At 40.3% G+C, this 115,343-nt stretch carries 93 protein-coding genes (1 of these 93 only partly in view); 44 read left to right on the top strand and 49 right to left on the bottom strand.

Going from position 1 to position 115,343, the window contains the following annotated elements; translation table 11 throughout:
• Positions 1 to 277 precede the first annotated feature (277 nt).
• Positions 278 to 2,434 (top strand): sialate O-acetylesterase, encoded by a 2,157-nt coding sequence (locus tag IEE83_RS06260; RefSeq protein WP_194119757.1) that lies wholly within the window; start codon positions 278 to 280, stop codon positions 2,432 to 2,434.
• A 92-nt stretch (positions 2,435 to 2,526) separates the two neighbouring features.
• Here IEE83_RS06260 and IEE83_RS06255 read toward each other — a convergent pair whose 3' ends face one another.
• Positions 2,527 to 3,408, bottom strand: coding sequence for an AraC family transcriptional regulator (locus tag IEE83_RS06255; RefSeq protein ID WP_194119756.1), 882 nt, complete (start codon positions 3,406 to 3,408; stop codon positions 2,527 to 2,529).
• 95 nt (positions 3,409 to 3,503) lie between these two features.
• Between IEE83_RS06255 and IEE83_RS06250 the strand changes: the two genes are divergently transcribed.
• Positions 3,504 to 4,016 (top strand): lipocalin-like domain-containing protein, encoded by a 513-nt coding sequence (locus IEE83_RS06250; RefSeq protein ID WP_194119755.1) that lies wholly within the window; start codon positions 3,504 to 3,506, stop codon positions 4,014 to 4,016.
• A 14-nt stretch (positions 4,017 to 4,030) separates the two neighbouring features.
• Here IEE83_RS06250 and IEE83_RS06245 read toward each other — a convergent pair whose 3' ends face one another.
• Complete coding sequence (locus IEE83_RS06245; protein WP_194119754.1) at positions 4,031 to 5,803, bottom strand: tetratricopeptide repeat-containing sensor histidine kinase; 1,773 nt, start codon at positions 5,801 to 5,803, stop codon at positions 4,031 to 4,033.
• A 371-nt stretch (positions 5,804 to 6,174) separates the two neighbouring features.
• Here IEE83_RS06245 and IEE83_RS06240 point away from each other — a divergent pair, with 371 nt between their 5' ends.
• Entirely contained in the window at positions 6,175 to 6,555 is a 381-nt protein-coding gene (locus tag IEE83_RS06240; RefSeq protein ID WP_194119753.1) for a YchJ family protein, read from the top strand.
• Between the two features lie 116 nt (positions 6,556 to 6,671).
• Here IEE83_RS06240 and IEE83_RS06235 read toward each other — a convergent pair whose 3' ends face one another.
• The gene (locus tag IEE83_RS06235; RefSeq protein WP_194119752.1) at positions 6,672 to 7,985 is read right to left on the bottom strand and encodes a DUF4270 family protein; all 1,314 of its coding nucleotides are present in this window, start codon (positions 7,983 to 7,985) and stop codon (positions 6,672 to 6,674) included.
• 245 nt (positions 7,986 to 8,230) lie between these two features.
• Between IEE83_RS06235 and IEE83_RS06230 the strand changes: the two genes are divergently transcribed.
• From IEE83_RS06230 to IEE83_RS06220, 3 genes are all read left to right on the top strand, one after another.
• Positions 8,231 to 8,959 carry a LytR/AlgR family response regulator transcription factor gene (locus IEE83_RS06230; RefSeq protein ID WP_194119751.1) on the top strand — a complete coding sequence of 243 codons (729 nt, stop codon included), beginning with the start codon at positions 8,231 to 8,233 and terminating at the stop codon, positions 8,957 to 8,959.
• 160 nt (positions 8,960 to 9,119) lie between these two features.
• Positions 9,120 to 10,160 carry a Kelch repeat-containing protein gene (locus tag IEE83_RS06225; RefSeq protein ID WP_194119750.1) on the top strand — a complete coding sequence of 347 codons (1,041 nt, stop codon included), beginning with the start codon at positions 9,120 to 9,122 and terminating at the stop codon, positions 10,158 to 10,160.
• A 3-nt stretch (positions 10,161 to 10,163) separates the two neighbouring features.
• Positions 10,164 to 10,529 carry a DUF4907 domain-containing protein gene (locus IEE83_RS06220; RefSeq protein ID WP_194119749.1) on the top strand — a complete coding sequence of 122 codons (366 nt, stop codon included), beginning with the start codon at positions 10,164 to 10,166 and terminating at the stop codon, positions 10,527 to 10,529.
• A gap of 82 nt (positions 10,530 to 10,611) precedes the next feature.
• On the opposite strand, the gene IEE83_RS06215 is transcribed toward IEE83_RS06220, so the two are convergent.
• Positions 10,612 to 11,736: an endonuclease/exonuclease/phosphatase family protein gene (locus IEE83_RS06215; RefSeq protein WP_228101695.1), complete on the bottom strand. Its 1,125-nt coding sequence runs from the start codon at positions 11,734 to 11,736 to the stop codon at positions 10,612 to 10,614.
• A 157-nt stretch (positions 11,737 to 11,893) separates the two neighbouring features.
• On the opposite strand from IEE83_RS06215, the gene rimP reads away from it, so the two are divergent.
• From rimP to IEE83_RS06190, 5 genes are all read left to right on the top strand, one after another.
• Entirely contained in the window at positions 11,894 to 12,382 is a 489-nt protein-coding gene (rimP, locus tag IEE83_RS06210) for a ribosome maturation factor RimP (protein WP_194119748.1), read from the top strand.
• An 83-nt stretch (positions 12,383 to 12,465) separates the two neighbouring features.
• Entirely contained in the window at positions 12,466 to 13,707 is a 1,242-nt protein-coding gene (gene nusA / locus IEE83_RS06205; protein WP_137341630.1) for a transcription termination factor NusA, read from the top strand.
• A gap of 78 nt (positions 13,708 to 13,785) precedes the next feature.
• On the top strand, positions 13,786 to 17,007 hold the full coding sequence (gene infB, locus IEE83_RS06200; protein WP_194119747.1) for a translation initiation factor IF-2: 3,222 nt from the start codon (positions 13,786 to 13,788) through the stop codon (positions 17,005 to 17,007).
• Between the two features lie 247 nt (positions 17,008 to 17,254).
• A complete protein-coding gene (locus IEE83_RS06195; protein ID WP_194119746.1) occupies positions 17,255 to 18,553 on the top strand; it encodes an NCS2 family permease in 1,299 nt (432 codons plus the stop codon).
• A 9-nt stretch (positions 18,554 to 18,562) separates the two neighbouring features.
• The gene (locus tag IEE83_RS06190) at positions 18,563 to 19,369 is read left to right on the top strand and encodes a 5'-methylthioadenosine/adenosylhomocysteine nucleosidase (RefSeq protein WP_194119745.1); all 807 of its coding nucleotides are present in this window, start codon (positions 18,563 to 18,565) and stop codon (positions 19,367 to 19,369) included.
• 52 nt (positions 19,370 to 19,421) lie between these two features.
• Here IEE83_RS06190 and IEE83_RS06185 read toward each other — a convergent pair whose 3' ends face one another.
• Entirely contained in the window at positions 19,422 to 19,931 is a 510-nt protein-coding gene (locus IEE83_RS06185) for a DUF4126 family protein (protein WP_194119744.1), read from the bottom strand.
• 184 nt (positions 19,932 to 20,115) lie between these two features.
• Between IEE83_RS06185 and IEE83_RS06180 the strand changes: the two genes are divergently transcribed.
• The gene (locus tag IEE83_RS06180) at positions 20,116 to 20,709 is read left to right on the top strand and encodes an OmpH/Skp family outer membrane protein (RefSeq protein WP_194119743.1); all 594 of its coding nucleotides are present in this window, start codon (positions 20,116 to 20,118) and stop codon (positions 20,707 to 20,709) included.
• Between the two features lie 84 nt (positions 20,710 to 20,793).
• Here IEE83_RS06180 and IEE83_RS06175 read toward each other — a convergent pair whose 3' ends face one another.
• Positions 20,794 to 21,423 carry a response regulator transcription factor gene (locus tag IEE83_RS06175; RefSeq protein WP_194119742.1) on the bottom strand — a complete coding sequence of 210 codons (630 nt, stop codon included), beginning with the start codon at positions 21,421 to 21,423 and terminating at the stop codon, positions 20,794 to 20,796.
• 358 nt (positions 21,424 to 21,781) lie between these two features.
• Here IEE83_RS06175 and IEE83_RS06170 point away from each other — a divergent pair, with 358 nt between their 5' ends.
• Positions 21,782 to 22,258: a helix-turn-helix domain-containing protein gene (locus IEE83_RS06170; protein WP_194119741.1), complete on the top strand. Its 477-nt coding sequence runs from the start codon at positions 21,782 to 21,784 to the stop codon at positions 22,256 to 22,258.
• Between the two features lie 350 nt (positions 22,259 to 22,608).
• Here IEE83_RS06170 and IEE83_RS06165 read toward each other — a convergent pair whose 3' ends face one another.
• A complete protein-coding gene (locus tag IEE83_RS06165) occupies positions 22,609 to 25,680 on the bottom strand; it encodes a ligand-binding sensor domain-containing protein (protein WP_194119740.1) in 3,072 nt (1,023 codons plus the stop codon).
• Between the two features lie 258 nt (positions 25,681 to 25,938).
• Here IEE83_RS06165 and IEE83_RS06160 point away from each other — a divergent pair, with 258 nt between their 5' ends.
• The gene (locus tag IEE83_RS06160) at positions 25,939 to 26,298 is read left to right on the top strand and encodes a cupin domain-containing protein (RefSeq protein WP_194119739.1); all 360 of its coding nucleotides are present in this window, start codon (positions 25,939 to 25,941) and stop codon (positions 26,296 to 26,298) included.
• A gap of 53 nt (positions 26,299 to 26,351) precedes the next feature.
• Here IEE83_RS06160 and IEE83_RS06155 read toward each other — a convergent pair whose 3' ends face one another.
• The 6 genes from IEE83_RS06155 to IEE83_RS06130 form a co-directional block, all read right to left on the bottom strand.
• Positions 26,352 to 27,212, bottom strand: coding sequence for a hypothetical protein (locus IEE83_RS06155; RefSeq protein WP_228101694.1), 861 nt, complete (start codon positions 27,210 to 27,212; stop codon positions 26,352 to 26,354).
• A gap of 116 nt (positions 27,213 to 27,328) precedes the next feature.
• The gene (locus IEE83_RS06150) at positions 27,329 to 28,015 is read right to left on the bottom strand and encodes a pseudouridine synthase (protein WP_194119738.1); all 687 of its coding nucleotides are present in this window, start codon (positions 28,013 to 28,015) and stop codon (positions 27,329 to 27,331) included.
• A gap of 51 nt (positions 28,016 to 28,066) precedes the next feature.
• A complete protein-coding gene (locus tag IEE83_RS06145; RefSeq protein WP_194119737.1) occupies positions 28,067 to 28,798 on the bottom strand; it encodes a class I SAM-dependent methyltransferase in 732 nt (243 codons plus the stop codon).
• 99 nt (positions 28,799 to 28,897) lie between these two features.
• Positions 28,898 to 29,620: a DUF1361 domain-containing protein gene (locus IEE83_RS06140; RefSeq protein ID WP_228101693.1), complete on the bottom strand. Its 723-nt coding sequence runs from the start codon at positions 29,618 to 29,620 to the stop codon at positions 28,898 to 28,900.
• 182 nt (positions 29,621 to 29,802) lie between these two features.
• On the bottom strand, positions 29,803 to 31,080 hold the full coding sequence (locus IEE83_RS06135; protein WP_194119736.1) for a DEAD/DEAH box helicase: 1,278 nt from the start codon (positions 31,078 to 31,080) through the stop codon (positions 29,803 to 29,805).
• Positions 31,081 to 31,329: 249 nt separating this feature from the next.
• Positions 31,330 to 31,986: a hypothetical protein gene (locus IEE83_RS06130; protein WP_194119735.1), complete on the bottom strand. Its 657-nt coding sequence runs from the start codon at positions 31,984 to 31,986 to the stop codon at positions 31,330 to 31,332.
• A gap of 203 nt (positions 31,987 to 32,189) precedes the next feature.
• Here IEE83_RS06130 and IEE83_RS06125 point away from each other — a divergent pair, with 203 nt between their 5' ends.
• Both IEE83_RS06125 and IEE83_RS06120 read left to right on the top strand, forming a co-directional pair.
• Positions 32,190 to 32,465, top strand: coding sequence for an ArsR/SmtB family transcription factor (locus tag IEE83_RS06125; protein WP_194119734.1), 276 nt, complete (start codon positions 32,190 to 32,192; stop codon positions 32,463 to 32,465).
• Between the two features lie 159 nt (positions 32,466 to 32,624).
• The gene (locus IEE83_RS06120; protein ID WP_194119733.1) at positions 32,625 to 33,569 is read left to right on the top strand and encodes a D-2-hydroxyacid dehydrogenase family protein; all 945 of its coding nucleotides are present in this window, start codon (positions 32,625 to 32,627) and stop codon (positions 33,567 to 33,569) included.
• A gap of 43 nt (positions 33,570 to 33,612) precedes the next feature.
• Here the strand turns inward: IEE83_RS06120 and IEE83_RS06115 are convergent, their stop codons facing one another.
• Entirely contained in the window at positions 33,613 to 34,017 is a 405-nt protein-coding gene (locus IEE83_RS06115; protein ID WP_194119732.1) for a T9SS type A sorting domain-containing protein, read from the bottom strand.
• A gap of 418 nt (positions 34,018 to 34,435) precedes the next feature.
• Here IEE83_RS06115 and IEE83_RS06110 point away from each other — a divergent pair, with 418 nt between their 5' ends.
• Positions 34,436 to 35,572, top strand: a complete 1,137-nt coding sequence (locus IEE83_RS06110) for an acyl-CoA dehydrogenase family protein (protein ID WP_194119731.1) — start codon at positions 34,436 to 34,438, stop codon at positions 35,570 to 35,572.
• Positions 35,573 to 35,575: 3 nt separating this feature from the next.
• On the opposite strand, the gene IEE83_RS06105 is transcribed toward IEE83_RS06110, so the two are convergent.
• Positions 35,576 to 36,988, bottom strand: a complete 1,413-nt coding sequence (locus IEE83_RS06105; RefSeq protein ID WP_194119730.1) for a glycoside hydrolase 5 family protein — start codon at positions 36,986 to 36,988, stop codon at positions 35,576 to 35,578.
• Positions 36,989 to 37,072: 84 nt separating this feature from the next.
• Here IEE83_RS06105 and IEE83_RS06100 point away from each other — a divergent pair, with 84 nt between their 5' ends.
• Positions 37,073 to 37,621: an ankyrin repeat domain-containing protein gene (locus IEE83_RS06100; RefSeq protein ID WP_310588571.1), complete on the top strand. Its 549-nt coding sequence runs from the start codon at positions 37,073 to 37,075 to the stop codon at positions 37,619 to 37,621.
• Between the two features lie 183 nt (positions 37,622 to 37,804).
• On the opposite strand, the gene IEE83_RS06095 is transcribed toward IEE83_RS06100, so the two are convergent.
• Positions 37,805 to 38,062, bottom strand: coding sequence for a hypothetical protein (locus tag IEE83_RS06095; RefSeq protein WP_194119728.1), 258 nt, complete (start codon positions 38,060 to 38,062; stop codon positions 37,805 to 37,807).
• A 286-nt stretch (positions 38,063 to 38,348) separates the two neighbouring features.
• Between IEE83_RS06095 and IEE83_RS06090 the strand changes: the two genes are divergently transcribed.
• Positions 38,349 to 39,917 (top strand): carbohydrate-binding domain-containing protein, encoded by a 1,569-nt coding sequence (locus IEE83_RS06090; RefSeq protein WP_194119727.1) that lies wholly within the window; start codon positions 38,349 to 38,351, stop codon positions 39,915 to 39,917.
• Between the two features lie 75 nt (positions 39,918 to 39,992).
• Here the strand turns inward: IEE83_RS06090 and IEE83_RS06085 are convergent, their stop codons facing one another.
• On the bottom strand, positions 39,993 to 40,889 hold the full coding sequence (locus IEE83_RS06085) for a LysR family transcriptional regulator (RefSeq protein WP_194119726.1): 897 nt from the start codon (positions 40,887 to 40,889) through the stop codon (positions 39,993 to 39,995).
• Between the two features lie 192 nt (positions 40,890 to 41,081).
• Here IEE83_RS06085 and IEE83_RS06080 point away from each other — a divergent pair, with 192 nt between their 5' ends.
• The 3 genes from IEE83_RS06080 to IEE83_RS06070 all read left to right on the top strand — a co-directional run bounded on the left by IEE83_RS06080 (position 41,082) and on the right by IEE83_RS06070 (position 43,514).
• Complete coding sequence (locus IEE83_RS06080; RefSeq protein ID WP_194119725.1) at positions 41,082 to 42,083, top strand: aldo/keto reductase; 1,002 nt, start codon at positions 41,082 to 41,084, stop codon at positions 42,081 to 42,083.
• 14 nt (positions 42,084 to 42,097) lie between these two features.
• The gene (locus IEE83_RS06075; protein WP_194119724.1) at positions 42,098 to 43,033 is read left to right on the top strand and encodes an NAD-dependent epimerase/dehydratase family protein; all 936 of its coding nucleotides are present in this window, start codon (positions 42,098 to 42,100) and stop codon (positions 43,031 to 43,033) included.
• Between the two features lie 178 nt (positions 43,034 to 43,211).
• A complete protein-coding gene (locus IEE83_RS06070; RefSeq protein ID WP_194119723.1) occupies positions 43,212 to 43,514 on the top strand; it encodes a hypothetical protein in 303 nt (100 codons plus the stop codon).
• A 299-nt stretch (positions 43,515 to 43,813) separates the two neighbouring features.
• Here IEE83_RS06070 and IEE83_RS06065 read toward each other — a convergent pair whose 3' ends face one another.
• The 6 genes from IEE83_RS06065 to IEE83_RS06040 form a co-directional block, all read right to left on the bottom strand.
• Positions 43,814 to 44,968, bottom strand: a complete 1,155-nt coding sequence (locus IEE83_RS06065) for an acyltransferase family protein (protein WP_194119722.1) — start codon at positions 44,966 to 44,968, stop codon at positions 43,814 to 43,816.
• A gap of 4 nt (positions 44,969 to 44,972) precedes the next feature.
• On the bottom strand, positions 44,973 to 47,225 hold the full coding sequence (locus tag IEE83_RS06060; RefSeq protein WP_194119721.1) for an alpha-N-acetylglucosaminidase: 2,253 nt from the start codon (positions 47,223 to 47,225) through the stop codon (positions 44,973 to 44,975).
• A 125-nt stretch (positions 47,226 to 47,350) separates the two neighbouring features.
• Entirely contained in the window at positions 47,351 to 48,967 is a 1,617-nt protein-coding gene (locus IEE83_RS06055; protein WP_194119720.1) for a RagB/SusD family nutrient uptake outer membrane protein, read from the bottom strand.
• Between the two features lie 17 nt (positions 48,968 to 48,984).
• A complete protein-coding gene (locus tag IEE83_RS06050) occupies positions 48,985 to 52,338 on the bottom strand; it encodes a TonB-dependent receptor (RefSeq protein WP_228101692.1) in 3,354 nt (1,117 codons plus the stop codon).
• A 180-nt stretch (positions 52,339 to 52,518) separates the two neighbouring features.
• Positions 52,519 to 53,712 carry a FecR family protein gene (locus IEE83_RS06045; RefSeq protein WP_194119719.1) on the bottom strand — a complete coding sequence of 398 codons (1,194 nt, stop codon included), beginning with the start codon at positions 53,710 to 53,712 and terminating at the stop codon, positions 52,519 to 52,521.
• A 148-nt stretch (positions 53,713 to 53,860) separates the two neighbouring features.
• Entirely contained in the window at positions 53,861 to 54,457 is a 597-nt protein-coding gene (locus IEE83_RS06040) for an RNA polymerase sigma factor (protein WP_194119718.1), read from the bottom strand.
• 294 nt (positions 54,458 to 54,751) lie between these two features.
• Here IEE83_RS06040 and IEE83_RS06035 point away from each other — a divergent pair, with 294 nt between their 5' ends.
• Complete coding sequence (locus IEE83_RS06035) at positions 54,752 to 55,918, top strand: alpha/beta hydrolase (RefSeq protein WP_194119717.1); 1,167 nt, start codon at positions 54,752 to 54,754, stop codon at positions 55,916 to 55,918.
• A 225-nt stretch (positions 55,919 to 56,143) separates the two neighbouring features.
• Entirely contained in the window at positions 56,144 to 59,704 is a 3,561-nt protein-coding gene (locus tag IEE83_RS32855) for a PAS domain-containing protein (RefSeq protein WP_228101691.1), read from the top strand.
• 33 nt (positions 59,705 to 59,737) lie between these two features.
• Here the strand turns inward: IEE83_RS32855 and IEE83_RS06015 are convergent, their stop codons facing one another.
• The 3 genes from IEE83_RS06015 to IEE83_RS06005 all read right to left on the bottom strand — a co-directional run bounded on the left by IEE83_RS06015 (position 59,738) and on the right by IEE83_RS06005 (position 65,065).
• Positions 59,738 to 60,646 (bottom strand): AraC family transcriptional regulator, encoded by a 909-nt coding sequence (locus IEE83_RS06015; RefSeq protein ID WP_194119716.1) that lies wholly within the window; start codon positions 60,644 to 60,646, stop codon positions 59,738 to 59,740.
• Between the two features lie 182 nt (positions 60,647 to 60,828).
• Positions 60,829 to 62,778, bottom strand: a complete 1,950-nt coding sequence (locus IEE83_RS06010) for a sigma 54-interacting response regulator (protein ID WP_194119714.1) — start codon at positions 62,776 to 62,778, stop codon at positions 60,829 to 60,831.
• Positions 62,779 to 62,809: 31 nt separating this feature from the next.
• Positions 62,810 to 65,065 (bottom strand): tetratricopeptide repeat-containing sensor histidine kinase, encoded by a 2,256-nt coding sequence (locus IEE83_RS06005; protein ID WP_194119712.1) that lies wholly within the window; start codon positions 65,063 to 65,065, stop codon positions 62,810 to 62,812.
• 324 nt (positions 65,066 to 65,389) lie between these two features.
• On the opposite strand from IEE83_RS06005, the gene IEE83_RS06000 reads away from it, so the two are divergent.
• From IEE83_RS06000 to IEE83_RS05990, 3 genes are all read left to right on the top strand, one after another.
• Entirely contained in the window at positions 65,390 to 66,175 is a 786-nt protein-coding gene (locus IEE83_RS06000; protein WP_194119711.1) for an alpha/beta hydrolase, read from the top strand.
• A 50-nt stretch (positions 66,176 to 66,225) separates the two neighbouring features.
• Positions 66,226 to 67,236 (top strand): alpha/beta fold hydrolase, encoded by a 1,011-nt coding sequence (locus IEE83_RS05995; RefSeq protein WP_194119710.1) that lies wholly within the window; start codon positions 66,226 to 66,228, stop codon positions 67,234 to 67,236.
• 192 nt (positions 67,237 to 67,428) lie between these two features.
• On the top strand, positions 67,429 to 68,568 hold the full coding sequence (locus IEE83_RS05990; RefSeq protein ID WP_194119709.1) for an epoxide hydrolase family protein: 1,140 nt from the start codon (positions 67,429 to 67,431) through the stop codon (positions 68,566 to 68,568).
• On the opposite strand, the gene IEE83_RS05985 is transcribed toward IEE83_RS05990, so the two are convergent.
• Together IEE83_RS05985 and IEE83_RS05980 are read right to left on the bottom strand one after the other, a co-directional pair.
• Positions 68,565 to 69,020: an NUDIX hydrolase gene (locus IEE83_RS05985; protein ID WP_194119708.1), complete on the bottom strand. Its 456-nt coding sequence runs from the start codon at positions 69,018 to 69,020 to the stop codon at positions 68,565 to 68,567. The two genes, IEE83_RS05990 and IEE83_RS05985, sit on opposite strands and share 4 nt — an antisense overlap.
• Before the next feature lie 17 nt (positions 69,021 to 69,037).
• On the bottom strand, positions 69,038 to 69,643 hold the full coding sequence (locus IEE83_RS05980) for an alpha-ketoglutarate-dependent dioxygenase AlkB family protein (protein ID WP_194119707.1): 606 nt from the start codon (positions 69,641 to 69,643) through the stop codon (positions 69,038 to 69,040).
• A gap of 214 nt (positions 69,644 to 69,857) precedes the next feature.
• On the opposite strand from IEE83_RS05980, the gene ligD reads away from it, so the two are divergent.
• Positions 69,858 to 72,584 (top strand): DNA ligase D, encoded by a 2,727-nt coding sequence (gene ligD / locus IEE83_RS05975; protein WP_194119706.1) that lies wholly within the window; start codon positions 69,858 to 69,860, stop codon positions 72,582 to 72,584.
• A 115-nt stretch (positions 72,585 to 72,699) separates the two neighbouring features.
• On the opposite strand, the gene IEE83_RS05970 is transcribed toward ligD, so the two are convergent.
• Positions 72,700 to 73,053: a hypothetical protein gene (locus IEE83_RS05970; protein ID WP_194119705.1), complete on the bottom strand. Its 354-nt coding sequence runs from the start codon at positions 73,051 to 73,053 to the stop codon at positions 72,700 to 72,702.
• A gap of 202 nt (positions 73,054 to 73,255) precedes the next feature.
• On the opposite strand from IEE83_RS05970, the gene abc-f reads away from it, so the two are divergent.
• The gene (abc-f, locus tag IEE83_RS05965; RefSeq protein WP_194119704.1) at positions 73,256 to 74,842 is read left to right on the top strand and encodes a ribosomal protection-like ABC-F family protein; all 1,587 of its coding nucleotides are present in this window, start codon (positions 73,256 to 73,258) and stop codon (positions 74,840 to 74,842) included.
• Positions 74,843 to 74,914: 72 nt separating this feature from the next.
• On the opposite strand, the gene IEE83_RS05960 is transcribed toward abc-f, so the two are convergent.
• From IEE83_RS05960 to IEE83_RS05940, 5 genes are all read right to left on the bottom strand, one after another.
• Entirely contained in the window at positions 74,915 to 75,829 is a 915-nt protein-coding gene (locus tag IEE83_RS05960) for an oxidoreductase (protein WP_194123311.1), read from the bottom strand.
• 121 nt (positions 75,830 to 75,950) lie between these two features.
• Entirely contained in the window at positions 75,951 to 76,904 is a 954-nt protein-coding gene (locus IEE83_RS05955) for a helix-turn-helix domain-containing protein (protein WP_194119702.1), read from the bottom strand.
• A gap of 84 nt (positions 76,905 to 76,988) precedes the next feature.
• Positions 76,989 to 78,440 (bottom strand): sensor histidine kinase, encoded by a 1,452-nt coding sequence (locus tag IEE83_RS05950; RefSeq protein ID WP_194119701.1) that lies wholly within the window; start codon positions 78,438 to 78,440, stop codon positions 76,989 to 76,991.
• 81 nt (positions 78,441 to 78,521) lie between these two features.
• Entirely contained in the window at positions 78,522 to 80,174 is a 1,653-nt protein-coding gene (locus tag IEE83_RS05945) for a ligand-binding sensor domain-containing protein (protein WP_194119700.1), read from the bottom strand.
• A gap of 690 nt (positions 80,175 to 80,864) precedes the next feature.
• Positions 80,865 to 81,047, bottom strand: a complete 183-nt coding sequence (locus tag IEE83_RS05940; RefSeq protein WP_194119698.1) for a hypothetical protein — start codon at positions 81,045 to 81,047, stop codon at positions 80,865 to 80,867.
• Positions 81,048 to 81,739: 692 nt separating this feature from the next.
• On the opposite strand from IEE83_RS05940, the gene IEE83_RS05935 reads away from it, so the two are divergent.
• The 6 genes from IEE83_RS05935 (at position 81,740) to IEE83_RS05910 (ending at position 89,818) form a co-directional block, all read left to right on the top strand.
• Positions 81,740 to 82,570 (top strand): phage tail-like protein, encoded by an 831-nt coding sequence (locus tag IEE83_RS05935; RefSeq protein WP_194119696.1) that lies wholly within the window; start codon positions 81,740 to 81,742, stop codon positions 82,568 to 82,570.
• 194 nt (positions 82,571 to 82,764) lie between these two features.
• A complete protein-coding gene (locus IEE83_RS05930) occupies positions 82,765 to 83,586 on the top strand; it encodes a phage tail-like protein (RefSeq protein WP_194119695.1) in 822 nt (273 codons plus the stop codon).
• 289 nt (positions 83,587 to 83,875) lie between these two features.
• Positions 83,876 to 84,622 carry a hypothetical protein gene (locus tag IEE83_RS05925; protein WP_228101690.1) on the top strand — a complete coding sequence of 249 codons (747 nt, stop codon included), beginning with the start codon at positions 83,876 to 83,878 and terminating at the stop codon, positions 84,620 to 84,622.
• A 100-nt stretch (positions 84,623 to 84,722) separates the two neighbouring features.
• Positions 84,723 to 85,976, top strand: coding sequence for a hypothetical protein (locus IEE83_RS05920; protein ID WP_194119693.1), 1,254 nt, complete (start codon positions 84,723 to 84,725; stop codon positions 85,974 to 85,976).
• 11 nt (positions 85,977 to 85,987) lie between these two features.
• Entirely contained in the window at positions 85,988 to 87,046 is a 1,059-nt protein-coding gene (locus tag IEE83_RS05915; RefSeq protein ID WP_194119683.1) for a T9SS type A sorting domain-containing protein, read from the top strand.
• Positions 87,047 to 87,130: 84 nt separating this feature from the next.
• Positions 87,131 to 89,818 carry an Ig-like domain-containing protein gene (locus IEE83_RS05910; RefSeq protein ID WP_194119682.1) on the top strand — a complete coding sequence of 896 codons (2,688 nt, stop codon included), beginning with the start codon at positions 87,131 to 87,133 and terminating at the stop codon, positions 89,816 to 89,818.
• A 317-nt stretch (positions 89,819 to 90,135) separates the two neighbouring features.
• Here IEE83_RS05910 and IEE83_RS05905 read toward each other — a convergent pair whose 3' ends face one another.
• Entirely contained in the window at positions 90,136 to 91,053 is a 918-nt protein-coding gene (locus tag IEE83_RS05905; protein ID WP_194119681.1) for an AraC family transcriptional regulator, read from the bottom strand.
• Positions 91,054 to 91,288: 235 nt separating this feature from the next.
• Here IEE83_RS05905 and IEE83_RS05900 point away from each other — a divergent pair, with 235 nt between their 5' ends.
• Positions 91,289 to 92,212: an SDR family NAD(P)-dependent oxidoreductase gene (locus tag IEE83_RS05900; RefSeq protein WP_194119680.1), complete on the top strand. Its 924-nt coding sequence runs from the start codon at positions 91,289 to 91,291 to the stop codon at positions 92,210 to 92,212.
• 208 nt (positions 92,213 to 92,420) lie between these two features.
• On the opposite strand, the gene IEE83_RS05895 is transcribed toward IEE83_RS05900, so the two are convergent.
• Together IEE83_RS05895 and IEE83_RS05890 are read right to left on the bottom strand one after the other, a co-directional pair.
• Positions 92,421 to 93,797: an arylsulfatase gene (locus IEE83_RS05895; protein ID WP_194119679.1), complete on the bottom strand. Its 1,377-nt coding sequence runs from the start codon at positions 93,795 to 93,797 to the stop codon at positions 92,421 to 92,423.
• Positions 93,798 to 93,874: 77 nt separating this feature from the next.
• Positions 93,875 to 95,503 carry a sulfatase family protein gene (locus IEE83_RS05890; RefSeq protein WP_194119678.1) on the bottom strand — a complete coding sequence of 543 codons (1,629 nt, stop codon included), beginning with the start codon at positions 95,501 to 95,503 and terminating at the stop codon, positions 93,875 to 93,877.
• A gap of 204 nt (positions 95,504 to 95,707) precedes the next feature.
• Between IEE83_RS05890 and IEE83_RS05885 the strand changes: the two genes are divergently transcribed.
• Positions 95,708 to 97,150 carry a sulfatase family protein gene (locus IEE83_RS05885; RefSeq protein WP_194119677.1) on the top strand — a complete coding sequence of 481 codons (1,443 nt, stop codon included), beginning with the start codon at positions 95,708 to 95,710 and terminating at the stop codon, positions 97,148 to 97,150.
• Between the two features lie 234 nt (positions 97,151 to 97,384).
• Complete coding sequence (locus tag IEE83_RS05880) at positions 97,385 to 98,695, top strand: OmpA family protein (protein ID WP_194119676.1); 1,311 nt, start codon at positions 97,385 to 97,387, stop codon at positions 98,693 to 98,695.
• A 9-nt stretch (positions 98,696 to 98,704) separates the two neighbouring features.
• Here the strand turns inward: IEE83_RS05880 and IEE83_RS05875 are convergent, their stop codons facing one another.
• The 8 genes from IEE83_RS05875 to IEE83_RS05840 all read right to left on the bottom strand — a co-directional run bounded on the left by IEE83_RS05875 (position 98,705) and on the right by IEE83_RS05840 (position 106,271).
• Positions 98,705 to 99,028: an NAD(P)/FAD-dependent oxidoreductase gene (locus IEE83_RS05875; RefSeq protein WP_194119675.1), complete on the bottom strand. Its 324-nt coding sequence runs from the start codon at positions 99,026 to 99,028 to the stop codon at positions 98,705 to 98,707.
• A gap of 105 nt (positions 99,029 to 99,133) precedes the next feature.
• Positions 99,134 to 99,496, bottom strand: coding sequence for a hypothetical protein (locus tag IEE83_RS05870; RefSeq protein ID WP_194119674.1), 363 nt, complete (start codon positions 99,494 to 99,496; stop codon positions 99,134 to 99,136).
• A 174-nt stretch (positions 99,497 to 99,670) separates the two neighbouring features.
• Positions 99,671 to 100,969 carry a TolC family protein gene (locus IEE83_RS05865; protein ID WP_194119673.1) on the bottom strand — a complete coding sequence of 433 codons (1,299 nt, stop codon included), beginning with the start codon at positions 100,967 to 100,969 and terminating at the stop codon, positions 99,671 to 99,673.
• 20 nt (positions 100,970 to 100,989) lie between these two features.
• A complete protein-coding gene (locus IEE83_RS05860) occupies positions 100,990 to 102,570 on the bottom strand; it encodes a DHA2 family efflux MFS transporter permease subunit (protein ID WP_194119672.1) in 1,581 nt (526 codons plus the stop codon).
• A gap of 22 nt (positions 102,571 to 102,592) precedes the next feature.
• Positions 102,593 to 103,642, bottom strand: coding sequence for an HlyD family secretion protein (locus tag IEE83_RS05855; RefSeq protein WP_194119671.1), 1,050 nt, complete (start codon positions 103,640 to 103,642; stop codon positions 102,593 to 102,595).
• 137 nt (positions 103,643 to 103,779) lie between these two features.
• Positions 103,780 to 104,229 (bottom strand): MarR family winged helix-turn-helix transcriptional regulator, encoded by a 450-nt coding sequence (locus tag IEE83_RS05850; protein WP_194119670.1) that lies wholly within the window; start codon positions 104,227 to 104,229, stop codon positions 103,780 to 103,782.
• A 218-nt stretch (positions 104,230 to 104,447) separates the two neighbouring features.
• Positions 104,448 to 105,365, bottom strand: a complete 918-nt coding sequence (locus tag IEE83_RS05845) for a helix-turn-helix domain-containing protein (RefSeq protein ID WP_194119669.1) — start codon at positions 105,363 to 105,365, stop codon at positions 104,448 to 104,450.
• Positions 105,366 to 105,371: 6 nt separating this feature from the next.
• Entirely contained in the window at positions 105,372 to 106,271 is a 900-nt protein-coding gene (locus tag IEE83_RS05840) for an SDR family oxidoreductase (RefSeq protein ID WP_194119668.1), read from the bottom strand.
• A gap of 385 nt (positions 106,272 to 106,656) precedes the next feature.
• On the opposite strand from IEE83_RS05840, the gene IEE83_RS05835 reads away from it, so the two are divergent.
• From IEE83_RS05835 to IEE83_RS05815, 5 genes are all read left to right on the top strand, one after another.
• Positions 106,657 to 107,034, top strand: a complete 378-nt coding sequence (locus tag IEE83_RS05835; RefSeq protein ID WP_194119667.1) for a DUF6686 family protein — start codon at positions 106,657 to 106,659, stop codon at positions 107,032 to 107,034.
• Positions 107,035 to 107,050: 16 nt separating this feature from the next.
• Positions 107,051 to 107,386, top strand: coding sequence for a hypothetical protein (locus IEE83_RS05830; protein WP_194119666.1), 336 nt, complete (start codon positions 107,051 to 107,053; stop codon positions 107,384 to 107,386).
• 6 nt (positions 107,387 to 107,392) lie between these two features.
• Positions 107,393 to 107,617, top strand: coding sequence for a hypothetical protein (locus IEE83_RS05825; protein WP_194119665.1), 225 nt, complete (start codon positions 107,393 to 107,395; stop codon positions 107,615 to 107,617).
• A 391-nt stretch (positions 107,618 to 108,008) separates the two neighbouring features.
• Entirely contained in the window at positions 108,009 to 108,347 is a 339-nt protein-coding gene (locus IEE83_RS05820) for a hypothetical protein (RefSeq protein WP_194119664.1), read from the top strand.
• Between the two features lie 173 nt (positions 108,348 to 108,520).
• Positions 108,521 to 109,684: a dipeptidase gene (locus IEE83_RS05815; RefSeq protein ID WP_194119663.1), complete on the top strand. Its 1,164-nt coding sequence runs from the start codon at positions 108,521 to 108,523 to the stop codon at positions 109,682 to 109,684.
• Positions 109,685 to 109,717: 33 nt separating this feature from the next.
• Here IEE83_RS05815 and IEE83_RS05810 read toward each other — a convergent pair whose 3' ends face one another.
• From IEE83_RS05810 to IEE83_RS05800, 3 genes are all read right to left on the bottom strand, one after another.
• Complete coding sequence (locus tag IEE83_RS05810) at positions 109,718 to 110,890, bottom strand: PepSY-associated TM helix domain-containing protein (protein WP_194119662.1); 1,173 nt, start codon at positions 110,888 to 110,890, stop codon at positions 109,718 to 109,720.
• Positions 110,891 to 110,903: 13 nt separating this feature from the next.
• Positions 110,904 to 113,240 (bottom strand): TonB-dependent receptor, encoded by a 2,337-nt coding sequence (locus IEE83_RS05805; RefSeq protein ID WP_194119661.1) that lies wholly within the window; start codon positions 113,238 to 113,240, stop codon positions 110,904 to 110,906.
• Between the two features lie 265 nt (positions 113,241 to 113,505).
• On the bottom strand, positions 113,506 to 113,859 hold the full coding sequence (locus IEE83_RS05800) for a winged helix-turn-helix transcriptional regulator (RefSeq protein ID WP_194119660.1): 354 nt from the start codon (positions 113,857 to 113,859) through the stop codon (positions 113,506 to 113,508).
• Between the two features lie 122 nt (positions 113,860 to 113,981).
• On the opposite strand from IEE83_RS05800, the gene IEE83_RS05795 reads away from it, so the two are divergent.
• The gene (locus tag IEE83_RS05795) at positions 113,982 to 114,953 is read left to right on the top strand and encodes an MBL fold metallo-hydrolase (protein ID WP_194119659.1); all 972 of its coding nucleotides are present in this window, start codon (positions 113,982 to 113,984) and stop codon (positions 114,951 to 114,953) included.
• Here IEE83_RS05795 and IEE83_RS05790 read toward each other — a convergent pair whose 3' ends face one another.
• Positions 114,954 to 115,343: the 3' end of an alginate export family protein gene (locus IEE83_RS05790; protein ID WP_228101689.1), read on the bottom strand. It continues 870 nt past the right edge of the window; 390 of the gene's 1,260 nt are visible here — the last part of the coding sequence; its start codon lies off the right edge, out of view — the gene reads right to left on this strand; it ends in the stop codon at positions 114,954 to 114,956.

Below are 115,343 nucleotides of genomic sequence, written 5' to 3'. Positions count from 1 at the left end.
CTTCAACTGAACGGTGAGGCAGTCTTAGGAAAATTAACAGATATTTGTAAAAATTTCTTACCAAAAGATTTTCTGTCAGAATTAGTTACCATCTCGCAGTTTGTCGTCATTAGGTAGAGGCTTTTAGTTACTGAGCAGCTTGTAAAAGTGGTTTCAGATCAATTCATCATCACGGTTAAAAGTAATTATTCAAATATCAGGAACAATTTCGCCCGTGCTAATTTTGTCAACAATCATTTACCTTTTAGTGAGGTAAACATCAATAAACCAGGATAAAGTGAGTAAAAGTTTTAATTCCCTTCGTGCTTCATTAAAATGGATGTTTTTTTTATTAACACCGGCTTTTGCAAATGCCCAGATAAGCCTAACCGCACCCCTTGAACGTTCTGTTTACCAGCGGGAACTTAAAGATAACTCTGCAACGGTTACCATCAGCGGTAGTTATTCCATCGCCATGGATAAAATTGAAGTGCAGGCTACGCCGGTAGCGGCAAATCAGGGAACGCAGATAAACTGGACTACTTTGCAGGATAATCCAAGTGGAGGAGTTTTCAGCGGCACATTGCGTTTGGCAGGTGGCTGGTATAAACTGGAAGTTCGTGGATCTAAAAAAGGGGTTTTAATCGGAAATCCTTCTACAATTTCTCATACCGGTGTTGGAGAAGTGTTAATTATATCCGGACAATCCAATGCCCAGGGTATGATTGACCATAACTATGCTAACGCGCTTCCTCCGGGGGCATCTGATGACAGAGTTAACTATGTTGCGGATAATAATGAAGACAATAACAACACCCAGGATCTGGCTTATCCTACCTTTAAACAATTAAACAGCACAGAAGAGGTAATGGGGCCTCGTGGTCACGGGAGCTGGTGCTGGGGACTTTTGGGAGACTTACTGGTGAAGAAACTGAATGTTCCGGTTATGTTTGTCAATACTGCCTGGAGTGGTACTTCCATCCAGAATTGGGTAGAAAGCAGCCAGAATATTCCAACGTATTCTGTTTATACGGATCATACATTCATGCTGCCCTCTCAGATGCCCTACGGAAATTTGAGGCTGGCTTTGCAATATTATGTAAAACAATATGGTGCCCGGACGATATTATGGATGCAGGGCGAATCGGATAATGATCCGATGAAAATGAGTTTTGATGATTACCGATCTAAATTAAAGTATGTCATCGCTAAACTTGCATCGGATGTAAACAAACAAATTCCATGGATGATTGCGAGGACTTCCTACGCAAGCAACACTGTTTATCCAACGCTAATTGAAGCACAGAACGCAGTAATTAACGATTTACCAGGAATTGCTTATCCCGGTCCGTCGACGGACAATTTACCAGCCCAGCGCGCAGACGGTACACACTTTTTCGGAGCCGCTGCTTTGACAGTTCTTGCAAATGCCTGGAATGAAGCGTTGAGTCAGAACTTTTTTTCAACTGTTGCACCTATTGCCGTTACGGACGAACCAAAAATTACAAGTGTTTGTGCGCCTAATAATACTTCGGTTAACCTGACTTTGCCGGACGGTTACCTTAACTACATCTGGACAAAAGAGGTAAACGGTAATACCAGTACCGAAGGCGGCAGATCCATTAATGTTTCCAGCCCGGGTGTATATTATGCCAAACTGAAAGACCCTTACGGCAACACCCTGCGTTCTCAAAAAATTACTATTTCTGGTTCAATAAAACCTGTGACACCAACGATTTTACAATCCGGTTCTCAGCAGGAATGTGCAGATTCTGCATTTACGTTTTCTATCAATCCTGGAAATGATCAATACAACTGGTACAAGCAGGGAAACAACACGGCACTTTCATCCGCATCTTCTATCAGCGTTTCAGAAAGTGGTACTTATTTCGTGAACGGACAAAATGTACTTGGCTGTACATCAGACAATTCAAACTCATCCTCTTTGGTAATTCGTCCGGTAGTACCAACGCCGGTTATTGCCAAATCAGGACCATTTTCAGCGACAGCCACAATCACGGAGACTGGCCTGAACGAATCTTACAACTGGAAGCGGGATGGCGAAATACTGGACGTTTCTTCGAGTAATACAATCAAAACAAATGTTAAAGGAGTTTATGCAGCGAGAGCTTCCCAGACTTTCACTTTGGGAAATAATGTACTGACCTGCTATTCACCCTATTCAAACGATCTGGAAGTGGTTACAGACGGTGATGTAGATTTTGTTGTTTACCCGAATCCAGGTGCCCGCGACGATATTTATGTAGAATCACGCGATGATGTTGAAAATGCAGAAATAACAGTTTATGACCTTTACGGACGAATCATGATTTCTCAAACCCAGGATATGAAAAGTCGTGTTAAAATTCTTGTAAAAAACCTGACTTCCGGAAAATATATCCTGCGCATAAAAGCAAATGGAATTAATGTTTCCAAACAAATAATTGTGTTGTAGACCAATTATCTCATACAAGAAATGAGCTGTTTTTGATCGGATTGATTCCGTCAGAAACAGCTCATTTTCATTTTTGATAACAGATAAAAAAACTAGCTCACATCGGTTTTGTTATATTTATCTGGTTGCTGAATAGCACTTTGTACCTTCCGGAACTCCGAGGGATTAATCCCTTTATATTTTTTAAACAAGCGGTTTAAGTGGCTTTCGTCGGTATAGCTAAGCTCAAATACAATTTCGTTGATCCGCATATCACTGTGTAAAAGTCTCATTTCAACAAGCCTGAGCTTATAATTGATAATATACTGCTGCAAAGTTTCTCCTGTCTGCTTTTTGAAATACTTCCCCAGATAACTTGATGAAATGCCAAGCTTCGCACATATTTCATCAACCTTCAACCGATCCGGTGTAAATATATTTTCCTGGATATAATGCAAAATATCCAAAACCGCCTCTCCCGTATTTTCCTTTATATTTTTTGGAAGTTTCAAAGCAATATTTCTCGCTACAACCAGAATTATCGTCTGCACAATTGTTTCTGTAATTTTACTATGATACAGCTGCTGGTTGTTTTGCTCCTGCACAATATTCTCAACCAATGACGCAATCAAAGGCTTATCGACTTTGTTTTTAAGAATACAGCCCGGTCTGTGGCTTGCATTATTCAGGATAAAATCCATGCGCTGCACCCAATCCTGATCCTTGTTCAATTTAATATAGGAAGTGTTAAAACTCAGGAAAAAGAATTTGGTCGGATTGGTTATATCAAACGAAAATGTGTCCTGAGGTGTGATCAGAAAAAGATTTCCCTTTCTGTAATTGAATCTGTGATGGTTGACAAACTGAATTCCGGTACCATCGATAATATAAATAAGTGTGAAGTAATTATTCCTGTAAGACTTCCCGGGAAAAGTAACCATCTCCCGGTATTCAATTTCAAATGGGTGATAAAGAACCGGGGTGTGAACAGACATAATTGTACAGAATTAGTGAGATTTTGTACAAATGTAGCAATGATTTACTTGTATAATTTTGCCATTCAAATAAATCATATTTAAATAATTATTCCATGAAAAAGCTTATTTTACTATCAGGATTTCTAATCATAATGCTTAATGTTTTTGCTGAAAAACCGCAAAATACTGCGATCCCGGACAGCACGGAGTTGACTGGCTTATGGACTCTTGTAACAGTAGAAAATATAAATCCTGACGGAAGCAAAACGCTTCCTTATGGTATTTCACCAAAAGGTTTGCTCGTTTTTGATAAAAGTGGAAATTATGCAATCCAGATATTAAAAACATCTCGCCCCAAAGTAGCGGCCGGAGATAAAAATAAGGCCACACCCGAAGAAAATGCAGCGCTGGTTCAGGGAAACAATTCTCATTTTGGCAGCTTTAAAGTAAATAAAGCATCAAAAACAATAACTTTTCATGTTGAAGATGCATTTTATCCAAACTGGGAAGGAACGATACAGGAACGAACTTATACCTTATCAAATAGCGAATTGAAATACGTGGTTACCAATACTACAAATGGCGGAAATATCACGGCGGTAGTAATCTGGAAAAGAAAGATTTGATTGAAAAACCCAGATCAGCCTTTCATTGGCAAACTTATAAAAAACGTACTGCCCTCATTTACGCTGCTTTCAACACGAATTTTTCCATTGTTTAATAAAAGCAAATCGTAACATATTTTCAGTCCAAGTCCTGTTCCGGATTCGTTTGCGGTACCGCGGGTGCTTTTTAAATTGAATGAAAAAAGACTTGACAATTGCTCTCCATTCAGCCCCATGCCTGTATCTTTGAAAGCAATAATAACGAATTCGGATTCCTTAAAAATTTCCACCGTTATTGATCCTTGCGACGGGGTAAACTTTATGGCGTTTGAAAGCAGATTGCGAAAAACAATTCTGATCATTTCCAGATCTGCCCAGGCTTGCGCCTCTTCCGATTTAACAATCTTTACATGAAGTTGTTTATCGTCGATCAGATTTTGCAGTTTTTCGACCGTATCCTGAATCAGTGAAGCAATATTAAAAGATTCCGGTTTGACTTTAAAACCATCGAGCTGACTTTTTGACCAAACCAAAAGCCGGTCCATCATATCGATCGTGTGATTTACAGATTTGTCAAGAAAAGGAAGTAGCGTCACTACCTCATCCGCTTCAAGCAGACGGGATTTAAACATATCCAGTATACTGATAAATTGGGCAAAAGGATTTCTCAAATCGTGCGCAATCACCGAGAATATCTTGTTTTTTATTCCGTTAACCTCCTCCAACTGCGAATTTTGCATTACAAATTTTTGGTTAAGATCCTTTAATGCGAAATTCAGTTTCTTTAATCTCACAAAAGCCAAACCGATGGCTGTAAGACCAAGCAACGATAAAAAGAGAATCGTACGCTGATAAGAAATTACTTCCATATTATTTTTCTCTATTGCTATCAAACGATTATTTTCATCTTCCCGCTCTTGTAACGCAAATTTTACTTTGTACAGAGCAATAATTTCATTTTTGTCCTTGTTGAAAAGACTGTCCGTAATTAACTGATAGTTTTTGAAATTTTTCAATGCGCTCTGATAATCTCCCGCAATCGAATCCAGTAAATGGTATTTATAATAAATCTCAGACATATACTCTCTGCTTTTCATCTTGCCAGCTAGTTTTTCGCAAGTCTGATAGTATATTTTCGCGTTCTCGTACTGTTTTACTTTATAGGCAATATCTCCTTTCAAAAGATAGATCATTTGCTGTATTCTTGGACTTACCCTGTGGGAATGCGTCAATGTAAGTGCCTGTTCGTTTTTAGCGAGCGCTTTTTTTATATCGTTTTGTTTAATAAAAAGAGAAGCTGAATTTAGTAAGGACATTACGATCCAGTCATAATCCTGGAGCTGCGACGCCACTAATTCAGCTTTCTCAAAATACTGTTTTGCTTTCCCAAATTCTCTTAAATCCAGATAACATGACCCCGTATTGGTGAAAATCGTTAATTTTAATATATGCTCACGGTTTCCCAGCAGCTTTTCTGATCTTAAAAGAAATGGTAAAGCCTGTTTAAAATCTTTAACGGTGGCATAATAGCAACCTATGTAATTATTTGCCGTAGCAATGCCAACAGTATCTCCGAGACTTGAAAATATTGCCAGTGATGTATTTAAATAATTTAAGGCAGTCACATCACCATGAACCAGCATCGCCGATAGCGCCAAATTTTTATACGCCTCTGCTTGTCCGCGTTTATAATTCAGTTTTTTCGCCAGGGTCAGAGCCTGCTGACTATATTCAATAAGATTTTTTACATTATAGGAAAAATTTTCATATGCCTGCTTATTCAATTGGATAACGCGAAGGGTATCCATTTTGGAATTGCTTTTTACAAGTCTGGTAACAGAATCTTTTAAAACCGTTTGACCACAAACATGCAGACAAAGAAAGAGCATGGATATATTCAGAAAAATCCGAAACCTGGTTCTGTTTAAAATCATGTAAGAGCTTATCAAACTGGAAGGTAGAATCATCAGGTTCAATCTTTAAGATCAATAGAACTTTGTTAACGAAATTAATATAATTTGTAGAAGTCTATTTAAAGTCTCTGATTTTATTCAAAAAAGACAGAAATATTTTTTTGCAGATTTCGCCATCATCCTTGCAGCGACTGGACCGTATAAAAAAGCTTACTTTTGGGTGATGAAATCAAGAAAATACAGCGGTAAAATCCTGAAATCAACTTATGAAAAAATGTTTTTGTGGAGCTAATAAACCGTTCTCCGGTTGCTGCGGCCCAATCATTAAAGGGCTTAAAGCTGATTCTGCTGAAAAACTTATGCGTTCACGTTACTCAGCCTATGTTACCCACGCGATTGACTATCTCATAGCGACAACACATCCTTCAAAAATACCAGGGCTTGTGAGGAAAGAAATAGAAGAATGGGCGAAAACAAATGTCTGGCAATCGTTGGAGATTCTGAATTCGAGAGAATTTTCGGTGGAATTTAAAGCCCATTTCAGAAACAGCAAGGGTAAAGTTCAGATTCATCATGAGAAATCTGCATTTGTCTATGAAAATGGTTCCTGGTATTATTTGGATGGAGAATTTCCGGGTGACGGATAGATAGTCCTACGATTAAAATTAGCTTTTTAAGAGATCACTAAATAAAAATTCCAGATTAAAGCTCAGTTATCTGACAACTTTAATCTGGAATTCTTATTTCAATTTCTTTTTTTTACTTACGGTGCTTTATAAGTTGTGTAATAAAGTTGCAGCTTAACCCCGGGTTCTGTCGGATGGAACTGGTTACCAACTACAAGGCGTTTCAGACCTTTTGAAAACTCCGTGTTGTTTTCCGGAAAACCATTTCCATTAAGTGTCGAACTCACAATCATTAGACCATTTGTTTCCTCAGAACTACTGGCTAGAATTGTAGTAAACTGACCACTTACATCAAAAAGGTAGTATTGTTCATTATTGATCAGGTCATTTATGTAGGTCGCTGATACAGCTTTACCGGAAAGATCCGTCAAAGGTATTGGCGTACCACTGGATTTATAAAACTGATTGTATTTATCAACAAGATACATGTATAAAGTCGGAGGTGGCATAAAAGGGTATTCCACAGAATTTCTTATCGGTGTAACTCTTAGGAACGCCCGGTTTGGTACCGAGTATTGAACATATTTTAGGTTCCTAACCGTAGGAAGATCTACACGCATCATAAGTCCTGTTCCTTCCTGAATGTATGCCTGGTTTCCGGATTGTTCAGAAGGTAACGATAATCTGCTGTTATAAAGAGGTAACTTTGTAAGATTTGTTCCTGTCCTGTCGCCCAATATCTGGTTGAAAGAGGCTTGTACCTTAAATGTTCCTACTCCTTTTGTAACTCCATCTTTTTCAGCAGTATGATAATGAACCTCCAATACTGTACTGTCACTAAAACTTGCAAGACCAACTACGGCAGCATTTTGCTTATCATCATCCGCGACGATCGTTAATCCTTTTAGAATTTCCAGCCACTGCTCATTGGAGGTAATCAGATTAGCCATGCTCTGGTCAAAAATTCTCTTACCCAAAACATCCGATAATTTAAATCTGACTGCTTGCGTAGTGCTGTTTGGAGTAGGAGTAAAACTCTTTTTTCCTATCGGTGCCGCATCGAAGTCCATCGTATAAAAATTGAAATACGAGCTTTTCAGCATAATGTCTGTCTGCACAGCATGTACAGACAAATTCATCACTTTGGTTGTATCTCCGTAATAATACTTATCGTAAGGCGCTTTAAAGATCAGCGAATCATAAATTGCAAGTTCAGGAATACCCAGTGCGCTTACGAACTGTGGCTGAAAAAAAGGAGTTGCATGCATCTTACCTAGATAGGGATCAGTAAAACGCCCAACTAAAAGTCGACTCGGAGCTCCTGTCATCACAGAGTCAAGCGCAACGGTAGTCAGTTTTACAAGACTGGTATCCGAAAACAAAACCATGAAATCATCGGGATTCTGCTGTTTGATAGCAACGACTTCATCGCCCCATTGACAGCCAGACATTGATATGCATAAATATAAGCCGGCAAAAACGGTGGAAACCGGCATGAAAACCCTTTTAGAAAAATAATGAATCAATTTCATTTATCGCAAGAACAGTAAAAATGCAAAAATATCAGATATAAACCTGAATAACAAAAGGAATTAGACAAACAGGCAAAATGTGTAGACCAAAATTAAATGCAACAAAATTGCCAGTCCGCTCGTATAGCTATATATTACATCCGAAATTGCGTTTTAAAGTACATATGAGGAAGATTAATTGTATTGTAATTGATAGTAATGAGCCTGATTTAGAAACTTTAACTCAACTTATAAACAGCATTCCGTTTTTTGAACTGGCGGGTGCGTTTAAAAGCTCAGAAGCTGCCATTGATATTCTTAGAACGCAAAAAGTAGACCTTCTATTTTTAGACATCGAAAATTCAGGTATTTCAGGCCTCAAATTTCTTGAAAGCATTTCTTATAGTACGAGGGTAATTATCACAACAAAAGAAGGACATTTTGCGTTAGAAGCTTTTAACCTGAATGTGCTTGACTATTTATTGAAACCTCTAAATAAGGAGCGTTTCAGAAAAGCGGCTGACAAAGCTTACGAACTTTTCAGTCTGTTAAGTCTGCGCGACAGAAGAAATTACTCGGGAGAAGAACTTGCAACAAGTCAGGAATATTTATTTGTATCCTCGGATTATTCTTTGGTAAAAATAAAACTCTCGGATGTAACCTATGTTGAAGGGCTTAAAGATTATCTGAAAATTTACTTTGTAAATCAGTTGAACCCCGTGATTACAAGGATGACAATGAAGGCTTTGGAAGAGAAATTACCCGGAAATCAGTTCTTTCGGGTACATAAATCTTATATCGTTTCTATTGATAAAATAGATATAATCAGAAGCCAGCGCATCAAAATAGGGACGAATACCGTACCCATTAGTGATGGCTATTATGAAACTTTTCGTCAAAAAGTAAATATATAATTTCTCTAAGCAATAACAAGATGTTATGTTTGCAGTAAATTTGGTCCAAACGTGTATTCATCTATACATTTGGGCAATTCATCGCAATAATTTTTTTTATCGTTAGTCTACTTCGATTTTTGTATTCATTTGTATTAATTAGTCAAACCAGAATTTTTTCATGTTTAATACCTTAAAAAAGTCATCGTTAACCCTTCTAATCGCTTCAACCGCATTATTTCAGTTCGGATGCAAAAACGATAGCGATCCTGACAAAGTAGGAAATTGGTACAAAAAAGGTGTCCCTTCCTTCGGTGGCTCTCCACGTACCGGTGCAGTAAGCTTCCTGATTAACAACATTGGATACATTGGCGGCGGGTATACAAGCGAAACAGTGCCTAGAGTAAAAGATTTCTGGTCTTACGATGCAGCTACAAAAATCTGGTCTCAGGTTGCGCCTTTTACAGGCAGCGCCAGAACTGACGCTGTGGCTTTTGTTTCAGGTGGAAAAGCATATGTAGGAACAGGTTATGATGGTGTTTTAGCAACAGATAACGGATACAAAAAAGACTTTTTCCAATATACACCTGGCACTAATACATGGAAAGCTGTTGCAGATTTTCCAGGTCTTCCTCGCCAGTATGCTTCTGCATTTACGGTAGGTGATGTTGGATATGTAGGCCTTGGATTTAGTAGTTCAGGATATTTTCAGGATATTTTCAAATATGATGCCGCTTCTGATAGCTGGACAGAAATGGCCACTTTCCTTGGAGGTAAAAGAAGAGGTGCATCTACGTTTACAATTGGAAACATTGCCTACGTAGGTTTTGGAACAAACAACTCAGGAACAAACGTAAGAGATTTGTACCAGTTTGAACCGGCAGGAAATGGAGGAAAAGGTTTGTGGACTCAGAAAACAGTTTTTGATGACGACAACGGAGACTTCCCGACAGCCCGCGCAAATGCTTTGGGTCTTGTTGTTAAAAATCTTGGTTATATCATTGCTGGTGCTGGAAATTCGGATGTTTGGGAATATGATCCAACAAAAGATGTTTGGCTTGAAAAAACGGCCTTTAACGGTGGAGTTCGTGGATTTGCAGCTGGTTTTGTAGTTAACGATATCATTTACTTCGGAACTGGTGGAACTACTTCCGCTCGTTATGATGACTTCTGGGGTTTTGATCCAGCAGCAACTGACGACGACGACGATAACGTTAACTAAGAAGTGACAAAAAAGTCAATCATAAAAATTGCTCTGATTTGCATTTTGGCCTTCGCTGGCGCAGCTGGACTTTACTCCTGTAATGGGAGTAAAGATAAAAGCTCCAACAGCGAAGGTCTTCGCAATTTTAAGGTAACTGCTATTCAACTGGATTCCGCAGCAGGATGGGGTTACCGGATTAATCAGGATACCGTTCCTGTGATCGAGCAAAAATTTATTCCCGGTGTGCAAGGCAAAGCCGGGTTTAAAACAAAACAGGAAGCTGTAAAAACGGGTGACCTCGTAGTTAGCAAACTGGAAAAAGGTATATGGCCACCGTCTGTTTCTCTGGAAGAACTGGATAGTTTGGGGATTACTTTCCAGCACTGAAACGGAAATAATAAAAATATAAAAAGGGTTTGAAGCAAAATAGTTTCAAACCCCTTTCTTTATACGTTGCTAAAATTTCCGGCTATTCGACTACCTTTTTAAATCTGTAAGTTCCCAGACAAGGATAGTGATCAGAGTATTTTATTTTATTTAGTGTCTTGAAATCAATTGCTTCAAGTTTTTTATCATTGTAAAACTGATTATCAATACGAATAAAATAAGGGAGGTGATTGAAAGAAAATCCAAATCCTTCTCCCCTGGTTTCAAAGGCATTGTTTAAAAGTTTCCTGCATTTGCCATAGACATAACTGTAAGGCGTTTCATTAAAATCACCGCAAACGATAACTGCGTACGGCGATTCTTTAATCCATTTTTCCAAAATTTTAGTTTCAGAAACCCTGGCAATAAAACCTTTTTTCATCTGGGATAACGTACCTCTTGTCTCCCTTTTAATTCCCGACATTTCCTTCTGATTCACCAGCTTTGAAAGTCTTAACGACATTGAGTAAAGATGCACGCCAATAACCCTGAGTGTATCTTTTCCTACTACAATATCAATATACATAAGCCCGTTTTGCTGCTCAGTAGACTTTTCCTTATGTGCGATGATTGGATATTTTGAAAACATTGCCAGTGTTTTAAACGTTGTTCCATCTTTCATATTCTTGTTATCCAGCATATTGGAATACGGATACCCCGACTTTTTCAAAAACTGAACCGTTCTGAAATCAGGAACGTTCTCTTCGTTGTTAAATTCAGGCATACAAAGCACATCTGCATTCTGCTTTAGAATCCACTTTTTCATTTTGTTAGTTTCTGCATCATCTTCTCTGGAATGATGTTGCGTAATCCAAAATCCAAAAACATTATAATTGAGCACTTTAAACACTTTCTCTTTGTTATCCTTACTGGTAAGATCGACAGGGTCTTTTTTGAATTGATAAGTTCTGTCGAGGAATATGCCTGATAGAAAAATTAAAAACAGCGGTGCCAGTGCTTTTTTAGAATCTACAAGCAGCCAGAAAACAAGAAAGCCAAAATTGATCAGTACTGTAACAGGAAAAGACATCATTAAGAATCCCGGCAGCCAATGGGAAGATGGAACCCAGAAAGTCAAACCATATACCAGTAAACTATAAACCGCGAAACATTTAAACAAAAACCAAAAAAAACCTTTCAATCCTTTCACAATACGATATGATTTCAATGCTTTTACAAAAATAGAGGAACACTTTGAATAAAGAACACTTCACTCAGAGTTTGTACAAATGATAAAAAAGTTTTACATTTGCATTATAATTCGAGTTTGATCGGTTGATTGAGGGGGGTATTTGATCCCCTTTTTTATTTGTAGTACATCTTACATGACAATAAAAGAACATTTGGAAGTTTTGCTGGCTCCGTTTTTGGAGGAAGGCAATTATTTTCTGGTGGATATTCAGGTTAAGGCTTCTAAAACAAGTCAAAAAGTAATCATTCTCGTTGATAAAGACGAAGGTATTACAATTCAGGAATGTACATCCATTAGCCGCAGGCTGGCAAAACAACTGGAAGAGCTGGAAGTTTTCGCAGAAGCGTATACCTTGGAAGTTTCTTCTCCCGGCCTGGACCAGCCTTTGGTTCTGCTTCGCCAATATTTGAAAAACCTGGGAAGAAATTTGAAGGTTACTTTAAAAACAGGGGAAGTTATCACAGGTCAGTTGATTGAGGCAAAAGAAGACGAAATAAAACTTCAATTGCCTGAGCCAAAGAAAAAATCGAAAGTACCTGTTGACGAAGCATCGCTGAAAAGAGATATCCCTACGGATCAAATCTCGAAGGCACTTGTGGAGATCTCGTTTAAAAACTTATAAATCAGATTATCATTTTAATCTGGTTTGCAGGAAATTATATATTATGTATAACTTAGTATCAGCAAATATTCTTAAGCATAACAATGGATAGCGGAATATTAATTGAGTCATTCGCGGAGTTTGCAAGCTCTAAAAACATTGATCGTCCGACGATGATCAGCGTTTTGGAAGAAGTGTTTCGTACGATGATTCGTAAAAAATACGGCACTGATGATAATTTTGATGTAATCATTAACCCGGAAAGTGGTGACCTTGAAATGTGGCGCACCCGTGAAATTGTCGACGACAACTCAGAAGATATTTGGGATTACAACAAAATACCGCTTGCAGAAGCCCGGAAAATTCAAACCGACTTTGAAGTAGGTGAAGAAGTTGCTGAGGAAGTGAAGCTGGTTGAATTTGGCCGCAGGCTTGTTCAGACAGCACGCCAGACCCTGATCCAGAAAATTAAAGATATGGAAAAGGAGATCATGTATGAAAAATACAAGGATCAGGTTGGCGAAATGATTACGGGTGAAGTATACCAAACTTTACGTCACGAAGTAATCATTATGGATGGTGAAGGAAATGAACTTTCTCTTCCTCGTACAGAACAAATTTCCAAAGACCGTTTCCGTAAAGGAGAATCCGTTAAATCGGTGATCCATAAAGTGGAAATGAACAATGGTACACCAAAAATTACTCTATCCAGAACTTCTCCTGTGTTCCTTGAACGCTTGTTTGAAGTAGAAATTCCTGAAATTTATGATGGAATTATCGCTGTGAGAAGAGTAGTTCGTGAGCCGGGTGAGCGTGCGAAAGTGGCTGTTGAATCTTATGATGACCGCATTGATCCTGTTGGAGCATGTGTAGGTATGAAAGGTTCAAGAATCCACTCGATCGTTCGGGAACTTGGCAATGAGAATATCGACGTTATCAACTATACTGAAAACCTGGAATTGCTTATCAGTCGTGCTTTAAGTCCGGCAAAAGTAAGCTCAATGCAGATTGACCGCGAAGCAAAACGCGTGTCGGTATTTTTGAAACCCGATCAGGTTTCGCTTGCAATCGGTAAAGGCGGCCAGAATATTAAGCTGGCAGGCAAACTGGTTGGTATGGAAATTGATGTTTTCCGTGATATCGAAGAGCATAATGACGAAGATGTAGATCTTTCTGAATTCTCTGATGAAATCGATGCATGGATGATCAGTGAACTGCACAAAATAGGATTGGATACCGCTAAGAGTGTTTTAGCGCTTAACAAAGAAGAACTTGTTCGACGGACAGATTTAGAAGAAAACACCGTCGAAGATATTCTGGATATCCTTCGTAAAGAGTTTGAATAATTACAAGAATATGTGGAGGTATTGACATAGTGTTTATATTTCCACGGATGCAAAAACTTTTTTCTACAAATTGCTAATATGGCAGAAGATAAAATGATGCGCCTAAGCCAAGTGGCAAGGATCCTGAACGTAGGAATTACTACGATCGTGGATCATCTGTCTGCCAAAGGGTACAAGGTGGAAAGTAACCCCAATACCAAAATTAATTCGGATCAAATTGATTTCCTTGCGAAAGACTTCAAGTCTGATGACCTCAAAGCCTCATGGACTCCAAGAAGCACTGCTTCGGAACCTGTTGCTGAAATTAAGGAAGAAAAGCTGAAAAGTGATGTTGACGGAATTTTGTACTTCCGTAATTCACCTGCTAAACCTATTGAAGAAAAACCTCAGGTAGAAGAAAAGGCTGAGCCAACTCCTGCTTTTGAAAACAGATTGCCTGGCATTAAGGTGGTTGGAAAGATTGACCTGGACGCTAACAAAAGACCAGTTCCTCCTCCTGCCCAACCTGAGCCCGTGAAGGAACCTGTTCAGGAAGTTAAGATTGAAACACCACCTGCACCACAACCAGTAGCCGAAACTCCAAAACCGGAGGTGAAAGCAGAAGAGCCTGTGAAAGTAGTACCGCAGGAAATTAAGCAAGAAACACAACCTGTGGCAACCCCGCAGGTTGAAAATATAATAATCGAACAACCAAAGAAAGAGATAGTTGCTGAAAAAGAGGTAGTAGTTGAAAAACCGGAACCAACACCGGTTGCACAGCCTGTTGCCGAAGTGAAGCCGCCAACTCTAAAAGAAGAGTCAAAACCGGTGGAAACTCCTGTAAAAGAAACGACCCCTCCTATCACTCCTATTGCTGAAAGCAAAACGGGTCCAGAAAGCAACGCCGTTGCTCCTGAATCCAATGAATCCGAATTGATTGAAGCGCGCGGAGAGCAGCTTCGTGGTCTTCGGGTCATTGGGAAAATTGAACTGCCTTCGGACAGGGTTAAGAAAAAAGACCCTGTTGCATCAAGCGATTCGGCAACTGACAAAAAACGTCGCCGCAAAAGAAAACGTATTCGTGATGGTGCTTCTCCGGAAGTAAAACCAGCTGTAACGGGTGCAACAACAACACCTGCAACAGGTACAGGAACGCCTTCGGCTCCAACTACACCTGGGAACAGAGACAATAACAACCGAGACAGAACCAGAACGCCTTATCAGGGAAATAACCCTAATAACCCACGTCCTGCCAATACAAATAATACCAATACAGGACCAAGCAGACCAGCCACCGGAGCACCAGGAACTACACCTCCTGCATCGGGAACTACTGCCGGAGCAAGCAACAGCTCTGCCGGATCAGCAGCAAATAAAGGCCGCACCAATAACAGAAGAGGCGGAAAAAGAGAGGAAGTTTCTGACAAAGAGGTTTCTGACAACATCAAGGCCACAATGGCAAGAATGGGCGGAGGTAACAGCCGTACCGCCACACGTGGAAAAGGATTACGCCGCCGCGACCGTGCAGATCAGAACGATCCAAACGCAGACGGACTGGAAGAAACAAAAGTACTTCGCGTAACAGAATTCGTATCAGCAAACGACCTTGCTTCTTTGATGGAAGTAACGGTTCAGGAAGTAATTTCGGTTTGTATGAGCATGGGTATGTTCGTTTCGATCAACCAGCGTCTGGATGCAGAAGCAATCACATTTATTGCAGATGAATTCGGATTTGAAGTTGCCTTTATCTCAGCAGAAGAGGAAGTTCAGAATGACGTTGTTGAAGAAGTTGATACAGAAGAAAGCCTTGTAGAGAGAGCTCCGATCGTAACGATCATGGGTCACGTCGATCATGGTAAAACTTCTCTTCTGGATTATATTCGTTCAGAAAACGTTGCCAGCGGTGAAGCGGGTGGTATCACCCAGCACATCGGTGCATATAGCGTTAAAACAAAAACAGGCAAACAGGTTACATTCCTTGATACACCAGGTCACGAAGCCTTTACTGCTATGCGTGCCCGTGGAGCGAAAGTTACCGACGTTGTAATTATCGTAATTGCAGCGGACGATAGTATCATGCCACAAACACGTGAGGCGATTAATCACTCACAAGTTGCCGGTGTTCCTATTGTATTTGCATTCAGTAAGATTGACAAGGCGGGTGCCAACACGGAGAAAATTCGTGAAGAACTTGCCAACATGAATATATTGGTAGAAGAATGGGGTGGTAAATACCAGACTCAGGAAATCTCATCCAAATCAGGTTTCGGTATCGATCTTCTTTTGGAAAAAGTACTTCTGGAAGCAGAATTGCTTGAACTGAAAGCAAATCCAAACCGTCGTGCGATTGGTAGTGTTGTTGAAGCATCTTTGGATAAAGGACGCGGATACGTTACAACCATCCTTGTTGAAACAGGTACGCTGAAAGTTGGAGACGTAGTTTTGGCCGGTGCACATTTCGGTAAAGTAAAAGCGATGACTGATTATCTTGGTCGCAAGCTGAAAACTGCCGGACCGTCTATGCCAGTTCAGTTGCTTGGTTTGAATGGAGCGCCGCAAGCGGGTGATCGTTTCAACGTATTTGAAAACGAACGTGATGCTCGTGACATCGCTGTGAAACGCGAACAAATCCAGCGTGAACAGACAATTCGTACACGTAAGCATATTACACTGGAAGAAATTGGCCGTCGTAAGGCGATTGGTAGTTTCCGTGAGCTTAACCTGATCATTAAAGGTGACGTGGATGGATCTGTTGAAGCACTTTCAGATTCATTATTGCAGCTTTCAACGAATGAAGTACAGGTTAATATCATTCACAAAGCAGTTGGTCAGATCTCCGAATCGGATGTCAACCTTGCCATTGCTGCGGATGCGATTATCGTTGGATTCCAGGTTCGTCCTTCTTCAAACGCGAAGAAAATGGCAGAACAGGATCAGATCGAAATTCGTCACTACTCTGTAATTTATAGCGCGATTGACGAGATTAAGGATGCCATGACTGGTATGCTTGCGCCAACAATCGAAGAGATTATTACTGGTAATATCGAAATCCGTGAAGTATTCAAAATCAGCCGCATCGGTACAATTGCCGGATGTTATGTTACGGATGGTTTCGTGAAACGAAGCAACAAAATCCGTATCGTTCGTGACGGTATCGTACTTCTAACCGGAGAAATAGACTCGCTGAAACGTTACAAAGACGATGTTCAGGAAGTTAGAAATGGTTATGAGTGTGGTTTGAGTATCAAAAATTTCAACGATATTGAAGTGGGAGATATCATCGAAAGTTTCGAATTACGTGAAGTGAAGAGATCACTTTAAGAAATAGAGAAATATAGTAAGAAAGCCTGTTTTGAGAAATCAAGACAGGCTTTCTTTTTGGTTAAACAAAAAGAAAATACCTGAAAATCATTCTACTTACCTGAGTTATATTAATTATTTGTTCGTTGATAACGATTCAAAAATTAAACTTAATTATTTCTATAATTAGGGAAATGACCTTAATTAAAGTTTCCATCATTTTTAAAACCGGGCCCTATTCAATATATTTGAAATAAACCCTGACACTATGTTTTCCGCCTCCGGATTAAAAAAACACAATACTACCCTATCCACAGAAATCCTGGCCGGAATATCTTCGTTTCTTGCAACGGCTTATATTATCGTTGTCAATCCATCTATTTTGAGTCAAACCGGAATGCCATTTTCAGCTGTATTAACGGCGACAATTCTGGTTTCCTTTTTCAGTAGTATGATGATGGGTTTGTATGCAAACAATCCGATTCTGGTAGCACCAGGCATGGGACTGAATGCGTTTTTCACATTTACAGCGGTGATGACCGACAAGCTTAGCTGGCAAGTTGCGCTCGGAACCGTTTTCTGGTCGGGAATTTTCTTTCTTTTATTATCCGTTTTTAATCTGCGCTCTTACATTGCTAAAGCCATTCCAAAACCATTAAGATATGCCATCGCGTCAGGTATTGGTCTTTTCATAACTTTGATCGGTTTTGCCAATGCAAAATTTATCATTGCAAATCCGGCAACGATGGTAGGACTGGGACAATTAAATGCTTCTACCCTAACCTTCATCGCCGGACTTCTGATCACTGTAATTTTATTGATCAAAAAAGTTAAAGGAAGTATTCTCATCGGTATTTTATTAACCAGTATTTTGGCCTGGCCCATTGGCAGGTGGTGGGGAGGCAGCGATGCTATTATCACAATTACTGATATTACAGCCAAACCGGATTTCAGTTTGTTGTTTCAACTTGATATAATAAACTCACTGAAATGGAGCCTTGCTCCTATTATTCTGGCTTTTGTTTTTACAGATATGTTTGATAGTCTTTCCACGTTTGTAGGATTAGCCGAAGCGGCCAATCTTTTGGATGAGAATGGAGAACCGCGGAATATCCAAAAATCCCTGATTGTGGATGCTTTTTCAACTACCATCGCCGGACTTACAGGAAGCAGTCCGGGAACAGCCTATATTGAATCTGCCGTTGGAATTGAACAAGGTGGAAAAACAGGACTTACGGCCGTTGTGGGAGCCATTTTATTTTTACCTTTTCTTTTTTTATCACCACTCATCAGTGCTATACCGGCCATTGCAACGGCGCCTGCGCTGGTTTTAGTCGGCGTTTTTATGATGAAACCAGTGGTGAAAATAAACTGGGATCAACTACATGAGGCTTTTCCTGCATTTTTGGCTATGGTACTGATTCCATTTACTTATTCGATTACTCAGGGAATTATCTGGGGATTTCTAAGCTGGACAGCACTTCATATTGCCACCGGAAGAGCAAAAGAAATCAGCATTGCGCTCTGGATCATTAATGTCTTTGCTATACTTGCCTTAATTTTTTAACTCCTATTCATGAAAAAAACTCTATTACTTTCTGTCTTGTTTGCATTCCAAATTATCGCATCCAAAGCTCAGGATGTTACCGGAATTCTCGGTGCATTTCCTCCTGAACTGGAACTTTTGAAAAGTAAAATGCAAAATAAAAGAGATACTGTTATTGCAAAAATCAACTTTTCCAGAGGAATTCTTAACGGAAGATCAATCGTTCTTGCCCAAACCGGTATCGGAAAAGTAAATGCAGCCATTGCTACCACAATCATGATCGAACATTTCAAGCCAAGAGAAATTGTGTTCTCAGGTATCGCGGGCGGAATCAATCCCGCATTATTTCCGGGCGATATCGTGATTGGAACAAAAGTGACCTACCATGATTATGGCGCAATCGAAGATGGAGGCATGTTGTATCGCCCAACCCGAAATCCTTACACGATGCAGGAAAATCCGATGACCTTTAATTGTGATTCTGCTTTGATACAAAAAGCAATTTCTGTTGCGCCAAAACTGAAATTTTCAAAAGTAAAAAGAGAAAACGGCAGCTTTTTACCAACCATTACAAAAGGAATTATTGTCACAGGCGACGTATTTGTATCCTCGGAAACTGCGACGCAAAGATTAAGAAAAGACCTGGATGCGGCTGCGACAGAAATGGAAGGCGCCGCCGTAGCACAGACTTGTTATCAACAAGATGTACCGTTTTTAATTATCCGCAGCCTTAGCGATAACGCCAACAGTAAAGCTGGCGCCGATATGATGAGTTTTTATAATATAGCTGCTGAAAATGCTGCGACGCTGGTTATTGCCGTTGTAGGAAAAAAGTAAAATGAAACACTTGCCTTGTTTACCAAAACCAGTGTTTCAGATTTTTTGATGTCTAAATAAATACGGGAAATTCACTTTCCGTATTTTTATTCAGATAATTTGCGCTGCCAATAACAATAGCATCTTCAATGACACCCACGATTGGATCATAAAGTCCGGTCGTTTGTACTACACCTTTTCTCATATAAAAACTGGCAAAAGTTGAACCAAATGCGGCCACAGCGCCTATAAGCGCACCTTTAAATGCATTATTGCCATTTGCTTTAAAAATGCTGGCACCAGCAAGCGCTCCGGCGGAACATCTGAAAAAAACGCTCACAGGAACAATTCTGTTTCCAGCACCTGGCAATTTGTCTCCAATTAATTCACCAATTGCCAGGACTTTCAACACATTTGAAACAGTTGGCAATTGCATGAATTTTAATGGCGATTTTCCCAGTTCGGGTGAATATTGCTGGCTTAATATATGACTTGCTGTCGCAGGTGCCGAATTTGATCGCATTCCTGCCATGATCCCTAAATTGACTGCCTCGAATATCTGAGTTGATTCTTTCTGTTTCATAGTGTTATCTCGATTTTATTGACCTAATACAATATTAGTGCCAACCTAATATTTAATCCCAAACCTGATTCGCTGCGACTTTTAAAAATATTACGTCTATGTTTTTTAACATTTTTTAATACAATAGAAATATTCAAAATCCCGTTCCCAGAATATGTTTCACCTTTCTTTTCAACTGGCTCTTATGAAAAAATTGACTGTACTATTTCTATTTTTGGGGTTGACAACAATTGGTTTCGCCCAGGGAACGACTGAGAAAATCGGGTATGTCGACCAGCAGTTTATTATTGAAAACCTGCCCGAATTCAAAAAGCTTAATCAGGAAATCAGTGTAAAAAGTCAGCAGTATGAAAAAATCCTGAAAGGTAAATTTGATGAATATCAATCTAAATCCGCAGCATTTGAAAAGCTTGTCGCAGACAAATCCGAGCAAACTATCCTGCGCGATAAGGCGATGGAACTTGAAAATTTAAAAAAATCCTATGAAGATTTTGAAAGCAGCTCTATGACAGAACTTCAAAATTATTACAGTAAAAAGTTTACACCGATCAGGCAAAAAGTAAGTGAGGCAATTATTTTTGCCGGTCGCCAAAAAGGATATGCTTTTATTTTACGCATGGATTTAAATCCTGATGGCGGAGATATTTGGCCAGTAGTTTTGTACGCAAAAGATTCCACTTCCAATTTATCAAGAGATATTCTGAAAAACCTGGGAGTTGACAGCACGGCCGCGTCCACCAGAAAAACCGGAATGTCTCAAATGCTTAAACAAAAATAAGCTTAAATCGGCCAGCAGCCGGACTTGCCAGACTGGTCTTGTCCGGCTGTATTGTAAAATTTACCGGAATTTTACAAACCTGGATTAGCTGTTCAGTTCCAGATAAGTTGTCAGCTCAATGATATTATTTACACCGAGCTTCTCAAATATTTTAGATTTATAAGTACTTATAGAAGAAGCAGATAAGTTGATATGCTCACCAATTTCTTTTGTTGATAAACCTTTTGTCAATAACTTGGCGATTTCCACTTCTTTTACCGAAAGCTTATCCAATGCTTTGCTATCACTTCCTTTTGTATTAAAAAGAATTCCAAACATATTGTTCAACACAGCCGGGCTTGCATAAATTTTTGAATTTAGCACATACTCTACCGCCGTTTTAAACTCCTCACTTGATGCAGTTTTTGAAATGTATCCGTTAGCACCGGCTTTCAAAAACGGAAGAGCATACAAATGTTCTTCATAACTTGAACAAACCAGTATCAAAATGTTGGGCTGCTTCAATCTGACAGCTTCAACCATTCCGACTTTATCTCCGTGCGGGAGATTGATGTCCATTACAAGTAAATCAATAGTGTGTTTTTCCAGTAAATTCAACGCCTTTTTAAAATCTGCGGCTTTAAAAATAGTCGCATCAGGGATGGATTCCATTAGCATGGATTCAATTCCAATGATTAGCAAGGGGTGATCTTCTGCTATTAATACATTTTTCAAATTTAGAATAGAGTGTTTAGTTAAATCGTTAATGTAGAATTTCAACTACATCACACCAAATTTTTTAAATACATTACTGAAATAATTTACAAGAATACAAAATTAACTTTGGTGTTTTTAACTGTTGGCCGGATTACTTTTGTACCAGAAAAAAAACCGTAAAAGATTGATTTTAATCGGGGTAAATAGTTTTATCTACCCAATTACGGCCTGGATAACCACTTGATATAAAATATTAAGACAAATCCATACCAAAACTTCATTGACATAATCTTCTTGAAATTTAATTAGCACCGTTTCCAAACATTGTAATCAGGAATAAAATACCAGATTATACTGCCAGAAAAAATACAAGAAAATGATAATCGCTTCCATTGACAGACATCCCATTATTCGCAGAGGGCTTGGTCTATTCCTTCAGGAACAATTTGAAAATGCTGTTTTACTGGAATCCGAAAGTTATGACTCTTTTATAAAATCATTCGGTAGTCAAATTCCTGATCTTTTTATTCTTGGTTTTGCGGAGGAATCAAATATCTGTGAATCAGAAGTTGTCAGATTAGTGAAAGAAAGCATGCCGAATACGCCGGTGATCATTTATGATGGGGAACCCCGGTATGAGATGGCGGTGTACTCACTCGTTGCCGGCGCAAGTGCTTATCAGGTAAAAAACAGCTGCCCTACCGAGCTGGTAAAATGTATTGAATCCGTTATGCAGGGAAAAAGATACATGAGCGAAAATGTAATCGATATTTTGTTAAAGCAATGTATGAAAGCGACAATGGAAAAGGAAAAAATTGCTTTATTAAGTGAAGAAGAGCTGATAATAGCGTAATTTATTTGCCTAAGATTGCCCAGTAATGAAACTGCAAACATGCATAACAGCAAAATTTCAGCGATTAATAAATAAAGATTCAATTTTTATAAGAAGCTGGAAATGAAGAATGCGGTGCAGTTGTGCAACCTGATTCTTTCTTAATACGTCTGTTACGAAATTAAAATTGTGGAGTAAGTCGTCAACCTCCTGGTTCTGCCAGGAGCATTGATTTTAGAATTTGCTTCCCGTTTTAAATAAAGAAAATACACTTAAGAACGTTGAGTAAATTTTCAAACACCTGGCCCTGCCGGGTGTTTTGATTTTAATTTCAACATGTTTAATGAGCCGCAAATTTGCTTATCGTATTCTCACTTGTTTTTATCATAAAATAAAAGGCGGATCACAGACCCTGATTCTGTCTTTTCCGCACTCAATGTGATATTAAGCAGAATGGTAAGATCTTTCACAATCACCAGTCCCAAACCTTTATGATTCGGATAATCATAATTTCTAAGCCAGTCATCATAGGATTTATAAGAATGGTTGAGCCATTTTAAAATATCATCCGGAATTCCGCCTGCAGTATCACGAATTAAGATACTTTTCAAATCTCCATCCGCAACAGAAGAAATCGTGATTGTTGACAGACTAAGTTTCACAGCATTGTCGAGCAGATTCTGAACAACAACAGATAAAAGCTGGGCATCACTTTTAACTTTAAAATCCTCCGGCACCTGATTAATAATTTGTATTTCCCTATGATTTGCTGTTCCGGTAAGTATCTGTGACGAATGTTGAATAATCTCATAAACTGCAACCTCATCGATTTTCAGTTTGTCCCGGCTGCTGCTGGTTTGGCTTTTGATATAATTTAAAAGATTGCTCGTATGCGAACGGGCATAATTGATCGTATTAATGGTTTCTTCGCTCATCCTGGAAATAAAATAATCACTGGCATTATTCTTTTTCAAGCGATTTTGAATTTGAGAAAATGAATTGCTTATGTAGTGAAGCGGCGTCTGGATGTCATGATTTATGGCAGCCACGATCTGACGGCTGATATGATATTGTTTATAAAGATTTTTTTCTCTTTCTTTTTTAAGCAGATAAGAAGTTCTCAGCCTGAGAATTATCCAGAACAATAATATTGAAAGCAGGGTAACCAAAAACCGGAAAGTCGGTGTTTCGTACCAGGCCGGACATATATAGATTTTAAGCGTTTTTCCGGAAAAATTATTGATTCCGAATCCATTATATTTTCTTATTAAAAGATTATGTCTGCCCGACGATGTGTTAGGTATCTGAATATCAAAATCATTTGAAACCGGCAGCCAAACAGGATTTTTTCCTTCTTTCTGAAAAGAATATTCGATTCTGAGATTGTTGCGGTTATTAAAATATGGCGTAACAACCGAAACTTCCAATTGTCTGAAATCGTCCGGAACTTCAATTTCCGGCTTTTCCTGAACAGAATTTCCTTCGAGTTCTATCCGGTCGATATAAATATTTTTATCCGGAAGTTCCGGTTTTATTTTTTCAGGATTAAACCATACAAACCCATCCATGGACGGGAATGATATCGTGCGGTCCGCCAGCATCAGAGCACAGGGCTGGCATCCTCCGTTAAATTCGTTGGTCGCAAAACCATGTCTTTTGTCGTAATACAGATAATAAACAAATTGCTGTTTCTGATCCAAAAATCTCAGCAGGTCCATTTTTGAAACCTGAAAAAGTCCTTTATTAGTAGTAATCCAGAAAAAGCCGTTTTTATCTTCAACAATACAATGAGACGTAGCCAAAAAACGGTTTTTATCCAGCGGAAGCTTGGTAATTTTATTCCCTTTCAAATGAAATAAACCATCTCCATAAGTCGTAACCCAAGTGTCCCCTTTCGAATAATAAAGACTTCTGATATTGGCCTGTTCGATTCCCTTTAAAGATTCCAGATGTTTTGATTGAATATTAAATTTGAAAAGTCCCTTTGTCGTTCCCAGAAGTAAATCATGTCCGGGAAGTCTTAACATGCAGGTAATTTCACCAAATGAGCCTCTGAATAATACTTTGGGAACCGAATTTTGATCCAGCGTATTCAAGAAAAATAAAACATCCCTGGTTCCGCCGATCCATAAAGTATCATGATTGTCAACATAAAGCGCTTTAAACTTTTCCTGCATTGGATAGACCATCAGTTTCTTTTTTCCGGTTTTATCCATTTTAGTAAGCGCAACTGAACTTCCGATCCAGAATGAACTGTCCCTATTCATCGCCAGGAAGTATCTTGAATCATCTTCGACGAAAATCGGTAAGTTAAAAATATCCCTTCCTGTTGAAGATTTATCAAACAAAAAACCTTGCGAAGAAAGGACTCCATTGTTCCCAACTGGTTTCTGCGCATAAAATACATTATCCCTTCCTTTGACGTCAAATTTTTTCGCTTCAAAATTTTTGCGTCTCAGCACAAATAAACCATTCGTATTGCTTCCCAGGAATAAATATCCCGGCTCTTCGTCGTAGTAGGCCGTGGAAATATTAAACTCGTCAAAATCAAAATCCCTCAAAATAAGTCGCGTGCTAAGAACCGAACTATTTTCTGATCTTGTTAAAGAATAAAACTTTTTATTGAAATACACATGAGCCTTTTGTGAAATATTATTCCAGAACAATTTGCAATCGGTCCGATTATTTGAAAACAGCACATCATTAGCAATATCGCCTTCAAGCCGGATATTTTTATTAGCTGATCCCGGTTTCAAATTTACAAACCGTCCATTTGGCAATGTTGCATAGGGATGCGAATCGATTAAGAAAACCTCTTTAAATTTGCCGTGAACCGATGACTGCTTTTTATTTTTTATAAAAAATTCAACCTTATCTAAAAACCAGACATAATATGTATTGCTTCCTGCCGGGATCAAGAAAGGATTGCGGTCTACCGGAAGTGGAAAACGGTATGGAAGGCTTTGTATAAAATCGGTTTTACCTTTAAAACCATTTATAGATGGCGTATTCGGAGTATTATATCTAAAAGTGCTGGTATCTACTCCTACATGGCCACCGGCAACGATTTTTATAATGTCACCACGCTCGCCAAGTGCTGCGAATTCTCTGTTTTTTACCGTATAATTTTTCGTAAAAGGAATAAATCCGCCTATTCTGTTACTTAAAATAGGGATTTCCGATTTATTAAAAGTGTAAAACTTTTGACCGTCAAATCTGACCAGACCGTCTTCGGTACCCAGCCACAAAAAATTCCATCTTCCTTTAACAATCGCTTTTATGCTGTTTTGCGGCAGCCCGTTTTCATCCGTATAATGCACAATGAAAAAGTCAGGATTTTTAATTTCCTGTGCATATATTTCGGGTATCTGTATTAGACAGAAAAATAACAGGATTAATCTTTTCAACAACATAATACCGCCGTGTGTATGCGTAATTTCCAAATGTAACTACAAATGCTGATCGTGTTAGCGACACTACTGCTAATTTAGATTTATAGAACGATAATCGGGCACGTTGTCTTCATTTTCTGTAATTTTTTTAATAAATCTTATAAATACAAAGCGGATATCGGTCATAGGCAGGTGTGTTATGAAATTAAAAAATCGATTAAACCAATCAGCATATACGCAGTTGACACGTTTTTTGCCTAACTTTTAGAATGCTAAAATTGATTATTAAAAAAACCCATATAAAATTGCATGAAAGCTTACAGGCTATTTACGACAACTGACGGAGCCTCTGCTTTTCAGAAAGGTCAGGTAAAAAACTGGAACCAGGTTCAGGCCGAATATTTTTTCTTTCAGGAAGATCCACCAGAAAGACGTGGTTTTGACTGGCATCCCGCACCTAGGGCACAGTATGTAATTACGCTTCGCGGAACAATAGAATTCACAGTTTCAAATGGTACTTCTTTCATCATGAAACCTGGTGATGTGCTGATTGCTCAGGATATGGCCAGCACGGGACATAAGTGGCGTATGCTTGGTGAAGACAGCTGGGCAAGAACTTACATTGTGCTCAAAGATGGAGAAAATGACGGTTTTGAGCCAGAAGCATAAACGTAAATAGCCGCCAGGAATGGCGGCTATTTGTACAAATCCTGTTCGAAAAATCATTCCGGAGCGGCTGCTGTTGTTTTTTGAATAATCGGCCAGACACCAGGAGTTGGAACGCTGACACCTTTTGTCAGACCTCTTGTGGCATTATCTGGTCCGAAATAATACATTGGCCAGCCTTTGTATGTCATCTGTTTTTTACCAAAAACATCAATGGTAGAAAAAAGCGTTTTATCCAGCGCGGAAGGAACATCTTTCCAGTCGGTAACCCAGATAGGCCAGGTCGCGTCGTTGCTGAAATCTGATTTTGTGTAATTGTTTTTGTTCTTTTTGTCTTTTGCAAAAGCATACAAAGTACGACCCGTTGCATCTACAAAATACTGCGTGTCACCTGTTCCCTCTTTCGAATCAGCGGTGTAATTTTTACCATCATTTCCAACAAGCTGCGTGTTTGCCAGCATAATGGAATAAGATTTTTTGGCCACAATCCAGACATTTCCCACATTTTCTCCTTTAACATCGCCTGCGGCAGCATCCGGAGCATAGTAGTACAACGGCCAGCCTTTGAAAGTCGTCTGCGTTTTTCCATCGGCTCTTGTAATCGAACCAAAATCAGAGGCTACTAGTCCGGTATCCAGTTTCGGAGTAGCGGCGGCAGAAAATATCGGCCACACATCAAGACAGCCACCGGTACATGCCGAAGTTCCATTCACATCTTTTGTGAAAAAGTACAGCGTTTTGCCTTTCTGATCCACAAGTACATTTCCATACAAGGCTGTTGATTTTTGAGCAACATCAAAGGTCGGAACTGGCGGAACAACTACCGGAGCATCGTCGTCATCGGAACTGCATGACCAACCTGCCACTGCCAGACATCCCATCATTACAACAGAACGAATTAAACTTTTAGCTTTCATATAAAATTTGTTAGGGGTAAGTATTGGTTTTGTAGCCAATACGGGCAGATCTTCTGTCAGGTTGCGTGACTTTAAAAAGAAGATCTATAATTTTCTCCCGGCACAAATTTGAAAGCCTATGAAATCAGGAATTTAAGCGCATTCAGCATTCTTTTAAATTCTGGCTGATAATCAGCAGAAATGGTTATAATATTCTCAGTATCAGGATGTGAAAATTTTATTTCCCGCGCGTGCAAAAGCATGGAATCCATTTCAAAATGTTCCTTGAAAAATTTGTTCTGTTTGTTGCAGCCATGCGGCCTGTCGCCGATGATCGGATGAAAAATATGCGCCATGTGTTTTCTCAATTGATGCATTCTGCCGGTAGTCGGATGCAGATCTACAAGCGAATATCTGCTGGTTGGATGTTTTCCAAAAGGCAAATCCAGCTCAGTTTTCTGTAAGGTTTCAAAAGCAGTAAATGCATCCTGAACTACGCCGTCATCACGTTTCAGGGGATAGTCAATTTCCAGATAATCGGGTGTAAATCCCCTAACAATAGCACTATAATGTTTTTCAACTTTTCCATCCTGAAACTGCATTTGCATCAGGCTGTTCATCCGGTCATTCAGGGCAAAAAGAAGGACTCCGGACGTTTTACGATCCAGTCTGTGAACAGGATAAACTTTCTGTCCAATCTGATCACGAAGGATTTGTACAGCAAATTCAGATGTATCCGCAGCTATGAAAGAGCGATGGACAAGAAGTCCATGGGGTTTATTGATCGCTATTAGGTCTGCGTCCCTGTAAATAATTTCCAGCACCGGAACAGGTGTCGGAACGGATAAAATGAGATCGTCTATGACAAAAAAATATTAAAAAATGGAAAGATCCTTGTCCGTTTTTGATGTCAAAACTACATATGCATTTGGCTTAATACCAAGAAGATAAGGGAACATTTTCAGAAAAAACATTTTCAGTTTTACAATATAAAAACCTGTCTTGTTATTTTCATAAAGCGGCTTTAAAACATCATCCTGAAAAAGATAACATTTGTCTTTTACGATCTCGAAGTTTTCGGACAACAAAAGAAAACGAAAAAGACCTGGAGTATAAATATTGATATGCCCGTAAGCCAGAAAATGTTTTATTTTTTTATCAACGTAAAACGAAAAATCGATCGGCACTTCAAAAATCTGGTTTTTGGAAACCCTTTTTATTTCACGAAGCAATATTCTTTCGTGCTCAACATGCTCCATCACGTGTGAGCATATCACCAGGTCAAAGTGATTATCAGGATAAGGAATTTTGTATCCGTCAAAAAGAAGAACATCTTTTAAATGCTCAATATTTTTTGACTTGATCATTTCAATACCACTTTCAGAAATTTCTACACAATTCAGATTCTTGGAAAAATCCCATTTCGATAACCAGTAAAGAATGCTTCCCTCTCCCGCTCCTACTTCCAGAACGTTTTCAAATTTTATGTTTTTGGCTAGTTCGATGATATTCTGCGCCTTGTATTTGGCACCCATCGTTCGCCAGGCAACCGATTTTTCGTCGTACTGGGAAGAATAAGAATCTTTTACTTTTTCTGATACATTCATTCTGAAAATGTCTTATGATATCGCTGGAATCAAAGGGTATTTATTCTGCAAAGTAAATCATAATTGTTTCAATATAATCAAAACAATGACATCACTTTCTCAGCTATCTTTCTTGTTGTACCGCACCCTGAACCTGATAATTGCCCAAAGAACCAGATAAAGCATACCCAAAAGCAGACCAATTTCAAGACTGATCACAAGTGCTGTTCTATCGAGCATACTTTTCAGCAAATTGTCGAGAATAACACGCGGATCGTGAATAATGTCCCAGCTGTTCATACGCCTCACGCGGCCAAGATAAACACCGAACCCTGCCAGAGGTAAGCTTGCCAGAAGAAAAGTAGTACTTACAGATTTTCTGAAAACCCTGCGCCACGTCTGATGTATCCAGTACAGCGAAACAAGACCATTAAAAAGGCTCACCTCGGCGTAACAAAATAACATAATGGTATCATGCCAGGTCAGATCACGCGTTAAGTCGATACTCAAATGCGAAATATCGGTGATCATGTAAGGCGCATTGGGAAAAAATGCAAGCCAGAAAAGACTGGAAAGAACGACTAAAAAGTGAAGATGCCCAAACCGTCTGGTAACATTATTGATAAAAAATGCAGTCATTAAAGGTATCCAGCTCAGAAAAAGATTCCAGTCCATGGAAAAGTCAACCGGAGCATTAAAAAGGATACGAACAAGGTGAAAAAAGACCGCCAAGAGACTTAAAACCAACAGTAAGAGCAGTGGATAAAGTCCCTCCATTGAAATAATAGGAGGATCTGCTATACTAAAACGATAATTTTTCCACCATTGAAGGATACGTTCCAAGTGTATTTAATTTAAGTTTTTCATAACGTCTACAAACAGCCTGAATTAGCCGGAGTGTAAGAAAAAAATTAAAAAAATTATACCGTCAGAAATTTCAATGACCTATAAACCGTACTATTTTTTCAAGATTTCATCCTTAAAATCTGTCTATTTCCTGTTTAATAAACGCAAGATAAGGCTGATTACGTTTGCAAAGGACTTTTTTTGTCATTCTTTTGCTTCGGTCTTCTGCTTTTTGATGCGCCTCCCTGATTCTTACGGGTTCCCTGAGAACTTTTGTTCCGGGGAGCTGAATTACGAAATTTAGCCGGATCGAACTTGGGTGCTTCACCCAATCCGAGCTCTTCTGTCACCGATTGTTTATCTACTTCTTTCTCAAAAAGCTTCTCGATCTTCAAAACATATTTCTGATCGTGCTCATTGATAAACGTAATAGCAGTTCCCTTTGATTCTGCACGGGCTGTACGGCCGATACGATGAACGTAGTCTTCCGGATCGCGCGGCACATCATAGTTTACCACGTGGCTTAAATTGTCGATATCGATTCCTCGTGACAATACGTCCGTTGCAACCAACACCGGAAAAGTCCTATTTTTAAAATCACGCAATACAATTTCTCTGTCTGCCTGATCTGAGTCCGAGGAAATTCCGCGTGCCTCCAAACCGAGTTTTCTCAATGCACGTACAATAGGCTCGACGGTGGATTTTCTGGAAGTAAACAAAACCATACTGGTATTTTGCACTTGCGAAAGCAAATGAGCCAGCAAAGGCAATTTTTGTTCATCCGTTGTCATATAAAATTGCTGGTCAATTCGCTCGGCTGGTCTTGAAACTGCCAGACGAACTTCCTCCGGTTTTTGAAGAATCCTTTTTGCCAGTTCTCCGATTTTTGGAGGCATGGTTGCCGAAAACATCAAAGTCTGACGTTTCGCAGGCAAAAAGCTCATAATTTTAAGAATATCACTTAAAAAACCCATGTCCAGCATTCTGTCTGCCTCATCCAATACCAAATGTCGGATAGACCCAAAACTTACATAACCGAGCTGCAAATGGGCAATTAACCGGCCCGGTGTAGCAATGATAATATCGGCTCCCTGCGTTAAAGCACGTTTTTGCTGATCCCATTCCGGACCTTTATTACCGCCATAAACAGCAATACTTGTGGCACCGACAAAATAACCAAGACCCTGAATCTGCTGGTCAATTTGCTGGGCCAGTTCACGTGTTGGTACCAAAACAAGCGCTCCAATTTGTCCCATCGGGCTCGTCGCAATTTTATCAAGTATAGGAATAAGATAAGCTGCCGTTTTTCCGGTACCTGTTTGAGCACATGCCAGAAGATCTTTTCCTGCTAAAATATAAGGGATGGCCTGCTCCTGAATCGGGGTAGCCTGTTGGTAATTCATAGAATCCACGGCGTTAAGTACGTCTTCGTGGAGTTCAAATTCGTTGAAATTCAAAATTCAGCTTTTTAAGCCAAAACCTTCAAGTTTTTACTGCTTGTTCGGTTTTAACAGTTGTATAAAATATGAAGCTGACTTTTAATTTCGCTAGTCAGCAAACCGCTTGATTATAAACAAAGATACTCAATAAAGTTGTAAAAATGACAATTGCAGCAACTGACTGAAAATCAGATAAATTACCTGAAATTTTATAATTCTTCTTTTTCAACACTGTTAAATAGAGGGCTTTGACTTGTAAGACTGACGCTAATTTTCTAAATGTTTTTTCTTTATAAAGGCAAGAAACCAGGCTCCCCAAAGAATAGCCAATGCACCAAAACCTGAAAGTGCCGATCGTTGTACATCATGATGCAATGCGGCGGCACGAATCAGCATTCCAAAAAATATAACGGTGCTAACAACCAGTATGTTCAATGCCCATTTACTCTCAAAAGGTGACGGTTTTCTGGTGATAGGCACACTGCTGGTCTTACCATATTCAATAAGTACTTTTTCCAGCTCGTTACAAAAAGCATAAAACAAATCTGATTTGCAGAAATGATCATTCGCAAAGATTTTAAGCTTAGGTTGGTTGCGCAAATTCAATACCAGCCTCGTTCCATTTCCATATTGTACTTCAAAAGTTTTTATTTTCTCAAAAGGAATAATATGTTCAACGCCATCAAGATTCATTTCCAGGACATTTTCCTTGATTGAAGCCTCTCCTCTTTTTTTATACATATCGATACAAAAAATCATCGAAAATATTGGAATACAAAGTGGCAGCACAACTTTAAGAGGTATGCCAAAAATTGAACCAAGATCAGGAAGCTTGGTTGAAATTAGCAGCCCCAATAAAAAACTCGATAAAAAGATAGTAACCAGTGTTTTATTGATGGTGTACTCAAATCGAAAGTTTTTCATTTTTCATAAGCTGGAAATGGGATAAAACCGATCATAAAGACAAATAATTAAATATAAATCAATAACCATCAATGCAGGAAATTATTTTAGGTATCCAACTAATTTGAAAATTCCTTGAAACCAACAGAACAGGCTCACCCTGAAATAATACTTAAATTTATTAAATCACCCCAAATCGATATATTTGCAAAAATTAAAAGACCATGGACTTAAAAAAAATAGAACGAATTTCAAAAGCGTTGGGCGATCCTTACCGTTTGAAAATCATGGAGGCGATTAACAAGGAACAGACATGGCTGCAATGCTCAACGATACTTGAAATGTTTAATTTGGCTCAATCAACCGTTTCCCATCACCTGAAGCAATTATCTGATGCCGATCTTTTGATTACAGAAAAAGACGGCCGTAACACAAAATATATAGTGAATAAGGATGTTTTCAGTTCTTATATCGATTACCTGAATTCTTTCAAGGAATAAATGGTCAGCAGCGAATTATTTGCCAGCCAGCTGAATTTTCAAATTATTTTCAAAAGAGACAAGATACTTAAAAGTATTTTGTCTCTTTTTTTGTTGCAACTACATTACCCTCTTATAACGGGAAGCGATTGAATTATCATTTTCACATTTTACAACAAAATGGATAAAATAAAAATTGCGGTTCTGGACGACTATCAGAACGCTGCTTTACAAATGGCAGATTGGACGGCCCTTGAAAAAGTTTCTGAAATAACTGTTTTCAACAATCATTTATTTGGACAGGAGGAAATTGTTCAACGTTTAAAACCTTTTGATGTGATTTGCCTGATGCGGGAAAGAACGCCCGTCAGCCGTGAATTACTTTCGAAACTTCCGAATCTTAAACTTATCGTTTCAACAGGTTTCCGAAATGCTTCTATTGATTCCTCTGCGGTTAATGAGCTTGGTATCCAGCTGGAAAATACAGGATATATTGGCAGCGGCGCACCAGAATTAACCTGGGCATTGCTCATGGCCATAGCCCGGAAAATCCCACAGGAAAATGCTTCCGTAAAAAATGGAGGCTGGCAAAACACAATCGGTACCGATTTAAAAGGCAAAACAATTGGAATCATTGGACTGGGAAATATTGGAGACAAAATTGCGTCCATAGCACATGTTTTTGACATGAACGTAATTGCCTGGAGTGAAAATCTGACCGAAGAAAAAGCCGAAGCAAATGGCGCAAAATTAGTTTCAAAGGCATATCTTTTTCAAAACGCTGATTTTGTAACCGTGCATCTTGTGTTGAGTGAACGGTCAAAAGGAATAATCGGCGCCGCAGATCTTGCCCTGATGAAACCATCTGCATATCTGATTAACACCTCTCGTGGACCGCTTATTGATGAAAATGCACTGATTGATGCATTGAAACAAAACAAAATTGCGGGAGCTGCGCTTGATGTTTTTGAAACAGAACCGCTGCCGGCAGACCATCCTTTCCGGACGCTAGATAATGTACTCGCCACTCCGCATATTGGTTATGTTACAGAAGACACTTATAAATTATTTTTTGAGGACACAGTAAAAATTATTGAGAACTGGATTGCGAAAAAAAATAGTTAAAAAAGAAATCCCGCATTTTACCGATGCGGGATTTCTTTTTATTTTAAAGCAGCGAAACCAGTTTTTCAGAGGCGCTCTGAATCTTGATTTCCTTAATCAAGGTTTGTTTTTTGCTATACAATTCGAAGTAGTAAACACCGTCGCCCAAATCATTCATGTCAAATTGTCTGCGATATTTCGAACCTTTATCATCATTTGTTTCGGTATAATAAATTTTCCCGTCTTTTCCGGTAAGCAGTATCCGCAATCTGGCATCCGTGTTTTTATCAACAACAAGCTTCACTTTATTCGTATTTGGCACTTTGAACAAATAAGCATCAAAAGCTTTTTTTGACGTTTCTTCTTTTTGGGGATTTTCCTTTTTATCGGAAGTCTCGGAAGTAAACGAACTTAGAGACAGGGCCAGCGCAAGTACACATGGCAGGATTAAAGTGTTTGAAATTTTCATGGCTATGTAATTTATGGTTAAACAATGTTTTTACATCATTACACCTATGTAGAAAAAGGTCATACCAAATTTAATTTGCCATCAACACCAAGCCCTAAAATAAATGTAACTAACTAACAGCAAGTGACTTATAAACAAAAAAGTCAATTTCTATACAAATTTTAAATGTTCATATTCGAACATTTTTTATTAAAACTGTGCGTTTCCATCCAAAATAATCCGGTCCAAAATTTAGGAATATTCTTGAACGCTTAACCTTGTCAGAATCTTTCTTTTTGTTGAAAACCAAAAGAATTTCAAATGTTGATTTTCACGGGTACAATATTGGTATCAAACTTAACCGGCATTGAAAAATGCCCGACAATTAAATTTTGCCAATCAAAAAGACCAGACAATTACTTCAATCAACCGGCTATTAATGGATCATTTATTCTCATCTCAGTTATACCAAAAAATAGCTCAAAATGCGGCGCATATTGATCACGAAGGTTGCTTTCCCGAGCAGGAGTTTAAATTAATAGCAGAAGCGGGTTTGCTTGAAATCGTACTTCCCAGCCATTCACTGGATTTTAGTCAACGGAAAAATCATGGACTGTTAATGCTTTTAAAGGCAATCGGCAAGGCAAGTCTGCCCGTTGGCAGAATTTACGAGGGACATATCAACGCGCTTTATCTGATTTATTTATTTGGTAAAACAGAACAAAAACAAAGGTGGTTTGCCGATGTGATCCTGGGAAAAAAAATGTTCAGCGTCTGGAATACACAGGATATGGAAGGGGTTCGGATTTATGATCTTGGAAATGGCAAGTACAGATTGCAGGGCTGTAAAACTTTTTGTTCTGGCGCTTCAAGGATAGCCAGGCCGCTTGTAACCGGTGAATTGGTTTCGGCGAGGAAAAAAGGCTGGCAAATGGTTATTATCCCAACCGAAAAAGTAAAAGAAATCAAGATGGACAACAGTTTCTGGAAACCGCTCGGAATGAGGGCTTCTGCCAGTTTCAGAATGGATTTTTCAGGAATTGAAATCAGTGAAAACGATTTGCTTGGTTTACCGGATGCCTATTATCAACAACCGCATTTCAGCGGCGGAGCACTTCGTTTTGCGGCTGTGCAGCTTGGAGGTGCAGAGGCTTTACTGGACGAAACGCACAAGTTTCTAAGAGGATTAAAACGTACTGATGATCCTTTTCAGCGCGCACGCATCGCGGAAATCGCCTATCTGACGGAAACCGGAAACCTATGGATTAAACAGGCAGGGCTAAAAACTGATGATTCAACAGAAAACCCTGAGGCAATAGCGCAGTTACTAGCCTACGTTAATATGACCAGGACTATGGTAGAAGAAATCTGTCTTCGCAGTATGCAGCTTGCAGAACGTTCTGTTGGCGCACGCGGACTAATGCGGCCCAATCCGATGGAACGTATTCATAGGGATCTCACAACTTATCTCAGACAACCCGCGCCTGATGCAACGCTCACGGCTATTGGTGAATATGTGTTAAAGCAGGAAAGTACGACCGGGATCTGGGACAGTTTGTCAAAAAAAAGCTCTTAAATATCAGGTGATTTTCAAAATGGCAAGAGCAACGTTATTTACGTTCAATGTGAGTCTGACCTCCATATGCCCTGATTTTTCAATTTGAAACATGTCAATCTCTCCTGAAAGCGTATCCCAAACGTGAATTTTATATAATCCATCTTCCAGGCCGGGAATCTGAATGGTAAGAGAAACTTTCTTCGGATTGGGCTGTACAATTTTATTTCTTCCTGTTTTTTCCTTCTTCAAAAGCCAGACGATCCCCTGTGTATGATCACCACATCCAAAAACTTCAAAATGTGAATCAGAAATTTCAATCTCCGAATTTAAATTTTCTCTTCTGAAAGTTTTCCAGTTTATCATTTTTATAAATTCTGCCATATTCCGCTGCGCACGCCGCATTCCGTGCGTAAGTACATGTGGTTGACGGTAAGGCCAGCGCATTCCGCCGCCCACTGCGCCCGACGACAAATGTGCCCACTGCATATGCAAAAAGTATTGATCATCAAATAATTCCGGCAGATTTCGTTTTCTTCGGTAATGATCAATCGGACCATGTTCGCTGTCAAAAAAAGGTCTTTCTGCCGGCAAATGTGCGAGTGCATCCCGAACCATTTCTCCGGTAGTAATTGCGGCGTATATGGCGTTTTTAGGATTGTTAATTGTACCTGTTTCGTAAAAATGAGTACTGGCAAAGTCAAGTTCAGGATGCCTGAAAATCAGGTCTTTCATTTGATAACGCTCAATTAACGGCGCAAAAACAGAGACAGTTTGTGGGTGTGTTTTGCCATAAAGCCGCTTTTCCAAAGTTCTGACATGAACACTGAGTTCTGTAATAAATTCATATAGACCATCCGTTTTCCCAAGCGCATGTGCAGGGTTGATTTCATTCCATAGATCCCATGCAAATAAAACCCCGCTGCTCCCCCACCTTTCCGTCACAAATGTTAGCCTGTTTTTGATCGCATCCAGCGTTTCTGGAGAAGTCAGCCATTGCGATTTTCTTTTACATGGACCTCCGTTGGCTGCGTTGTATGGATGCTGTTTCCAGCGCCTGTCCATCCAGAAAGTATCAAAAGGAGTAATTAAAATCCGAAGTTTATATTTTTCACACAATGCAAATAAATCATCCCAAAGCTGGATCATATTAGGTTGAAACCGACCTGCGGGACGTTCAAAATAACGGTTTTCTGTCTGACAATATTCCAGCATAACACGCAGACAATTCACTCCGTGAGCAGCCAGAAAGGCGAAATGACCTTCAACGGCTCTTATATTTTTTCTTTTGAATAAACCTTCCAGATCCGGCCAGGTAATCGCATCATTTTGTCCGATGGGCGTCCAGTCGCTGCCATTTTCATCCACGAAATATGGAGAATCCTGACTTAATCGAATCCAGGGCAACTTTTCACCTTCTTCATTTTCAATAATCATAAATTAAATTTTTCATTCCGGCGAATCTCCGTTTGAATTTGGAACGGTTTTTTCTAATGTGAGTAACTGTAAAAACACAGAAGGATATTAAATCTGCGTGCCATCAGGAGTAGAATAATTTCAAAAATATTAAAAAACGGATCGATAAATAATATGGAAAATCTCGACAATGTAATTATTCATGCGGCCCGTCTTGGGAATGTTGATGTTTTAAAAGAACTCGTTGCGCGTAATACGGACGTGAATGCAAGAGATGAAAAAGGGTATACGCCTTTGATCATAGCCTGTTACAACAACCAGTTTGAAGCGGCTAAATATCTCCTTGAATCAGGTGCCGATGTGAATGCTCAGGACTATGGTGGAAATACGGCCTTGATGGGCGTTTCATTTAAAGGTTATAAACATATCGCAGAACTTTTAATCCAAAACGGAGCCGACCTGGATCTGCAACATGGCAACGGGGGAACGGCATTGATGTTTGCCGCTATGTTTGGAAGAAACGAGCTTGTGAAATTGCTTATTGATAGCGGTGCAGATATTTCGATACTCGACACGCGCGGACTTTCCGTATTTGATCTGGCCGCTCAACAGGGAAATGAAGCTGCCATCGAAATTCTCGAACAAGTCAGATAAAACATTTGAAAAGACTCAGTGATTATCTCATTTTAAGGCTTTTATTACCCAACCTTAAAAAACTTGTCAAAACAGTTATTGGCAGTTATTTATTAAGATGAAAATTTTAAAAAAAAGAAAGACCATCCGGGAATAATTCCTGATGGTCTTTCTTTTTACATCCATTGAAAAAAGGATATCCAATTAATTTGATTTGTCATTTTTGTCATGGCCTTCCAGTTTTACAAGTTTGTTATAAACCCCTAAAAGAAGAAATGGTGACGCCCATTGACCTACAAAAAGCGCTGTGTGCTTGCGTCCCATGATTTTCAATGTCAATGATGCGCCGATAGCTACAAAAGAAGCCCACAAAAATATGTCTGACGGCAACTTTGCAGTTTGCTCTTCAATGGCTTTGGCTACTTTACCTTCTTCATGTTCCGGATTGAATTCGTTTTTCATAAAATGACCGTTTTGTTGATGAAATGATTTTTGTTAATTGTGAAGGTTCTTATAATAACTATTCCATCTGTTAAAGGAATTTCTTCATTCCCGATTTCCCACGCTTCCCTTCTCAAAATGAGAAATCTTTAAGTCTAAAAAACTTCCGGACAAATCTTCCATTCTATAAATCAGCAACACAATTCACTTTTCGCGCGTAAAGGTTTGTGATCAGGTATTTTTCAAACTGGTCAAATAATCACTTTTATCACACAACCCGGAATACTACTCAGACATCAATTATCTTATGAAAAAAGTAAAACATTCTCTATTAACATTTTGCAGTGCACGCAGGATTTTGCTCACTGCGGCCAGTTTTTTTCTGATCTTTTCAATTATTTCCTGTTCCAAAGGAGAGGAAGATATTACTACCGGAGGCAGTAACGAAACAGGCGGAACAATAAGTATTGATACTGTTTCCACAACCACCGCAGCCGCAGAGGGGAATACAGATGTTGCCTACAATGAAGATGATCTTATTGCAAATTCTACATTCTCATCGGTTGTCAAAATCGCGTTTGGAACTACGGTTGAAATCACAAATCCACTTTCTGCCGGCGGTGTTACTGTGACAGAAAGTAATGGCGACGTAATCGTGACATCCACAGTATCGGAAGTTGAATATGTTTTGTCCGGAACAACTACGAACGGATCTGTAAAAATTTACAGCGACAAAAAATTCAAATTGACCTTGAATGGCGTAAATATTACAAATTCTGACGGACCGGCGATTAACATCCAGTCGGGTAAAAGGGCGTTTGTCGTGTTAACAGATAATACCACAAATTCATTGACAGATGGTACAACTTACGCCACCAGTACCGAAGACATGAAGGGAACATTTTTTAGTGAAGGACAACTAATATTTTCCGGAAGCGGGAGCCTTGCCATCAAGGGAAACAATAAACATGGCATTTGCAGTGACGATTACGTCCGTATGATCAGCGGCGCGATAACAATTTCAAGCGCAAAATCAGACGGAATTCATACCAACGAAGCCTTTATTGCTGACGGAGGTTTAGTTACTGTGACTGCTTCCGGCGACGGTATTCAGGTTGAAGAAGGTTACATTGTGATCAACAATGGCACATTTAATGTTACCGCAGCCGACAAGGCAATTTCTGCTGCCTGGGACACTGACACCACCATTGACCCTTATATAGTGATCAACGGAGGAACAATTAATGTAAGTTCCACGGCGGGTGAAGGTATCGAAAGCAAGAGTATTTTAACAATAAACGGCGGATCGATCACAGCCAAAACTTACGACGACGGGCTTAATGCTACAACATTTATTTATATCAACGGAGGAAATCACTATATATACAGTACTTCAAACGACGCGATAGATTCCAATGGAAAACTAACCGTTACAGGAGGAAAAACAATTGCTGTCGGTGCCGCATCACCTGAGGAAGGTTTTGACTGCGACCAGAATACTTTCAAAGTTACCGGCGGTATTTTGGTTGGCGTAGCCGGGGCAACCAGCTCACCAACAGCCAGTGTCAGCACGCAGCCTTCTGTAATTTTGGGTGGCGGGACAAGCGGCCAGATTATTCATATTGAATCCAGCGATGCGGCAGAAGCATTAACCTTTCTGATCCCGAAAACCTACACGACGATGTTATTTTCAAGTCCAAAATTGAAGTCAAATGTAACTTACACTGTTTACACTGGCGGAAGTGTTGCTGACGGAACCGACTTCAACGGATTATATACCAGCGGCACTTACACAGCCGGAACACAATCAAGCACATTCACAACCAGCAGTATGGTAACAAAATCCGGAGGATCAACCGGTCCGGGCGGCAGATAGATAGTAGAATTTCGATTTTATAGCCATGTAGCTTTAAAAACTACATGGCTATTTTTATATGGAATATTCAAAGCATTAATTCATTACTTCACGAAATAGTTTTTTAATTACGTCTGTCTCGCTTGCATACATCGTTTTCTTTTTTGTACCAAAATACAACGTGTTTGTCAATTCCTTTTTGCCATTCCATAGAATTTTTACTAAACCACTTTCTACTTCTTTTTTACAAAGGAAATCCGGAATAATCGCCAGGCCTTTTCCACTGCTCAGGCAACGAACGATTGAATTCAAATTGGGCACAATGTAATTTGGTCTGAAATCCGGATATTTATTAAAATTCAGTTGCCAGAATCTTCTGAGATGTTCCATATCACCCGTAGTTCCATACCATTTCTGCTGTTTCAGCCACGCTTCCAAAATATCTAAATCCCCATCGGCTAAGAAGGCATTAAAAACGTGATCATCAATTTCACTTCCTCCCACCATCACAATCGTTTCTGAGGAAAATGCCTCATGATCAATTTCTGTGCTCGTGCCCTTTTGGGGCGTAATGATCAGATCCAGAATTCCTTTTTCCAGATTTTCCAGCATCTCGGGATACTGGCCAAACTGAATAATTACATTGAAGGGCAAACTTGAAATGTACTGTTCCAAAGTAATCTGAAAAGTTTCAAAACACATCCCTACACTGATCGTAGGCGTTTGTTTTTCTGTACTTTTCTGAAAATTCTTTTCCGCCTCTTCGAGCTTGATAAGTGGCTCAATAATAGCATTATAGAAAACTTTCCCTTTCTCAGTCGGAATCATTTTCCGGGCTGTCCTATCGAATAATTTATAACCGACATAACTTTCCAAAGAGCTCAAATGCAGGCTGACGCCGGGTTGAGAAATAAACAAAGTCTGGGCTGCTCCGGTTAGTGTCCCGGTGGAATATATCGCTTTAAATGTCCTGTACCACTCCAAATTAACCATAATGTCATCTATCAGTTAAATAATACCAACCTATAAAAGTACTTATTTTTATGATAATTCTTTTCACTGCAATTTTGTAAAACAATCAGGGAAACGGCAGGAGTATCTTTTATTCAAAAGCCAAAACTGATTCTTTTTATCCAACAAAAAACACTTTTCATTTCTATAATGGAATGATAAAAAAGTAAAAACATGGAATACAGAAAATTAGGGACAAGCGATTTAAACTTATCTGCCATCACATACGGAGCATTTGCCATTGGCGGTTCCATGTGGGGTGGAAATGAAAAACAGGATTCAATTGACGCCATTCATGCATCTCTGGATCATGGTGTAACCAGTATTGACACAGCTCCGTTTTACGGATTCGGACTTAGTGAAGAATTAATTGGCGAAGCAATAAAAGGTCGTGATCGCTCTAAAATACAGATCCTGACAAAATTCGGACTGGTTTGGGATAAGAGCAACAATGGAAAAGGTGAGCATTTTTTTGACGCGGCAGATGACCAGGGAAACACTATTCCGGTTTTTAAATTCGCGTCAAAAGAAAATATCATCAAAGAAATAGAAGAAAGTCTGAAACGTCTGGGAACGGATTATATTGATCTTTTACAAATTCACTGGCCGGATGCAACTACTCCTATTTCGGAAACGATGGAAGCCATGGAACTGCTGATCCAGCAAGGAAAAATTAAAGCGGCCGGTGTTTGTAATTATGATCTTTCACAAATGCAAACCGCCGCAGAAACAATCAAACTTGCTTCAAATCAGGTTTCATATAGTATGTTAAACAGAGGAATTGAAAATGAACTGGTTCCTTATTCGATAGCAAACGAAATTTCAATTATTGCGTACAGTCCGTTGGAGCGAGGATTGTTGACCGGCAAATATTTTAAAGATGCCAAACTGAAATCTGATGACCACCGTAACGGTTATTTTGGCCAATTTAATCCCGCGCGGGTTGAAGACTTTTTAAACAAGATCCAACCGATCGCAGATAGTAAAAATTCTACTCTAACGCAACTGGTTTTACGTTGGACTATGCTTCAACCAGGAATTACCGTTGTGCTCGCCGGATCCAGAAATGCAAAACAAGCCATTGAAAATGCAGCTGCAATCGATATTAATCTGACCAGCGAAGAGCTGAATTTTATCAATGAAAATCTTGCTTCAATCAATCATCAGTGGGTTTAATAAATCAAAAAATCATGACAATCAACAAAGTATTCATTACCGGCGCGACCGGTTATATCGGAGGATCAGTAGCAAATCTGTTACTTCAAAAAGGTTACCAGGTTTCTGCCTTGGTTAGAAAAGAATCTGATGCTGAAACATTACGTGCACTGGGAATTACCCCGATAATTGGCTCAATTCATAATATGCCTGTTCTCAGAAAGGCAACGGCAGATGCCGATGCTGTCATTCACACGGCTGATGCCGACGATTTTTTCTCCGTGATGACTTTTTTGGAAGAATTAAAAGGAACCGGAAAAACTTTTATTTTTACATCCGGTTCAAGTCTGGTTGGCGACAACTCAAAAGGGGAAAAAGGCAGTATTGTATATTCCGAAGATATTCCTGTACAACCCCGGCTTGAAAAACTTCATCGTGTGGCGATTAATGATCACATTTTGGCCTCAGCGAAAGATAATGTGCGAAGTATCGTGCTTGTTCCTACAATGGTTTATGGTAAAGGTCTTGGAATAAAGCCAGATAGCATTCAGGTTCCGATGCTGATCGATATCGCCAAAGAAAAACAGACAGGTGTTTACATTGAAAAGGGCCAAAATATCTGGAGTAATGTACACATTGAAGATTTAGCAGAATTGTATGTTCTTGCTTTGGAAAAGGCGCCGGCCGGTTCCTATTTCTATACAGAAAATGGAAATGCGTCTTTGAAAGAAATTGCAGTAAGCGTTAGCAAAATGCTGGGTTTTGAAGGAAAAACTGCATCGATCAGCCTGGATACTGCCATTGAAAAATGGGGACCGGATGCTTCGGCTTTTGGATTTGCTTCAAACAGCATCGTAAATTCTGATAAAGCAAGGAAATTATTAGGCTGGAATCCCAAACATTTCTCTATTCTGGAAGATATCGAAGGGGGATCTTATCATAAGATCCATGTTACAACACAGGAAATTTAATTATTCCGTTAAACTGACTTCAAACAATCTCCGTCACTTTTTTCTATCACAAGAAAGAGAGTGGCGGAGACACTATTTTCTTACTTCATTACAATTTTTTATTGAAAAATCACTTGACATTTTTGAGATTTATTTTTATACTTACTTATATTTCTCACAAAAAAACCAGACTCAAATTATGAAAAGTGCTCAAAAAACCCCTTCTGTTATCGGGTTCAACAATGAATCCTACATGCAATATCTTGCAAATCGTTACATCTACAACTCGACAGATCCAAAATGGGAATTGATCCGCTGGACCGGGATTTCTGAGATTTCAGAACAAACCTGGATTGAATTACACCACACAGCAAAACATGATGTGGAAAATGAGGGGGGCAGTTTAAAAGGTTATGAGTTTGTTGATAACGAACTTGTATCTCATGAATGGATCAATTCAGAATCGTGGCCCAGCAATTGGATGTGGGTCATTCAATCGTAAAAATTTTATTTGAAAGAACTCTGCTATTAAAACAAAATTCACCCCAAATAACGAGCCTGACTGGTCGTTATTTGGGATTTTTACTTTTCGGAAGTTTGATTACGTTTTTGGGGGAATTTTGTGATTTCAAATCAGTCATGCTTACGGCATTTTCGGAAAATTACTACGTCCTTTTCCGTGAAAAAAAATCCTGCTGTTACTATGCCGGTCTTGCCGATGGCATTGTGTAAAATCCAGGAATGTGAGCGTGCAATAAATTCCAGGCTATCTGTTTATGATGTCGATAAGCCTTCAAATATTCAGACTTTTAAGAAAAGCTTGTTCCGGTAGAGAAAATACAGGAATACGAGTTCTACAACTATAACTGAAATGGATTTTAACAAAAGATGAATCGGCTCCGCGGTACGATTTATTAACCCGCCAAAAATAAAATCCGCGGTATAGCCAAAATTCACGACACCCTCAACCGCCATATAAATCACAATGGAATTCATCCCGATCAGTAAAAACGGGAAAGTCCATTTTTTCCAGCCAAGCACATCAATAATGAGATAAAACAAAGCAAAAAAGGCGATGCTATACCCGCCGACAAATAATACGAACGAGCTGGTCCATAATCTTTTATTGATCGGAAATACTGAATCCCAGGCCAGGCCAAGTAAAATAAGGAGAGCTGCTGCCAGCAGTAGGAAATACACACTTTTCAAAGGATCATAGCGCTTTTCTTTAACGAAAGTGCCGGTAAATATTCCTAGCAAACCTGTCGCAACCGCAGGAATTGTAGATAAAATCCCTTCCGGGTCGTGCACTTTACTGTGCAGCCTTCCCGGCAATAAAAGCCTGTCAATATAAGATTCCAACGAACCTTCCATCGTCAGATTTCCGGCACCAAAACCGGGAACAGGGATTAATGTCATTGCAAGCCAGTAACCAATCAAAATAAAACAAAACCAGATAACCTGTTTCTTAAGGTTGCAGTTTAAATATATCAGTCCTGCAAAAAACCAGGCAATTCCAATTCTTCCCAAAACGCTGGCGAATCGCGTATTTTCATAACCGTTAAATTTGAAAAGTCCATTTACCACCAATCCGAGAAAAATTAGGATTGCCGTTCTTCTCAGCATATCCATATAAACTTTTCTTTTTACTTCGGAGGGAAGTTCAAAAGTATTTTTAACATTGGCGGTCATTACTTTTTTCCCAAAAGAAAATGGCATGGAAACACCTGAAATAAAAAGGAAGAGCGGGAAAATCATATCGTAAAAAGTACAGCCATTCCAAATCGTATGGTGCATTTGCGCCGAAATCCAGTTGAAAACGGGCCAGCCTGTCAATTCCGCCAGCGCATGAATGATGTGCTCGCCGCCAATGATCCAGAACATATCAAAACCACGTAAGGCATCAAGGGAAATTAAACGTTGAGATTCGTGATTTTTGTTGAGCAAATCGTCCATAGGGTCAATTAATCTTATAATCGTTTTGAATTTGCTCACGATATTTTGAGTGCAACTTCACTGCTGTTTTTAAGCTGTTCCCACTTTCCGTAATAGAAAAATCTTTCTGCTGATTCACCCAGTCCCACTCCCATTTTGAAATATTCTTTTCAAATAATTTGAAATCCGGAACCGATCCGTTTGTCAATGAAGAATCCAGTATTGTAAAGAATTTCTGCCAGCGAACTTTGTAAAAGTCGTTAAGCAAACCGCTCCACTGACGGTTCGAATATTCATGCAGCGGACTGTCGGCATCTCCCCAGAGTGTGATCAAATCTCTGGCATTTTGTTCATATAAAGCTTTTTCCTGATCGTTTGAACCCCATTTTCTGGCATCAGCAATCCACGGTCCCAATAAAAAATCTTTCCGGGTTGCCAATAGTACATCCATATCGGTGATCAGATCGACGAACTCTTTACTGTGTTTTTGAAATGCTTTTTTATCTTTTGCCTTAAACGCTGTCACCCATTTTTTCTGAATTACTAACGCATAATTCGCGAGTACCTGTCTGGAAACATCTGTCAAGTCATACCGGAAACCATCCGAATCCTGACCTTTTTTTGCAGCATGAATAAACAGATCCCAAGCTGGCAAAAGATCATGCGGAGCATAGTTTAACTTTGTTCTTGTCCACACAGTTGTGGAATCGAGCGTTGGTCTACCAGTAATAATAGATTCAGCTCCATCTCTAATTTCCTTACCATTGTAAACAGTTTGTCTGAGTATTTGCCAGGCATTTACAAGATCTGAATCTTCTTTTCCATACCTGTTTCGTGTATACTTTTTGAGCCAGTTGTCAAGTTGAATTGGCTCCGTTTGCCAGGTATGCTCCATCATCAATTCATAAATCACCGGGTTTTGCTCAATGGCCTCCATCGTAAGGCCAATTCCTTCCAATCTTTTTTTATTCGGATCTTTCCAGGCTGCGGACGGACCATTTGCAACACCTTCCATTCGGCCGAAAAGATTTACATTTCCACCGAAATTATTAAGCATATTCCAAATCCAGGGTTTTCCGTAAAATCCATCGGTACGTTTCCAAACCGGTTCAATTTCGGCCGCAAGATCCAGCAAAATCATTTTGTCGTCAGGAACTGCTTTTAATAATGCTTCAATCTGCGGTGCTTTCCAGAATTTTCTGTCACTATAAAAAAGCCAGCCCTGCATTACCCAAACCGCTTCCGGATCGGCCTGTCTCATTCCATCATAAATTCTTTCGCTTAATTTTGAAAGATATTCCGGATTATCTGTTGGCGGTTCATTTTCATTAAAAGTATCCGCTGAATAAAGGTGATCAGTGCCATACAAAGCTGTCTGTTTGGCTAAGAATTTCTTTCCAATCTCGGCAAAAAGCGGATCTTGCGAATCCAGAATATAGGTATCACCAAAACCGTTTGTCCAGTTGGTCGACTTCAAAACAGCTTTCGGAAATTTCTTTTTAAAGGCAGCCGGAACGTGGCCTGTAAATGCCGGCAAAACCGTTTTCATTCCTAATTCCCGTTCACGTTTTACGATTTGCTGTTGTAAAGTTTTATGGCTTTCCATCCATTTCTGCGGCAACGGACCGCCCCAACCGTCCAGATTTCCCATCCAGAACCAGCCAAAATAAGCCGGACCGCTGAAAAAATCTTTTAAGTCATTTGGTGTAAAACCCATCTCCTTGTACACCTCCAGCCAGGTATATTCCTCACCTGTGATAGCAAGCGGCATATTAATTCCATGCAGCGCCATCCAGTCAATTTCCTTTTGCCATCTTTCCCAATCCCACCAGCTCATACTATAATTGAAAGTGCAATAATTGAGATAATAACGGTAATTATAAACAGTCGCTTTTCTGATTTTGGAAGGCAAAACCGGCAGTTTTTCAGGCAGATTCAGATTGGTTCCGTTCCAGGTAATCTGGCAGTGTGCGTATTCCGTAAGGTAGTGATACAGCGCTGATCCTACGGCCACGCCACTTGTTCCGCGCAGAATTATTTTGTTATTTTTACTTTCAATTTCAAATTCATCCTTTCCCGATTTTGATGTTAACTCTTCTACTTCAAAATGAGAAGCATGGGAAGGAATTACTCTGCCGATCAGTGCTTTTCCGGTTATAGAGATAGTTTGGGAATGAGATAAATTAGGTAGAATCGAAAATAAGAAGCTTAGTAAAAAACACGGTAAAATACGATTCTTCCAAAGAAGAGTCTGATGACCTTTCAGAATGATTTTCATATAAAATGTGATGAATATTTTCAGTTATCCTAAACTGATACTGAACAAAAATTGGTCGTAATAACCTTTGATAATGGGAGAAGTGTAAATGTTCCGCCCCATTTCCGGGACGGAACATACAGAAATTAATAACCTGGATTTTGAGTTAATGCAGGATTTAACTGCAATGCCACGCGAGGAATTGGAAATATTCTGTGATTAACATCAGAATCAGTTTTGAAACCCCATTTTCCTTCATATTTTCCAAAACGGATCATGTCATTTCTTCGCCATCCTTCCCAGGCAAATTCCCGGGCTCTTTCGCTATAAATAAATTCCAGATCAACGGATGATAAAGCCGGCGCAGTCGTTCTTTCCGCTCTTAACTGATTCACCAACGTCAATGGCGTTTGTCCTAAGGTAGCCGAGCCGCCTCTCAAAATTGCCTCAGCTTTCATCAAAACAATGTCAGAATAACGGAAAATTGGTATATCGTTATTTTGATTTCTGTTCAGAGATGTGGCATCCGGGAAAAACTTAATGTTACGGTAACCCATATGCCATGCAATTTCATCATTGCCTGCATCAAATGCTGAAACACTTTGTCTGAGTGTAACGGCCGGCGTCAGATTAACCTGATAAGTATACGGTGCAGACGGGCTGCTACCAGTGTAAAACTGATCATACCCAATGTTGGTTGTTGTAACGGTCACGGGTGTTACTCCGTCGCTCATAAATTGCAGACCAGTAAGCCATTGCCCATTCCGAACGTCATTAACGTCATTGAAGTTGGCATAAAATTCAGGTAGGGTACTGGCAGCACCGGCAGGCGTAAATGGCAGACTGAATTTTTTAACTTCACTTCTTGGCACATCGTAACGAGATCTGTTATTTACAGATCTGAATGGAAATGTGTTCGTCATGGCAGGATCGTAAGGAATCGCAAAAATGAACTCTTTCATTTGTGGACCATTCGTCGGATAGAACATTTTCAGATAACTGCTCTTTGGTTCCAGTGCAAACAGACCAGAATTCATGATTTGATCACAAGCAGCGATACAATCCTCATACCGTTTTGTTCCGGTATAATATTCAGCATTCAGGTACATTTTAGCCAATAAAGCATTGGCCATCCACTTATTCGGACGACCATAGGTTGTTACCCCTGAAACATCGCTTAAATACGGAAGAGCATTTTTAATTTCCTTTTCAATAAAAGTAAAAACCTGAGCGCGCGGCGTATTTCCACGAGGAGTAAAATCACCGTAAAGCGTGTCAAGGGGCACATTTCCGTAGTTATCCATCATCATGAAATAAGAAAATGCTCTTACCATTTTCATTTCTGATATACCCGTTTGTTTGGCTGCACCTTCCGGCATTTTTGCTGAAAGAATAGAAATCGTCTGATTTGCTACACCGATAATGGTTGACAACCATGTCCAGTTACCGTTGATATAGCTGTTGTCGGGTGTCCAGTTATGGTAATGGAATGTCTGGTTTTGTCCGCCATCATACCAGTTCCCTCCTCTTGCAGGCATAATTCCTTCATCAGTTGTATAGGATTGCTGCTGAAAATATTCTGCACCGAAATTACCTCTAAGCGCAACGTACGCAGGTCCCGAAGCAGAAATATATTGTTCAGCAGTTGTTGGAAAAACATCGGTGGTAAGTTCGGTCGTTACCGGTACTTCCAGGTCATGACATGAAGCCAATGCACCAACCAGAAAAACTGATGACAGTATTTTAATATATGATTTTTTCATGATCGTAAATGTTAGCATTAAATGGAAATATTAACACCGAATAAGAATGTCCGGGTTTTAGGATAGAAATTGTTGTAATCCACCCCTGGTGCTATACCACCCTGATTAATTTCCGGATCAACTCCCTTGTACTTTGTGATGACAAAAAGATTGTTCATCGAAGTATATACGCGAAGGTTCTTGACAAATGGCCCTAATTTCCGGAAGGTATATCCAAGCGTAGCATTGTCGAACCGGACAAAACTGCCGCTTTCAATAAAACGTGAGGAATAAGCGTAAGCGTTAATATCCTTAACAGATTCATCAGCTGCATCTGCCAGAATATTTGTGTATTGTGCCGTATTTGGTCTGAACAAATCTGCCCGGGTTGCATTGAAAATTTTATTTCCAAAGGCACCTCTTATAAATACATTCAAATCAAGATTACCATATTTAAAATTGTTATTCCATCCCATCAATAACTTAGGCTGAGAACTTCCAATGTAGTGATAATCCTTACCAACAATCGGCGTGGTTGTCAAGCTACCATCAGCAGCAACAAATTGAGAAACGCCATTGTCATTTTTACCTGCATATAAGAAAGAGAAGAATTGACCGATTGGCTTACCTGCTTTCAAAATCTGCAATGAACGTCCTGATTGTCCTCCACCTTCTGGTCTTGACAGAAGAACTGAGTCACCGCCTGCAAATAATGGATTTGACAAACTTGTGATCAGGTTTCGGTTGTGGGCAAGGTTAATTCCTGACGTCCATTTCAACTTGCTTTTGTTAATAATGTTGGCAGAAAGATTGAATTCAATTCCTTTGTTATTAACACTTCCACCATTCGCTACGATGCTTCCAGATGGAACCAGAATTGGATCAACTGTGTAGGAATAAATCATACCCGTTGTGTTTTTGTCGTACACTTCGATGGAACCGTTTATCTTGTTGCCCCATAATCCAAAGTCCAGACCGATATTAGCTGTTGCTGTTTTTTCCCATTTCAGGTTAGGATTTTCAGATTTTGTGGGGCCATAAGCTCCCGTAAGTGTACCGTTGTAATAGTAGGTTCCTAAACTTCCTGAAATAAACTGGGCCGTATAAGCATTGAAGCCCGTAGCATTTCCTGTTACACCATAACTCGCTCTCAATTTCAATTCACTCAACAAAGATTGGTTTTCCATGAAAGTTTCCTGAGAAATCCTCCATGCAGCACCAACAGACGGGAAATATCCCCACTGGTTGTTTTTGCCAAATACAGAACTTCCATCTCTGCGGATCGATCCCTGCAGCATGTATTTGCCTTTGTAATTATAATTGAATCGGGCAAAATCAGAAATCAACTGCGTTTCCTGGTAAATCCCATCTGGGCCCAAACTGATTTGATAACCAGATATCCCATAAGGATTACTTAATGCAAGGTTATTGTAGCTGATATTGTCAACCGGCAAATTGCTGGTTGTCACCTGAAAACCTTCACCGATTTTATTATTCTGCCAGGAATATCCGATTACCGCATTAAGGGAATGATTTCCAAATTCTTTATTCCAGGTCAAATAAGTTTCCAGAATTTTGTTTGTACTCTGGTAAGAACTTCTGTTTGCCTGTCCGTTTTTACCAAATGCCTGAACAGAGTGAAAAGCCACACCAGGATCCGGATTGTCGTACATATTATTGTAATTGTTCGTAAAGTACTTATTGTAGTAAGACCCCTGTAAAGTAGTCGTATTAATATAAGAAAGATCAACATTGTAAGTCAGACCAAAAGGCAGTTCAATCTGGGTTTTAAAACTACCGATCAGATTGTTCGATTTGGTGTTGGTCTCACTATTCTTCATCATCGCCACCGGATTGTAGTAGTTGGTATTTTGGAAATTTTCAAAATAACTGCCATCCGCGTTTGTAACAGGTGATACCGGAAGATATTGAGCAGATTGCAACAAAACAGTGTTACGATAAGGAATATCATCTGCACTGCTGTGAGAGTTTGTCACTGCCATGCTGAATTTCAATTTATCTTTCAAAGCAAATTGTTCAACCGCCAGCCTTCCAATCACGCGCTGCAAAGAACTATTTAACAAAATCCCGTCTTTTTTAACAAAGTTTAAGCTTGCACTATATGTCGTGTGTTCACCACCTCCGTTAAAGGACAGGTTATGATTTGTTGAAACAGCAGTTTTTTTCTGAATTGCAGATTGCCAATCCGTTGAAGCGCCTTTGTCATCAGCCGGCGAAAACCCTACGCCATTTTTTTCTAAAAAAGACCTCAGCTGATCCGCAGTCATCATATCCAGCTTATTTGATACCTTTTCGATACCAACATAAGAGCTGTAAGCGATTTGCATTTCTCCTCTTTTTCCTTTTTTTGTTGTAACCATAATGACGCCGTTTGCCGCTCTGTTACCATAAATGGCCGTTGCAGCCGCATCTTTCAAAACATCGATCGAAGCAATATCATCGGGAGCAATTGTAGAAATATCAGCTCCTGGAACTCCGTCAATTACATAAAAAGGTCCCTGGGCACTGTTTACAGTAGACGCTCCACGCATAACCACTGCCGCAGGTTTGTTTGGATCACCACTGGCAGTAATATTCAAACCCGGAACTTTGCCTTGCAAAAGCTGTCCAACATCTGTAATTGCACCTTTATTCATCTCTTCCCCCTTCACAGTTGAAACTGCGCTGCTAAGCGTTTTGCGCGATTGCGTACCGTATCCAATTACCGCAACCTCACCTAACGTAGTATTGCTTTCAACCAATGAAACCGAAATATTACTTTGTTTTCCAATAAGAACTTCTTTCGTAGTAAACCCGATATAGGAGAAAACCAAAACATCTGTGTCCGTTGCGTTAACTGTAAAATTGCCCTCGGTATCAGTTGTTGTACCTAGTTTGCTTGCCTTTACAATTACTGTAACCCCAATTAGTGGCTTACCATCCGAGCCAAGAACCTGACCTTTGATTATTTCAAGTTGCTTTACCGGCGTAACATTCTTTATCAGCTTTTTCGGCTGCAACACAACCGTCTGATCTACAATCGAATATTCAAAAGGCTGATTTTTTAAACATTTGGCTAACGCCTCTTCCAGACTGCTATCCTTGATAGAAAGTGTAACTTTTTCCGACTTTTGCATCAGCTCGGTTTTGTACCAGAACGAGTAACCGCTTTGCTTCTCGATATTCCTTAATACTTTTTCCAAAGAAGCATTTTGTGCCACAAGCGTAATTTTCTGGGCTGAGCTGCTGGCGCTTACCTGCATACAAATAGCCAGCGAAAAAATAAAGATCAGTTTCATAACCAAAATGATTCTGGTTGGTAGGAAGCGGGCATACCTGTCGCCTGTATACGACGGTCCCTGCCTCTTTTGGATAAAAGAGTTGTGATTCATACTTTTGTTCTTGGGTTGGTACTAAACGGTTTGAGATAATTGTTAAGTAATGCTGACTCATTTGAGAAGCGGGAGCGGTCGCAACGTTCCCGTTCTTTTTTTGCTTAATTAAAGCCTGTAAGTCAACACCAGTTTTCCTATAAATGTAAAGGTGTCTAATTTATCATAGGCTGATCCGGGTTATGGTGTTACAATGATTGATTTTCCTTCAATTCTGAATTTTACGCCGCTGAGTGATAATATTTTCAAGACCTTGGAAACATTTGCATTTCTTGGTAAACGACCGGTAAAATGTTCCCGGCTTGCATTGCCTTCATAGGCAATATCCACATCATACCAGCGCGAAACCTGCCGCATAATACTTTCCAGATTATCATCTTCAAACTGAAAATATCCGGTTTTCCAGGCCATTTCCTTATCCGTATCCACATGATCCAAAACTCTGATATTTTCAGATGAACTGGTCAGACGCGCCTGTTGACCGGGTGCCAGCATGGCGGATTTGCCTGACCTGCTTATTTTTACAGATCCTTCCATAAGCGTGGTTTTCATTACTTTTTCATCTGCATAAGCCATCACGTTGAAATGCGTTCCAAGCACGGCCACTTCTGTTTCGCCCGTTTTTACTATGAAAGGCATTTTGGTATTATGCGCCACTTCGAAATAAACTTCTCCTGTAATTTCGACACGGCGCTCCTTACCAATAAATGCAGTTGGAAATCTTAAACTTGAAGCCGCATTAAGCCAAACTTTTGAACCATCCGGTAAAACAATGTGGTATTGTCCGCCTTTCGGCGTTGTGACGGTATTAAAAACTACCGCTTCGGCAGCTGTATTATTTGATTTGTAAATTAATTGGCCAGTTCCTGATTTTGTAATATTTGTATTCCCCTGGCTTGCCAGATTTCCGTTTCCAGCGCTATCCAGAATAATATTTGATCCGTCGCCTAATGTTAGGATTGCTTTATTTCCTCCCGGAGGAAGATCCGCGACCAGCGTTGAAGGAATATTTTTCATCGCCATTTTATTCTTTTCCCTGATGCCAGACCACCAGTAAATACCAATCGCCATGATTAAAGCAGCCGCGACAGCGATTTTTGCCCAAAGTTGTCTTGAAGAAATATCAGCCTCTTGACTGTATTCATATGCTATGGTTGCTTCCTTTTCAGGAAAAATAGTATTTAGAATTCTGTCCGAACTGTGTTCCGGCATTTTTATTTCAGTGTCAAAATTATCCCAGGCATTTTCCAGAATCAGAGATAACTGGTCATCCGGATTTTCTTTGATCCAAAGAGCAAGCTCCTGTTTTTCAGCTTCGCTGCAAGCGTTTCTGAAAAACTTCTCTGTCAGAAAATTGATCCTGTTCCAATGCATAAAATATATCCCAAACTTAGCATGTACTAATTTTTTATTTGGAATAACTCATATTGATTAATTAAAAAATAAGTCAATATCAGGTATCACCAAATAAAAGACAATTGGGAGAAAGCAAGGGACTAGTCAGGGAAGAAAAAAAATGAAATTATTTTTTGACGGAGATTATAGCAGCAACCAATAACATCGTATCTGCATGTTTACGAAGCTGCGTACGAATCGTCGACATGGCCTGCACAATGTGATTTTTTACTGTATTTGGAGATATTTTGAGCAGGTTTGCGATTTCGTCATGTGACCTTCCCTCTTCTCTGCTCAGATGATATGCTGCTTTTTGTTGCGGAGGAAGTTTTTCCAGAATATCACCTAGAATTTTTTCTACTTCTTTCAAAGCTACTTTTTCCTGAATATCGTTATGTCCAACCGGGTTCTGGTGAAAAATCTCGGCCATGATCAGCGTTTCATGAGCCATTCTTTTGAAATGGTTGATGACCTGATTCTTTGACATTCTGAAAAGATAACTTCCAAAATTATCAATCGTATCCAGCAAAACATGATCATTCCACAGCTTCAAGAAAACATCCTGAACGATATCTTCCGCAAGCATTTCCGATTCAGTCAGTCTCAAAACATAAGCGTATAACTTATTTTTATACATATGAAAAAGTGTTGTAAATGCTCCCTGATCAGCCTGGGAAGCAAGTACGAGCAATTCTTTTTCGTTATGTAAAGTCTGGATCAGCACAATCGGTTACATTTAAAATAAAACCTAATAAAATTCAGAAGAATCAATATTTTATTTCGTAAACAATACAAACATATTAATTAGTTATCAGAAAATACACCAATTACAGATTTATGTAAAAATTAAATTTTCTGCAAATTCATAAAATCCTGACTTTTATATATTCACTTGTCAGTGACAAAAATTGAATTTAAACATCATTACCTGTATCAAATTTTGGGCTTTTGATAAATCCATGTTCTGATTATTTGCGTAAGTGTATGGAAAAACACTTTCATCAAACTAAAAAGAATTATGAAATCAGTAACCGGAAAAACTAAAAATTACTTATTCCAAACGGCCAAATTATCCTTCGCTACGGCGTTTGGTGTAATTATTTTGACATCGTGCGGCGGCGGTTCAGACAAAGCATCTACATCGGATTCAACTGCTGTTAAAACAGAAAAAGATACCACTGCTGCCCTTGAAACCATAAAACCAACTGGTAAAGCGCCTGCCTGGGCTCCTGATATCAAACCCGAAATGCAGGCTGTGATTGAAAAACTGGAAAGTTTCAAAGACACTCCAATTCCAAAACTTACCGCACAGGAAGCGCGCAAAAATCATACACCAACAGACGCAGTGATGGCCTTGGTTAAGGAGCATAATATACCAATGCCTGCTCCTATGGTTGATACTGTGGGAAAAGATATTCCTGTAAAAGGTGGAAAAATCCATGCGAGAATTTATACGCCAAAAGGCGGGACTGCACCATACCCGGTTATCGTTTATTATCATGGCGGAGGATTTGTGATTGCTGATCTTGATGTTTATGATGCTTCTGCAAAGGGTTTGGCAGAACAAACAGGTGCTATTCTGGTGTCTGTTGCATACCGGTTGGCACCTGAACATAAATTCCCGACAGCACATAACGATGCCTACGAAGCTTATTTGTGGACGCTCAAAAATGCAGCTTCATGGAATGGCAATCCAAAAATGGTTGCTGTTGCAGGAGAAAGTGCCGGAGGAAATCTTGCAGCTAATGTAAGTATTATGGCCCGCGACAAAGGTGTTCAGATTCCCGTGCACCAACTTTTGGTATACCCTGTTGCAAATTCAGACATGAATGCGAAATCTTACCAGAAAAATGCGATGGCTAAACCTTTGGACAAGCCGATGATGGAGTGGTTTGTAAAAAATTACCTCAACAATATGGCAGAAGCCAAAGATCCAAGAATAAGTCTGGTAAACGCTAATCTGAAAGGATTGCCGTCTACCACCATTATCACGGATGAAATAGATCCTTTACAAAGTGAGGGCGAATTGCTTGCCGATAAATTAAAAGCAGCAGATGTTAAAGTGGATTCAAAAAATTATTCAGGTGTAACCCATGAATTTTTTGGTATGGCGATCATCGTTCCTCAGGCAAAAGAAGCCCAGGCTTATGCCGCGGATGAATTAAAAAAAGCGTTTAAAAAATAAGCCATCCTGAAAACGGATCGTATTTTTTCTATCACACAAAATGGTACTGCCGAAATCGGTGGTACCATTTTATTTATAAGCTATAAAAATCTGCCTCTGGAACAGATTTTATAAGAAAATGTTTCATTTGATTTATCCAAATTAAAGATAACCGGTGATTTTGGGTCTTCTAAAACCACGGTGTTTTTCCACAACTATATTCTTTACAATAATTTATTCTCATAAATGGACGGCCAGAATAAACCTTTTAGCCCGAATAGCAGCGTCGAAGTAGAAAGACTGGAAATGGCCCTTGAAGCCGCATCCGTTGGTACCTGGGAATTGGATTTAACCAATAATACTGTTCGTTGGTGCCATCGTACCAAGGATTTGTATGGATTCTCAGGCGATGACATTGTTCCTTATGATCACGTATTGTCCCTGATTTATCCGGATGATAAAAAACGGGTGGATGAAGGTGTAAGACTGGCCTTGGATGGTGCAATCAGAAAACCATATAACGTTGAGTTTCGTGTAACATCAAATATTGATGGACAAACAAGGTGGCTGCTTTGTAAAGGTTTGGCGCACTTTGACAAAAACGGAAAACCGGAAAGATTTCTGGGAACTGCGCAAAATGTTTCGCAGGACGTCCTAAACCGGCAGCTTCTACGTGAGAATGAAGAAAAAATAAGAACACTTGTGAATAACACGCCGGATGTTATAACACGTTGGGATAAAAATCTAAAACTGGTTTTTGCCAATTCTGCATTTGAAGACAAAACAGGATTTTCCATTGATTCATTACTTGGAAAAACCAGTTATGAAATAGGTCAGCCGGATTTCATTGCGAAACCTGATCTTTTGAAACATGTCCTGGAAACCGGAAAACAACAGGAGTATTACAACTCCCTCGGCACATCAAGCGGAGAAATCTTTTTTCATTCACGACTCATCCCGGAATTTAGTGAAAATGGCTCCGTGGAAAGCGTGCTGGTAATTGCCCGGGATATCACCGATGTGAAGCATAGTGAAAAACGCTTTCAAACCATGGTTGACCAATCCCCGATGGCAATAGGCTTGATGAGGGGAAGGGACATGGTTGTTGAAATAGGAAACGACAAAATTTTCGAACTCTGGGGGAAAGATAAATCCATCATTGGAAAACCCATCATCGACGCTTTGCCCGAGATCAAGGGCCAGGGCTTTATTGAACTGCTTCATAAAGTGTATGATACAGGAGAACCCTTTTTCGGAACTGGTGTTTTAGCGAAATTAATCAACAACGGAAAGGTTGAAGACAAGTATTTCGATTTTGTTTACACCCCGCTGCGCGATAGATCCAATGTAGTATCTGGTGTGATTGTGCTTGCAACCGAAGTTACGGCTCAGGTAATTGCAAAAAAAGAAGTTGAGTTAAGCGAAGCTAGATTCCGGTCCCTGGTTGAAGAAGCACCAGTTGCTACTTGCCTCATGGTCGGACGTGAATTAATCGTTGAAGTCGCTAATGAGAAGATGATTCAATATTGGGGTAAAGATACCGCCATACTTGGAAAACCATTAAAAGACGCCGTTCCTGAACTGATTGGACAGCCATTTCTTCAAATTCTGGACGATGTTTTTACAACCGGAAAAACATACGTTGGTAAAAGTGAGCCTGCTCAACTTAAAATAGATGGTAAAATAAACACTTATTATTTCGATTATACCTACAAGCCTTTAAGAAATGCGAAGGGAGAAATCTACGCTGTAATGGATATGGCTGTGGACGTTACCAGCGAAGTACTCGCCAGAAAAGCCCTAGAAGAAAGTGAAGCAAAATTACGATCAGTTATTGAAGCCGCACCTGCCGGTATGGTCGTCTTTACAGGTAAAGATATGATCGTAGAAATGCCTAATCAGGCATTCATTGATATCATTGGAAAGGGCCCCGATATTGCAGGAAAACCGCTTCGGGAGGTGATGCCTGAACTTCAAAACCAAGCGTTTCTCGAAATTCTTGACCAGGTTTTCACCACTGGGAAAATGTATAAAAGTGATGCAGCGCTGGTCAATATTGTAAAACATGGCGTTATGACACACAATTTGTACGATTTCACCTACACGCCCCTTTTTGATCAAAATGGGAAAGTTTTTGCAATTCTGGATGTAAGTGTGGATGTAACAGAATCTGTAAGGGCGCGGCAGCAACTGGAAGATAGTGAATTATTTTCCAGAAGTGTTATCGACAATTCTCCTATTGCAAAGTTCGTACTGGTTGGTGAAGAAATGAGGATTCGAACCGCTAATGAGGTCATGGTCAACATGGTAGGAAAAGATGAATCTATTCGTGGAAAAGTTGTTCTGGATGCCATTCCTGAACTTGCCAACACACCCACCATGGATAGACTTCTGCATGTTTTGCACACCGGAGAAGTTTTCCATCAACCAGAAGAAAAAATAGATCTTATCCGTTTTGGAAAACCTTATACCGGTTACTACAATCACATTTATAAGCCTTTAATTGACACAAAAGGAGAACGTTACGGCGTAATTGTAACGGCTACGGAAGTTACGGATCAGGTTCTGGCCAGGCAAAAACTGGAAGAAGCAGAAGAAGGTCTTCGGGACGCTGTTGATTTAGCAGAACTGGCGACCTGGCAACTTAACCCGGTAAACATGACGGTTAACTTCTCAGCACGTATGGCCAAATGGTTTGGATTTGATCAACAGCATGGGACTTTATTGGACGTAATAAATATTATTGATGAGAATGACAGATCAAGAGTTGAGGATAATATTAACAAAGCATTAAATGATTATCCTGATGGGTCTTATGTAGAAGAATATATTGTGACAAGCCGGAATAATGGCCAGCGCAGAATATTGCAGGCACGCGGAAGAGCATTTTTTGACGAGCAGGGAAAAGCATACCAGATGCGTGGGACAGCTCAGGATGTTACTGAGCAAAGGCTGCTGCAAATCGAGCTGGAACATCAGGTTCAGGAAAGAACTGCGGAACTGGAAGTTATCAATGAAGAGCTGGCTGCAATTAATGAAGAATATATGGCAACCAACGAGGAACTGGCAGAATCCAATTATCTGCTTACGCAGTCTAACCAGAATCTTCAGCAGTTCGCGTACATTGCTTCACATGATTTACAGGAGCCGTTACGTAAAATTCAGTCATTTGGAAATTTGCTAAGCAGCCGTTACAATAAGGATCTTGGCGAGGGAGTTCATCTGATCGAACGGATGCAGACTGCTGCAAATCGCATGTCTGTGCTGATCCATGACCTTTTAACATTTTCCAGAATTTCAACCAAACAGGATAATACAGAGACGGTTCCTCTTTCAAAAGTAGTGGATGCTGTGTTGTCAGATCTTGAATTGACAATTCAGGAAACCGGTGCGGTTATTACCGTAAATAAGCTTCCTGTGATCACCGGTGATGAATCCCAGCTTGGCCAGCTTTTCCTGAATCTGATCAGTAACGCGTTGAAATTTAAGCACCCAGATATCGCTCCGGTTATCAAAATAAGTTCAGACAGCATACCGTCCTACCAATTACCGGCCAACGTGAAACCCGCTAAATCAGCTTTAAGATATTACAGGATTGAAGTTGCAGACAATGGAATTGGTTTTGACCAAAAGTATGCCGACAGGATTTTTCAGGTTTTCCAGCGCCTGCACGGCAGAAGTGAATTTGCCGGAACGGGTATAGGACTGGCCATTTGTGAAAAAGTTGCTTCTAATCATGGAGGAGCGATTTCGGCAACCAGCCAGCCTGGAAACGGTGCAACATTTATCATTTATTTACCGGAGTAAGCTGCATGATTATATTAATTAAACAGCAGTTTGTCAAACTTGTTTTTGTTTAAAATCGGTAAAATTAAATCCGGAAATTTTTTTAAAAAATTTGCTGAAATAGGCAGTATCTTCAAAACCAAGATGATAGGCTGTTTCTTTGAGCGTCAGGTTTTTACAAATAATCAAACGCTTCGCTTCCAGAATAATACGCTGATGGATATTATGGCTTGCCGAATATCCGGAATCTTTTTTGACTCTCTCATTCAGATAATTTGGCGTCACTGAAAGCAAAGATGCAAAATCAGATACCCGGTGGTTGGTGGTATAGGTTTTTTCCAAAAGTGAAAAGAACTTTTTCGTCAGACCAGAACTTTGAGCTCCTGCTGGTGAAATAAAGGAAGTATCACGCTGCCGGGTGAGGTAGATAAGAAATATATGTAGAAATCCACGCAAAACATCATGTTGCATGAGGGAAATATTGGCCAGTTCCCGCTGCATGCTTTTTACGATTTCCAGCATCTCGATTTGCATATTGGTCTTAATGCGGACCATAGAAAAATCCAGATTCCAGCGCGAAGATTCGTCATAAGAAAAATTCCCGTTGATTGCGTCACGGCCCGTATACAGAAACTCTTTTTGAAACGAAAAGACAAAACCCCGGAGATGCTCATTTCCTTTGAGCTGATGCACTTTTCCCGGATTCAGACAAAAAACAAGGTTTTCAGAAATTTCATATTGCTCGGTATCAATAGCAAATTGGCCGCTTCCCTGCGTTATCCAAACAATTTCAAAATGATTATGCCGGTGCATAACGATATTGTCCAAATAATTTTTGCCTCTGCCGGCGTCAATAGGATGAATATCAAACAGAGTTTTATCCAGTGTAACCTGCGGTACTGACTTTAAATGATTTCCGGTTTTTGTATAATTCCGTCTGTTTAGAGAAATAGAAGTGATCATGGTATTTTATAAGTTTAGAGGTAAATCTTTCACTTATAAGACAAAGCATATACCATGAAATCAAATCACTGAATTTCAAATGTTTATGTAAAAATTAGTCTTATTTATAAACGATATATCGTCATCTTCCGAATAAAGCGACGATATAAAATTGTTTTTAGTTTAAAAAATTGAAGATTAAGCTAAGAAACAAATTCTCTCCTTATTCCAAGTTTTTTCATTTTTGAACCAAGTGTTGTTGGAGGAATATCCAGTATTTCAGCGGCTCCAAATGCTCCGCGAATTCGGCCGTTGCATTTTTTCAATACAGCTATGATATGGTCACGTTCATTTTCAAAAATGGTTTTCATCCGTCCATCCTCTTCCTGACTGGCCGGTTTTTTATTTTTGGACAAAGGCAGCGTAACTTCCTCAATCACAAATCCTTTGGTGAGCAATACGCTTCTTTCGATCAGGTTTTCGAGCTCCCTGATATTTCCCGGCCAGTCATAAGTCAGCAGGTTTTTCATAACACGATCAGAAACACCGGAAATCTTTCTTCCCGTTTTGCGACTGTAATAGCGTATAAAATGATTTACAAGCAAAGGAATGTCCTCTTTTCTCTCCGACAGCGATGGGAGTTGCAGTGGAAAAACATTTAAACGATAATATAAATCAAGTCGAAAACGCCCCTCGGCAACCTCTTTTTCCAGATTTCTGTTCGTAGCCGCAATCACTCTTATATTGACTTTGACCGTAGATTTTCCACCGATCCTTTCAATCTCTTTTTCCTGTAAAACACGCAAAAGCTTAACCTGCATTTCCAAAGGCATATCTCCTATTTCATCCAGAAAAATAGTACCGCCGTCGGCTTGCTCAAACCGGCCAATTCTCCTTTCCACTGCACCTGTAAAAGCACCTTTCTCATGGCCAAACAGCTCGGATTCAATTAAGTTAACGGGAAGAGCTGCGCAATTTACTTTGATAAAGGGCTTTCCTTTTCTTCCGGAAAGTGCATGAATACTGTCAGCAATCCGCTCTTTTCCGGTTCCGCTTTCGCCCGTTATTAATACCGATGTATCACCAGGTGCAACCTGATTTATCAGATCAAAAACATGAAGCAATAAATGACTTTGACCTACAATTCCATCAAAAATCCGGGTTGATTGACTTTGCATAGGCATTTCGGGAAGCGCAATATCGGCTTCTGAAGGCGGTACCATTTCAACTTTAAGCATATTTTGAATTGCTCTTGTCAAAATTGATTGCATCCGGTTGCAAAGCGCAGCATGCTCATCCGTATACGTATCATTTCTCCGGCTGTAAAACGATATAAAAAATATTTTTCCATCATCTGAAATTCCCGGCAACGGCAATGTCAAAACTGCATTCATATGGAACGTATCCGCAATGATTTTGCGCATAGTAGGTATGCTGCAAAGTTTCTTAAAAGGTGCACCGTTAAAAAAAGTTACCTCCGTACCGACAACCGTTTTTGCCTGCATGGAAACCAGTTCATCCTTTTTCAGATTCGCTACTACCTGCAAACCTTCAACGCCTGTAACCTGATATTCGTTAAAGCCGATTCTCAAAAAGAACAGGGCATTGTTTGGCATAAATTTCCCTTCACCGGAATAACCCGCCACCATATAATCAAACGGAATCAGTGGTTGCAATGCCTGTGCAACTTTCAACAATTTTTGCTCCCAGCCAGCCTTTTCACTGTGAATTGCTGTAAGTTGTTTTTGAAAAAAAGATTCCTTTCGAAGCTTCGATTCCAGACCATTTTCATGGTGATATTCAGCAATTTGAAGTGCCACCAGTAAGTCTTTTTCGCGAAAGGGTTTTACCAGAAATCCATTTGGGTGTGTTGCTTTCGCCGCGTTCAGCACCTCTTCATTAGAATTTGCTGAAAGATAAATAAAAGGGATATTGCTATCCCGAAGTTTTTCGGCCAGTTCAATACCAGTTCTTTTTCCGGTCAAAAATATGTCGAGCAAAACCATTGTCGGCTTTTCCGATTCCACTAGTTCTTCCGCCTGGTCCACAGACCTGGCGATGCCGCAAACACCGTAACCGGCCCTTTGCAACATCAACCGAAGATGATTTGCCTCGATAAACTGATCTTCAACAATGAGTATTTTCTGGTTCATTTCTTAGTCCAAAGTTAAGAGTTGGGTATTTTCAGGCTATGGATTCTGCGTGGCCTTCTGGCTGATATACAAAACTGATTCTGATTTCTGTTCCGCCATGACTATTGATTTCCAGTTTACCACCAATATCATCACAAAGTCCCTGAATCAGCGCCAGGCCGAAAGTATTGTTTTTTTGTATGTCAAAATCATTACTTATACCTATGCCGTTATCTGAAATGCTAAGGATGAAATTTTCCGGAACTGTCTGTTCAAGAACAATGGTGATAATTCCACTCCTGTCACCAGGAAAGGCATATTTTATGGCATTTGTAATCGCTTCGTTCAAAATAAGTCCAAGAGGAATGGAATAACTGATATTCATTTCCACACGCTCCACCTGAATATTAAAAATGATCGGCTGCCGGGAATCAAAAGAATCTTTCAGGTAAGCTACCATTTCGTGGACATAGGCAGAAATATCAATTGTCGACATATTTTCAGTTTGATATAGTTTCTGGTGAATCATCGACATGGACTGAATCCTGTGCTGACTATCGGTTATGGCCATTCTGGCTTCATCTGTTTTCAAAAATTCAGATTGCGAATCCAGCAACCCAGCCACCATATGCAGGTTATTTTTCACCCGGTGATGGATTTCCTTGATCAGCCATTCTTTTTCTATTACCAAACGGCTCAGCGAAATATTTTTCCTGTTAATCTCTTCCTGCTGAACCTGCATGTTAAGGTTGATCTTCTGATTGAGCCGGTAGCTGTTATAAAGCAGCGAAAGTATGATCAGCAGCATCGCAATACTGACCAAGGTAATTTTCTGCACAAGTGAAGCCTGCCTCAGCATTCCTGCCTGAAGCTGTGATTGTTTGGTTAGCATCCCGATGTTTTCATCCTTCTTTTCAATATCATAGATTACTTCAAGTTGGCCAATTTCCCGAATTTTTGTCTCGTTAAAAACGGAATCTTTGAGCGCACTGTAATGTTCATAATTACCCATCGCCGAAACATAATTTCTCCTCGCAGAATCCAGTCTTGACTGCCACAAAAAGTTGGCATATTGATTTTTCCTGTTTTGTGATCTGCCGGCAAGCTCTTTGTGCAGCGGCAGATATTTTTCAGCTTTTGAATAATCCTGTGTTGCCAGATAAAATGGAATTACGATACTGTAAATTTTATTGTGCAACTCCTCACGGGAGGTAAGATGTGAAGCTATATTCAGCAATTCATCACAATAAATTTCTGCTTTTGCATTTTGTTTAAGCTGCCTTAACGTAGAAATGATTGCGTGATCAATCATGACTCTTCCATCAACACCCGCCGCTGTATATTTTTTTTCAATTTTATTTAAGAGTGCCAAAGATTCCACTGGCCGGTTAAGCCCGTTCAAAGCAAATGCCTGGTTGGACGCCACTTCATAAATCGCATCAGCATCTTTGTATTTCTCGGCAATTGTCAGAGCGTACTTGTAATATTGATGCGCGTTTTCAAAATCCCCTAAATCAAAGTAGGTCATCCCGATACGATTGTAAATAGTGCACTGCTGAATACTGGTGTCGCCGACTTGTTTTGCCGTAGCAAGTGCAAGCAGGCCATATTTTATACCTTCCCACGGATCACCTAAATCAGAGTATACGCGCCCAAGCAAATCATAAACACCCATCAATCTCTTGTATTTGATCGACTGAAATATTTTCAGTGAATGTTTTAATGTTGCTAGCGCCTGACCCGTATTCCCCTGGATAAAATACAAATCGCCAAGCTCTTTCAGAACATGACCTTCCTTTTCACGATTTCCTGCCAGCCTGAAATTATGTAGCGACTGCTGCATGAATTTAATTTTCTCTTTAATTTCATTTTCAGAAAGGGAATAAAATCCGGCCAGGGTAAAGTAACTTTCACCAAGCATATAAAACGCCTTTGCCCTCGAAAAAACCTGTATTGCTTTATATAAATAAACCCTTCCCTTTTCCCGTTCCTTTTTCTTTGGCAAAATCCTGGAAAGCTGTAAATAACTGTATCCCTCACCTTTTGGATATACGAGCGTGGTACTCAACCTACTTGCAGCCATTGAATAAAACAATGCAGAATCAATAGCAAGAGCACTTTCGTTTTTCCGATGTGTATACTGATCACTCAATTGAAGCAATATCTGGACTCTATTGGTATCGCTTGGGCTTTTTTTGAGTTTAAGCAAAAGCGGCTTCGCTTCCTCAATCGAAAAAGGACCAGGATCCTGCCCGAAAGATGGTGTTGTCAGTATTAAAATGCAAAAAACAGTAATGAATTTCAGCATAATGGTTGGAGTATTTATGCATTTCAATCATAAAGTATACCAAAAAACAAGAATACTTGCCGTAATTAATAACCGGCGGCATTGTCTCTGCTAATTTGCTGATGTAGAACAAGTAATATTAAATAAAATCATTGAAATATTTATTATACGTCAGCGGTCAATTTGTGATTTAGACCCGACAAACTTTATTTCGTCCGTTTTATCTCTTCAAAACGATATATCGTCGCCTTCCTCCTTATAAAAGTAATCAACTAACTGTGATATAACTGTTTACGTATAGGGCATACATTTTGGTCTTTGCTTGGCAAATCAACTTAGCCAAATATGAAAGTCCTTCCTTCTAAAACGATTCTATTCGTAACCGGAGCCTTTGTAAGCAATGCCTGTTGGGATGAGTGGAAAACTTATTTTGAAACCAAAGGATACCAGACCCTTGCTCCCGCCTGGCCCAATAAAAACGCTTCGGCAGAAGAACTTCGAAATCGCCAGCCCGACGCCTTGATCGCCTCTATGCGCTTGTCTGAACTTATTGAATACTACGCGGGAATTGCTTCCGGCTTGCCTGAAAAGCCCATTTTGATAGGCCATTCCATTGGCGGACTTATCAGCCAAATATTGTTGCAGCGTGATTTAGCCGCCGCCGCCGTTGCCATTCATTCGGTACCTCCGCAAGGTATTCTAACATTTAAATTATCATTTCTAATTGCCGGCTGGGGACCGCTGGGCTTTTTCACACCTGTCAATAAAAGTTTCCTGATGTCTTTCCGCCAATGGAGATACGCCTTTACAAATGGTTTGTCGATGGATACCCAGAAAGAAGGATACTACAAACTGGCGATTCCCGAATCAAAAATGATCGTTCGCGATACCATTACCAAAGTTGCCAAAATTGATTTTGAAAAACCGCATGCCCCCTTACTACTCATCTCCGGAACCGCCGACCATACCATACCGGCGTCACTCAATTATTCCAATTTTATAAAGTACAAAAGCAGCGGATCTGTAACAGATTACAAAAAATTTGAGGGCCGGACACATTTTGTACTGGGTCAGGAAGGTTGGCAGGAAGTAGCAGATTATGCACTTAAATGGTTGCAAAAACAAAACTGATTATACTTTTTAAACACCAGTTATATTTCACATTTTACTAAATCAATCTTATGAAATCAGCCAGCCATTCCGCGAAAGGCATTGCCTCAGGCAAAAAATTCTCCTCTTTTTATCTCACATTTTCGATCCTGTTTTTCCTTACTTTTTTGATTTTGGAAAATGATACTAAGGCAGCCACCACCGATCCGGAAAATAATCCTGCTGATACCAAACCAGCAGATCCGCCGGCTAATTTCAAACATCAGACAGCCCTTGTCAATGGTGTGAAAATCCACTACGTTATTGGCGGGAAAGGCGAGCCTTTGCTATTAGTACATGGTTTTGGACAAAACTGGTTTATGTGGAACAGGCTCTTACCTGAACTTTCCAAACATTTTACCGTCATCGCGCCGGACTTACGTGGTGTGGGAGAATCGGACAAGCCGGATACCGGTTATGACAAAAAAACAATGGCGACCGATCTTCATGAACTGATGAAAAAACTTGGCTACAACAATATCAACCTTGTTGGTCACGACATTGGTTTGATGGTTGCCTATGCTTATGCGGCCCAGTTTCCATCGGAAGTGAAAAAAATTGCTTTGCTCGATGCGTTGCTACCCGGCATTGAACCGGTTTGGAGTCAGGTTTCGGCAAGTGCCTGGTGGTTTGGATTTTTTGGCTGGCCGGCTTCGGGAAGTATTGTTAAAGGTAAGGAAAGAGAATTCCTGACCAACTTCTGGCCGATGGTTGGACATGTTAAAGATCCTTTTACAAAACAGGAAACGGATGAATTTATTCGCGCCTATGCGGTTTCCGGGGGCACCGCAGGAAGTTTCCACTGGTTTGGCGCTTTCAAACAGGACGCTATCGACAATGTTGAATTTGCCAAAAAGAAACTGCCGATGCCATTGCTCGCCATGGGTGGGGAATATTTCGCCGCAGCATTTTTAAAAGAACATTCTCTATTGGTGGCAACAAATGTGAGCGAAGTTCATATCAAAGGTTCCGGTCATTGGGTGGTACAGGAGGGGACAGACCAGGTTCAGAAAGGTTTGCTTGATTTTTTTATGGCTAAATAAATGCAGCAGTTGCTATAAAAGTTACGTTTAACCGGAATATCTGACCTTTTCAGCGATTTATTTTTAACTAAACATTTGATTATCAACGCCCCGTTATCATTCTAAAAATTTAAAGCAAATTCCGGCTTTTGAATCTGCTGATGTTAGTATGGCACTTTTTTTGTGAAGGTTTACAAAAAAACCATAAGAACTATGAAAACGGAATTCAAAATTGATATTGCCGGACAGGTTTTAGAGGATCTGAAAACCAGACTGGCTGAAACGAGATGGCCGGACGAAATAGAAGAAAGCGGCTGGAATTACGGAACAAATCTGGCTTATACGAAAGAATTATGTCAATATTGGCAGAATAATTTCGAATGGCGCAAACAGGAAGATTATCTAAATTCCTTCACTCATTACCAGTCTGAAATTGACAATTTCAGACTGCATTATATTTATGAAAAAGGAAAAGGATCGCACAATATACCGCTTTTGCTCACACATGGTTATCCTGATTCTTTCGTCAGATTTTTGAAAATTATTCCTTTACTAACACAGGCTGATGAAAATGGTTTTGCTTTTGACGTCGTTATTCCTTCTATTCCAGGCTACGGGTTTTCTGAAAAACCTTCAAAAAAAGGAATGGATCCAGCCAAAATAGCGACACTTTTTGCACGTTTGATGACAGAAGAGTTAGGTTATCAGCAATTTACCGCCCATGGCGGCGACTGGGGAAGTACCATCACAGAACAGTTAATTACTCATTTTCCAAAACAAATTACCGCTATTCATTTGACGGACGTCCCGTATAAACACATTTTCAACATTCCCACGGACGAACTTTCGGAAGAAGAAAAAAAGTACATGGAGGAAGGAAAAAAATGGCAAATGCAGGAAGGCGCCTACGCCATGATCCAGGGAACAAAACCTCAAACGCTGGCTTATGGTATCAATGATTCCCCGGCTGGTTTGGCGGCCTGGATCATAGAAAAATTTCGAACTTGGAGTGATTGTGACGGAGCTATTGAAAGCAGATTTTCGAAGGATGAATTACTAACCAACATTACAATTTACTGGGTAACGGAAACTGCAAATTCTGCATTCAGGATTTACTATGAAAGCTTTCATATGCAGGACTCAGGAAATACCAAAAAGCCTCAAACCCCGGTTGGACTAACTACTTTTCCAAAAGATATAGTTCCTACTCCAAAACAGTTTGCGGAGAGAATTTTCAACCTGAAATACTTCTCAAACATGCCGGAAGGCGGACATTTTGCAGCCATGGAAACGCCCGAACTTCTGGCCAGTGAGATTCGTAAATTTTTCATAATTGAAAGTAATAATACTTAGGAAATTAACATACTAAGCTCATTAAGCAGCGGAATCTGACGTTCATTAATCTTTAATTTTGCTTCATCAATCGTAAACCACTCCCCTTTATCATTCTCCGGAAATTCTTTCATTTTCCCGGAATTTGGCGGCCAGACCATTTCAAAAGTATTGCTTACAATATTTTCTGCATCAATATCTCCTTCCAGTGCCCAGGCATGCACCACTTTCCCGCTTTTTTGCGTGATGGGTTTCAGTTCAATAAATTCTCCTTCCAGCACTTTTCCTGTTTCTTCTTCAAACTCCCTTTTTGCAGCATCAATAGCCGTTTCCGTATGGTCAAATTCCCCTTTTGGAATAGACCAGACACCGAGATCTTTTTTTGCAAAAAACGGTCCGCCGGGATGCACCAGGAATACTTCCGGTTCTGATTTTATTCTGAATAACAAGATTCCTGCGCTTTGTTTGGCCATGCTGACTTGTTTTATTTTTAAATGATAGAACGAAAAGTAAGGTTGATCCTTTCGTTATTTAATTTTTTCGACTTCGGAATACGGTGTTCCCAGTTATGCTGCAAATCCCCCTTCATGATCAGCAAAGAACCATTTTCCAGACTTAACCCATATTTTCGGCTATGATCGGATTTATTACGAAACTCAAATTGCCGCGCCTGTCCTATACTCAAAGAGGCAATGTGGGGATTAATACCCAGTTCTTTTTCATTGTCGCTATGCCATGCAACCGAGTCATTTCCGTCTCTGTAAAAATTCAACAGCACACTATTAAATGGAAGGCCGGTAGCTTTCTGTATTTTTTCTTTCAATTCGTATAACTCCAAAGTCCATGGAACCGGATCAAACTTTGTGCCCGAAAACTGATAAGACTTATTGGAATCCCCAAACCAGGCGGTTAATCGCGGTGTGATCACTTCTTTTCCATACATCTGAATAATTTGCTGCCGCCAGGGGGTTTTCTTAATTAGCTGATGCATAAGCGAAATACTTTGCTGAGGGTCTAAAAATCCTGGAAAATATTCCAGAAGGTTTTCGGGAAAACTCAAACTTTCATTCGCATCGAAAAGACTTAATTGCTGCATACCCGTTAAATTTTCTGGTCGTTATTTCAGATTTATTGATAAAGTAATTCCTCTTTTCAGCTCAGGCATATTTTTTGTTTCAACACTCCTTACACATATAAAAAACAAAGTTTTCAGGCAAAAGTTACCCGTCCCGGCCGGCAAAATTTAATCTTTCCAAAGCGGCTCTGTGATGCGGTCAAAATTCAATCCGAATCTTTAAAATATACAGACCATGACATTAGTTAAGTATAAGGAAAAGAGATCGTTCAACAAGACGCCGGAGCCAACGGGGGGCAAATCCAAGGCTGCTTCCCTGCGTTTTGTTATCCAGAAACACGCTGCATCACGTCTGCATTATGACTTCCGTCTGGAAATGGATGGTGTATTAAAAAGCTGGGCCGTACCCAAAGGACCATCCACTGATCCATCCGTAAAAAGACTGGCGATGATGGTAGAAGATCATCCATTTGACTATAAAGATTTTGAAGGAATAATTCCGGACGGCAATTATGGCGCAGGAACCGTGATGGTTTGGGATGAAGGAACTTACGAGCCCATTGAACCAACAAAAGGAAGAGAAAAACAGGAAAAAAAATTGCTCGATGAGCTGCAATCCGGTTCACTGAAATTCATCCTTCATGGTAAAAAACTGGAAGGTGAATTTGCTCTTGTAAAAACGAAGGGTATGGCCGATAATTCCTGGCTGCTTATCAAACATCGTGACGAATTTGCCAGCGATGAAGATATAACGGAGATGAATAAATCAGTTATTTCCGGGAAAGACCTTGAAAAAATAGCGGAGACAAGTGAAAATATTTATGGTTCCGATGAAGAAAAAGAACCTGAAAAAGAAACAAAAAAGTCCGCCAAACCTGAATCAAAAACGACCGTTAAAAAAAAACTAAAAAAACAGGTTGATCCCGATAGTTCCGAGGTTCCGAAAGCTTACATTGACGTAAAAAAGGCGCTAAAAAAAGGAAAAAAAGAGAAGTTTCCCGAGTTTTTTACCCCTATGCTGGCTACTTTGGTAGATGAGCCTTTTGACGATCCGGGTTGGGAATATGAAGTAAAATGGGATGGCTATCGAGCGTTGGCTTTTTTGAATAAATCGGAAATTGAACTTCGATCCCGAAATAATAAATCATTTAATGACAAGTTTTATCCGGTTTTTGATGCCGTTAAAAACTGGGGAATAAATGCAGTCATTGACGGTGAAATTGTGGTTGTTGACGATAAAGGAATTTCTAATTTCAACTCCCTTCAAAACTGGCGCAGTGAAGCAGACGGGCAACTTTTATACTATGTTTTTGATGTGCTCTGGTTAAACGGGCAAAACCTGATGGAGTTGACATTGAAAGAACGTAAAGCAATTCTGCAAACGCTGATCCCCGAAGATAGTATCATCAAAAGCGGATTCAGTATGGATGCAAGAGGCACCGAATTTTTCGAAGTCGCCAAAACCATGGGACTGGAAGGAATTATTGCCAAACGTTCCGACAGCGTTTATTATCCCGGTGACCGCTCAAAAAACTGGTTAAAAATAAAGGTACAAAAGCGCCAGGAAGTGGTAATTGCCGGTTATACGCGCAATGAAGGAACTTCGAAATTATTCAGCGCCCTGCTTTTAGGCGCTTATCAGGATGGAAAATTGCAATATGTAGGGAAAGTGGGGACCGGATTTAATACCAAACAGCAGAAAGAAATGCTGGAAATGTTCAAGCCGCTGACCACAAAGAAAAGTCCATTCCAACAAATTCCCGACTATAATAAACCGTCCCGTTTCCGGCCAAATCCACCGGATGCGTCAGCAACCTGGCTTGAACCTAAACTGGTTTGTGAAATCAATTTTGCAGAAGTAACCGAAGAAGGCGTATTCCGCCATCCTTCATTTGTAGCAATGCGGGAAGATAAAAATCCAAAAGATGTGGTAAGAGAGACAGAAGCACCAACGGAAAAAGTGGTAAAAAATTCCGAAGACAAATCCGAAAAAAAGGAAACAGAATCGATTATCAAGGCTCCGGGAAAATCAGACAGGAAAACTTTACTGAATCCAACCGAGAAATCGCAGGTACGAAAAGTGAATGGCAGAGAACTGAAATTCACGAATCTTGACAAGATATTCTGGCCTGAGGAAAAATACTTTAAACGGGATATGTTAAATTATTACTATCAGGTCGCGCCTTATATTTTACCTTACCTGAAAGACAGGCCGCAGTCGCTGAACCGTTTTCCCAACGGCATCAAAGGGCCAAGCTTTTATCAGAAAGATGTAACCGGAAAAGTACCAGAATGGGTTGAGCAATTCCCGTATCGGGCAAACGATGATGATCAGGATAAAAATTATATGCTTTGCAATGACGAAGCCAGCCTGCTCCTGATGGTTAATATGGGCGCCATTGAAATAAATCCATGGAGCAGTAAAATCCAGAAACCCGATAATCCTGACTGGTGCATTCTGGATCTGGATCCGGATAAAACCAATACTTTTGAGCAGGTTATTGAAACAGCCAATGTCATTAAAGAGATTCTCGACAATGTAAAAGTGCCCGCATTTTGTAAAACTTCCGGCTCTACGGGAATACATATTTACATTCCGCTTGGTGCAAAATATGACTATGACCAATCCCAGTTATTTGCCAAATGGGTAGCTTCAAGCGCCAATGAGGCCTTGCCCGATTTCACGAGTATCGAGCGAATGACGAAAAACAGGAAGGGAAAATTATACATCGATTACCTTCAAAATCGTCCGGGAGCGACGCTGGCCGCTCCCTACTCTATCCGCCCCAAACCTGGAGCAACGGTATCAATGCCACTGCACTGGACTGAGGTGAAAAAGGGATTGCAAATGAAAGATTTTACGATTGTCAATGCCCTTGAAAGAATAAAATCAGAAGGTGATATTTTTAAGCCGGTGATGGAAAAAGGAATTGATCTGGAAGAGATTTTGGGGCAGATATAAATTTTAAAGTAACGGAATAAGGTTTCACGAAAAGCAGGTAAGAAAAGGCAAAGCCCGCAAAGTTAAAATCTTTGAGGGCTTTGCCTTTTTCTTGTATTGCTCTGCGTGAAATTTGTTACCGATTATATTTCCTGATAAACAACCCGCCCAAAACCGTAACCGGGGCAAAAATCAGGATCGCAAGAATTTGCGTCCAATGATTTCCTTCTGATTTAAACATGGAAAATGCCGCAAAACCGGCGAGGATAAATGCAAGAATATAATTTAATTTCAAATCTTTGACACCTGCGATAAATTGCGTAACCAAACCCGCCAGGAATGAAAAAATCACTCCATAAATCGCGGTAAAAATCATAAACAGAATCGGCGCATCGGCATGCGGCCGCTGTCCGGAAAATCGGAAAAGTGCCAGTGATGACACAACGAAAATCGCATAACCTACGACAACACTGATAAATTTCCTAATCATATTTTCCTTGCCTTTTTATTTAAGAGAATAATTTAACCATCACCGTCAACCATCAGAAATTCTGCCATTTTAAGATTTTTATTACCTTTGCAGCAGAAAACACCTAAATACATTTCTAAATGTAAGATATAATTTCTTTCAGAAAAATAGATGGCGGCCACACAAGGCTGCTGTAATTATTCATTCTCAAAAGAAAGAAATTATGCTTTTTCTTCAAGGTGTTACTTATGCACATCCCAATCGGGATGTCCTGTTTGGTGATATAAACATGATTATCAACAAACAGGAAAAAATAGCTTTAATCGGCAATAACGGTACCGGAAAATCTACCATTTTGAAAATACTGGCAGGTGCTCTTACTGTTTCTTCCGGTCAGGTCAAAACCGATTCAAAGCCTTATTATGTTCCTCAAATTTTTGGACAATTTAATGATTATACCATTGCGCAGGCTCTTGGCATTGACGCCAAACTGACTGCTTTACAGGAGATTCTCGAAGGTCAGGTAACCGAAGAAAATCTGTCACTTCTGGACGACGACTGGGCAATTGAAGAACGATCCATAGAAGCGCTGATGCACTGGAACCTCCAATCTTTTGATCTGAATCAGAAAATGGATACCCTGAGTGGCGGACAAAAGACAAAAGTTTTTCTTGCCGGCATGATGATCCATACGCCGGAAATTGTTCTACTGGATGAGCCCAGCAATCACCTGGATAAAACAAGCAGAAATATCCTTTATGATTATATCAGGACAACCACAAATACCTTGGTAGTGGTTAGTCACGATATAACCTTACTGAATATACTTCATAAAGTTTTTGAACTTGGTAAACATGGAATTACCGTTTATGGCGGCAATTACGATTTTTATGCAGAACAAAAACGGATTGAATCCGAAGCTTTGAACCAGGATCTGCGAAATAAGGAAAAGGCCTTCCGAAAGGCCAGGGAAGTGGAAAGAGAATCAGTGGAACGCCAGCAAAAACTAGATGCGCGCGGAAAGAAAAAACAGGAAAAAGCCGGACTTCCGAAAATTTCCATGAACACATTTAAAAACAATGCAGAGAAAAGTACCTCCCGCATCCGGGACGTTCATACCGAGAAAGTTGATGCCATTGCGCAGGATATTAGTCAACTGCGAAAAGGATTAGCTGATGTAAATAAAATGAAAGTGGATTTTGACAATTCTGCGCTTCATAAGGGAAAAATACTTGTTTCCGCAAAAGACATCAATTACGGATACTCTGATCAGATGCTTTGGAAAAATGCGCTAACTTTTCAGATTACCAGTGCTGAAAGAATTGTGATTTCCGGTTCAAACGGCTCCGGTAAAACAACGCTTATAAAAATGATTTTGGGCGAATTTTTACCGCAGTCAGGGATCCTGGAAAGAGCTGATTTCAAAGCAGTTTACATTGATCAGGATTATTCTTTTATTGACAACAACCTCTCCGTTTATGAACAAGCTCAAAAATTCAATTCGGGGATTTTGCAGGAACACGAGATAAAAATCCGGCTCAACCGTTTTCTTTTTACAAAGGAGTATTGGGACAAACCTTGCAGTACACTTAGCGGCGGAGAGAAAATGCGACTGATACTTTGTTCGTTAACCATTAGCAACCAGGCTCCGGATATGATTATCCTGGATGAACCGACAAATAATCTTGATATTCAGAACATTGAAATTTTAACTTCTGCCATTCAGGAATACAGTGGCACGTTACTGATTGTTTCTCATGACGAACATTTTTTGGAGCAAATCCATGCAGATCGGTTCATTCATTTATAACCACATTTCACAGTTATTTTTTTCAATAAAACCGGCACGAAAAGCCGGTTTTGTTAAAAAAAACAGTTCATTTCATAGAAATTTTTGCCCTGTAAACTGCTCTGCCACTGACCACAATTTCCGGTTAACAGATTCATTCAAAGCAATCTGGTCAATTTCCGCCTGTACAGGAAATCCTCTGAATCCGCCATCCTGATCAGGCTGATAAAATCCTCCTGGTATAACTTCCGAAGAAGTGGCTGCATATAGTGACGGCAGCGCACCCTGCCAGGGTTCCATGAGCGGACCCATTTGTTCAACCGCTGCATCATAGGCATCCTGGCTCATGTGCCGGGCAAGTCCGGTAGCATTGGCTCCTGGCTGGGCGATCAGGGAAAGAACGTGATCACCTGCCGCGATAATTCTTCGCTGCAATTCGACACCAAAAATCGTCGTGGCCAGTTTGCTCTGGCAGTATTCTCTTGAAGCATCATAAGATTTCTCCGACTGCAAATTGCCAAAATCAATCTGTCCATGCAGATAAGCTATACTGCTCAGTGAAATAATCCGAGAGCCGCCAGTTGCTGAAAGCAATGGGTATAGCAATGCGGTAAGTGCAAAATGTCCCAGAAAATTTGTCCCGAATTGCAGCTCAAATCCTTCCGTAGTTTTTGCTTTTGGAGGATTTGCTACGCCGGCATTATTGATTAAAATATCCAGGAGGTTGTGATTTTGAAGAAAATTTTCAGCAAAAATCTTTACAGATCCCAGGTCTGACAAATCAAGCAAACCTGTTTCCAGAGTGCCCTTGCCGCCTTTTTGTTTCATTTCCCCCAAAGCTTTTTCGGCATTTTCTAAACTTCTGCAAGCCAGTATCACATGGGCGCCCGCTTCATACAACCCAAGCGCGGTTTCAAAACCAATACCGATATTGGCTCCTGTTACAATGGCCGTTTTACCAGCCTGATTCCCAATATTATCCTTTGTCCAGCTTTTTTCGTTTTTCATGATTTCTGCCTTTTCTGTATCCGGATTACTGTAATCCTTTGCTGATACAAATTTACCGGCCATCAAAACGCTGAAATTATGCCATTCAAATAATTACTTATGAAAAGGAAACCATCGGCCGTCAGCTACCCGCTATCGGATCAGAATTGCTTACAAGCTGATTGCTGACAGCCGGTTGACGAAAGCTGACCGCCTCTTTACGAAACTGATTAGGTGACAGCCCCGTCTGCTTTTTGAAAAAGATATTAAAATTGGAAGCGTGTTCAAAACCCAGACAGTATCCAATTTCCCCAATGTCCCAGTTGCTGTGCATCAGAAGATCCTTTGCTTCCTTGATAATTCTTGTCGAGATAAGTTCCGTTGTTGTGCTGCCGGTTGTTTCTTTAAGTGCCCTGTTCAGGTGATTGGTATGAATGGCCAAACGGTTTGCAAATTCATTGGCATTTTTAATTTCCAGGGCATGCTGTGTTGAAAGAATCGGAAATTGTTTTTCCAAAAGGTCGATAAAAAGCATACTGATCCGCGTTGCAGAATTTCCTGAATTCTGCTCTTTCATCGGCTCAATTTTAAGGGCTTCATGCATGATAATCTGAATATAACTTCTCAGAAGCTCATATTTATGCGCATAATCTGAATTCATTTCCCTGATCATCTGCTGATAAATCCCCGACAGAAATGTAATCGTTTTTTCATCTGCCACCAGCACATGATTTCCCTCCGCATGAAAAAGAGGCGACCGCGACAGACTTTCTGCTTTAAGCTGGTGACTGATAAATTCTTCGGTAAACAAACAATGGAAGCCGCTGTCATTTGTTGATAGCGGCTTCCATGAATAGGGAATCATCGGGTTGAAGAAAATCAGGACGCCATCTTTGAGGTGAAAAGTTTTATCAGCAAAAGAAAGAATTCCTTCTCCCTTTGTGACCAGTGAAATCTTGTAAAAATCCCTCCTCGAATGCGGTAATGGGGTTACTCCGCACAGATCCTCAGTTCTGTAAACGGTAAACTTTCCCGGTTCCGAGTGATCCCGTAAAAGCCGGTGATGGAAAACGCTGGCTGTCTCTTTCATTTTCATAAAACAATATTATGAAAATCAAACAACAAAACATATCCCTGCAACTTTCAGCACCGGCTTTTTTAGCTCAACAAATTTTTTATTTTATTTAAACAGCAGATGAAAGCTGGTAACATCCGTTTGCGTCACGCGCAGGCCTACACCTACCAGCGCAGCAATTTCCTTGACAATCAAAAGTCCCAGACTTGTTCTCGTTTGTCCGACCTGCATTGGCAAATGTATACTTTCAGTTTCCGGGGTGTTGATCATTTCCTGTATTTCCGTTGGCACGCCTACGGTGGTATTGGAGATCACAAGTTCGCCCTCATTTTCGCCGCTGGCATTAAAATAGATGCGAATCGTGCCTTTCCGGGTAAACTTGGCTGCATTATCGATCAGGTTATGAATCATAATTCCCAGCATCTGATAATCACAATAAACCACGGTATTACTGGAAATCTCGTTTTTAAAATCTGAACCATTTTCAGTGATCATGTTTTTAAAAATTTCAAACTTTTCATCCACCAGCAATTGAAGATTGATCGCTTCATAATGCAGACTGTTTTGAAAAACATGCGCCTTGATATAGTCAAGCAAACCTTTCAGCAGATTGCTCATTCGCCCGGACGAATCAGCAATCATTTCACCCAGCATAGCAACATCTTCATATTGCGCTTTTTGTATCATTTTAGGAATATTGCCGGATGTAAGTCTTATATAATTCAGCGGCGACTGGATATCATGCGTCATGGACGTCAAAAGCCTGGAAAGCATGTGCACCTGCCGGGACATTTCATTTTTGGATTCTTCCAGATCGGTCAACGTCTGGTTCAACCTGCTTGTGCGCCTCGAAACAAGTTCTTCCAGTTTTATATTTTCCCGTTTTACGACCCGCACGCTATACCAGTTATAAAGATAAACCAACCCTATCAGGATAAAGAGCAACAGGATTTCTGCCCAGATTGTCTGGTACCATTTGAGTGGTACAATGAAATATATTTTTTTTATCGTGTAATTATTGATGCCAAAACCATTCAGTTTTCTGATGATCAGTGTATAATTCCCGGAATTGAGGCTCGAAAATTCGATATCTAAATCCTTATCCATAGGAATCCAGTCTGGCGGAGCAGCCAAACGACTTTCCTTTACCAGCACATAAGAAAGTTTCAGATTGTAATTATTGCCAAAATACGCCGTCGAAAAATGAAGCTTGGTCTGCCCCGGATCCATCGGAAAATAAAGCGTGTCATGAGATGGAATAATGGTTTTTCTGTTTACCTCCGCTTTGTCCAGAATAATATTCCCGTCGGCTCTGTCTTCCATAATATCCCCCGGTCTGAACCCGACCAGACCATTTAGCGAAGGCAGCAAAATATTGCCGTTTGCCAGCCTGACTCCGCAATGATCGCAGCCATTAAATTCATTTGTCTTAAAACCCTCCTCTTTGGTATGATAAACATAAAATAACTCAGATGGCACCGAAGCATTCTGCTGATCTTTGTTGTGCTTTATTTTTTCAATGGCTTCTGAATAGTGAAGCAGATCTTTTACAGTCATTTGAAAAAGACCTTTGTTGGTCGGAATCCATAAATAATTCCCCTCAGGCATAATACTGTGCGGACTCGCCAGATATTTATTTTAATCCAGCGGAAAATTCACCAGACAATCATCCGCTTTTAAAAGCATAAGTCCTCTTTCCAGACCGGTGAGCCAGATATTTTTCTGTGCGTCAGTATATATACTTTTTACATAAAGCTTTTCCGTTCCGGCAATCAGCTTTGGTTTTCTTAAACGAAGATTTAAACGATATAAACCAGTGGTTGTCCCTACAAGGAGATGTTCCGGATCCTGTCTTCTGATAACGGTAGTATGAAAAAATGGACTTTTTATAATATTTACCGCATAAGGAATCAATACATTCAAATCCAGCCTGAACAAACCTTGCAGATCCGATCCGACCCATAGTTGATTGCTGATATCGTCGTAAAAAATCGTTTCTATGTTATACTTAAATTGCCATATACCGGTAACCCTTTTATTTCTCAGATCTATCCGGATTAACATATGTCCTCTTTTTATCCAGACATTGCCATTCCTGTCTTTTGTAATAATTAATTTGTCATCCGGATTTATTTTCCTCAAAACCGGGAGTTGTGCGTCAATATCTTTTCCTACTACTGAGCTTTTGCCAACGATTCTTCCATCTGCGGTCAAAACAGTATTTTCATCAAAGGGAAGCATAGCATAAAAAACATTGTCACGAAAGTCCCCTTTGATGTTGATTGCAGAAAACTGATGTTTACTCAATACAAAAAGCCCTTCCGTAGCACTTCCCAGAAATACTTTTTTGGTGCCATAGTCATAATATACTCTTTCAATACCTTTTGATTTAAAATCAAAATCCTCAACCAGCAGCGTTGTTTGCAATGACCCATCCGGCTTGTCTTCAAGTAAATAAAGGGCATCTCCAAGGTACAGGAATGTCTCGTCGGCTACATTATTCCAGTAAAAACTGATATTTCTCCCGTTCGTTTTAAATAACGGATGTTCCGTAATATCTCCTTTTATCGATTTCTCCTCTATTTTAAGATCAGAGACCCGGGTGATTGTACCCGCTTTCTGATCAAAGTAACATAACGACGGGCCCATTACAAAATAACTCCAAAGGTTGTTTCTTTTAAAGGGCCTGCTGTATTTCAGTTTCCAGTTTTCGAAATACCTGATCCGGGTGCTGTCGCAAAGATAAAAGTCCTCGCTTGTGTTTCCTGCACGAAGCAAATATTGAGGAATTTTCCTCAGTTTATCCAGAAAATTGGGGTAACCAGTTGCCTGAAAATAGTGTGGATATTGTTTATTGAAAGGTTTGAGTTTTTCAACCTGTTCTTTTGAATAGGCCATATCTAAAACAGCCTTTCCCTTCTCAATACGGACGCTCTCCCAACCCAGAAAAAACATATAGTTTACAGCATTTCTGCCTTTGATATAACGCCCGGCTTTTTCAATGGCTACATCCTTCCGCAGCGAAGGTTGTACAAAAATGGATCTTGTGTTGGTAATGCCAAGATTAAATTTATTGAAAATATAAAACCGCGATCCGTCATACCGTACCAGGCCGTCCTCCGTACCCATCCAGATAAAACCGTCTGAATCTGCAAAAAGTGATTTAACACTATTTTGGGGAAGACCATTGTCACCATTGTAATGTTCTACATTGTAGTGTTTTTGGGCATGGGCATGCCCTGACAAAAGAAAAATTAATGCCAGATTTAGCAGTAATAGATTTTTTTTCATAACGTATTATTTTAGAGGAGGATTAGATACTGTTTTATGTGGCTTCCATTTTCAAATAACTAATCAAATCCGTCACATTATGTACGACAGATTTGAAGAAAGTCACGGACGACATCGAATTTTTTCTAAAAAAGTTCGACACCGCTGGTTGTTCCTTACTTTTTAAGTCTGGTCAGTTCAATATAAAACGTTGAGTAGGTTGTATTGAGGTAACGATCCGGCTTGGAATCGATACCTCGAATCAGGACGCATTTGTATTCTTTCAGATGATAAAAGTTATCAAAATCACGGTTTTACTACAAACGTAACGAAGCACTTTCGCAGGCAGCCTAGTCCAAATTAGAAAAATTTCGATGATTTTGTAAGATTTTCGTAAAACGGTTGCAGAGTATTTGGCGAATTAATTTAAAAAAATAAGCAGGACAGCGTAATAAAAGATAATTTGTTTTCCAACACGTAGTACAAATCAATTCATTACAAAAAGATATATTTCCGACAGGTCAGAAATCGGTGTTTTCAGATCGTCAGTTTTTTTTTATCCACAACTTATTTAACGGTAATATCTGCATTTCAACCGGAACAGGAGTAATTCCGGCATATGATATGTCCACCTCATACATCTTCTAAGTGCCTTGTAGTATTAGTAGTATTCAGAAAAGCGATGAACGGTAACATTGGCAAGAGATGATTCTATCCTGCCGGTTTTGGGCCTCTACAAATATTCAGGCCGACGTTTCTTTCCTTTGTACCACTAAAATTTTTTGGAACACACACTTCATCAAACATGAAAAAATCATCTGCTTTTTTATCGCCGGTGCGTAAAAGTAACCAACCCGGCTCACCGCAAAAACCGGAAAAATCATCCCAATCCAAAGACCGGATCTTTTATATACTCCTGCAAAATATATCCCAATCATAATGCATAAAACGGGTGTGTCGTCGTGCGCCGTCAGGCTGGATACATTAGCCCTGTATATCAGGACAGAAGCATAGGAAAAGGAAGAGCCCAGGCCGGAATCCAAAACGTACACATCTTCGACAAAATGCAGGAGATGTTTCTACAAAAGGACGCCGGGTACTCTACAAAGAAAAGCCATGGTATTTCTCAGATTTGAAGCATGGAATATTCAACGAACGCTTAGCAGATTCAAATTGTGACTAAAAAACCACCTGAATGCCTGAATAACGTACGGAATTGACAAAAATTGCCCCGCAACCAAAAACACAACACATATATGAACAGATTTTCCGCTTCCAACTCAGGTGCATTATGGTTTAAGCTGCTGGTTTTGCTGGTACTGATGTTACTCGTAAAACTCTCCCGGCCATAAAAGCAGACCTGAAACAGAAGCGACCAACCCTCCTCTTTTAAAATCTAAAACAAAACCTGTAAACACGATCACACACTAAAAACCCAGAGCACCCGGGCAGCAACTCCGAAGCGGACGTTTTGACCCAGCCAGGCCGGTTATCCTGCGCACACACAAAAAATTAACCATTTTAATGAATTACCATACACACATTTTTTTTAACCAGTTAAAACTTACACTAAACAAGTACACACAATGAAAACAAAACAACTACTATCCAAAACACTACTTATTGCCGCCATGCTTTTTGGCTCTTCTGCGGTTTTTGCGCAGGTGAAAATCGGAGATAACCCAACTACAATCAATGCAGGTTCTGCACTTGAAATTGAAAGCGCCAACAAAGGATTGCTGATGCCTCGTACTTCGTTAACAAATACAACAACCTGGGGGCTTGCAGGAACTGCTGTTGCTGGAATGCATATTTACAATACAAACATGTCAATTGCGTCAACTAACACCGCATATCCAACCCTTGCAGCTAAGATAGGTGAATATTATTGGGATGGTAATGGTTGGGTAGCATTAGCTCCTGGTCAAAGGACAACCGATATTACGTCTTGGCCACAGACCGCAGGAGCCTATTTATACGTCCCCGCAAATTTAGCTGCTAACGGTTGCGCTTCGTGTATCGTTAATATTAATCAAACCGGAACATTTTCTATTAAAAACAGCATCAATGACGTAATAATAGATGTTGTTGACTTCTCCTCAGTTTCTTTTCATAACGGTCAGGTAGTAATGGCATATGTGGTTGAAACTGATAAAACTACCGCTGGAACATTTGAACGTGTGGGATTTTATAGTCTTCCTTACACTGGTACGGCATGTAGTGGATTATCCACTAATGCAAAGTTTACTATGAAAAATTTACCTGCTCGTGCTCAGCCATATACAGTCAGAGTGATGGCTTATGCCAGTTACAATGGTGGATCTACTCCTGCGAATTTTGGTGTTGGAGTATTGTCCAACACCGGTTGTGGCGGAGGGCTTGACGGAAATGCCACCATTATATCTGTCACCCAATAAGCATATCAAGCCTTCAACGCAAATCACTACTTCTCATCACCTTCAATAATTCACAAATGGAATAAAGCCATAATGATAAACACAACTACTAAGGAATACAGAAGAGCTGAAATGAAGTAAGTATGATAACGTCGATCAGTAGCATGCGAGAATAATAAATCACACAAAAATTCACACATAAAAACATTCAAATAATGAGAACAAAACAACTATCACGAGCTATATCTGCGGCTGTGTTTGCAGCAGCACTATTTCTGGGTTCTTCATCCGTTTTCGCACAGGTGAAAATCGGAACAAATCCTACAACGATTGCAGCGGGGTCTGCACTTGAAGTGGAAGCGACTGACAAGGGAGTGAGATTACCTCAGGTTTCTTTGACAAGTACTATCGTATTTGCCCCGGTTGCCGGAACTGGCACCAGCGCAACATCGCCAGGTATGACGGTATATAACTCAAATCCAGCTATTACTTCCGGAACAGGCAGCAATGGAACACTCTATCCTTCGAGGGGAATTGGTGTCTATTACTGGGATGGATTTGGTTGGGTTACAGCAAATGCCACAAAAGGATATCAGTTAATCTGGGCTGGACATTCAAGCGGCCCATTTAACTCTCCCTATTTAAGTCCAGCCATTCCACTTGCTGCAAATGAATATATGGACAGTTTTAATTCGGGATCAAATGGGAAGTTTGTCGCACCTTACGATGCCTTCTATACTGTTTCTCAGAACTGTCGTATTAAATATAATGGTGTTAGCAGTGCTGTGATCTATGGAACATTTGACACCTACATAAATGTAAAATCTGCTGCAACAGGTATTACAGAAGCGAGAAGCGATGTTTTTCTTAGAAATGAATTTACGTTTACATATGCCTTTTCTCAATCCGTCACAATCTATTTAAAAGCTGGCGACGAAATTTCATTCAGTGGCCAAGGGTGCATGGGGGGCGGCTGCCAACCAGGATCTAATTATGATATAATTGATTTAGATCAAACAGTTTCTCTTTTCCAATAGCTGACAAATCTTGATTGCCAATTCTTATCAATTTGCAATGAAGGCTGAAATTGCCAAGCTACCAAGCTGACACCAATTTCCAATCGGTGTCGAATTGTCCGGCGTTTGTAACGCGAAAAATCACCAACAGTACACACAAGTTAAAAGAACTTACACAGGAAAAAAACATATATCAACCCCTCCTTTTTCATGCCAATGCCGATTTACAATTGTCGCCGGGCAAACCAGGAATAACTTGGATATATGTTTTACCACCGCATACACTTTACACTATTTTAAACTTAAACAAATGCACACAATGAAGAAAAAACAACTACTTGCAAAAGCATTTTATTCCGCCGTTTTGGTGGCCGGGATGCTTTTTAGCTCGTCTTCGGTTTTTGCCCAGGTAAAAATCGGCACGAACCCTACGACGATTAACGCAGCTAACAATTTGGAAGTGGAAGCTTCCGGGGGAAATAAAGTAAGTGTTGATAAAACTACTGGCAAGGTTACAATTGCAGATGGGTCACAAGGGGCTGGTAAGATTTTGACTTCGGATGCCAATGGAGTTGCGACATGGCAAACACAATCTTCTCTGGCAATTCCGGTAACTGTTTTTAGCGGATCAATTACATCGACTGCAACGATACCAACTTGGACTGCTCATGATTTGGTTACACAAAGACTGCCATTGGTTCCTACGGTCGGAGCAGCAGGTTGGGATGCTACCACAAAAAGATGGACTACTCCCGCTGACGGCACATATTCTGTACAAGTTGGTTTGTCTTGCAATAGTACTACTGGTGCAGGGGTCGCCTTATGGACAAGAATATGGGTGGTATCTGAAGGTGGAGGCCCTTTATTTAAAGGAATATCTCCAATGGGTGCTCCTGCCGGTGATTGGCAATCAGTGGTTTACACCGGTAAGTTATCTACTGGCGATGGAATTTCATTAGAGGGGTACACAATGCAGGTCGATGGTAATCCGCCCGTAAATCCAATTTGGACTGGTACATGCAATAGAGCTTATATGACAGTCACAAAAATTGATTAGCAAAAACAAACTGACGCCAATTTGCAATCGGTGTCGATTTGTCCAGCGTTTGCAACACGAAAATTCAATAACAGTACACACAAATTAAAAGAACTTACACATGAAAAAAACATATATCAACCCCACCTTTTTCAAGGGATGGAAAAATGCGGCGGCCATGCTGGCTTTGTTTGCGACGGCTTCGGTCGGCAGCGCACAGGCACAGGAAGGAAGCCAGGGCAATACCACCATTTTCGGTAGTGCGCAAATGACGTTTTTTGGCAACCACAATTTGCTTACACCTGCGGGCGGCACGCAGCCTGGTGTAATCCTTACAGAGCGCGGTACGGCCACCATCAGTTATCTTAATTATTCTGGTAATAATCTTACAGCTTCGGGTGTAACGGACGCCAGTTATGTGGATGGATATGTACGTAAATATGGCACGGGGCAATTTATTTTCCCGGTGGGAGATAATGGTTTTGCAGGTCAGTTTGCAGCTTCTGCGGATGGTACAAGCGGGGCTTATTTCCATGCAGATGCCACTACGGCGGTCACAACCAATCTTTTTACCGGAACCAACTATCCTGCACTTCCGTCAGGCGGCCCCTTTCCTACTACCAGCGTAGCAGCAGGCGTCGGTACGGTCAGTAAAGTAGAATACTGGGATATTGATGGTGCCACGGCTACACCTATCACCCTTACCTGGGATGCCGGCAGTGATATTACCACGTTAACTGCAAGCACACTGGCCAAACTGACGATTGTTGGCTGGAACCCGGGCACCAGCAAATGGGAAGCCATTGCTTCTGCGGTGGATGTTACGTCGGTATTGGGTGGGCCAAGCGCGCTTGCGGAAGGTTCCATTACGTCCACAGCCTCGGTTGTTCCAAATACGTATACAGCTTATACGTTTGCCTCGGTTGGTACTATTGATTTAACCCCGCAATTGATCAGGCCGATCGGTACCAGTTTCACCGTTGGACAAACCAGTGAGGGTGTGCTCCGTCTTACCAACCTGAAACCAAATCCTTCCACAGGCGTAGTTTCTGTATTTCTGGAACTTGGAGATGGTTTTGAATTAACGGTTGATCCTGCCGCAACTACTTCTGCCAGCATCGCCGTAACAAACAGCCAGTGGACCATCACGGATTTTGGCGGGGGTTCATTCCAGTTTGAATCAAAACCAGGGACGATCGTAGCAGCGTCAGGACAGGTAAACCTTGGTTATAAAATCAAAGCAACAGGTGCCGTGACCGCCACCGGAATCATCACCGCCACCATTATTAATCAGACTGGAGGCGCAGTGCCCGTCACTGGCGATGACAATGATAATAATAACGTGGCTGTGAAAATATTGAGTATTACCCTTTAATTCCGCTTGTTATGAAAAAATTAATTTCTGGTGCGTTTCTGCTCATATTCCTGCAAACTGCCGTATTCGCACAGTGTAATCCGCAGTTTGGAGCAGCGACCTATACAGGTACGTCTGTAGTGAGCGGAGTTCAGACCGTAGGGTTAAATGAAACCGGTCAGCTGCATTTCAGTTTTGGTGTAGGATCTGATCCGGCCTGTAACAGTGGTGCCGGAAATACTCCGGGCACCATCACCATGACCATATCTTTCAGCAACAGTTATGGCCCGGCATCGGCTGCCGACATCAGCGGACCACAGGCTTCTTTATACGACTGGATTTGGGATCCCGCAAGCCATACGCTCATTGGTTTAAATAATGCACCCATACCATTGGGCGCTCCGGCAGATTTTACGGTTAACGTAAAAGGGCTTGCACTTACGCCAGGTGTAGTAGCACCGCTGACAACACTCAACTGGTTCTCAGAGACCAATCCGCCAATCACAAACACAATGACTGGTGACGATATTAATTCTGTGGGCCTCAATGTCGATACTGCTTTGCCGGTAACACTCGTAAACTTTGCAGCAAACAAAGAGGGCAAGCTGGCGAATCTGAAATGGAGTACAACGATGGAAACCAACAGCGATCGTTTCGAGATTGAACACAGTCTGAATGGAAAAAACTGGAATAAAATCGGAACGGTAACATCAAACGGCGAAAGCAGCTCTTTGAAATCGTACAGCTTTACAGATAAAAATCCCGCTGACGGAGAAAATCTTTATCGCCTGCGTATGGTGGATAGAGATGCCACCTTCGCTTACAGCCGGATTATCAGCCTGGCTTTTGATTCCCTGAACGCAGATATGTCGGTTTATCCCAACCCGGCTACTGACAAAATTATACTCCGTGATTTCAGCAACATTACAAAAGTCCTGATCAGCGATATGAACGGCCGAACGGTACTTCAGTCCGATAAAACAGCCAGCGGCGAGATCAATGTCAAAAATCTTCCAACAGGCACTTATGCAGTAAAAATTATTCGGTCGGATGGTGGAATAAGTACCCAGAAACTAGCTGTTGTTAAATAAATTTTTACCTGAAGCCTGGCGTACCATCGCAGGGCTTCAGGCATTAATATACACATATTACCCATTTTTAAACACCATATACACATGATTAGAATGTATAGAAATTTTACAATTACCCTTCTGGGTCTTCTATTGCTGACGGCGGTAACCAATTCTGCACTCGCGCAATGTGACCCCAGATTTAGCGGTGCAAACTTTTACGGGACATCGAGTCCGAGCGGTATAGCCACCATACTTCAGGGTGAAACGGCCCAGCTTAAATTTAACTTTGGCGTGGGCCCACAGCCTACCTGTAACAGTACTGCTGGAAATAGTCCGGGAGGTGTAACGATTTCAATTGTATTTCCAGCCGAATACGCACCAACTTCGGCCGCGGCTATCAGCGGTCCGCAGGCATCACTTTACAACTGGACTTACAATGCAGCAACCCGTACACTGACAGGTGTAAACAATGCAGCAATTCCAGTAGGAGGTGCTGCATTGTTTACTGTAAATGTGGTTGGCAATATTGTCACACCTGGCGCAGCCACGCCACTGACCCAACTTTCATGGTCATCAGCCGCAACTCCGCCGATTACCAATTCGGCAACGGCTAACGATGTTGCATCCGTTGGGTTAAATGTAGATGCAAAACCTCCTGTTACTACCCCGGATGCGGTAACGACACCGGCGGGATCTCCTGTAACTGCATCTATATTGACAAATGATACACCAGGCAGTGCTTCTATTGATCCTTCGTCAGTGAAATTGTTAGACCCTGCTACCAACACACCGGTTTCGTCTGTAACGGTTCCGGGGCAAGGAACTTATACTGTGAATCCAGCCGGAACTGTAACATTTACTCCGGTTGCAGGTTTCACAGGTCCGGCAACACCGGTTTCCTATACTGTTGCAGATGTAAATGGTGTTGTTTCAAATTCTTCTACGATCTCTGTTAACGTGAACGCAGTACCACCAACAGCCGTACCGGACATAGTAACAACACCAGCAGGAACGCCTGTCACAGTAACAGTGACAACAAACGATACACCTGGCTCCTCGCCTATTGATCCGACTACGGTAAAACTGATCGATCCGAATACAGGGACACCGGTTACTTCGGTTACTGTTCCGGGGGAAGGTACTTATACCGTTAATCCAAACGGTTCTATAACTTTTACGCCTGACCCTGGATTTGACGGCCCAGGTACGCCGGTTTCTTACACGGTACAAGAGGGAAACGGAAATACTTCCAACCCTGCTCCAATTACCGTGACTGTCACAGCAACACCCCCAGTAGCAGTTCCTGATGTAGTAACAACACCATCAGGAATACCGGTGACGATCACCACTACCACAAATGATACGCCAGGTTCATCCCCAATTGATCCGACTACGGTTAAACTGATCGATCCGAATACAGGAACACCTGCTACTTCGGTAACAATTCCTAATGAAGGTACCTATACGGTAAATCCGGACGGAACAATAACATTTACACCTCTTGTAGGATTTAATGGTCCTACTTCAACGATTTCTTACACCGTAACAGATGTAAACGGAAATACATCCAATCCGGCTACGATTACTGTAAATATTACGCCAGTACCGCCGGTAGCAGTACCTGACGTGGCAACAACAACAGCAGGAACACCAGTGGTAATAACAGTTGTTTCAAATGATACCCCAGGCTCAGCTCCCATTGATCCTCAGATGGTAAAACTGATCGATCCCGTTACCGGTTTGAAAGTGCTATCGGTAACGGTACCAAATGAAGGTACATATACTGTTGATATTAACACAGGCAAAGTAACATTCACACCAGTTGCCGGTTTTGTGGGAACAACTACGCCTATCAGTTATACAGACCAGGACGGTGCAGGATCTTTCTCTAATCCTGCAACTATTACGGTGACCGTTACAGCAGTACCGCCAACCGCAACAGGTGATTCAGGAAATTCGCCAAATGGAACACCGGTAGCGGTTCCGGTTTTGAATAATGATACACCGGGTAGTTTCTCATTAGATCCAACTACGGTTAAACTGATTGATCCTAACACAGGAACTCCTTCAACATCAGTTACTATTCCGAACGAAGGTACTTACACAGTTGATCCAGGCACAGGTGTTGTTACATTCACACCAGATCCTGCGTTAACAACGCCGATTACCAGTACAATTACCTACACGGTAACAGATACGCACGGAAATACTTCTACGCCTGCAACAATTACCATCAATGCAACACCGCTGCCGGTAACATTGACTGTTTTCAAAGTAAGCAAGGAAGGCCAGACTGCAAGACTGAACTGGGCAACCACAGCGGAAACCAACAGTGACCGTTTTGAAATTCAGCACAGCGTTACTGGTAAAGACTGGCATGTAATCGGTTCAGTGAATTCTCACGGCGAAAGCACTGTTGAGAATAAATACAATTTCACTGATAACAAACCGGTATTGGGCAGCGAAAACCTGTATCGCCTTAAAATGATCGATAAAGACGCAACGTTTGCATACAGCCGTATCCAAAGCATGAAATTTGAAGGATCAAATGGTCCGGCAGTTAGTGTTTACCCAAATCCATCAACGGACAAGGTTTTTGTTCAGGATATGGATCTGTCGCTTGTTAAACAAGTTGCCATTATCGACATGAATGGCCGCACAGTTTTCAGCAGCAATACCGTAAGCAGCAACGGTATCAACGTGAGCAAACTGATATCCGGAACTTACATCCTTCATATTACAAATGTAAACGGAATGGTAAGCAATCATAAAATCGTCATTGCTAAATAAGCATATTCCTCCTCTCAGTTAATAAAGAAAATGCCCTTTTGCTTTGCAGAAGGGTATTTTTTTATAAGTCAAAAAAACTTATTCAACTTAAAGTCAAAAACACCTTTCTGACGATTCAGAAAGGTGTTCTGTCGTTTTGATTTATCCGGTTCATCGCTTTTAATAATTTAGTTTTTCCATTCCGTAATCAAGAAAGAATATTAACTGCGTCTGAAAATGGTGTATTGAAACTAGGGCGGATGTGACCGGGGTAACGAAGTTTTCGGGATGGTTTCGAAGATCAATAAGTATTATGATGCAATTTATCATGTTCAATATTAACGCACAGCCTTGTTTTCCTGTTTAAAAACAGATGGCGTCTGGCTGACTTTGGCTTTAAATATCCGGCTGAATGCGGCTTCTGACTGATAACCAACCCGTAAAGCCACTTCACTGATTTTCTCATTACCCTGTATCAGGATTTCTTTCGCCTTCATAATCCGCCAATTTGTCAAATACTCCAACGGCGTTTCCCCCACGAGTTTTTTAAAGGCTATACAAAAAGAAGAACGCGACATTCCAGCGTGTTTGGATAACTGTTCGATCGTCCAGTTTTTCTCGGGTGCAGTTTGCATTAGTTGTAAAGCTGAACTGATCCTTTCATCTTTCAGCGCAGAAAGAAAACCTCCGGCATTTTTATTCTTTTTCAGATAAGCCCTGATGATATGAATGAATACAGCATCGGCAAGCCCATTAATCAATTTCCTGCTTCCAGGCTGCTCGTGTTCCAGTTCGTTAAAAATAAGATCACAAGTCATCCCAAGCCAGCTATTTACATCAGACTCTAAATTATTGATATGGATTACTTTTGGCAGTCCCTTTAAAAACGGATGACCGGGTTTTTCGTCAAACGCAAAATGGCCGCCGATCATAATGGTTTTATCACCCACACCTGAAAATAAATGGTTTCCACTATCACGTTCTCTCAGGAATTCGGAGGAAGAAATTCGTTTGCTTCCGGCACCGTCTGCAATCCAGTGAGCAGAACCATTTGGCACGAGCACTGTGTCGCCTTCCTTCATTTCAATAGGAATTTGGCCCGGAACGGTTACGAGACAATTTCCTTTTATCAAACGCCAAAACTGAGCATTATTATCACCTGGCAGCTCAATACCCCAGGGTGCTGAGAAATTTATTTTTTCATATACAATACCCTTATGTTTTATAAGTTCCAGTATCTCGCTAAGTGCATCCATTGAAAATCAGTGATCGATTGAGCAAATATATTATACTAGTTAATGCAAATCGTCCGGATTTTTTCAGTTTTCTATAAAAATTAATACGATCTGGCATGCTAAATAAATTTCCGGGCAAGGCAAAATATTACGTCCAAACTAATTTTGTCCTACTGGAAGGATAATCGAAACATGTAATTTTTTAGAATATTCAATTTCTCCGGAGTGCAACAATTCCTTTAAAAATAAATCCATTATGAATAAGTCAATTATGATAACCGGTGCTAATTCCGGCGTTGGAAAAGAAACAGCAAGACAGCTGGGAATGCTCGATGGAACCGAAAAAATTTATTTAGCCTGCCGCAATAAAGACAAAGCGTTAGAAGCAAAAACGGACCTTGAAAAACAAACCGGAAAACAGATTTTCGAAATCATAATCATGGATATTTCGAATCTAACATCCGTTCGCCAGACCGTGAATTCCCTGAAAAATCCCATCGATGCCTTAATCATGAATGCCGGAGGTGGTGGAACTGATCCTATGGCTTTGACAAAAGACGGAGTTACCGAAATTTTTGCTGCCAATGTTTTGGGCCACGCATTATTGCTTGAAGAGCTGATCAAAAGCAATAAACTTGTAAAAACCGCACTTTACGTGGGCAGTGAAGCATCAAGAGGAATACCAAAAATGAAAATGAAACTTCCCCCATTGAAGTCATCCTCGGTTGAGGAGTTTGAGACCATTATAAACGGCACTTTTTTTAATGATAAAAAAGTTGATGGTATGATCGTATACGGACAGGTGAAATACGTGGGAGAAATGTGGCTAGCTGCTATGGCCAGAAAACATTCTGGGATAAAAATGCTGAGCATAAGTCCGGGAAGCACACAGGGAACGCGTACGGCCGATGCATTTTCACCGGTTTTCAGATTTTTCTACAACAATTTATTGATGCCATTTATTTTTCCCATGATGGGGTTATCTCATAAACTTGAAACAGGTGCAAGAAGGCTGGTAGATGGTATAACAAATCCCTCTTATAAAAACGGGGCATTTTACGGGAGTAAAGAAAATGTGCTGGTTGGACCTGTTATAGACCAAAGTACTATTTTCCCTGATTTAAAAAATGAGGTTTACCAGGATAATGCTTATGAAGCGGTTCGTCGTTACATTGGATGAGACAATTTGATAATTTTGCATTATTGGGCACCAATCTTTTATCATATTTCCTTATCCTTTTTAACATCATCGCTAAGCAGTCTCTCTTCGGGAAATCAGCTAACCTGCTCTCCATCATGCTAATATAAGCTATTTAAATGATTTTTATCCATTCTCAAATTTCCCATAAGGTATGCGGCAGTATAAACTTTACTTCTTAATACGACAATTAATCCACTGGCCAAAATTCTGATTCTGTTCTGGCTGTGGTCAGGTATTTTTCGATTGTTGTTACAATTGCTTGATTTTCTGCTGCAATATTATGCGCTTCTCCCGGATCTTTTTCCAGATCATAAAGCTCCGTTTTACCCGCATGCTTAACAGCCTTCCATTTTCCATAACGAACAGCCTGTTCGAATCCATTTTCAAAAAATTCCCAATATAAAAATCTCGGTTTACTATCTGGCTTCCCTCCTGTCAGAATTTGAGAAATATTAATCCCATCTGTCTTGTAGTTTTTTTTAGATTTCGCAATACCTGCGAAAGTTGGAAGGATATCGGCAAAATAGGCCGGCACATCCGAAACAGTTGACGCTTTAATTATTCCAGGAGCCCAGGCAATCATTGGAACGCGGATACCTCCCTCATAAAGATCTCTCTTATAACCTTTCAGCAAACCATTGGAATCAAAAAAATCAGCAACTTCTGTCAATTGTTTTGTCGGCTCAGATCTGGGTCCGTTGTCTGAACAGAAAAACACGATCGTGTTTTTATCCAAACCATTATCAATCAGATACTTTTGTAGTCTGCCAACGGATTGATCAAGCTGATAAATCATAGAGGCATAAGTTTTCATGTTTTCCGGCCAGTCTTTATCCTTGTAAATGGCCAGATCTGGCGCATCCAGCGGAGAATGCGGATTATTATAATTTACCATCAGCATAAAAGGTTTTGTCGCTCCTTTTTGTCTTGATAGAAATTCTTCTGCTTCATCCGTGCAGATATCCGAAGAATAATATTCTTTTTGACCGTTTTTATTTTTGTTTACGTCGACAAGCTTTCCATTTTTGAAACGCCTGTCGGGCCAGTAACCATCCCGGTAAGTTGCGGGATAACTGATCAGCCATCCTGAAAATTCGTCAAAACCTCTTTGCAAAGGTGTCGCCAAAGTGTCGTAACCGTCCAGGTGCCATTTGCCAAACATCGCCGTAGTATAGCCTGATTGCTGCATCACATTTCCGATGGTAACATCTTCCGCAGTTAAATTCGCGCGATAGACAGTTTCCTTTCCTTTACTTCCCGCGAGCCCTCCTTTTTTGGTAGCATTACCTCTGATTGTGGTATGGCCTGTATTAAGTCCGGTCATCAGAACACTTCTGGATGGAGAACAAACCGGGGCGCCTGCATAAAAATTTGTAAACCGAAGCCCTTCCTGCGCGAGTCTGTCGATATTAGGCGTTTGAATTAATTTTTGGCCATAACATTGAAGGTCGCCGTAACCGAGATCGTCGGCAAGAATAAAAATGATATTGGGTAATTTTGACTGCGCAAAAAGCTGCAAAGTCGCAAAGGTGAAGGAGAATAATAAAAAGAGTTTTCTGAACATGTTAAAGTATTGAAAATAATAAATTCATTAATTGACGGACTGGATATCCAATCTGCTTTTGGTTACAATGAGTCCGATTAAAAATCCGGCTCGTAATCACTTTCATTGATCCAGGCGGCTTTTATTTTTTCGCCTTTTTTAAAGCGATTATAATAATCTCTGACTTTGGGCTCAGCATACAGATATTGGTCAAATAAATAACCCTTGCCTAAAATCCGTGGATCATTCTGCGCTTTTAATTCCTTCTCCATTTGCTCCCGAAGACTATTTTGAACTACTTGAAAATCCTTTTTACCAGCCAGATTTTCTACACAGTATGGATCTGTTTTTAAATTATAAAGCTCTTCTGCGGACCTTTTACCAAATGATAATTGCCAGTAAAAATCCTTCCTGTTTCGGCGGCCAGCGCTAAGGATAGCGGTTTTTGTTGGACTTCCGTCCGTATCCATATAACCTGTTTCCGGATTTGCAGCCGGCCACCGCGCTGGTTCATAATTTTTCAGATACAGATATTGTCCTTTAACAATAGCCCGTACCGGATAACCCTGATCGTCGGGCCGTCCTACGTCATTTCTTTCTTTTCCAAGAAGCACATGATCTCTTTTTTGCACATTTGTTGCTTTAAAAATGTCTAAAAGTGATTTCCCTTCTATCGGTTGCATATGGCTATTTTTCACTTGTGCCACTTGCAGAAACGTGGGTGCGAAATCAATAAAACTTACAAAATCATCAATTTTTCGTCCGGGATTTTTTATGCCTTCTTTCCACATAATGGCCAAAGGCAAATGATTCGAATATTCATAAACGTGCCCTTTGGCTCGTGGGAAAGGCATTCCGTTATCCGACGTCACGACGATAATCGTATTATCAAGCGCATTGTTTTTTTCAAGCAGGGCTAGGATTTTTTCAAGCTGTTTATCAAAATATTCTATTTCCAAACCATAATCCAGCATATCATTTCTGACCGTGTCATTATCCATCCAGAACGCCGGAACATCATCAACATCACTCAACTTTTTCCCATTTTTGTTTACACCCGAACCGTATTCATATACGCGGTGCGGCTCATGGCCTCCATACCAGAAGCAAAACGGTTTTCCATTTTCTCTCTGATTTAGAAAAGTTTCAAAATTGGAAGCGTAGTCAATCGCCGAAATCCCGGATGTCGGAGGAGAAAGTTTTTTGTCATTAAAACCAGGACCCGTAAGCAAACGTTGATTCCCATTAATTTCTCCCGGGTTACCAGGAGCCCAGCCTTTTCCCGTAAATCCGGTTTGGTAGCCGTTTTCAGCCAGGGTTTCTACAAAAGTTTTAAATTTTGCCGGGAAATAAGGCACATGATTTCCTGCTTCTTCGAGCTGCCACGAATTTCTGCCTATTAATATACACGAACGTGAAGGCGAGCATTTGGCATTGGGCGTGTATGCATTGCTGAACAAGAGGCCTTCTTTGGCAACCCGGTCGAATGCCGGTGTTTTTATCCATTTGCATCCATAAGCACTCAGGTGTTTAAATGTGGCATCGTCGGCAATACAAAACAATATGTTCGGTCGTTTTTCTCCGGCATTTTTTTGGAGTAAAAGGTTCGTTTCTCCCCCGCCCTGAGTTGTTGTTTTGTTACTAAACTTATCAATATTCGCAATAAATCCTGCTGAAATCAGAAAGACAAGAACGGGTAAAACTTTGTGAAGAGAATCTTTTTTCATAAGTGTTAAGGCGGAGCAAAACGAAATTCAAAATCATTAACAGTCTGTTTTCCTTTTTTATTAAATGAATAATCTCAATTCAAAAAAGAAAGAATTCTCAATTAGTCTATCAAACAGATAGACAAAGTACCGTATTAATACTTAATTTGCAAAGCAGAAAAATCACTGCATTGATAAAAAAGCCGGACAAAAGATTTCCTGATCATGAAAAATTTCCTTTTTTTAACCTTTGTGGTATTCCTTTTCAGTACTTCTCACACATCTGCGCAGACAAAACCTAACATCATATTTATTCTTGGTGATGATATCAGTTGGGACGATATTGGCGCCTATGGAAACAGGGCGATAAAAACACCGAATCTTGACAAACTGGCAAAAGAAGGAATGCGGTTTGATAATATGTACCTGACGGCCAGTTCGTGCAGTCCAAGTCGTACAAGTATACTGACAGGCAGATATCCGCACAATACCGGCGCGGCAGAATTGCATACACCACTACCCGGCCATCTCACTTATTTCCCCGAATTATTAAAACAAAAAGGATATTTCTCCGCCCTGGCCGGAAAATGGCATGAAGGACCTTTGACAAAAAGAGCATACGATACCTTACTTGTTGACAAAGACGCCAACGGAGAAGGCGGGGAAAATCAATGGGTTAATCTGCTCAGATCAAGACCGAAAGAAAAGCCTTTCTTTTTCTGGCTGGCAGCTTATGATGCGCACAGACCGTGGTCGGAACAGACAATTGGACCAAAACATGATTCTGATTCCCAAGTCCTTATCCCGCCAACTTTAATCGATACAAAAGAAACCCGGCTGGATCTGGCTGCTTATTACAATGAAATTTCCAGGCTGGATTATTACGTGGGCGTGCTGCAAGAGGAATTGAAAAAACAGGGTATTGCCGATAACACGATCATTATTTTTACCGCTGATAACGGCAGGCCATTTCCGGGAAGCAAAACCAGGCTGACTGACACCGGAATAAAAACGCCATTTATTGTCAAGTGGCCGAAAGTCATCCGCGCCGGACAAACATGTCAGAGCCTCATTAGCAGTATCGATATTGCACCCACTTTGCTTGAAGCCGGCGGATTGAAACCGGCGGAATCCATTCAGGGACTGAGCTTTTTTTCTCTTTTGAAAAACCCGGATAAGGAATTCAGGAAATATGTTTTTGCCGAGCATAACTGGCATGATTACGCTGCTTACGAAAGATCTGTAAGAAGCAAAGATTTTCTGTATATCATCAATAAAAAACCGGAGCTTGACAATGGAGGCCCGATTGATGCCAACCAAAGTTCGTCTGCCAAAGCACTCAAAGAAGCCAAATTAAAAGGAAAACTGACGGTACTTCAAAACGATGCATTTATCAAACCGCGGCCGTCAGAAGAATTTTTTGATTGCTTCAAAGATCCATTGCAGGTTATAAATCTGGCAAAAGATAAATCCTACGCCGCCAAGATGAAAATATTAAAAACCGTTTTAAAAAACTGGCAGGATCAGACTGGCAATACATTTCCGGAAAAAGGTACGCCCGACTGGTATGATCGTGAGACTGGTGAGAAATTACCGCAAAATGGCAAGCGCGGAGAAATGCCCGGAAAGGCAAAAAATGCAGACAAAATAAATGTTAAGGGGCCTTGATTTTCCCGAATCAAAAAATACAAATAAATCCTATCTCAGGCAGCTTCAACTTCAATCTAACCTATACAAAACGCTCAGCGATTACTTTGGCAATCGAAAAATTTCGATTGCCGGGATGTGTTACATAGATTAAAAATAATTTGGTAATTCGATCAATTTTAATCTGCTTTGTCGTTGTAACTATATGTTAACCAAATTTCTCTGACGCCTTGTTCAGAAACCAAACGATTTGAAATGAAAAAATTCTTGTTGGTATTATTAGTCAGTGTTTATATTTCCCCTGTTAATGCTCAGCTTCTGGATCGGATTCGAAATAAAGTAGAACAGAAAGTTGGTGATAAAATAGATCAGTCGATTGACAAGGCAACTCAAAAGAAAAAACCAAAAGACAATCCTTCCAGTACTGAAACAACATCCCAGACGAATAGCAGTCAGGAAAACGCTACGGTTGCAGCCCCGGCAAAAGAAATGCAGAAATCTGATCCTGTGACTTCCACTGTGCAGGACATAAATTCTTATTCGAAATTTGATTTTATAGCGGGTGAGAAAGTTATTGTGCACGAAGATTTTTCTGAGGAAGCTCTTGGAGATTTCCCCTCCAACTGGAACACACGTTCAAGTGCTGAACTTGTTACGATAAATAATCGTGAGGGAAAATGGATGCGACTTGCTCAAACCGGCATTTTTTACCCCGAATATATCACCAGTAACCTGCCTGAAAATTTTACACTTCAAATGGAATTATTGGCCAATCAGCAAGTAGCCTCCATTGGCCAGTGGATGATCAGTATTATTCAAACCAAAGACATCAACGAGAAATTTAAGCTTGGAGAATCTTTGCATGAATCTGATGTAGCCAATTTCAAACTTTGTTTTCAACCTGCGTCATCAGGCAACGGGCAAATGTACTATTCAACAAACCTGATTGGCAGTCAATCCAAATCTGGTGTTCCGGAATTTAATGTGCCGGGCAAGCCTTCCGTAAAAATATCAATCTGGCGGCAAAAGCAACGAGTGCGGGTATACCTCGACAGCACAAAAGTACTGGATCTGCCAAGAGCTCTTGACGCTAACGCCGCATTAAATACGCTGATATTTTCATCCAGCAATCCCGAATATCAGCAAAAGGAAGGGGCTTTTTTTATGGGAAATATACAGTTGTCGGTAGGCGCGCCCAATCTTCGCAGCAAGTTAGTGAGCGAAGGAAAATTCAGCACAAACGGTATATTGTTTGATGTTAACAGCGATCAGATCAAGCCGCAATCATATGGAAGTTTACAGGATGTTGCGTTGTTGTTGAAAGAAAATTCAGCCCTCCGGGTTACAATAATCGGCCACACCGATGCAGATGGAAATGATGCTGCGAATCTGGATCTTTCCAAACGTCGTGCCATTTCGGTGGCGAAAGCGCTAACCACAACTTTCGGTATTGATTCTTCCAGACTGGAAACCAATGGAAAGGGGAAAGAAGAACCGGTGGATAGTAACGATACACCTGCCGGTAAAGCCAACAACCGCCGTGTGGAATTTATCAAAATAAAATAATTTTGATCGCTATTCTACGTCATAAGATTCATTGACAATATCCGTAAAAATAACATGCTTGCATGCAATTTCCCGACCATTACTGGTTGTGAGCAGATAAGTATGGTCTTCGGTTTTTGTCAGATTATTTAAAAATCCACCCGTAAAAACCGGATTAAATTCAGAAACCGCAACTTTAAGATAATCAGCTAATGCCTGATCCTTAACGTCCTCTTTGATGCCTGAACCAGCTTCCAGAATACAGCAATGCATTTTGGAAGCACCTGCTTCCAAAACGGCAAACAAGCCAACAGCTCCTGCACCTATAATACATATATCGGTTGTGATTAACATAACTGCTTTATTTATATGTTGCGCCTACCTCATGACAATCGATTGACTGTTTACACCTACCCGGTAGTTACATAAATCGCTTTGCCATTTTTTTGTCGAATCCAATTAATGCCTGATTCCCTTTTTAAAAGTATCAAACAAACCTGCCTCCTTCGTTTTTCCCTGCCAATACAAAGTTTGTTCTGTTCCAATTTCACTATTAACTATTTTGATTTCTCTGATAAAATCAAAAGGGATGACAACTGAAAAAGATTCCTCAGAATTTCCTGCGTCCAGCATCATTTTGCAACGCAGACTATCCCCGGATAAACTGACATCTTTTACAGAATTTCTGTTCAGATAAACGGGTTCATATCCAAACATTTGCTGACCAAAGAAATAATACCGCGCGTAAATTATGTAATGGACAGAAGCATCTTCCAAATCTGCAATGATCTGATAGATAACGGTGTGCAGGTATAAATCCATAACGATTTTGTTTGAGGTAATCAGCCAATTTTGTTGTTCAAACTTATTTTTAAATAAATCAGGCAGCCCGTTTTCGAAACAATCCTGTCCGGCTGCCTGATTGAACTACTTAACTTACTTCAACTGCTAATATGTCAATTCACCATCCATCAAATTTTCCATGATTAACCTCTTTTACCAATAAACCAACCCTTCCAAACGAGCCAGTTCCAGAGTAGCGATACAAAGCTGGTATTGATATTGGAGACGCGTCAATTCGGCCCTTTGCACATTGGTACTGGCATTGGTAAGTTCCAGATTTGTACCGGTACCATTCCGAAAACGGCTCTGGGCAAATTTCTGTGCTTCTTTTGCTTCCATAATCTGCTCATTCGCATTCACAAGGCTCGACTTGTTGCTTTCAACATCAGTTAACGTCTGGGCAATATCTCTGCTGAAAGTATTGTCAAGACTTTGCTGCGCCAGTTTGGATTGAAGCAATTGTCCTTGTGAAAGGCTGACCTGCTTTTTAATACGACCGCCCTGATAAATTGGAATATTCAGCGTAATTCCTGCCTGGTAAGTATACCGAAGCTTGTTGATACCCGGCACATATCCGTTGGCAAAACCAGTTCCTGCGTTAAGAACCAATGATGGTTTTCCTTGAATCTGACTCATTTTCAACTCAGCTTCGGCCAGGGTTATTTTATCTTTCAAAAGCAGATATTCTGCATTTCCTGTTTTTGCATTTTCCAGTATGCCCGTGGCATCACTGCTTTCTGTAATGGCTGGAAAATTGAAATCTGTACCTTCTTTACTAACCTGAACACCAGTGGCGTACTGCATCAGATTATATTGCTTGCTCAGGTTATTTTGCAGATCTATTTTCCTGTTATTTTCCTGATCAATAGTGGATTGTATCGACAGGACATCATATTTCAGGGCGTCTCCGTTTTTAAATTTAATCTCGGTATCTCGTTTGTTAAACTGTAAAAAATTGATCACACTGTCCTGAATGGCAATTGCACTTTTCAGGTAAGCAATCTGGAAATAAATATTGGCAACCTGAAAAGCCATCTGGTTTTTGTTGTAAAGGGCGTTGTCCTTTGCATATTGAAGTCCCGCTTTTGCTCTTTCAACAACTGTTTTTACAGCACCAAAATCCCAAAGTGTATAACTTCCGTTGACCATGGTTTTGTAATTATTGTTTGGCATTATGTTAAGTCTGGTCACCTGGTCACCCAATGGAATTGTCACGACCGAAACCGGATGCAGATAATTGTAAGAACCCGTGGCTGCTACCGAGGGCAGCCCGGCAGCTTTGGCCAGATCGATCCGCTGGTTTTCCACAGCAACGGCCTGGTCAAGTTCCTTGAAAGCCGGGAAATAACTGAAAGACTGATTGATCAATGTTTTAAGATCCAAAGGAACATGCTGCGCATGAAGCTGCCCGGCGCTAAAACCTATAAAAAGGATGAAAATGAAACGTTTCATGATAGATAAATGATTTTAAATTAATGAGCAGCCGCAGCTACTTTGGCCCTGGTTTCGGCATCCATATCCTGATTGCTCAGCATAAGCATAAAGGGAAGTGTGCAGATAAAAAACACGGAAATAAGAAGAAAACCATCCAGATAGGCCTGCATCTGGGCCTGACCCGACACGATGAAATCGAGGTTACTGACAGCAGCTTGTTTTGCTGCAACTGGATTTATACCCTTCGCCATCATACCACGTGTTATGCTTTCCAAACGGCTGTTCATCAGCGGATTATTGCCTTGAAGATTTGAGATCAGATCATTTCTGTGGGTCGCAAACCGGTTGGTGGAATAGGTATTCATAATAGCAATTCCAAAAGCACCACCCAGTGAACGGAACATATTATTCAATGAAATTCCATAAGGCATATCTTTGGGTTCCAAACCTACAACAGCCTGACTTAGAAGCGGAACGGTAAGAAATCCTGTACCTAATCCTCTGCAAACTTGTGTCAGCGTAAACCACCATTTTCCGGCTTCGGCCGTTGCCAGCGAAGATGTGTATCCGTGCAGAATGAAAAGAATAAATCCGGCACAAACAAAATAAATCGGCTTGATGCCTTTTCCCAGACCGGCACCAATAAAAGGCATCGCAAAGATTGTGATCAGAGCACCCGGAATCATTGAAAGTCCTGCTTCTGTCGGTGTATAACCCATCACGCGCTGCACCATTACCGGGAATAAATAAACGGATCCGAAAAGTCCAAATCCGCAGACAAAAGTCAGTACGTTACTTCCGATCAGGTTTATACTTTTCATTACTCTTAAATTGATCGCAGGATTTTTTGTGTGCAATTCCCAGTAAATAAATAACGCGATTCCGATGACAGCAGCAGCCGTCAGATATCGGATTGTCTCATCCTGAAACCAGTCCTCGGATTGTCCTTTTTCAAGCACATATTGCAACGCGCCTACCCCCACTGTTAGCGAAAGAATTCCTGTATAATCAACCGGAATTGCTTTTCTGTCAATATTATATTCATCAGGTTGTCTGTCTACAAACTTCCATGTTAAAAGCGCAGCAGCAATACCAATTGGAATGTTGATATCAAAAATCAGCGCCCAATGATAGTTATCTACAATATATCCGCCCAGCACCGGACCAATCGTTGGCCCCATCACAATACCCATTCCGAAAATTCCTCCCGCTATACCCTTTTCTTCCGGTTTAAATTGTTCGAAAAGAATGCCTTGTGACACTGAAAGTAATGCTCCGCCACCAAGTCCCTGGACAAAACGCCATAAAACCAGCATCCAAAGAGAAGACGAAGTTCCGCACAGATAGGAAGCGATTGTAAAGATTATAATCGATGCCAGATAATAATTTTTCCGTCCAAAATAGCGGCTTAAAAAACCGGTTAGCGGAATAATAATCACGTTTGCAATCGCATAAGCAGTTACCACCCAGGAGGCATCTTCCAATGTTGCGCCAAGTGTTCCGCTGATATTATTTAAGGCAACATTGATAATTGAGGTGTCAATCAGCTCCATGATGGCCGCTGAAATCGTGGTGATCACGATGATGATCTTGACAAATTTATTCTTTTGACTGGCCATAATTCGAGGCTTTGCTCAGCAGCTATTTAACTTTTACATCCACTTCCACGCTCAATCCTGCCTTTAACAGCCCAGTCAGTGCTTCCGGATGATCAATCTCAATGGTAACTGGCACACGCTGCGTTACTTTTACAAAATTACCTGTTGAATTATCAGGTGGAAGAAGGGAAAATTTAGCTCCTGTTGCATCACTGAAACCGGAAATTTTTCCCGAAATCTCCTGGTTTGGATAGCCGTCCACTTCAATTCTCACGGCCTGCCCTACTTTCATGTGTTCAAGCTGCGTTTCTTTAAAGTTGGCAACAATCCAGTATTTATCGCTGCTCACCAGACTGAAAAGCTGCTGGCCGCCTTGTACAAATTGTCCGGGTTTCAGGTTGGTTTTTCCCAGCTTTCCAGTGGATGGTGCGATGATTCTGGTATAACTCAAATCCAGTTTTGCCCTTTCTAATGCTGTTTCTTTTGCTGCAATACTAGCTTGTGCGCGCTGAATTTGTGCATGTGCCGTTCCTGTTTGAACACCCGCCTGCTGCACTCTGGTTTTACTGGAAGCCAGTAAAGACACCGAAGTTTTGTAAGCCGACTGACTATTTTCGAGTTGTCTTAATGTGATTGATCCGTCTTTGTAAAGAGCCTCATCCCTGGCCAAATCTCTTTTGGCTTTGTCCAGGCCCACTTCTTCCACACTTACACCAGCGGCGGCCACTATTCTGTTTGAACCGATCGTTGGAAGCTGAGATTCAGCCGCGGCCAAATCCGCCTTTGCCGAAAGTAGATCCGCATTTGCCTGCTGCACTGCCAGCACAAAATCACGGTCGTCAATGATGGCAAGCGTATCTCCTTTTTTTACATTTTGATAATCAAGCAATGAAAAATCCCTAACGTATCCTGATATACGGCTTATGACGGGAACTGAATTTGTTTCAATTTGTGCATTATCTGTACTTTCAAAATGTAAGGCATGGTCTACTTTATTGTATGTAAAATAGATGGCACCAATCGCTATCGCTGCGATGATCAGGGTTTTGGAAGCCTTACCCGCCAGACTCTGTGTTTTTTCTTCTGTTTCCATGAAATTGAATAAGTAAACTTAGTTTACAAATGTAGTATACCGAGTTTACCTTTCCAAGAAATTTAGTAAAATAAGTTTACTAAATTTTAAATTATTTTTTGAAGTGCATTTGAGGTATAATATGAAAAGTTTTTGTCTTAATTTTTTATTTTGATATCCTCATGATAACGGATAATTGACAAAAGCACATCAATTGCAGAATCGTAATTTTCATCTCCGGCAATCTTGCGGTACTCCCCTACAATCTCACCTGCCGTTTCTTTAACCTTCTCACTAATTTCTTCTCCTTTGGGCGTAAGAAATATTCTTTCCGATCGTGCGTCCAAAGGATCTTTCTCGCTGGTTATTAATTCAAGCGCAAATAGTTCTTTAACAATTTTACTTGCAGCCATTTTGGTAATTTGCAATTCCTTTGCTACTTCGTTATTTGATATTCCATCTGTTCCAATACACATAAAAACAGGTACATATCCGATTTTAAAGCCCGGCAAAAGCTGGGTAAATCTATTCTCACCCCACTCGTCCGTTAACCTTTTCAGAATGTATATGACCTTAAAAAGCAACCGGGTATTGATCTGATTTTCCATCTGTTATATTTCATCTACAATTACAAAACGCATAGATAGTAAATTTAGTTTACTATTGGCGACTTTGTAAAACTAGGTATATGTTTGCAATTTTCAAGTAAGGTTTTATTCGGAAGATTATTTTAATAAAAATCCTGCCCAAAATTCCTTATCTGCAAAATATACTTTTTAAAAATAACGATGAAAATAACACGAATTGTGATGATGACGAATCTAAATCAATTAAATGATTGCCTGAATTCCAAAGGCGAAAGATCAGTTTTGTTTTTGAACAATTTGCTGAATGACTGCGAATGTTCAAAACCCAATGCATAGGCAATTTCGCTCACCGACAAATCTGTGGTAGACAATTTTTCCTTCGCCAGTTCAATCAGCTTACTGTGCAGATGTTGCTGGGCATTTTGTCCTGTCAGTACTTTCAGCATACTTCCCAGATAATTTGGCGATACATTTAAGGCATCAGCAATGAAACTTACCGTGGGCAATCCGTTTTTAACCAAATTGTCACTTTTAAAATAATTATCCAGAATATCTTCGAGACGAGCCAGAATCTGGTGATTTGCAATTTTTCTGGTAATGAACTGGCGCTGATAAAATCTGTCCGCATAAGTCAGTAACAATTCAAGCTGGGCAAGAATGACAGTCTGGCTGAATTGGTCAATATTGGCATGATACTCCTGCTCCATATATTGCACAATTCCGGTAACCATAGTTTCTTCTTTTTCTGAAAGAAACAGCGCTTCATTTACCGCATAACTAAAATATTCATACTGTTTGATGGTTTTCGCCAGGGACGTATTCCAAAGAAAATCAGGATGGATCAGCAACATCCATCCTGATTGTTTAACGGGTTCATCTTTTTCAAACGCAAGTTTAACCAGCTGTCCCGCCGACATAAAAAACATTACTCCCTCATCAAAATCATACGAATTTTGACCGTATTTCACCTTGAAATTAATATTCCGCTTCATGGCAATTGAATAAAAATCCTTGATCACATGAAGTTCCTCCACTTGGAGGTCATTCATCAATTCAACATTAATAACGCTGATTAAAGGATGTTCCGGTTTTGGCAATCCTCTGAACTTGTGAAATTCAGCAATCGTTTTAAAGCGATGAGGTTGTATGTTTGACATATTGATTTAAATTTTGAAATAACCGCCCTTATCCAGATCTTCGATCAAACCAGGTTGTTCGGGGCTCCAACCCAAAATTGCCTTAGTTTGCTGACTGCTCGCGGCACAATCCATTCCCGCAAAATGTGCGAACCAGCTAAAATGCTCGTTTGCTTCTTCCACCGATTTGCTCACCGCCGGAACATTCAGTCCTTTACCGATTTCTTCTGCTATTTCCCGGAAAGCAATGCCTTCTTCTGCCACTGCATGATAACGCACAATTCCTGCGGGAGCTTTTTCAAGTGCCAGTCGGTACAATTTTGCCGCATCTTTGCGATGTACAGCCGGCCAGCTATTTGCTCCTTCTTCTTTGTAAACAGAAATCCCTTTTTCACGCGCAATGCCAATCAATATCGGCACAAAACCATGATCGCCAGCACCATGAACCGTTGGTGGCAAACGCAATATTGCCACACGTACACCTTTTTCAGCCAATGCATTTGCAGCAAGTTCCGATGCAATTCGTGGATTTGGACTCGATGCAGCCGGAATATCTTCTTCTGTTGCCAGGCGGTCGGGTATCCTTAAAATTCCAATACCGGAAGTGATGATTAAAGGACGGTCAGAACCCGCCAACGCTTCACCCATGGCATTTATCGCCAGTCTGTCGATTTCACAACATTCCTTAAATCTGCTAAAATCATGTACAAAACCCGTATGAATCACACCATCCGAAGCCGCAACACCACTTCGCAAGCTATCAAGATCTTCAAGGTCTCCACGGTGAGCCTTAGCACCGGCAGCAATAAGCGATTTCGCATTTTCTTCTGAACGAGCCAGACCTAATACCTGATGACCCGCATTAATTAATTCCTGAACGACTGCGGAGCCTACAAAACCTGTTGCTCCCGTAACAAAAACACGCATACAATTTCTATTTTGGTTTCTATTTTTTTGTTGATGCAAAGTTCCATAACCACGAATTTATGCATGTAGTCAAATCCATCATTGTTGTAGTCAAAATAAAGATTGGTTAGGAAAATGATCCGGTATCATATGCCTATTTCAATTTAACTATAATAAAACAGATTTCCCATCAGGTCAAATCTTTGAGACAGGCAAATTTACACAAGCTGGACGCATTGCCGTGCCTTAATAGTTAGAATTCTGAAAATCAAATATTTGAATTAATAATTATCATCCGAAACAACTCTGGTTATTGAAAAATAACGATCACAATACTCACTAAAATTCTTTTTGGTTCATTATTTTTTATAATTATTAATAATAAGTCTAAATAAAAATTAAATTTGTGGATCGACAAACAATTTATGTAACACCAAAGATGAGTCATCACACCAAAACACTTTCGGAACGGCCTAACGGATATGTCGGATACTGCGACTGCTGTGCCCGCTACAATGTAAGTTTCAATAACTCACTTTTTATTTTTTCAAATATTGAATTTGCCGGATTCAAAAAACTTTTAACGGAGCGAATTGGTTTAAATCCATTTTTTACAACACATGGCAAAGAAGTCATCGCCCAGACTCCCATGAAAAATTACTATCTGGTTTTCTCGGAAGCGGAAATCCAGCAATTACTAGATATGATGATCGAAGCCAGTCTGATAGTAGAAACCAACCAAATTCTCATGCAGACGGACTGTCGGAGCGAGGATGATAATTAAAAAATAGCTATCTCCTATGTGTGATTTTAAAACACTTCATCTGGACAAGAATCTGGGCTATGTGCTGCAATGTATCGACTGCGGTAATATTACCATTGGATTTAAGATAATAACTTTCAGCCGGACTTTGCCGGAGTTTTACCGCATGGTAAAAGATGTCCACGACTGCCATGCCTATCATTCCAATTTGGGTGCAGATCCGCAAACCCGAAGCATTCCATTTTGGCAGCTCAGCGAATGCAGCTGTATGGCAATGTCACTCCATGAACTTCATGAGCTTGGTGAATTACTCGATCTTGCGCACGCCAGAATTATGCTGGAAAAATTGTTTTCAAACCTTCCCGATAATTAAAAAATCATGAAAACGCTCAGCTTTCGTACCAATATTGATTGTCCGTTAAGGGCTCACAAGGCAGTTTGTGCACTGGAATGTCTGCATGGCCGTTACTGCCAGTTCAGCATGGATTTAATGCAAACAGATCATATCCTTACTGTCAAAACCGAAGATCTTGAACATAAAGATGTGATTACGGTTTTGAGCCGCGAGGGAATTGTTTGTGAAACGATTTTAAAAACGGCCTGATTGGATTTTGTTTATTGTAAAACGGATTATAAAAACTTTTTAACCGTTCAAGATTTGTCCTGATTATCGCTCTACAAATCAAACACAGCGGATTTGATTTGTAAATTTCCTATAAGAAATCATTCCTATTTAACCCGTCTTTGCGACAAATTTCCCTTTTTGAAGTATCAACTATTATATTGGTAATTATTTGTTTGAAAATATCATTAACGGCGGTTTTTATACTAATGTTATGTTTCAAGACTTTATAGAAAATGAATTCACACGAGCTCTTTTGGAATAAAAAGTCAATAATAATTTTTTAAAAGCTTATCTCATCTGTCAGCACTGATTGAATTTATTGATATTGCGCTACAAAAAATTTAGAATTTAAAAGCCACTTTCAGCAAGTATGAAACCTATCTCCCCTCCAAAAATGCCTGACCAGTTACGCAATAATGATAATCAAAAGCAGGAGTTAACGAAGAAACAAAAATGGTCATTTATATTCTTCATGTTAAATTCAGGTGCATTATACCAAATTGGCATGATGATTACCGAATACTATTTCAACAATGACCGGCTTCCTTTGAGCTATCATTTTTTGGTTGGGATTGCTACATCGATCATGGCATGGATTATCGAATATTTAACCAAAAACAAATCACATAAATTAAGAAAGTTATTGGCCGCAATTATCATGATCGGGATGATACTTTTCGCCTTATTTATTCCGAGACCTGGTTTATGAAGTCGATTAATCTTTTTCATAAGCTTAAAAACTATTATTCATCGACAAAAAGTAGCTAAACGCCGATTTTGCTATTCTCTCCGTTTATTACAAACTATATTGAGACAGGTTTGGTAAAGTATCCGGTTCCAGTCCGGAAAATATTTCTGCTGGCTGCTCTTTAATTTAAAATTATGATAAAATTTCAAACGCAATGGTCACGGCGGGAATTTCTAACATCTGTCGCGGGAGCAAGTGCTGCCTTGGTGCTGAATCCTTTGGATTCCCTGGCTATTGATGAGATAGATCCTCGGGTTGCAGAAATAGTAGCGGCAACGATGGGTATTGACTCACATAATCATATTGAAGTACCGTCTGTCAAATCAGAAGTTCCGGGTCCCAAAATTGATCTTGCCGGAGACCTGAAAAAATCGGGTTTGTCGGCGATTTGCATGACTTTCGCCGTGGATCGTCCGGAATTAAAAAATCCGGGAGATGCCTATGAAAGGTTCATAAATAATATGGATTCCATGGATAAACAGCTGGCTGATAACGGCATGAAACGTTCGTTGAACCTGGCTGAATTGAAAACTGCACATAAGAAACACCAGCCCACTGTAATTCAATTGGTTGAGGGAGGTCACTTTCTTGAAGGGAAAATCGAGCGACTTCAGAAAGCTTATAGCCGGGGTTTGCGGCACCTGGGGCTGCTTCATGACAATGACGCATCGGTTCCGTTGGGAGATGTTTATACCAATACGCCACGTCGGGGCGGGTTGACTGCTTTTGGTGCAGACGTAATCAAAGAATGCAACAGGCTGGGAATTCTTATAGATCTTGCTCACGCCAATGGAGAAACTGTGAGTGCGGCGCTGAAACTGGCAGCTCACCCGGTGATCATTTCCCATACTGGTTTGGATACGCAATTAGGTCAGAACCAGAATATGGCCCGCGTGATGCGTCCAAGACTTATCAGCAAAGAGCAGGCAAAAATTGTAGCCGACGCAGGTGGGGTTATTGGCGTTTGGACACACCTGGCTGAGACGCCGATGGAATATGCACAAAACGTTCGGGCTTTGGTCGATGTCGTTGGTATAGACCATGTTTGCATTGGTACTGACACAAAACTGACTGCGTCTTACAGACCAGCCGGCGCTCAAAATGGTCCGGATGGCGGACAAAAAGGAGAAAGAGTTGGTGAGCGTACTAACCTTGCCTGGCAGGACCAGAAATTCGGGTTTTATTATACCGTTGTAGATGCTATGTTAAAAACTGGCTTTACAAAAGACGAAATCGGCAAGTTCGGCGGCGGTAATTTCTGCCGTTTGTTTGATGCAGCCACATCTGGTCATCATTGATTTGATAAGATTAACAGACAAAAAACATTGTTATCAAACCCTTGGCTCGAAAACTTTTTTCTTAACAATCCTCTTTTCCTTCTTCTTTCCCCTTCCCCACCAGATCACAAAACCAGTGACAGGCAAACTCGCGGCTATTAAACTGGCGAAGAATGTCAGAATTTTTCCGGGAAGAGCCATTACAGAACCGGTGTGCAGGTCATAATTGAGCTGGTAAATCTGATCCCCTCCATTCAAGGCAGCAAAAGAGGCGCCCCGCAATAATTTTCCTGTATATCTGTCATAGTTCTCCTGCGTACGGTCATAACGGTTCCAGTTTTTCATATAAGCGGAAATATTAATTGTGCCATTTGCTTTTGGAGGGAAATTGATGAGATAAGAATAAGCCTCCGGATTTCGTTTACGGGCTGTCAGGAAAGCTTTATCCACACCTGAACCGCTTCCCGAAAATGTAGTATCAGAAAGTATAGGTTTAGTCTTTTCAACCTTTTGAGCTCCATTGGCTATGAATCTGGCCGAATTTTCCATCCATTCAAAAACCCAAACCAGGCCGGATAATGATGTTACAAGCAAAAAAATACAAGCGTAAAAACCCAGGACATTGTGAAGATCATAATTGACGCGTTTGGAACTCGCGTCCCATTTGACATGGAAACTTTTCTCCCGTCCAGACTTGGTCCATTTCTTTGGCCACCATAACACCAAACCCGAAAACAACAGTATCACAAACATTAAAACTGCCCCACCAACCACAAAATGTCCGACTTTTTCGCCAAATAACATTCGCATGTGGAGGCCCAGTACCAGTTGAAAAAACTCATATTTTGTATTCTCGACTTTAACAACTTTTCCGGTATACGAATTGACATAAACCCGGTAATAATATTTGTAATAATCCCAGTAAGTAAGACCCTCCGGATCAAGTTTTTGAGATCTGAACATATACGTCCGGTCCGGCTGGCTGGAAATTTCAACCCTTGTAACAGATTTATTGTCCACGGCTTTTTCGGCTATCGACAGCAAGGTACTTAGTGGCAGCACCGCCTTTTCCTCAGGTGTTATGTAAAGACGATCAGCATAAAAAACCGGTCGGAGTTCATCCACAAATGCATATGTTGCACCAGTCAAACCGAGTATAAACACAACAAGCCCGGACGTAAGTCCGAGCCAGAGGTGAATTTGTGTGATTGCTTTTTTGATATTCACAGGTCTTTTTACTTTAAAACTTAAACGTAATATTACCCGTTACTTTCAATGGGTTTTGCGCCGCAAGACGGTAAGACCAGTATTTTTCACTCGTCAGGTTATCTACTTTTAATCCTATTCTGAATTTCGGTTTATCATAGAATATTGAAGCATCCAAAACTGTGTAGGACGGGATTGTAAATGTAAAAGTTTTAGTATTGCTCTGGAACGACTCACTTCCGTAAATCCCTCCAAATCCCACGCCTAACCCTTTCGCAGCTCCTTTCACAAGTCGGTAGCTGATCCACAAATTGGCCATGCGCGGAGGTCCTGCCGTAGTAGGGCGATATCCCTGGATACTTTCATTGCTTTTGGTATACTTACTATCGTTGTAAGTGAAACCGGCAACAATGTTCAGTCCGGGTGCCGGATTGGCAATCAGTTCAGCTTCAAAACCTTTACTGACCTGCGTACCATCCTGGATGGAATAATTGACATGCTCAGGGTCGTCGCGGGTAACGTCTGAAACTGCTATGTCATAATAACTGAACGTGGCTGTAACAAAACTGTAATCCAGCTTAACCCCGCCTTCCAACTGATTGGCCCGGTTCGGTTTGAAAGTATTTCCGAAAAAATCGGATCCGCTTACATTACTGAAACCATTCATATAATTACCAAAAATGGATATTTTGTCTTTAACAACCTGATAGACTACTCCAAATTTTGGCGATAAAGCTGTTTGTTTAAAGGCGCCACCGGTTGAATCGATACTTGGAAAATACGTTCCCAGATTGGAATACCTATCAATTCTTAAACTCGCCATCGCCAGTAAACGATCCGTAATATTCAAGACATCAGAAGCATAAGCGCTGTAAGTTCTTTCGTTGAAAGAAACTAAATTCGTAAAGGTTGCCGTTGCAAATAATGGGGCGACTTTGGATATATTGAAATTGTTGTACGCATTTCCCGGCCTTTTAAAATTGATGGCAGGCATATTTACCGAAGCATCATTCCTGGTAGCGCGCAAACTATAAACATCAATACCCGCAACAATACGGTTTCTAAGCGGGCCCAAATGAAAATCACCAATGAAATTTTGCTGGAAATCAGTTCCATAATAAGGATAATCCTGATTGGTAACCGTTTGGCGTAAGGTCGAATCTGTCAAAATTGTAAGTCCAACCACATTTCCGTCAGCAGAAGATCTTGTTCTGGAAACGATTGTTTGCGAAGTCCATTCGGGAGATAATTTGTATTTGATCTGCCCGAATATGTTATATTGCTGTCCTGCATAATTGATCGTATTATTGGCATAAGACAATTTATAAGGCATACCCAATTCCGTAACACTTCTTGCTTTTCCCCTTGTTGCAGGCGTCACGCGCATTGGCGAAGTGGATTTGTAGCCGCTGAATTCAACATCCAAAAGTAAGGTAAGGCGGTCATTCACAGCATAAGAAAAACTTGGTGCGATCAGGAAATTTCTGGCAAAACCTGCATCCTGAAAACTCCGCTCGCTGTGAAGTGCGGTATTTACACGCAGCAAAGCCGATTTGTCGGCGTTAAGCGGTGTGTTAATATCAAGAGTAAGACGGTTCAGATCCCAGCTTCCGGCTGAAAAGGAAACTTCTCCCTTGAAAACATCGAACGGTTTTTTAGTAACCCGGTTAAATAATCCGCCAAATGACGATAGTGTACTTCCAAACAATGTAGCAGACGGACCCTTTATCACTTCAATTCTTTCAAGATTTGCAGGATCGATCGTCGAATATGTAAAACTTCCAACTCCATTCCGAACCAGTTGAGGTGTTGCAAAACCTCTTGATATGGAAGTTGTTCTTCCCTGGTTTCTCACTTCCGCAATACCAGCGCCGGGAACGTTTTTGAACGCACTGTTATAGTCCGTAACAATCTGCTCTTTCATAAGTTCTTTGCTAACAACGCTGTAAACCTGCGGGTTTTCCATGTTAGAAATCGGCATTTTTGACACATCATCACTTTCCTTTTTTGCAAATCTGTTTCCTCCGCTGCTGATAATAACTTCGTCGAGTTTACGGGATGAGAAATCAAGCTGAACCAAAAGATCGGCACTTGGTTTTTCTTCTGTCAAAACGGCGTCGGCCGTTGAAGTTTCATAACCGACCATAGAAAATTCTATGGTATAAGATCCGTGAGGCAGATTTTTAAATTCAAAACTACCGTTCGTATTCGCAACAGTACCTTTTGTTGTGTTCTTAATTTTTACAGCGATTCCCTGCGCAGGCGCTCCGTCAATTGTGGTAACAATACCTTTGATTTGTCCGCCATGATGTGATTGCGCATTTGTTTGAAGACTTGAAACGACAACGAAAAAAGTAAGCAAAAGAGGCATAACTGTGTTTTTAAAACACAATTTCAATTTCAATATTTTAGTAACAGAGTGAGCATTCATAAACACTAAAGGTAAAATCATAAAACTGGATTAATTGCAGTATATTATTTAGACTAATTACAAACTAAACATAAAAATCCCGGATTTCCCAGATATTCATCATTTAAATCTGTTTAGCCAAGATCATGAACTCATCCAGCTATACGCGTGTCTGTTAAGAATATAATTTTTTCAATCTGTACCACAAATATTCCAATCAACGGAATCAACAAAGGAGGACCAGATTGTCAATGGGCTTCTCTGCATTTCTCCGGTCAGCCCATGCTCTTAATGCGTCAATGGAAGGTATCAGCTCCTCACCCGCTTTGGTAAGTGAATATTCTACTTTTGGAGGTACTTCATGAAAAGCTTTACGACTGACGAGATTGTCTTTTTCCAGTTCCCGGAGCGTCTGGGTCAGCATCTTTGTTGTAATGCCATTAAGAATTCTTTTCAACTCTCCATACCGGAGGATTTTATGTTCATGCAGATACCACAAAATCCTTCCCTTGTATTTACCTCCGATACAATGAAACGCATAATTGACGCTGCAAAAAGTTGAATTTTCATTTTCTGACATTTTACTCAAATTTTAATTAACTGATTATCAACATTAGACACTTAATAGTATGTAAGATACCAAAAAGTATATACTTGACATAAGCTACGCATGCAAATATCTTTGGTCGAAAAAACGATGGTATGAACCGAAGAACTGCACTTAAAAATACTGCCCTGTTTGGCTTTTCAATGCCTCTGTTTTTGAATAGTGGTTTTCAAAAAAGGGCAGCGATAGCCAACAGTTTTCATAAATTCCGGTTGGGAAAACTTGATCTGTTAGTAGTTTCCGATGGCCATATTTTATTTGAAAACGTTCAGCCAGATTTTGCACCGGACATTGCTGCGGATAAAGTTTCAAAAGCTCTGGAATATGATTTTCTTTCAACAAAAGAGGTCGATCTGGCGATTAACATTCTGGTTATTAAAAATGGTCAAAAAACAATTTTAATCGATTCGGGCTGCGGATATCACTTTGGGAAATCTTCCGGATGGTTGCCTGACAACCTGATTGGAGCAGGTATCAAACCTGAAAATGTTACTGACGTAATTTTGTCCCATGCACACCCGGACCATCTTGGAGGATTGGTCAATAAAGAGGGAAAACCCGTTTTCCCAAAAGCGGAAGTCCATATTTCTGCCATCGAAAAAGATTTCTGGCTTTCGGCCCATCCGGATTTTTCAAAAAGTAAAGTCAAACCTGAACTTGCCGGATTTGTTACAAAAATCGCTCAGGACACATTGAAAAACCTGAAATTACATTTGCGTTTTTTCAATGACGGAGATACTTTACTGGATTGTATCCGGATTAAATTAGCTCCCGGACATACGCCGGGCCATACAGTTGTTAACGTATTTTCAGGTGAAGATGAATTATTTCACGTTGCAGATCTTGTTCACTCGGCACCGCTCGTGGTTGCACATCCGGACTGGGGTTTTGAAGGTGATACAGATTTTGACCAGGCGATTACAACCCGGAAAAAAGTTTTGCAAGAATTGGCAGAAGGCCGGAAAACAATTTTCTCGTCTCATTTGCCCTGGCCCGGACTGGGACATGTGAGGAAACAGGATGAGGGCTTTGACTGGGTTCAAACAACATTTGCTGTGCCCGATTGATTATTTAATATATTTTTTATTGCGATAGAATAAATTAGGAATGTAAGATATCATCAGGTAACTCCAGACAGGGGTTTTATCAGAGTCTGTCACCTTTTTAAGTAATTCCATACGTTGATCAGCCATAGTGTAAGAAAGTCCATAAATAATTTCCAATCGGTTAATAGGTTTAAAATTTAAAGAAATGTCGTTTTCAAACCCCAGATACTTACCGGATAAATTCTTGCCGGAATCCCTTATTGGATGCTGTAAATAGAAAAGATGAAAATCCGCCCGCAATGAGAGTTTTTTACTAACCTGGTAAATACCAAACAGGTAAGGATTTATAAGTCCTTTGTCATTCACGTCAGCAGGAAAACGGGTAAACAGGTTCATATTTCCCATAAATTT

The sequence above is a fragment of the Dyadobacter subterraneus genome, from assembly GCF_015221875.1.
GTDB lineage: Bacteria > Bacteroidota > Bacteroidia > Cytophagales > Spirosomataceae > Dyadobacter > Dyadobacter subterraneus.
The sequence above is the reverse complement of the archived record's forward strand: the minus strand, read 5'-3'. Positions and strand labels throughout refer to the sequence as shown.

What these genes read in the sequence shown, in the direction of transcription:
- IEE83_RS05980 (WP_194119707.1), bottom strand. Translation starts at nt 69,643, where the DNA reads ATGCAGCAATTAAGTCTTTTCGATGCGAATGAAAGTTTGAGTTTTCCC.
- IEE83_RS06010 (WP_194119714.1), bottom strand. Translation starts at nt 62,778, where the DNA reads ATGAACCAGAAAATACTCATTGTTGAAGATCAGTTTATCGAGGCAAAT.
- IEE83_RS06195 (WP_194119746.1), top strand. Translation starts at nt 17,255, where the DNA reads ATGTTTTCCGCCTCCGGATTAAAAAAACACAATACTACCCTATCCACA.
- IEE83_RS05905 (WP_194119681.1), bottom strand. Translation starts at nt 91,053, where the DNA reads ATGGATGCACTTAGCGAGATACTGGAACTTATAAAACATAAGGGTATT.
- IEE83_RS05930 (WP_194119695.1), top strand. Translation starts at nt 82,765, where the DNA reads ATGAGAACAAAACAACTATCACGAGCTATATCTGCGGCTGTGTTTGCA.
- IEE83_RS06045 (WP_194119719.1), bottom strand. Translation starts at nt 53,712, where the DNA reads ATGCATTGGAACAGGATCAATTTTCTGACAGAGAAGTTTTTCAGAAAC.
- IEE83_RS05830 (WP_194119666.1), top strand. Translation starts at nt 107,051, where the DNA reads ATGTGTGATTTTAAAACACTTCATCTGGACAAGAATCTGGGCTATGTG.
- IEE83_RS06105 (WP_194119730.1), bottom strand. Translation starts at nt 36,988, where the DNA reads ATGATTATTGAAAATGAAGAAGGTGAAAAGTTGCCCTGGATTCGATTA.
- IEE83_RS06065 (WP_194119722.1), bottom strand. Translation starts at nt 44,968, where the DNA reads ATGGACGATTTGCTCAACAAAAATCACGAATCTCAACGTTTAATTTCC.
- IEE83_RS05915 (WP_194119683.1), top strand. Translation starts at nt 85,988, where the DNA reads ATGAAAAAATTAATTTCTGGTGCGTTTCTGCTCATATTCCTGCAAACT.
- IEE83_RS05815 (WP_194119663.1), top strand. Translation starts at nt 108,521, where the DNA reads ATGATAAAATTTCAAACGCAATGGTCACGGCGGGAATTTCTAACATCT.
- IEE83_RS06120 (WP_194119733.1), top strand. Translation starts at nt 32,625, where the DNA reads ATGGATAAAATAAAAATTGCGGTTCTGGACGACTATCAGAACGCTGCT.
- IEE83_RS06255 (WP_194119756.1), bottom strand. Translation starts at nt 3,408, where the DNA reads ATGTCTGTTCACACCCCGGTTCTTTATCACCCATTTGAAATTGAATAC.
- IEE83_RS05945 (WP_194119700.1), bottom strand. Translation starts at nt 80,174, where the DNA reads ATGAAAAAAAATCTATTACTGCTAAATCTGGCATTAATTTTTCTTTTG.
- IEE83_RS06225 (WP_194119750.1), top strand. Translation starts at nt 9,120, where the DNA reads ATGTTTAATACCTTAAAAAAGTCATCGTTAACCCTTCTAATCGCTTCA.
- rimP (WP_194119748.1), top strand. Translation starts at nt 11,894, where the DNA reads ATGACAATAAAAGAACATTTGGAAGTTTTGCTGGCTCCGTTTTTGGAG.
- IEE83_RS06000 (WP_194119711.1), top strand. Translation starts at nt 65,390, where the DNA reads ATGAAAGTCCTTCCTTCTAAAACGATTCTATTCGTAACCGGAGCCTTT.
- IEE83_RS05900 (WP_194119680.1), top strand. Translation starts at nt 91,289, where the DNA reads ATGAATAAGTCAATTATGATAACCGGTGCTAATTCCGGCGTTGGAAAA.
- abc-f (WP_194119704.1), top strand. Translation starts at nt 73,256, where the DNA reads ATGCTTTTTCTTCAAGGTGTTACTTATGCACATCCCAATCGGGATGTC.
- IEE83_RS05800 (WP_194119660.1), bottom strand. Translation starts at nt 113,859, where the DNA reads ATGTCAGAAAATGAAAATTCAACTTTTTGCAGCGTCAATTATGCGTTT.
- IEE83_RS05850 (WP_194119670.1), bottom strand. Translation starts at nt 104,229, where the DNA reads ATGGAAAATCAGATCAATACCCGGTTGCTTTTTAAGGTCATATACATT.
- IEE83_RS05870 (WP_194119674.1), bottom strand. Translation starts at nt 99,496, where the DNA reads ATGGATTTATACCTGCACACCGTTATCTATCAGATCATTGCAGATTTG.
- IEE83_RS06185 (WP_194119744.1), bottom strand. Translation starts at nt 19,931, where the DNA reads ATGAAACAGAAAGAATCAACTCAGATATTCGAGGCAGTCAATTTAGGG.
- IEE83_RS05865 (WP_194119673.1), bottom strand. Translation starts at nt 100,969, where the DNA reads ATGAAACGTTTCATTTTCATCCTTTTTATAGGTTTTAGCGCCGGGCAG.
- IEE83_RS05935 (WP_194119696.1), top strand. Translation starts at nt 81,740, where the DNA reads ATGAAAACAAAACAACTACTATCCAAAACACTACTTATTGCCGCCATG.
- IEE83_RS06130 (WP_194119735.1), bottom strand. Translation starts at nt 31,986, where the DNA reads ATGAAAAACTTTCGATTTGAGTACACCATCAATAAAACACTGGTTACT.
- IEE83_RS06095 (WP_194119728.1), bottom strand. Translation starts at nt 38,062, where the DNA reads ATGAAAAACGAATTCAATCCGGAACATGAAGAAGGTAAAGTAGCCAAA.
- IEE83_RS06015 (WP_194119716.1), bottom strand. Translation starts at nt 60,646, where the DNA reads ATGATCACTTCTATTTCTCTAAACAGACGGAATTATACAAAAACCGGA.
- IEE83_RS05960 (WP_194123311.1), bottom strand. Translation starts at nt 75,829, where the DNA reads ATGAAAAACGAAAAAAGCTGGACAAAGGATAATATTGGGAATCAGGCT.
- IEE83_RS05995 (WP_194119710.1), top strand. Translation starts at nt 66,226, where the DNA reads ATGAAATCAGCCAGCCATTCCGCGAAAGGCATTGCCTCAGGCAAAAAA.
- IEE83_RS06080 (WP_194119725.1), top strand. Translation starts at nt 41,082, where the DNA reads ATGGAATACAGAAAATTAGGGACAAGCGATTTAAACTTATCTGCCATC.
- IEE83_RS06190 (WP_194119745.1), top strand. Translation starts at nt 18,563, where the DNA reads ATGAAAAAAACTCTATTACTTTCTGTCTTGTTTGCATTCCAAATTATC.
- IEE83_RS06160 (WP_194119739.1), top strand. Translation starts at nt 25,939, where the DNA reads ATGAAAGCTTACAGGCTATTTACGACAACTGACGGAGCCTCTGCTTTT.
- IEE83_RS05985 (WP_194119708.1), bottom strand. Translation starts at nt 69,020, where the DNA reads ATGGCCAAACAAAGCGCAGGAATCTTGTTATTCAGAATAAAATCAGAA.
- IEE83_RS06235 (WP_194119752.1), bottom strand. Translation starts at nt 7,985, where the DNA reads ATGTCTGGCTGTCAATGGGGCGATGAAGTCGTTGCTATCAAACAGCAG.
- IEE83_RS06250 (WP_194119755.1), top strand. Translation starts at nt 3,504, where the DNA reads ATGAAAAAGCTTATTTTACTATCAGGATTTCTAATCATAATGCTTAAT.
- infB (WP_194119747.1), top strand. Translation starts at nt 13,786, where the DNA reads ATGGCAGAAGATAAAATGATGCGCCTAAGCCAAGTGGCAAGGATCCTG.
- IEE83_RS06230 (WP_194119751.1), top strand. Translation starts at nt 8,231, where the DNA reads ATGAGGAAGATTAATTGTATTGTAATTGATAGTAATGAGCCTGATTTA.
- IEE83_RS06155 (WP_228101694.1), bottom strand. Translation starts at nt 27,212, where the DNA reads ATGAAAGCTAAAAGTTTAATTCGTTCTGTTGTAATGATGGGATGTCTG.
- IEE83_RS05805 (WP_194119661.1), bottom strand. Translation starts at nt 113,240, where the DNA reads ATGCCTCTTTTGCTTACTTTTTTCGTTGTCGTTTCAAGTCTTCAAACA.
- IEE83_RS06055 (WP_194119720.1), bottom strand. Translation starts at nt 48,967, where the DNA reads ATGAAAAAATCATATATTAAAATACTGTCATCAGTTTTTCTGGTTGGT.
- IEE83_RS32855 (WP_228101691.1), top strand. Translation starts at nt 56,144, where the DNA reads ATGGACGGCCAGAATAAACCTTTTAGCCCGAATAGCAGCGTCGAAGTA.
- IEE83_RS06005 (WP_194119712.1), bottom strand. Translation starts at nt 65,065, where the DNA reads ATGCTGAAATTCATTACTGTTTTTTGCATTTTAATACTGACAACACCA.
- IEE83_RS06245 (WP_194119754.1), bottom strand. Translation starts at nt 5,803, where the DNA reads ATGGATACCCTTCGCGTTATCCAATTGAATAAGCAGGCATATGAAAAT.
- IEE83_RS06125 (WP_194119734.1), top strand. Translation starts at nt 32,190, where the DNA reads ATGGACTTAAAAAAAATAGAACGAATTTCAAAAGCGTTGGGCGATCCT.
- IEE83_RS05885 (WP_194119677.1), top strand. Translation starts at nt 95,708, where the DNA reads ATGAAAAATTTCCTTTTTTTAACCTTTGTGGTATTCCTTTTCAGTACT.
- IEE83_RS05895 (WP_194119679.1), bottom strand. Translation starts at nt 93,797, where the DNA reads ATGTTCAGAAAACTCTTTTTATTATTCTCCTTCACCTTTGCGACTTTG.
- nusA (WP_137341630.1), top strand. Translation starts at nt 12,466, where the DNA reads ATGGATAGCGGAATATTAATTGAGTCATTCGCGGAGTTTGCAAGCTCT.
- IEE83_RS06180 (WP_194119743.1), top strand. Translation starts at nt 20,116, where the DNA reads ATGAAAAAATTGACTGTACTATTTCTATTTTTGGGGTTGACAACAATT.
- IEE83_RS05795 (WP_194119659.1), top strand. Translation starts at nt 113,982, where the DNA reads ATGAACCGAAGAACTGCACTTAAAAATACTGCCCTGTTTGGCTTTTCA.
- IEE83_RS06170 (WP_194119741.1), top strand. Translation starts at nt 21,782, where the DNA reads ATGATAATCGCTTCCATTGACAGACATCCCATTATTCGCAGAGGGCTT.
- IEE83_RS05955 (WP_194119702.1), bottom strand. Translation starts at nt 76,904, where the DNA reads ATGAAAATGAAAGAGACAGCCAGCGTTTTCCATCACCGGCTTTTACGG.
- IEE83_RS06115 (WP_194119732.1), bottom strand. Translation starts at nt 34,017, where the DNA reads ATGAAAATTTCAAACACTTTAATCCTGCCATGTGTACTTGCGCTGGCC.
- IEE83_RS06070 (WP_194119723.1), top strand. Translation starts at nt 43,212, where the DNA reads ATGAAAAGTGCTCAAAAAACCCCTTCTGTTATCGGGTTCAACAATGAA.
- IEE83_RS06090 (WP_194119727.1), top strand. Translation starts at nt 38,349, where the DNA reads ATGAAAAAAGTAAAACATTCTCTATTAACATTTTGCAGTGCACGCAGG.
- IEE83_RS06145 (WP_194119737.1), bottom strand. Translation starts at nt 28,798, where the DNA reads ATGAATGTATCAGAAAAAGTAAAAGATTCTTATTCTTCCCAGTACGAC.
- IEE83_RS05970 (WP_194119705.1), bottom strand. Translation starts at nt 73,053, where the DNA reads ATGATTAGGAAATTTATCAGTGTTGTCGTAGGTTATGCGATTTTCGTT.
- IEE83_RS05925 (WP_228101690.1), top strand. Translation starts at nt 83,876, where the DNA reads ATGCACACAATGAAGAAAAAACAACTACTTGCAAAAGCATTTTATTCC.
- IEE83_RS05990 (WP_194119709.1), top strand. Translation starts at nt 67,429, where the DNA reads ATGAAAACGGAATTCAAAATTGATATTGCCGGACAGGTTTTAGAGGAT.
- IEE83_RS06240 (WP_194119753.1), top strand. Translation starts at nt 6,175, where the DNA reads ATGAAAAAATGTTTTTGTGGAGCTAATAAACCGTTCTCCGGTTGCTGC.
- IEE83_RS05910 (WP_194119682.1), top strand. Translation starts at nt 87,131, where the DNA reads ATGATTAGAATGTATAGAAATTTTACAATTACCCTTCTGGGTCTTCTA.
- IEE83_RS05855 (WP_194119671.1), bottom strand. Translation starts at nt 103,642, where the DNA reads ATGGAAACAGAAGAAAAAACACAGAGTCTGGCGGGTAAGGCTTCCAAA.
- IEE83_RS06050 (WP_228101692.1), bottom strand. Translation starts at nt 52,338, where the DNA reads ATGAATCACAACTCTTTTATCCAAAAGAGGCAGGGACCGTCGTATACA.
- IEE83_RS06085 (WP_194119726.1), bottom strand. Translation starts at nt 40,889, where the DNA reads ATGGTTAATTTGGAGTGGTACAGGACATTTAAAGCGATATATTCCACC.
- IEE83_RS06035 (WP_194119717.1), top strand. Translation starts at nt 54,752, where the DNA reads ATGAAATCAGTAACCGGAAAAACTAAAAATTACTTATTCCAAACGGCC.
- IEE83_RS05845 (WP_194119669.1), bottom strand. Translation starts at nt 105,365, where the DNA reads ATGTCAAACATACAACCTCATCGCTTTAAAACGATTGCTGAATTTCAC.
- IEE83_RS05840 (WP_194119668.1), bottom strand. Translation starts at nt 106,271, where the DNA reads ATGCGTGTTTTTGTTACGGGAGCAACAGGTTTTGTAGGCTCCGCAGTC.
- IEE83_RS06110 (WP_194119731.1), top strand. Translation starts at nt 34,436, where the DNA reads ATGGATCATTTATTCTCATCTCAGTTATACCAAAAAATAGCTCAAAAT.
- IEE83_RS05890 (WP_194119678.1), bottom strand. Translation starts at nt 95,503, where the DNA reads ATGAAAAAAGATTCTCTTCACAAAGTTTTACCCGTTCTTGTCTTTCTG.
- IEE83_RS06060 (WP_194119721.1), bottom strand. Translation starts at nt 47,225, where the DNA reads ATGAAAATCATTCTGAAAGGTCATCAGACTCTTCTTTGGAAGAATCGT.
- IEE83_RS05950 (WP_194119701.1), bottom strand. Translation starts at nt 78,440, where the DNA reads ATGACTGTAAAAGATCTGCTTCACTATTCAGAAGCCATTGAAAAAATA.
- IEE83_RS06075 (WP_194119724.1), top strand. Translation starts at nt 42,098, where the DNA reads ATGACAATCAACAAAGTATTCATTACCGGCGCGACCGGTTATATCGGA.
- IEE83_RS05825 (WP_194119665.1), top strand. Translation starts at nt 107,393, where the DNA reads ATGAAAACGCTCAGCTTTCGTACCAATATTGATTGTCCGTTAAGGGCT.
- IEE83_RS05820 (WP_194119664.1), top strand. Translation starts at nt 108,009, where the DNA reads ATGAAACCTATCTCCCCTCCAAAAATGCCTGACCAGTTACGCAATAAT.
- IEE83_RS05920 (WP_194119693.1), top strand. Translation starts at nt 84,723, where the DNA reads ATGAAAAAAACATATATCAACCCCACCTTTTTCAAGGGATGGAAAAAT.
- IEE83_RS05860 (WP_194119672.1), bottom strand. Translation starts at nt 102,570, where the DNA reads ATGGCCAGTCAAAAGAATAAATTTGTCAAGATCATCATCGTGATCACC.
- IEE83_RS05875 (WP_194119675.1), bottom strand. Translation starts at nt 99,028, where the DNA reads ATGTTAATCACAACCGATATATGTATTATAGGTGCAGGAGCTGTTGGC.
- ligD (WP_194119706.1), top strand. Translation starts at nt 69,858, where the DNA reads ATGACATTAGTTAAGTATAAGGAAAAGAGATCGTTCAACAAGACGCCG.
- IEE83_RS05880 (WP_194119676.1), top strand. Translation starts at nt 97,385, where the DNA reads ATGAAAAAATTCTTGTTGGTATTATTAGTCAGTGTTTATATTTCCCCT.